Below are 112,989 nucleotides of genomic sequence, written 5' to 3'. Positions count from 1 at the left end.
GTGGACGCGCTCCGCCACCGCGCCGGCCGCCGCGGCCACCGCCGCCGCCGGCAACGCCGCCAGTCCCTGGATCATTATTTTGCATCCTTCCGGAAACATGGCGGCAACACAGCGACACATGGACGTCACAGTTTACCGCCAAAGGGTGAGTCGGCCGCTGCCCGACCCCCTCGGACATCGGCCCAGCCGTTCCACCTCCCCCCTGTGTGGTTCGGCTTCCTCCCTGAACTACGGGGCAGCCCCTTGTCGGCTGCCCCGCCTTTTCCCGGCTCAGTTCGCCGAAAAGCGCATCAGCTTGATCGCCTGAGAATCGCTCACGCATCCGCCGACCCGCTTGGTCGCGTAAAAGGTCACGAACGGCTTGTTCGTGTACGGATCGCGCAGGATCGCGGTTTCCGATCGTTCCGCCACCAGATAGCCCGCCCGGAAATTGCCGAACGCGATCGCCGGGGCATCGGCGGCGATGTCGGGCATGTCCTCGGCCTCCACCACCGGATAGCCTAGCAGCGTCGCCGGCTGGCCCGCGACCAGCCCGGGCGCCCACAGGAAGCGTCCGTCCAGCGTCTTCAGCTTGCGGATGCGCGCCACCGTCGCCGCGTTCATCACGAAGCACGCCCCCTGCCGGTACGGCGCGCGCAGCATCTGCACCAGATCGATCAGGCGCTCGCCCGCGTCCGCGCCGAAATTGCCCGCCGTGCCGCTTGCCAGATATTGCAGCGTCCCGAACGGCCGCGCCGCATCGCCCGTGGCCGCGATCGGCGCGCGCAGGAAGCCGCGCGGCCGGTTCACCCCGTCGCCGTCCACGAACGCCGCCCCCTCGGCGCGCGCGAACTCCGCAGCGATCTCGCCCGCCAGCCATTGCTCCACGTCGAAGGCGGCATCGTCCAGCATCGCCTGGCTGGCCGACGGATTGGCGAACAGCTCGCCCATCGGCGGCGCGATCTCGGCAAAGACGGGCGTGCCCGTCTCCGGCCGCGCCTGCGTCTCGCCCGCCCAGCCGGACGGCGTGCCGCCCGTCGTCACCAGCTTGCGATACCCGGCCGACCCCACCTTCACCACATTGGCGATGCCCCGGATCGGCGAGGCGCTTTTCAGCACCGCATCGATCGTCGCATCGATCTCGCGCGGCACGGCATAGCCGCCCGCATCGCCGGTCGTGCCGGTGAACGCCTTCAGCTCCACCGTCGCCCCCGTCCGCACGAAGCCGGCAAAGGCGCCGTCCCGCTTGGCGCTCGCCCCGTCCAGCACCGGCCGTTCGATCACGTCCATCATTCCACTCCCCCACAAGAAACTTCGTAAATCCGCGCCAGCGGCTGCATCGGCACCGCGACTACGCTCACCTCGACCAGGGTCGCCGCCAGGATCGCGCGCCGCGCGCCCTGCATCACCTGCCCGGGCCGGTATCCCACCGACAGTCCCGCCACCGTCCCGCTGCGCACCAGCGGCGCCAGCGCCGGATCGTCGATCCGCCCCCAGGTCCACAGCCCGGTCGCATCCTCGCGCAACCCGTCGATCCGCCCGACCGCATCGCCCCGGTGCTGCCACAGCAAGGGCACCGGCCCCGCCCCGGCAAAGGCGCCGCGCCGCATCACGTCGCCCGCGCGGTCCACCCGGTCCCACACCGCCGCATAGCCCGCGAACGCCAGCGTCATGCCAGCCCCACCAGATGCCGCTTCTCCTCCGCGCTCAGGAAATCGGCCGCCGACACGCTCGCCCACAGCGCCTGCCGCTCCTCGGCCAGCGCGGTCACGCGGTTCAGGTCGACCGCCAGCGCGGCATCCGCGAACCATCCCGCCAACCCTTGCGACAGGCCGGACAGGATCGCCGTCGCCAGCGGCAGCACCGCCAGGCGGAACAGCGCGCGATTGGCCTCCCGGTAATTGGCATAGGCATTGTCGCCCGGCAGCCCGAGCAGCATCGGCGGCACGCCAAAGGCCAGCGCGATCTCCCGCGCCGCCGCCGCCTTGCAGCCGACGAAATCCATGTCGGCGGGCGACAGGCTCATCGCCTGCCATTTCAGCCCGCCCTCCAGCAGCATCGGCCGCCCGGCATTGCCCGCCCCCGCAAAGCCGTCCATCTCGGCGCGCAACCGCTCGAACTGCTCCGCGCTCAGCACCGATCCGTCACCCGGATCATAGACCAGCGCGCCCGACGGCCGCGCCGCATTGTCCAGCAGCGCCCGGTTCCAGGCGGCGGCCGCATTGTGGATGCCGATCGCGCCCGCCGCCGCGCCCAGACAGCCCAGCCCGTAATGATCGTCCAGCGGATGGAACGCCTTCAGGTGGATGACATGCGGCCGCACCGGGTCCGCCCCCAGCCGGTGGCTGCGCGCGCCCACGCGGTAGGTGTACGCCGCCGGCCATCCGCCCGCATCCGCCTCCACGCTCACCCGCTCGGGCCGGAGCGCATAGAGTTCCGCCGCATTGCCCTCGCCGTCGCGCAGGATCTGCACATAGGCATTGCCGTGCAGCAGCATCTGCGCCGCCACCGTCTCCAGCAGCGACTGTCCCGCACTGCGCGCCGCGACCAGGGCCAGCAGCGCCGGATCGCCCGCGACCAGCGGCACATCCGCCACCCCGCCCGCAACCAGCTTCACCGCCCGCTGCGCCACCGCGTTGCGGGCATAGCCCTCGCGCACCTGCGTCTCGTAAGGTAGCGCCCCGCCCCCCGTGATCGGCACCCCCGACCGCGCCCACCCCTGCCCCAGCAAAGGCCGCGCCGCCCCCCGCGCGGGCCGACGTCCAAACATCCGCATCTGAATCTCCTGTTACAGCATGCCCTCTCCCCTCCAGGGAGCATCAGGTGAACAGCGCCCCGCGCTGTTCAGCCCATGCCGGGGGCATGGGCGACCTGATGCTGGAGGGGACCCGCGGCGCAAGCCGTGGGGAGGGTGAGGGGCCGCCCCAAACGCCACCCCTGCTTGGCACCCCCTCACCCTCCCATCGCTTCGCGACGGGCCCCTCCCTCTCCCCGCAGGGGAGAGGGCGTTACGCTCAAACCACCCGCACCCCGGGCATGCCCCCACGCCCGCGCAGCATCACCTCGGTCATCGCCCACACCATTGCGTCCGCCCGGTCCGGCGAGCGTCCCGGCCCGGCATAGCCCCCCGCCGCCAGCAGCCCGCAGAGTTCATCCTCCAGCGCATCCAGCGCGCCGACGTGAAAGGCCCGCCCCGCCTCGAACAGCGCCGCCACCGGCTCCGCCCGCGCCGCCTTGCCGTGGCGGGCATGGACCAGCTTCACCGGCAGCGTCGCCTCGCAGGCGCGCAGCACGCTTTCCACCATCGCGCCGCCCTGGTTCGCCTCCGCCACCACCCGGTCCGCGCCCACCCGCTCCGCGCACGCCGCCACCGCCCGTGCCCAGCCATCGGGCGAGGCACCGACAACGCTCGCATCCGCCAGCACATAGCCGTGCCCGTCCCGCCCCAGCCCGACCGCGACGATCCCGCACGCATCGCCGCCGATCCCGGCCGGCGGATCGACGCCGACCACCACGCGCACCAGCTCGGGCATCCCCTGCACCCGCTGCCGGTCGAGCAGCGCACGGCTCCACAGCGCGCCCTCCACCTCCTCGACCATCTCGCCGTCCAGTTCCTGCCGGCCCAGCCGCGTGCCGGCGTAGGACGCCTCCATCATCGCCCGGTAACTGTCGGGCAGATACGGATTGTCCCGCGTCGTACCGTGCGTCTCGACCAGTTGCGGCAAGGCCATCACCCGGCGCATCAGCACGGTCGGGCGCGGCGTCGTCGTCACCACCAGCCGCGGCCGCTCGCCCAGCCGCATGCCCATCACCAGATTGTCCCACGCCACGTCGCCGTTGCGCCACTTGCCCAGTTCGTCGCACCACGCCGCATGATGCTGCGGCCCGCGCAGCCCCTCGGGCGCTTCCGCCGAATAGCCATAGGCGACCGCCCCGCTGGCAAAGTGCACCGCCTGTTCGCTGCGCTTCCACACCGCGCCATCGGCACTGCGCGCACAGGCCAGCAGGCCGCTTTCGCCGCCGATCATCACCCGCTCCACATCCGCCATGGTGCCGCCGACCAGCGCGATCCGCGCCTCCGGGTCGCCCCGCGCCACCTGCACCACCCATTCCGCACCCGCCCGCGTCTTGCCGAAACCGCGCCCGGCGCGCATCAGCCACACCGCCCAGTCGTCATGCGGCGGCAACTGCCCCGGCTCCGCCCACACCGCGAAGTCGCGCAGCACCGCGGCACGATGCTCGGGCGGCAGCGTCAGGATCTCGCGCCACCGCTCGCCCACGGGCAGCGCCGCCACCGCCCGCACCCAGTCCTGCCCCCGGCTCATGCACGCCCGCCTGCCTGCGCCCGTTCCACGCGCCGGGCGATCGCATCGATCCGCTTGAGCAGCATCACGTCATGCTCATGCTGCGACGGCGGCGCCGCCCCTTTGCGCCCGGCACCGGCACCGACACCGGCACCGCCCCGCCCGTCGCGCAGCTTCAGCACCTGCATCGCCAGCACCGGGTCGAACTCCGGCAGCGCGCTCCCCTCACCCTCGCCGATCTCTTCCGGATTGTGGTCGCTCGTCATCTGGCCCAGCGCGCGCGCCACCAGCTCCTGTTCCAACTGGTCATAGCCAAAGGCGAGTGCTTCACCGCACAGGCGCGCAAACTCCCCGTCGCGCCGCTTCAGCGCGTACAGCGTCGACTTGGCCACCCCCGCCGCCTTCAACGCGCTGGTCTGGTTGCACGTCGCCGACAGCACATCCAGGAAGCGTTTGCGCTTCGCCTTCGTCCAGCCCGTCCTGCCCCCCTTGGGCGCCGCGCGTCGCAAAAGCGTGCCGTCCCTCCGCGCGATCAGCTCGTCCATCTCCCGCCCCCCTCATCGCCCCGCCTCGATGTTCCCCTTATGTACTCAGCATCCATGGGGAAGTATCCAACAAACGAACCGCAACGGTGAAAAACAGAGCCAGCGAAACTTACCTATGATATTTCCCCGCCCGGTCGGGCGGCTAGGCAGCGGATCATCGCCAACGGGCAGAACAGGGGCACATGCACAACCAGGGGGAGGTCGTCGCATCCAGCGTTCTCGACCGGTTCGAACGGTTCACGAATGTCGACGACCATTATGTCGCGCTGATGGGCTGGCCGCGCGCGGCGCTGATCGGCCGGTCGATGCTCGACCTGACGCATCCCGACGACCGCACCGGCAACCGCACGCTGCTGGACCGGCTCTACGACCGCAACGAGGCGTTTCGCATCACCAAGCGCTATCGCCGGCCCGACAACAGCTATGTTCGCGTCCAGGTGCATGTCGCGATGGCGCCGGACGGGCTTGGCGGGCGCCAGTTGATCGGCACCGCCCACCGCGTCGCGCCGTCACCACCCGTGTTCGCGGACAGCCGGGCGATTGCCGGGCGCGCGATCGGCATGTTGCTGGCGGGGCGGATGGCGCTCGGTGCGCCCTATTTCTCCGGCGCCCCGGCGGAGATCCTGCTGCTGCTCTTTCATCAGGGCCACCGGCCGCTCACCCTTGCCCGGATTGCCGACCGGCTGGATTACACGCCCGCCGTCACGCTGCGCTGGCTGCGGGCGCTGGCCGATGCCGGGCTCGTCCATCCCCCCGCCGGCAACGACGATCCGGTGCGCCTGACCCTATGGGCGGAGGCGACGCTGACCACCATCCTCGCTGCGCCCACCGAGCCGCTGACGTCGGCCTGAGCACCCTTCACTGCCGGGCGTTCGACAGCACCAGCGTCAGCGAAACCCCCGTCGAAAACGCCGCCGCCCCCGACGACAGGCCGCCACTGGCATAGGCGGTCAACCGGAACCGGTTGCCGATCGGTGCGGAGGCGCCGCCGACGATCTCGTGCGCCGGCCGGATGAACCGGCTGGTCCGCTCGGCATAGTCATAGGACAGCAGGAAGATGCCCTGCCCCGGCAGTGCCACCGACGCACCGACCGAGGTCGCGATGCCGTCGCGGATCGTCCAGCCGGTGGGGTCGCCGAACACGCGGTAGTTGATCCGTGCGACCGGCGTCACCGCGCCCATCGTTCGCGCCACCTCCACGCCAAAGGCATAGTCGGTCTTGCCCGTCGACAACTGGGTCGAATCCGCGGCCGTGGGCAGCTTCACCCTTGCCGACAGGTCGATGTCCAGCCCCGCCGCGTCCTGCGCCGCCGCCAGCCAGGATGCGCCCAGCGTCAGGTCGCCCAGGCCCTGCCGCCGCGGCCGCGTCATCGGGATCGACGGTCCCACCACCAGTGGCGTCCCGTTGATCCCGGTAAAGATCGTCGACTGGCTGCGGATGCGCATCCAGGGCAGCGTGGCATCGATGCGCAGCGGCCCCAGCCGCTGGCGGACATTGAGCAGCACGGCGGAGATGGTGTTGCCCGTCCTTCCCCCGAACCGCCCGTCCCAGGTCGCCGCGCCCAGCGTGATCTCGGTCCCCGCCGCCGGGCGCAGGGTCTCCGGCATCGGCCGCACCTGCGGCTCCATCCCCCCGCCATCGTCCGTCTCGGGCACCGCGGGATAGGGCAGAACCTCCTGCGCCGCCGCCGGCGCTGCGTACAGCGACGCGGCAACCAGCAGCACGCCGATCCGCATTTCAGCGCAGCCTGAGCGTGCGGATCGCATCCAGCGCTTCCTTTTCACGGCCCTCCGGCCCGGTTGCCGCGCGGTTCGCGTCATGGCTGCTATCCTCCCCTGATGGCCGGTCGCTCTCCTGCACGGGCAGGGTCGATCGCACCGCCGCGACCGTCATCGGCCGCCTGTTGTCCACTACCGCCGGCACTGCGGCGGCTACCGCCACCGGTGCCACCGCCTCGATTGCCGGCGCCGCGGCCTGCGCGGCCAGCGCACGCCGCGCGCGGGCACGCGCCCGCCACGCCTTTACCCGCGCCCGCCACCGCCGCACCGCCGCCGGATCGGCCCGCGCGACCCGCACCGGTGCCTCCGCCACCGGCGCAGGCGACACCACTTCCGGGATCGGCACGGGCACCACCGGCGGGGCCACCACCGCCACCGGCGCGCGCGCCACCGGTGCCGGCGAAGGCCGCCCGGTGGAAATCACCGTCACCGCCAGCGCCCCGGCGCAGATCGCGATCCGCACGCCCCAGTGGATACGCCGCCGCTGGACGGCGCGGCGCAGTCTTTCCCATTCGCGGCGCGACGGGACCGCCCCGTCCGCATCGTACATCGATCGAATCAGTGCATAGATGACCCGGTCGTCATCCTGCTGAAGACTGGCGCTCATGCCCCATCATCGCACCGCCGCCCGCGCGACGCGGCACCACCTTCGGGATAGCAACGAAATCGCCGGTATCAGGCCTTCAACGCCCAGCGCAGCACCGCGCCCATCCCCATCGTGCCCGCGCGCACCATCGGCCGACCGGGCCCCACCGGCATCCGCCCGTGCAACCGCGCGGCCCAGGGCGGCAGCAGGTCGACGCCCGCCCCCATCATCATCGCGTTCATCGGTGCCAGCGACGGATGGGGAGAGGGCTGGTTGAGCAGGAACTTCGCCACCGTCCGCGTCCGCGCATCGACGCGCAACTCGGGCCGGATCGCCGCCAGGAACGCGGCGACGCCCGCCCGGTCCTCCGGCACGTCCTCGGCGCCCAGCGCGCGCGCCAGCATGGCCATCTCGCACAGATACTGGTCCTGCCGCGCCGCCGGAAAGGCCGGATCGCGATAGGTCAGATATCCGCGCAGAAACGAATCGACCTCCGCGACATGCACGAATGTCAGCAGCCGGGGATCGCTCGCCCGGTACGCCGTCCCGTCGGGCAGCGTGCCCGCGACATGCTCGTGCACCCGCCGCACCCGCGCGATCGCGCTCTCGGCCGCCGCGGTCGATCCGAAGGTGGTGACCGAGATGAACTGCGCGGTGCGCTTCAGCCGCCCGCCCATATTGCCGCGAAAGTCGGAATGGTCCCACACGCCCGCCAGCGCCGCGGGGTGCAGCATCTGCACCAGCAGCGAGCAGATGCCCCCCACCATCATCGCGGTGAAGTCGCCATGCACCGTCCAGGTCGCCGATCCCGGCCCGAACAGCCCCGGATCGCCCGGCGGCCGCGACAGGTCCACCGAACCCGAACCCACAAGACCGCGCACCTGGTCGCGAATGGCAAGGCGTATCGACACGCCCCCGATATAGGAAGCGCGTGGGCGCTTCAGTAGGCTCGGACCTTCGCCGCCTCCCAGGCATCGCATTCTTTGTCAAAGCGTTGCGTAATCACCAGGTCGAAGGCGCGCTCGCTTGCCAGATCGACCTCCACCGATCCCGCCCATTCATAGGTCGCATTGCCCGAGAGCGTCACCATGCCGTCCGCAGCCGCCTCGGCGCGCACCAGCCCGCCCTTGTTGAACACCACCGTTTCCCGGTCCCAGCCGATCCGCCCCGTCAGGCACGCCGCATAGGTCGACGCCGCCATCGCGCTGCCGCAACTGTCGGTCAGGCCGACGCCGCGCTCGAACGTGCGCACGAACAGCGCGTCGCCCCGCACCTCCACGAACGAGACGTTCGCCCGGTTGGGCAGCCAGTCTGGCGCCGCCTCGCACGCGCGTCCCACTGCGACCAGCTCCGCCTCGTCCACCGCCTCCACGAACGTCACCAGATGCGGATTGGGCATGCTCACCGCGGTGAACGCCCGCGGGCTCGGCAGCATCGGCAGGGCCGCGTCTACCACCCGCTCCATCCCGACCGCCATCGGCCACGCCGCCACGTCCAGCCCCGCCGGCCCCGCCCGTTCGCGCACCGTATACACCCCCGGCGCCAGCGCGCTCACCCGCTCGGCCTCCGCATGCGACGTCTTCAGCCGCACCGTCGCCGCCGCGATCCCCAGCGCCTCGAACCCCGCCCGCGCGACGCAGCGCACCCCGTTCAGGCATGTCTCTGCCTCACTGCCGTCCGAATTGCGCATCACCATGCCGAACGCCGCGTGCGCATCCCCCGCCACCAGCAGCAGCAGCCCGTCGCCCCCCACCGGCCCCGCCCGATCCGCCAGCGCCCGCGCCACGCCCGCCCATTCACCGTCGGACAGCATGATGTCGCGCGCGTCGATCATCGGGAAATCATTGCCCGATCCGTGGCATTTGGTGATCGCGAAACGCATGGGGCATGATCCTCGGGCCAGCGGCAGTCCGCCGCCGTTACGCCACGCCCGCCCGCGGCGCCAGAGCGTGCGTCCGGTCGCGGGACTTGCCAGAACGTCGCCTCTGTAGGACAGCTTGGCCCCCAAGGTTCCGGGGAGAGGGCATGATTACCGCAATCCGCGAGGTTCGCCGCGCGAAGGGTCTGACGCTGGACGAGGTCGCGCGCGCCTGCCTGCCACCGACCACTGCGCAGACGATCGGCCGGCTGGAGATGGGCACCCGCACCGTCTCGGTCGACTGGCTGAACCGCATCGCCGCCGCGCTCGGCGTCACCGCCGCCGATCTGGTATCGCTGCCGGTGCGCGAAACGCTGCCCGTCGCCGCCCTGCTGGGCCCGCGCGGCGCGGTCGCCCCCCGCCGCCCGCTCGCCGTCTCGCCGCCCTGCCCCGCGGACGGCATGGTCGCGGTCACCGTTTCCGCCAGCATCGGCGACTATCGCGCCGGCGACGAGTTGTGGTGCGAACCGCTGGGGCCGGACCGCTTCGCCGAGGCGCTGAACCGCGACATCCTCCTGCCCCAGCCCGCCGGCCGCTTTCTCTTCGCCCGCCTTCTCGGCACCGGCCCCGACACGCTCGCCGTCCTGCCCCCGACCGCATCGGCGGCCCCCGCATCCTCCCCCACCCCGTCTGGATCGCCCGCGTCTGCCGCCTGGTCCGCACGCTATGATCCCCCTGCTCGCCCTCCTCCCCGTCATCGCGGCGCTTCTTCAGGCCGCCCCCCAGCCCCGCCCCGCCCAGCCCGCGCAACTCCCTGTTGTCCGGCCCGAACTCGTGCGAAGCTACCCGCACGACACCGGCGCCTTTACCGAAGGGCTGCTGTTCGACGGCGGTCGCCTGTATGAAAGCACCGGCCGCGAGGGACAGAGCGTCATCCGCCAGGTCGATCTCGCCACCGGCCGCACCCTGCGCGAGGCGAAAGTGCCCGCCGGCCTGTTCGGCGAAGGCATCGTCGCGTGGAAACGCCAGTTGTTCAGCGTCACCTGGCATGGCGGCCGCGGCTTTCGCTGGTCGCTGCCCGACCTAAAGGCCGCGGGCGAGTGGCGCTATACCGGCGAAGGCTGGGCGATGACCGATGACGGCCGCCACATCATCCTGTCGGACGGCACCCCTGCGTTGCGCTTCCTCGATCCCGCCACCATGCGCGTCGCCCGCACGCTCAATGTCACCGCCAATGGCCGCCCGCTCAAGAACCTGAACGAGCTGGAATATATCGACGGGGAAATCTGGGCCAATGTCTGGATGACCCGCTTCATCGTCCGCATCGACCCCACCACCGGCAAGGTAAAGGGCGCGCTCGACCTGGCCGAACTGGTCGCAAAGGCGGGCACGACCGATCCGGACGCGGTGGCGAACGGCATCGCCTATGACCGTCAGGCCAGGCGCATCTACGTCACCGGCAAGAACTGGCCCCAGTTGTTCGAGATAAAGCTGCCCGCGAAATAGGACGGGATGGTGGGCGCTGACGGGTTCGAACCGCCGACCTACTCGGTGTAAACGAGCCGCTCTACCAGCTGAGCTAAGCGCCCCCGTCGGGGATGGTGCGTCATACCGTCATTTATGCCGGTGGCAAGACGTGATCGATCACGCCCTCAATGCGCCAGTCCACCTATCCCGCTCGCCTCCACCGCCGCTTCCAGGGCCGACACCTCGGCATCGGTCAGTTCTGCAAAGAAAATATCCCGTTTCTGCCGCAACAGCCTGCCTTCATTCTGGTTGCAGAACTGTATGAACAACGAGACCAGTCGATCCGGCATATCGGCGACTTGGGCGATCAGCCGCTTGGCCTCGTCGAAGCGGTGCAGATACGCCAGTTCGGCAGGCAGGGAAAACCGCACGGTCTGTTCGATGCGATCCAGCAGATACTCCGCCTGGCGTGTCGCATCGAAATATCGGTAGAGATAAGCGGTATCGTTGGTCACCCTGACATTGCCGTCCTGATCCGGCTCCCATTCGATGCCCTGCAACGTGGGTACCGAATAATCTTCCAGCGCGGCGCGATATCCCAGCAGATCCTGCAGGATCGCCGCCGAAACGGGAAGAACGACCCCGTCGGGATTGAACTTCATGTCGACCAGCGCCTTCTGGATCAGGAAACGGTGCAACCGGCCATTTCCATCTGTAAATGGATGGATGAAGACGAATCCGAACCCGATGATCGCCGCGGTCAGTACCGGATCGTATCGCCTGCTCTTCAACAAGGCATAGGCCTGGAACAGCCCGTCCAACAGCGACGGCACATCGTCCGGTCTGGCCGATATGTGATCGGGTATCGGTTGGGTGAAATCGTCGTGCCGACCGACGAATCCATGTTCCGTGCGCAGGCCATAGGTCACGAACCGCTGCTTCGGATCGAAAAGCGAGCGATGCAGGCCGTTCAGCTTATCGAGATTCAGGTCTATACCCCCGGCCTCCGCGATCAGGCGGCCCCATCGCTCCAACCGGTTCCGCGGCGGCGTTTCGCCTTCGATGCCGAAGGAGCCCTTGCTTTCGTTGAGCAGCATGAACCCGACGGCCCGGCGCAGGACGGCCGGATCCGCGCCTGCGACGATCGCCTTGGCCTCCGCCACCAGTTGCTCGACCCTGCCGATCGCCAGCCGTTCGGTCCGGCGGATCAGCGGGCAAAAGCCGCGTTCACCTGTCAGATTATTATCCACCTTGTGTCGGCTCGACCGTGTCGGGCGCCGTCCGATGTACATATTGGGATCGAGCAGCGGCACATATTGCGCACCATAGGGCTCTTCGATGGGCAATCGGTTTCCGGTCATCCATTCGTAGAGAAACCAGGCGCGACGCGTGTAGAGTCCTGCCCGATTGGCATCTATATACGCGCCCAGTTCCGCGCGAACATCCCGCCTGAACAAGCGATCGATGACCCGCAGGTCGACGCCCTCATGCTTCAGTGCCACACCCAGATGCTCGATCGGCGCATCGGGAACGCGCAGCCGCGCGCTACGCGGCAGCAGCACCCATTCGACGCCTTCGCGCATGATGGTCGTCTTCTGGCCGACCGCTGCGATCGCGGTCAGCCGCCGGGGCGGCGGGCACTCCAGTTGATAGGCATCGATCAGTGCGGAATAGCCGAGAAGCTGCGCGCCCAATGGACGTCCGGGTAGATCGGCCCCCAATATTCCCTCCAAACGACCCGGCGGAACGCAAAAACAATCAAATCACGCCCGGAAAAGTCAGAACCCATTCGATCCTACAGGATTCACCGGAAACAGGAACGGAAAAGTCCGATCAGGCCGATCGCACCGGTAAAACTCAAAACGCCCCCGGAAATCCCTGCTGGAAACCGTTCAGCCCGGAAAACCCGAAACGTTCCGATACCTGCGGCAGAGAACGCCGCTTCAACCAGACGGTTCTCGCGTGTGGATCGTCCGCCTGCCCGACCCCGTCGCCACCAGCACCACCACCGCCAGCCCGGTCAGCGCCAGCAGCATCCGGCGCCACCATCCGGTGCCGCGCACGCCGTGCAGCGACGCCGCGACGCCTTCACCGGTGCCGCCCCCGTCCGAGCGCGCCACCGCCGCCAGCGCGCCGCCGGTATCGTCGGCCACCTTCACCTGCCGTGCGGTCCCCGCCGCGATCGTCACCAGCCAGTCGGGCGAGCGGCGGGTCGGCCATGCCACCCGCGCCACCGTACCGCCGGTCAGCGCCAGCGCATGGGCCTCGACGATGCGCAACGGCTGTGCCGGGTGCGCCAGCGGCGCCGCGCCGCCGTCCGCCGCGACCCCGCGCCACAGCAGCGGCATGCCGCTCACCGCCATCGCCAGCACCGGCAGCGCCGCCGCCAGCCCGAGCCAGCGATGCCATGCCCAATCGTTGCTGCCGCGAAAGACCGCCACGCCCCACAGCGCCAGCCCCGACAGGGCCAGCCCGATCAATGCCAGCCCGGCCGCCGCGACCAGCCCGCGCCCGACCCACGGCACCGCCAGCGCGGCATGCACCCGCCGCACCCACGCCTCGGCACCGTGCGTCGCGTCGGCCACCGACACACCCGCCCCGCGCGCGGTGCAGGCAAAGAGGCGATCCGCCCCGTCCGCGCCGCGTGTCGTGAAGCGCAGCACGCCCGCACCGCGCTCCATCGCGACGATCCGCCGATCCGGCGGGGCGCCGGCATGCAGCGCCACCACACAGGCATCCGGGTCGATCGCCCCCGCCGCGGCGAAGCGCGTCGGATAGGCCACCCGCTCCACGGCTGGCCACACCGCCAGCAGCGTACCGCTCAGTGCCACCGGCACGATCAGCACCGCCAGCAGCCAGCCCATCCACCCCGCGCCCCCGCCCCGGTGCAACCGCCGCGCGACGCCGGGTCGCTGGACGGCCGACGCCGCCCGCGCCGACGCACGCGGCCTGCCCGTTCGATCCCCCATGCCGCCCTTTCCGGCCGCGCGCCCCGGTGCCGTCAATCGTCCCGCTCCACTGGGCGTGTCGTTGGCGGCGGAAACACCGCCCCCTCCGACCTGCCATGCTCCGTCTCCAGATCATAGGCGCGGCCCTCGGCGCGGATCTGCTCCAGCACCGCCGCTCCCGCCGCATCCGCCTGCGCACAGGGCGCCGCGGCGATCGCCGCCGCCAACCGTGGCAGCGCACGCCGGATCCGCTCCAGATGCTCCATCTCATGCGCCTCCAGATTGGCGGCATAAAGCTGCCACGCCTGCGCCAGTGCAGGCGGGGGATCGGGCTCGTCCAGATAGGGCAGGCGCATCGTCGCCGAATAGCGGATGGCGATCGTCTCCGGCCGGCATGGCGCGCCGCGATCCTTGCCGGCCGGCGCCGTCCATGTGCCATGGACATGACCATGCGTATACGCCTCGACCAGCGTGCCGTCATTCTCGTCGCGCACCCGCGCCGCATCCAGCGCGGCACGTACCGCCGCCACGTCGCGTCCGCGCACCGGATAGCGATCCATCCGCAATCCCTCGAAGACGATCCGCGCGTCCGACGGCTCGGTCGCCGCCCCCAGCAGCAGCGCGCTCAGCCAAAGCGCGTGCATGTCAGGCCGCCACGCCCGTCAGTATCAGCCAGCTTCGCAGCGCGCTCGCCAGGTTCGGCGGGTCCGCCTCGGTGATCCGTCGCGCGTCGATCGCCGCGACCAGCGCCGACAGCGGCAATCCGCGGGCCGCCGCCGCCGCGTCCAGCCTGTCCCAGAAGATCGGTTCCAGGCTGATCGACGTCTGATGCCCGGCGATGGTGATCGACCGTTTCACCGGCCCGCGAAAGCCGCCGGGCGGCGCGTCGATCATCGCGTCACGGCGTGTCGAACAGCGCGGCGAGCTGCTCGATGATCGTGCCGCCAAGCTGCTCGGCATCCATGATCGTCACCGCGCGCGCATAATAGCGCGTCACGTCGTGCCCGATGCCGATCGCGATCAGCTCGACCGGGCTCTTGGTCTCGATCCAGCCGATCACCTGGCGCAGATGCCGCTCCAGATAGCTGCCGGAATTTACCGACAGCGTCGAATCGTCGACCGGCGCCCCGTCGGAGATCACCATCAGGATGCGCCGCTCCTCGGGCCGCGCGATCAACCGGCTATGCGCCCAGACCAGCGCCTCGCCGTCGATATTCTCCTTCAACAACCCTTCGCGCATCATCAGGCCGAGGTTGGTGCGCGCGCGCCGCCACGGGTCGTCCGCCTTCTTGTAGACGATGTGCCGCACGTCGTTCAGCCGGCCGGGCTGCGGCGGGCGGCCCGCGGCCAGCCACGCCTCGCGGCTCTGCCCGCCCTTCCAGGCGCGGGTGGTGAAGCCCAGTATCTCGGTCTTCACCCCGCACCGCTCCAGCGTGCGCGCCAAGATGTCCGCGCTGATCGCGGCGATGCCGATCGGCCGCCCGCGCATCGAACCCGAATTGTCGATCAGCAGCGTCACCACCGTGTCGCGGAAATCGGTGTCGCGCTCGATCTTGTAGGACAGCGACTGGGTGGGATTGACCACGACGCGCGCCAGGCGTGCCGCGTCCAGCATCCCCTCGTCCTGGTCGAAATCCCAGGACCGGGACTGCTGCGCCATCAACCGGCGCTGCAACCGGTTGGCCAGCTTCGACACCGCCGATTGCAGATGCGCCAGTTGCTGGTCCAGATAGCCGCGCAGCCGCGCCAGCTCGTCCGCGTCGCACAGGTCGGTGGCGGCGACCACCTCGTCGAACTGGGTCGTCCACGGCTTGTAGTCGAATTGCGGCGCCAGGTCGGGCTGCGGCCGGTTCGGGCGCACCGGCTGCATGCCCTCCTCGCCGTCATCCTGGCCCTCGCCCTCCATGTCGTCGGGCGAGTCCTGTTGCTGCTGCTCGCCCTCGTCATCGTCGCCGTCCGACTCGCGCTGCTCGCCGCGCGCCTCGACCTGGCCCTCGCCCTGGCCGTCCTGCTCGTCCTCGCTGTCGTCGCCTTCCTCGTTGTCCGGCTCGTTCTCGCCGTCCTCGTCGTCGCCGCCGTCGTCCGCATCCTCGGGCTCGACCGGCGCCTCCGTCAGCTCCAGATCGGCCAGCATCCGCGCGGCCAGCGTCTGGAACGCGCGCTGGTCGTCGATCGCCAGCGCCAGCGCGTCCAGATCGGTGCGCGCATCCACCCATTCGCGCACCAGCGCCAGCGCGGGCGCCGCCGCCGCCGGGCTCTCCAGGCCCGTCAGCCGCTCGCGCACCATCAGCGCCAGTGCGGTGGACAGCGGCACCTCCGCCTCGCTGCGCGCGCGGGTGATCGGGTCGGAACGCAGCCGCATGTCCAGCGCGGTCGCCAGGTTCTCGGTGATCCCGGCATAGCCGCGGCTGCCCAGCGCCTCGACCCGTGCCCCCTCCACCGCATCATACACCGCCCGCGCCACCGCCTCCCCCGGCGCCCCACGCAAATGCAACGCGGTATCATGATGTCTGAGCTTCAGCGCGAACTGGTCCGCAAACCCCCGCGCCTCCGCCACCTGCTCGGGCGGCAGGGCCCGCGCCGGCATCGGCACCTTCAGATGCTTGCCCGACTGCGCTGGCGCATCCGCGGTAAAGGCCAGCTCCACCTCCGGCTGCTCCGCGATCGCACGCGCGGTCCCGGCCAGCACGGCCTTGAACCGGTCTAAAGGCGTTTCGTTGGCCATCAGCTTTCCAAGGCAAGTTCGGCTGCAGCACGAACCAGCGGCACTTCGATCCGCGCCAGATCGAAGATCACGTTACGCGCGACATCGCGATATTCATGACGCAAGCGGTTGCCGAACGCACGCATCTTTTCCACCGGCACGTCCGGTCCCAGATACACCGCTTCGTCCGAAGGTATTTGAATGGCAGCTTCGGTGATGCGCTGAAGCAGACGCTCGACCGCGAAGATCGTACGCTCGTCCGCAACGAACGCAGCGAGGTTCATGCCGTCGATGAACGTCGCGATGCGATCGGCATCCTCGATCATGTCGTGCAGCCGCGACCGGGTTCGCTCAGAAAGCATCGACGCGGTCGCGATCGATTTGTGCTTGGAGGCGCGGCCTGTCGGTCGGCTCCGTCACGATGTCGACAGCCACGCCCAACAGCGCCGCTACGCGCTCATCCAGCGTGAAGTAATCCCAGCCAAGATGCATATCGGAGCGCAGACGCACGGCGAGGTCGAGGTCGGAGTGTGCCCTCGCCTCCCCACGCGCGGTGGAACCGAAGATCGCCACATGTTCGATACCCATTGCATTCAGGTCCGTACGATGCGCGTGCAACCGTTCCAAAGCCTCCGCCCTTGTCATCTCAAGCCCGCCCGACCACGCTTTCGGGCAGGTCCTTGCCAAACACGCGCTGGTAATATTCCGCCACCAGCGACCGCTCCGCCTCGTCGCACTTGTTCAGGAACGACAGGCGGAAGGCAAAGCCGACATCGCCGAAGATCAGCGCGTTCTGCGCCCAGGTGATCACCGTACGTGGGCTCATCACCGTGGAGATGTCGCCGTTGACGAAGCCCTTGCGCGTCATGTCCGCGACGCGGACCATGTTCTCCACCGTCTTCTTGCCTTCCGGCTTGTCATACTCGCCCGACTTGGCGAGCACGATCTGCGCCTCGGTGGCGGCGGGCAGGTAGTTCAGCGTGACCACGATGTTCCAGCGGTCCATCTGGCCCTGGTTGATCTGCTGCGTGCCGTGATACAGGCCACTGGTGTCGCCCAGCCCCACCGTGTTGGCGGTCGCGAACAGACGGAACCAGCGGCTCGGCCGGATCACGCGGTTCTGGTCGAGCAGCGTCAGCTTGCCCTCGGTCTCCAGCACGCGCTGGATCACGAACATCACGTCGGGCCGCCCGGCGTCATATTCGTCGAACACGAGCGCGGTCGGCGTCTGCAGCGCCCAGGGGAGCAGGCCCTCGCGGAACTCGGTCACCTGCTGCCCGTCCTTCAGCACGATCGCGTCGCGACCGATCAGGTCGATGCGGCTGATATGGGCGTCCAGGTTGATGCGGATGCACGGCCAGTTCAGCCGCGCCGCCACCTGCTCGATATGGCTCGACTTGCCGGTACCGTGATAGCCCTGCACCATCACCCGGCGATTGTGGGCGAAACCCGCCAGCACCGCCATCGTCGTGTCCGGATCGAACACATAGGCGGGGTCGAGGTCGGGCACCCGCTCGTCCGCCTCGGAAAAGGCCGGCACTTCCATGTCGCTGTCCACGCCGAACACGTCGCGCACGCGAACCATCTTGTCCGGCGCGTCCATGATCGTCGTCTCGCGACTGTCAGGCTGGGTGTTGGGAATGTCCGTCATCAAAACCTCACGAAGTGCACCAAACGCTCTAGGACAGGCGCGTGTCCCGACTCAACCGTCAGCATCGGCGGCGGCACGAAGAAGCTGAACAAACGCGCCGCCGCGCCGCTGTTTCCGCCCGCCTTATACCCTTGTGGGCATCCCCATGCCCCACGTTGCTTTTTCGCGGCGCCGGGCGCAGCATCGTGCCGCCTTTGAGTCGAAGCCGAAGGAGCGCGACGATGACGAGCGTCAACGGACAGTATCTGCAAGGATTCGTGGTCCCCGTCGGCACCGCGAACAAGGAAGCGTATCGCGACATGGCGGCCAGCGCATGGCCGATGTTCCGGGACTATGGCGCGCTGTCGATCATGGAGGCATGGGGCGAGGACGTGGCCGATGGCGAGGTCACCGATTTCCGCCGTGCGGTGCTGGCCGAGGAGGACGAGACGGTGGTGTTCTCCTGGATCGTCTGGCCCGACCGTGCCACCTGCGATGCGGCGAGCGAGCGGATGCGGACGGACGATCGCATGAAGCCGGGTGGCCCCATGCCCTTTGACGGCAGGCGTATGATCTATGCCGGCTTCGCGCCGATCTTCCAGGCGGATCGCTGACACCATGGGCGCCTTCATCTGGTACGAGCTGATCGCCGACGACGTCGATGCCGCGGCGGCCTTTTACGGCGACGTCATGGGCTGGCGCGTCGCGGATGGCGGCGTGCCCGGCATGGACTATCGCATCTTCCACGCTCCCGACGGCGATGCGGTGGGTGGCCTGCTCGCCCGCCCGCCGGTCATGGAGGACGGCAGGCGATGGTTCGGCTATGTCCGGGTGGACGATGCCGATGCCGCGGTCGCTCGCGCGGTCGACGGCGGCGGCGCCTGCCTGATGCCGGCTACCACGATCCCGCAGGCCGGGCGCATCGCGCTGCTCACCGATCCGCACGGCACGCCCTTCTATGTCATGGATCCGGTGGCCGACGACTCCACCGCGTTCCAGAACAGCACCGATGCCCGGCCCGGCCACATGGTCTGGAACGAGCTGACCGCCCCCGACGACGGCGCCGCCATCACCTTTTATGCGCAGCAATTCGGCTGGCGGCAGGAGGGGGCGATGCCGATGGGCGAACTGGGCGACTATCGCTTCATCCATGACGGCCCGACCTGCATCGGTGCGGTCATGGGCCCCGTCCCCGGCACAGTGCCCGGCTGGCAATTCTATACGCTGGTCCCCGATATCGATGCCGCCCTGGCGCGCATCGTCGCGGCGGGCGGGCAACCGCTTCAGGGGCCGGACGAGATTCCCGGCGGCAGCTTCTCGCTGGTCGCGCAGGACCCCTGGGGCGTGCGCTTCGGCCTGGTCGGCGATCGACGGCCATGACCGAGGAAAGTTTCGACCTGTCGATCACCCGCCTGATCGACGCGCCCCTCGAGGCGGTGTGGCGCGCCTGGGTCGATCATACCGCCGAATGGTACTGCCCCGAACCCTGGCGCGCCGAGATCGTCGAGCGCGACCTGCGCCCCGGCGGCTATTCCTCGATGATCTTCCACGGTCCCGACGGGGAAGCGATGCCGGTCGAGGGCGTCTTTCTGGAGGTGCTGCCGCAACGGCGCATCGTCGCCACCGATGCGTTCGCCGCCGGCTGGGCGCCGCGCCAGCCCTTTCTGGTGCGCATCGATGCCTTCGCGCCGGAGGGCGGCGGCACGCGCTACACCGCCACCGCCCGTCACTGGACCGCGATTGCCCGCGACCAGCATATCGCAATGGGCTTCGACACCGGCTGGAACACCGCCACCGACCAGTTGGCCGCCGTCGCCCGGCGCCTCACCGTCCGGCACTGATCCCTCACGCAAAGGCGGGCGCCTGTCGCAGCTGCTGGTACGCCGCGATCACCTTCTGCAACTCGCGCTCCTGGCTGCGGTCGCCGCCGTTGCGATCGGGGTGATAGCGCCGCACCAGCTCGCTGTACCGCTTGCGCAGCGCATGCCGGTCCGCATCCGCCGCCAGCCCCAGCGTCTTCAGGCTTTCGCGATCCTGGCCCGACAACGGCTTGCCGTCCTGCCGTTCGGCGGCGGGCGTGCGGCGATAGCGCGCGGCGATCGCGTCCAGCGGATCGGAAAAGTCCGACCAGCGCGGCCCCGGATCACCCCCTGCGCTGGCAAAGGCGCGCGTTTCGCGCTCCCACCCGGCATAGGGTCGCTGTGCCTGGTGGATCTCGTCCGCGGTCATCCCGTTGAAGTAATTGTAGCGCTGGTTGAACGCGCGCACATGCTCCAGGCAGAACCAGCGGAACTGCCCCGGCCCATCGCGCCCGCCCGGCCCTTCCAGCGGCGGCGCGCGAAACTCGCCCGCTTCCGCGCATCCCGGCTCGTCGCAAACACGGCCGCTGTTCTCGACCCGGCCATGGAACCGCGCTCCCGGCCGTGCCGCACTCTCCTTCGCCGTCCGTCTCACCGGCTCCCCGCTGCAACAAAAGCGGCTATATAGGAACGATGACCGACCCCGCCACCGCCCCCGCCCTGCCCGTCGCAGACCAGATCGCCGCCCGCCTGACCGCGGCGCTTGCCCCCACCCGTCTGGAGGTGGCCAATGAAAGCGCGATGCACCACGGCCATCTCGGCGATGACGGCACCGGTGAAAGCCACTTCCGCGTCACCATCGAAGCACCTGCTTTTTCAGGCGTTTCCCGCGTCGGGCGGCAGCGTCTGGTGAACCAAGCGCTGGCCGATCTGTTGAGAGACAGGATCCACGCGCTCGCGATCAGCGCCCGCGCACCCGGAGAATGATGCATGCCCTATAAGCTCTGGTACTGGCCCTCCATTCAGGGCCGCGGCGAATTCGTGCGCCTGGCGCTCGAAGCTGCGGAGATTCCCTATGTGGATGCGGCCCGGACCGAGGGCATCGACGCGATGATGCAGGTCATGGCGGCAAAGGACGGCCGCGCCCCCTTCGCCCCGCCCTTTCTGCAAAGCGAGACCACGGTGATCGGCCAGGTCGCGGCCATCCTGATGTTTCTGGGCGAACGCCACGATCTCGCCCCCAGCGGCATGGCCGATCGCATGTGGCTCAACCAGTTGCAGCTCACCATCGCCGACATGGTCGCCGAGGTGCACGACGTGCACCACCCGGTCGGCATGATGGACTATTACGAGGACCAGAAGGCGGAGGCGGCGCGCACCGCGACCCAGTTCCGCGAACAGCGCATGCCCAAGTTCCTGTCCTATTTCGAGGACGCGACCAGGGCCACCCGCGGTGAATGGCTGGTCGGCGACCGCTGGACCTATGCGGACACCTCGCTGTTCCAGCTGGTCGAGGGCCTGCGCTACATGTTCCCCAGGCGGATGGCGACGCTGGAGCCCGATCTGCCCGGCCTCGTCGCCTTGCGCGACCGGGTGGCGAACCTGCCCGGCATCCGCCGCTATCTCGCCAGCGACCGCCGCCTGCCCTTCTCGACCGAGGGCATTTTCCGCCACTATCCCGAACTCGACGCGGCATGAGTGCAGCCTCGCTGGCCACGCGTCCCGCCGCGCGCATCCTGCTGGTCGATGGCTGCGACCGCGTGCTGCTGTTCCGCTTCACCCCGCCCGATCGCCCGCCCTTCTGGGTGACGCCGGGCGGTGCGGTCGATCCGGGCGAAAGCTATGAACAGGCGGCGGCGCGCGAGCTGGCCGAGGAGGTGGGGCTGGCCGCCGATTGCGGCCCCCAAGTCGCCCGGCGAGAGGTGGAGTTCCTGACCCTGCAGGGCGTGCAGGTGCTTGCCGACGAACGATATTTCCGCATCGACATTGATACCTGCGTGGTCGATCCGGCCGGCCACACCGATCTGGAACGCCAGGTGATGCGCGAATGGCGGTGGTTCGAACGCGCCGAGATTGATCGCTGGGCAGAGCCGATCTACCCCGCCGATCTGGTCGCCATGCTGGATGCGACCGACAGTTCGGGACCGCACGATGCTTGATGACGTCATCCTTCAGACCATTCTGCCCGTCACGCACGATCTCGGCGGGTTCAAGGTGCATCGCACCCTGCCGGCGAAGGAACGCACCATGGTCGGGCCGTTCCTGTTCTTCGACCAGATGGGGCCGGCGCAGCTTGCCGTCGGCGGCGGCATCGACGTGCGCCCGCATCCGCACATCAACCTGTCCACCGTCACCTATCTGTTCGGCGGTGCCCTCGACCACCGCGATTCGCTCGGCACGCTGGCGACGATCGAGCCCGGCGCGGTCAACCTGATGACCGCGGGGCACGGCATCGTCCATTCCGAACGCTCCCCCTTTGCCGACCGCGCCGGCGGCGCGCTGCTGTCGGGCATCCAGACCTGGCTCGCCATGCCGGAGGACCGGGAGGAGATGGACCCCGCCTTCGAACACGTCACCGCCGCCGCGCTGCCGACGATCGAGGCGCACGGCGCCCGCGCCCGGGTCATCATGGGGGAATTGTGGGGTCAGCGTGCGCCCACCACCACCTATGCCGGCACCATCTATGCCGACATATCGCTCGACCCCGGCGCCTCCGTGCCGATCGACGCCGCGGCGGACGAACGCGCGCTCTATCTGGCGGAGGGCAGCGCCGAGCTGGAGGGCATGGCGCTGGAGCCGCAACGCCTCTACGTGCTGCGCCCCGGCCTTGCCGCCACCCTCACCTCGCGCAGCGGCGGTCGTGCGATGCTGTGCGGCGGCGATGCCTTTGCCACGCCGCGCCATGTCTGGTGGAATTTCGTGTCCTCGCGTCGCGACCGCATTACGGAGGCGCGCCGTGCCTGGACCGCGGGCGAATTTCCCCTGATTCCCGACGACGATGCCGAACGGATCGAAATCCCCGGCACGCCCAAGACGGTCAGCTATCCATGAACGATTCGGTGCCACCCTTCCCGCTGACCAGGGTGGCACTGGCCACCGGTGTCGAGCTGGACACGGTCATCCTGGGCGATCCCGCCGCCCCGCCGATCATCCTGCTCCACGGCTTTCCCGAATCGCACCGCACCTGGCGGCACCTGCTCCCCGATCTCGCGCGCGACCATCATGTCGTCGCCCCCGATCAGCGCGGCTATGCCGGCTCGTCCAAGCCCGACGGGGTGGAGGCCTATGCCGCCGATCGCATCGTCGCCGACCTGCTGGCACTCGCCGATGCACTCGGTATCGATCGCTTCACGCTCGTCGGCCATGACTGGGGCGGCGCCGTCGCCTGGATGGCGGCACTGCACGCCCCCGATCGGGTCGAACGGCTCGTCATCCTCAACGCGCCGCACCCTTATGTCTTTCAGCGCGCGCTCCTCGACGATGCCGAACAGCGCGCCGCCAGCCAGTATATCACCCGATTCCGCGAAACCGCGCTGGATGGGGGATGGACCGGCACCGCACTCGAACGCTTCTTCACCACCAGTCTGGCCCGGCACGCCGCCGCCCACCTGCTCGGCCCCGAAAAAGCGATCTATCTCGAACAATGGAGCCGCCCCGGCGCGATGACCGCGATGCTCAACTGGTATCGCGCCAGCCGCTTCCTCGTCCCCGCCCCCGGCCAGAACCCACCCCGCCCCGCCTGGATCGACGCGCCCTTCCCCCCGATCCGCCAGCCGACGCTCGTCGTCTGGGGCATGAAGGACAAGGCCCTGCTCCCCGGCCAGGTCGATGGCCTGCCCGACGTCGTACCCGACCTCACCGTCGTAAAACTGGATGCCGGCCACTTCGTCCCTTGGGAAGCGCCCGACGCGGTCTTGAACGCCCTGCGCAACTGGCTCCCGGCCCCCTCTTCCCCACAGGAAACATCAGAAAAATAGCGCCCCGCGCCGTCCAAGCGTTCTGCGCGCAGAAACCATACCCGCCGCAAAGCGGCAGCATCACACCAAGCCCAAGCCCATAATCTGTGGTCGGCCACGCTCCGCCCCCACACAAACTCTCCGCGTCTCCGCGTCTCCGCGCGAACCAATCTTCCTTTTCTCTTCGCATCTTCGCGTCTTCGCGTGAATCACAGCCAAGCCCAGACGCATCTGGATCAATGGTTGATTCACGCAAAGCCACGAAGCCGCGAAGAAGAATTGGTTCACGCGGAGGCGCGGAGGCGCGGAGGCGCGGAGGATGTTGTGGAGCAGGAGGGGTTACGCTCTTCCATCTCTTTTCGTGCCGCTGCGCGGCGAGAGGGGCATGCTGGCAGATGCAGCGCCCATTATCCTACCGCCGCATCGCCCCCAGCAGCGCCTCCAGATACGCGCTCACCTCCCCCACCAGCGACCCACCGAATCGCGGGTTGAGTTCCAGAATGCGCACTCGCCTATCCTCCAGCTTGTAGTTGAAGCAGCACGTCCCCTCGAACCCCAGCGCTTCCAATATCGCCACGCACACCGGATAGGCCGCGCCCGGATCGGCCGGCACCGTGCTCAGCGCCCGCTGCTCCGCACCGCGCACCCCAAGCGTCACCCCCATGTCATAGGCGTAGCACAGCGAATACCGGATACGTCCATCCACGCGCAGCAGGTGCAGCACATATTCCACCGCGCCTGCCACCGCATGCTGGCAGAAGCTGTCGGCGATCGGCACATCCTCGCCGGGCGCCCGCACCATCCGGCACCCGACCCCGAAGTCACCCCGCCGGCTTTTGCGGATATAGGGATAGGTGGTGGGCGGATCGGGCAGCAGGGCCGGGATCGCATCGCCGAAGCCGAGCGCGATCACCCGCTCGTTGAACGCCAGCTTGTCGTCGCACACCGCCACCAGTTCGGCACTGGGCAGCACCGCCCGCGCTCCCGCCGCCCGCGCGGCTGCGATCTGGTCGACGCGCAGCGGCACCACGCAATCGAACGCGGCGAAATCGACCGAATCGAAGGCCGCGAACGTCACGTCGAACCGCGCATGATCGACGAATCGCTCGATCGCCGGTGCTTGCGTCGAATGGTCGCCGAACAGGATGCGGGGTCGCATCATCATCTCTGGTAAGGGAATGGTGCCCAAGGGCGGGATCGAACCACCGACACTGCGATTTTCAGTCGCATGCTCTACCAACTGAGCTACTTGGGCCCGGACCGCGTTGCGATCGGAGACGCGCGTTTAGGGGCGGTTTTCGCCCATGTCCAGCCCTTCTTCGTCTGCCGGCGGTCCCGGCACGCGATATCCATCGCCCAGCCATTGCAACAGGTCGCGGTCGCGGCATCCGCGCGAGCAGAAGGGCTTGTATTCGGGCACGGCCGGCTGGCCGCAGATCGGGCATTTCATCCGCCACGCTCCAGTTGATGCTGCACGCCCGTGCGGCGCGCCAGTTCGGCGCACCAGTCCGGGCGCGCGATGATTCGGTCATACACCGCCGGCGCCAGCCGGTGGATGCGCGAGGCGGTGACCGGCGCCCGCTCGATCTGGCGTAGTGCGGCGCGCGCCGCCGCCGCCACCGGATCCGCCGCCAACCGCTCCGGAATCGATGCGCGCGGTCGCGGCCGCACGATCTGGAGGAAACCGAAGCCGTTGACCGCGGTCCGCTCGAACGGGGGCGCCAGTTCGGCGTCGATCGCCTCGGCCACCGCCAGACGCGCCGCCTTGCCCTCGATCGTCGGGAAATCGATGCCGATCGACCCACCGATGCCATGCCGCCGGATCGCGCGCGCCACGCTCCGCGCCGCGGCGAGCGCCAGCGCATCGTGCGGCGGCGCGCCATCCACGTCGAACAGCGTCATCGCCGGCGTCGCGGTCATGCGCAGCGCCCCCGGCCCGAAGCCAATCTCGCCCGTCACCGCCTCGTCCAGCAGTTCGGACCAGCCCGCCGCCTCCAGCGCATCAGCCTCGTGCGACCGCATTTGCCGCACCGGAACACCACTCGCCATAATTCGCTGCAACAGGTCCGGCCCCGCCGCCGGAGCCGCCTCGCTCGCCACCCCCTTGGGCAGCTTGGCGCGACCCCGCTCGGGGATCGCCTCGCGCACCACCTGCACAGTGAGCGCACCGCCTTGCGTCACCCCCGCGGGCACGCGCCCCAGAAACACGTCACCGCCCGCAGCCAGCGTCACCCGCCCCTGCCGTCCGGGCAGGATCTCCACCAGACGCCCGGCCGCGACGGTACCGACGGCCAGCACATCCTCCGGCTCGATCCCCGCCTCGACGATGCAGCCATCCTCGACCAGCGCGGCCCGCGCCTCGCCGATCCCCGCCTCGTACAGCCATTCAGCCAAGCGGCAGGCCGGACGCCTTCAACAGCGCGCGCGCCTCGAACAGGGGCAGGCCGACGACGCCCGAATGGCTGCCCGACAGGAAGCGGACGAACGCCTCGGCGCGACCCTGGATGGCATAGCCGCCCGCCTTGCCCAGCCCCTCGCCGCACACGACATAATCGTCGATCTCGGCAGCCGACAGCGGCTTGAACGCGACCACCGTGTCGGCGATCCGCGTGCGAACGGTGCCCGCCGCATCGATCACGCAGATCGCGGACAAGGCATGGTGGCGCCGGCCGGACAGCAGCGCGAGCAGGCGGCGCTGCACGCCCTCGTCGGTTGCGGGCGGCAGGATGCGGCGCCCGACCGCGATGGTGGTGTCGCCCGCGATCACGATCTCGCCCGGCCCTCGCGCCACGGCCTGCGCCTTCTCCACCGCCAGCCGCAGCGCATAGACGCGCGGCAACTCGCCCGGCCGCGGCTCCTCGTCGATGTCGGGGGCGGCCTGGCGCGCCGGCACGGCACCGATCCGCGCGAGCAGGTCGCGACGGCGCGGGCTGGAAGAAGCTAGAACGAGGGCGGGGTTCATGATGACCTCGCCGCCAACATCACCCATCACTTGAAGCGATATGTGATCCGGCCCTTGGTCAGGTCGTACGGGGTCAGCTCGACGAGCACCTCGTCGCCGACCAGCACGCGGATGCGGTTCTTGCGCATCTTGCCTGCGGTGTGTCCCAGAATCTCGTGGTCATTCTCGAGCTGCACGCGGAACATCGCGTTGGGGAGAAGCTCCACCACGCGGCCACGCATCTCGAGCAGTTCTTCCTTGGCCAAAAAGCTACCTCAACTGGTCGTAAAAAGGGTTCGCCGCAACGGCGCGCCGCCTTAGCCGAGAAAGGCTCGAAAAGAAAGGCACGCAAGGTTACGGGGATGCGACCCATATGGGTAGCGCATCTCGGGCCGGCAAGTCACGCGCGCTTCGCCGCCCCGCCGGCCCCGCCCCCGCCGCCGGCCACACCATGCGCCACCACGCTCGCCACTGCCAGGTCGCCGGTCACGTTCAGCATCGACCGGCACATGTCCAGAAACCGGTCGACGCCCAGGATCAGGCCGATCGCGGTCGGCGGCACGCCCACCATTCCCAGGATCAGCGCGATGACGGGCAGCGATCCCGCCGGCACGCCCGCGGTGCCGATCCCGCCCAGGATGCACACCGCCATCACCATCGCCTGCTGCCCCAGCGACAGGTCGTGCCCGAACAGTTGCGCCAGAAAGATGACCGTCACCCCTTCGAAGATCGCGGTGCCGTTCTGGTTCGCGGTCGCCCCGATGGTCAGCACGAAGCGCGACACCTTGCGCGGCAGCTTCAACTGTTCCTCCGCGACCTTCAGCGAAGTGGGCAGCGTCGCGTTCGACGATGCGGTGGCGAACGCCATCACCATCGCCTCCTGCACGCCGGCGAAGAAGCGCCACGGCCGCATGCCGCCGCCCAGCCACACCGCCAGCCCGTAGACGACGACCAGCTGGAACCCCAGCGCCAGCAGCACGGTGCCGACATAGGCGCCCAGCCGCACCAGCAGGTCCAGCCCGAACAGCGCCGCCAGGTTGAACATGAAACACGCCACCGCGATCGGCGCCAGCCGGATCACCAGCCCGATCAGCCGCAGCGTCACCGCCAGGATTCCCTCGATCGCCTCGCGCAGCGCCCGCGTCTTCTCCTCGCCGACCAGCACCAGCCCGATGCCGAAGGCGAGCGCGAACACCATCAGCGCCAATATGTCGTCCTGCGACGCGGCGCGGATCACGTTGGACGGAATGATCGCCAGCACCTGCTCGACCGCGCCCGGCTGCTCGCGCGTCGACGCCAGGATGCTCCCTGCCCCCTGCTGCGCCTGCGCCAGCAGTGCGCGTGCCGTCTCTGCATCCACCCCGCTCCCGGGCCGCAGCACGTTGACCAGCACCAGCGCCACCACCACCGAAATCGCCGACAACACCAGCGTCGCCGCCAGTGTCCGCAACCCGATCCGCTTCAGCGCGGCGACATCGCCCATCTCCGCGACGCCCGTCACCAGCGCGGAAAACAGCAGCGGGATGACCAGCATGAACAACAGGCGCAGGAACACCTGACCCAGCGGTCCGGTGACATAGGTCGTCACCGTCTCCACCCAGTCCGCGCCGCCGGCGATCAGGTTGACGAGCAGCCCGCCGCCAAGGCCCACCGCAAAGCCGATCAGCATCTGATAATGCAGCGCGATGCGCGGGGCCGGGGGGGCGGGTGTCTCGGTCATCCCCGATCAACGCCCGGCGGCGATGGAGTGCCGCGGGTCATGCCGGGTTATGCTTTGCCAGAAACGCCGCCATCGCCTTCAGGAATTCCAGACGGTCCTCGCCGCGGGTGAAATGATGGTCGGCCAGCGGCTGTTCGATATAATCGTACGGCTTGCCCGCCGCCTTCAGCGCGTCGGCCATCATCCGCGACTGTTTCACCGGCACGCGCTTGTCCTCGCGCCCGTGCACCAGCAGGATCGGGATGGAAAAGCCCGCCGCACCGAACCGGGGCGATACCGCGCGGTAATCGGGCGCCTGTTTCTTCAGCCAGTCGCCGCGCGTCTTGCCGAACAGGAACTGCCCGTCATAGCGCTGCATCGCGGCCAGGTCCGACACCCCGGCATAGGACACCGCGCAGCGATACAGGTCGCCGTTTCGCTGTGCCGCGCGCATCGCGGCATAGCCGCCATAGGATGCGCCGATCATGCACACGCGCTTGGGGTCGGCAATCCCCTGCCTGGCCAGAAAGGGGATGGCATCGTCCAGGTCATCCTGCATCTTCAGGCCCCACTCCCCCTCGCCCTTCTTTGCGAAGTCGGTGCCATAGCCGGACGAGCCACGGTAATTGGGCTGGATCACCGCATAGCCCAGCTCGGCCAGATACTGCACCCACCAGTCCCACCCTTCCGCATCGCGCGCGAACGGTCCGCCATGCGGCAGCACGATCAGCGGCAGGTTCTTGTGGGCGCGCAGTCGCGGCAGGGTCAGCACCGCCTCGATCGGCGTGCCGTCGCGCGCGGTGTAATGCACGGTCGACACCGGCGACAGCACGCGCCCCTTCAGCGTGTCGTTGTTCCACGCATAGTGCTGCATGTTGCCATAGCTCGTGTCCCAGTAATACAGCGCCCCGGCCTGGGACGGGCGCCCCACCTCGACCAGCAATTTGCTGCGGTCGCCGTTCCACGACACGATCCGCGCCCGGCGCTCGCCCACCGCCTTGTCCACGCCGTCCTGAATCTGCTTCAGCGTCGGATTGAACCACACGGTATGACCGAACGTGTCGGTGACGTTGACGCCGTCGGCATCGGTCTCGGCCGCATTGTCGATCAGGCCGTCCAGGTCATAGCCCTGCGCGGCATACATCTTCTTGCCCAGCTTCAGGTCGGGCAGCGACACCTCGTACAGCGCGTCATGGCCATCGCTGTCGTCGAACGCCAGTGCCGAGCCGTCGGGGCGAAAGGTCAGCGGCACCACCATGCCCTCGTCGCGCTTGCGGTCGGCACGCGCGATGGTGCGGAACGGCTCGCCATTGCGGTCGCGGTAGAGCAGCATCGCGCGGCGGCTTTCGTCATTGTAGCGATAGCCGATCCGCACCTGGCCCTGCCCGTCGGCATACCAGTGCCACACGTTGCGCTGCCCCTCGGCCACCGTCTTCACCCGGCCGGTCGACAGGTCCGCCTCGAACACCGACGGATAGACCTGATCCATCGATTCGATGCCGGTCTGCTTGGCGAACAGGATGCGCGGGCTGCCGTCCTTGGCGGTCCACAGCACCTCGTCGGCGCGGATGCCCGAGCGGGGCCAGTCGATCCGCTTGGTGCTGCTCAGGTCCGCCGGCACGCCCAGCAGGCGGGTGACGTACACCTCCTCGCCATAGATCATGTCCTGCGCGCCGATGCCGACCGCCAGCCACTTGTCGCCGACCCAGCGCCACCAGTTGACGTCCATCTTGTCGCCGATGCGCATCGCCTTGGCCGCGCTGCTGTTGTTCAGCGGTGTGACGACCAGATACTGTTTGCCCCTGATCGCCATCCTGGCGGCGACCTGCGTGCCGTCCGGCGACAATTTGGGCCCCTCCATCGCCGGCAGCTGGGCGAACACCTCGACCGGCACGGGTGCGTTATCCGCCGCCGGTGTTTCCACGACCGGACCGGCCCCCGTCACCGACAGGACCAGCGCATAGATTCCAGACTTCATGTCTTCCCCCCCCTTCGGCACGGCCATTCCCCTGGAACCGCACCGAAGGCAGGAGGATATCAAGGCGGCGTCCCCTTGCAAGAGGCGCCCCGCATCACCCCCCGGCCAGTGCCGCCAGCAGCAGCAGGGCGACGATGTTGGTGATCTTGATCATCGGATTGACCGCCGGCCCCGCCGTGTCCTTGTACGGATCGCCCACCGTGTCGCCGGTCACCGCCGCCTTGTGCGCCTCCGATCCCTTGCCGCCGTGATTGCCGTCCTCGATATATTTCTTGGCATTGTCCCACGCGCCCCCGCCGCTCGTCATCGACAGCGCGACGAACAGGCCCGACACGATCACGCCGAGCAGCATCGCGCCCAGCGCGGCAAAGCCGTTCGCCTGCCCCGCCACCGCCCGCACGATGAAATACACCGCGATCGGCGACAGCACGGGCAGAAGCGAGGGCACGATCATCTCGCGGATCGCGGCGCGGGTGACCAGGTCGACGGTGCGTCCGTAATTGGGCCGGCTGGTGCCCGCCATGATGCCGGGATTGTCGCGGAACTGGCCGCGCACCTCCTCCACCACCGCGCCCGCCGCGCGGCCGACCGCGGTCATCCCGAACGCGCCGAACAGATAGGGCAGCAGCGCGCCCAGCAGCAATCCGACGATGACATACGGGTTGGACAGGCTGAAATCGACCGTCACGTCCGGGAAATAGGTGCGCAGGTCGGTGGTATAGGCCCCGAACAGCACCAGCGCGGCAAGCCCCGCTGAGCCGATCGCATAGCCCTTGGTCACCGCCTTGGTGGTGTTGCCCACCGCGTCCAGCGCGTCGGTGCGCTCGCGTACTTCGTCGGGCAGGCCGGCCATCTCGGCGATGCCGCCGGCATTGTCGGTGACCGGGCCGTATGCGTCGAGCGCGACCACCATCCCCGCCTGCGCCAGCATTGCGGTCGCGGCAAAGGCGATGCCGATGATCCCCGCCAGCTGATACGCCACCACCACCGCGACGACGATGACCAGCGTCGGCAGCGCGGTCGCCTCCAGGCTGATCGCCAGCCCCTGGATCACGTTGGTGCCGTGCCCCGTCTCCGACGCCTTGGCGATCGACTTGACCGGGCGATAGGCGGTGCCGGTGTAATATTCGGTGATCCACACGATCAGCGCGGTCACCGCCAGCCCGACCAGCATGCACCAGAACAGGTCCATGCCGGTGAAGCTCGCCGCGCTGCCAGGGTCCGGGTCCAGCGTCAGCGCATCGGCGCCTGCATCCAGAAAGCCTGCCCCCCCGATCGTCGCCGACAGGTCGCCCAGCACCCAGCGCGTGGCGAGATACAGCGCCGGGATCGACAGCAGGGCCGATGTCCAGAACCCCTTGTACAGCGCCCCCATGATGCTGCCCCGCCCCAGCCGCACCGCATAGGTGCCGATGATCGAGGTGACGATGCACACCGCGCCGATCACCAGCGGCAGGCCCATCAACTGCATGAGTTCCGCCGGATCGGCGCGCACCAGCAGCGCGATCGACACCATCGTCACGCCCAGCGTCACCACATAGGTCTCGAACAGGTCGGCGGCCATTCCCGCGCAGTCGCCGACATTGTCGCCCACATTGTCCGCGATCACCGCCGGGTTGCGCGGATCGTCCTCGGGTATCCCCGCCTCCACCTTGCCGACCAGGTCCGCGCCGACATCGGCCGCCTTGGTGAAGATGCCCCCGCCCAGCCGCGCGAAGATCGAGATCAGCGACGCGCCGAACGCCAGGGCGGTCAATGCCTCCACGATCCCCCGATCGTTGGGCAGGCGCCCGCCCGGCCCGGTCAGATACCAGAACAGCACCGCGATCGACAGCAGGCCCAGCCCCGCGACCAGCATCCCCGTCACCGCCCCCGACCGGAACGCCGCGGTCAGCCCGCCCTGCAGGCTGCTCCGCGCCGCCTCCGCCGTCCGCACGTTCGCCCGCACCGAAATCGTCATGCCGACGAACCCCGCCACCCCCGACAGGACCGCGCCGATCACGAAGGCGGTGGTGGACAGCCACCCCAGCGTTACCGCCATCACCACGGCGACGGCCACGCCGACGATGGCGATGGTGGTATATTGCCGCCCCAGATAGGCCTTGGCCCCTTCCTGGATGGCGGCGGCGATGTCCTGCATCCGCGCATCGCCGGGCGACAACCCCAGCAACTGGCGGCTTGTTATGGCACCATAAAGTACGGCGATCAGTCCGCCGATCATGGCCACGGAGACGGTCGTCATGCTGAAGCATCCTCCCTCGTCCAAACCCGGTCTCTTGCCGGATAAGAAGGGAGGCTAAACACCCGCAGCCAAAACGCAATCATCATGTGATAGTCCGGCGCGACCGCCGATCACGACCCGCGATGCTCGAACCCCAGCGACGACGGCAACGCCGCCGCGCGGCCATGCTCGATCAGCGACAGGCCCGCGCCCACCGCGAACCATCCCACCCGCGTCGCCGCCACCGGCGGCACCGCCCCCCGGCCAGCGCGAACAGCAGTTCGTAATCGTCCCCCGCGGTCGCTGCGGCCCGTGCATCGCCGCCCCAGGCCCGGTACGCGTCCGACAGCGGCACCGCGTCCAGGTCGACCGTCACCGCCACCCCGCTCGCCGCCGCCATCCTGCCTGCATCGATGAGCAGGCCGTCGGACACGTCCATCATCGCCCGCGCGACCGGCGCCAGCGCCCGCCCCTCCGCCAGCCGCGGCACCGGCCGGCGATAGGCGTCCAGCAATTCCGCTGGCCCATCGGACCCTTGCGCGATCGTCAGCCCCGCCCCGGCATCGCCGATCGTGCCCGTCACCCACAGCGCATCGCCCGCCCGCGCCGCCGATCGCACCGGCGCCGCCGCGTCGCTGCCAAGCGCGGTCAAGGTCAGCGTGCGGGCACCGCGCAGCGAGACGGTATCCCCCCCGATCAACCGCGCCCCCATGGCACGCAGCGCGTCGCCGAACCCGGCCAGAAACGCCCGGTCCCACGCATCGTCGCCAATCGGATAGTTGAGCAGCACCCCCTCGACACCGGCGCCCTTGGCGGCCAGGTCAGACAGGTTGGTGGCGACCAGCTTCCACGCGACGTCGCCCGGCGGGTCGCTCGCCAGATAATGCACCCCCTCGACCAGGCTGTCGGTGGTCACGAACAGCGCGCCCGCATCCACCACCGCGCCATCGTCGGTCAGGCCGCGCGCGCCGGGATGCAGCGGCAGCGTGCGCAGCGCGGCGATGAACTCTCCCTCGGTCATCGCCGCGGGCGCGGCATCAGGCGCGGACCGTCTTGGCGATCCCGTCCAGCACGCCGTTCACGAACCCCGACTCGCGCCGTTCGTAGAAAGCATGCGCTACGTCGACATATTCGCTGATCACGGCGCCCACCGGCACGTCGCGGCGCGCCAGCAGTTCGTAGGTACCGGCCCGCAGGATCGCCTTCATCGGCTTGTCCAGCCGCGCCAGCGACCAGCCCGCGGCCAGCTTGCCCTCGATCAGCAGGTCGATCTCGCCCGCCCGGTCGGTCACACCCTTGACGATATCGTCGAAGAAGTCGGTATCCGCCTCGGCATATTCGACATCCTCGATCGTCGCGCCGATGCGGTGATTGTGGAATTCATGCAGCAGCACGGGGACGGCGGTGCCCTCCATCTCGTGCTGATACAGCGCCTGAACGGCGGCCAAGCGCGCCGCCGCGCGCTCCTTGGTACGGTTGCTGGTACGATTCATCGTCGCGCCTTTACGCCGATGCGGCGCGGTCGTCACCCCGCCGCTATCTCGCCATCACCGTCGTCGTGGGCGTGCCGATCCTGCCCTTGGGCAGCGTCACGCCTTCGCGCGTCTGCCTGATCGGCTGGATCGTCCCATCGGGATTGTAATACAGCCGCTCGGCCGCGACCGACCGCCGGAACTCGCCACCCTGCTCGCCGTCGATGGTCAGCGTGCCGTCATGATAGAAGAAGTACCAGTTGTTCTTGAACGCTGCGATGCCGGCATGGATGGTGAAGCTGTTCGTTGCCTCGCCGGTCAGCTCGCCGCGATAGGTCCACGGCCCCTCGACCGAGGGCGCGGTGGCGTAGGAGATGCGCTCCTTCTTCTGCTCCGGCTCCTTGATCGACGCGTAGGTCAGGTAATAGAGCTTGCCCCGCTTGTGCAGCCACGGGCCTTCCAGATAATTGGTGACCTTCAACTCGCGCGGTTCGCCGTCCAGTTCGGTCATGTTGGGCTTCAGCTTGGCGAGGTAGAGGTTGGAATTGCCCCAGGCCAGCCAGCTCGTCCCGTCATCGTCGGTGAACACGGTGGGGTCGATGTCGCTCCATGCGCGCCATGTCGCCTTGTTGTCCGTCACCAGCGCCGATCCGCGCGCGTCCTTGAACGGCCCCAGCGGCGTATCGCCCACCGCCACCCCGATCGCCTTGCCGGGATGCGTCGCGTCATGCTCGACCGTCACGTAGAAGTAGAATTTGCCGTTCTTCTCCACCATCTGCGACGCCCAGGCCTCGCCCTTGGCCCATGCGAAGTCGGTCGGCTTCATGATCGCACCATGCGCCGTCCAGTGCTTCATGTCGGTGGTCGAATAGGCCAGCCATTCGTTCATCGTGAAGCCCTGCTTGCCCTTGGCCTCGTCGCGCCCGGCATAGAGGTACAGCCGGTCGCCCACGACCAGCGGCGCGACGTCGGCGGTGAAGCGGTCGCGGATGATCGGGTTCGCCCCCGGCCGATCGACATAGCGACCTGCGCCGCCGCGTGCCGGCGCATCCTGCGCCACCGACACCGCACCCAGGCCGAGTGCCATCGCGACGCCGGCGCTCCACGCCAGCCGACGTGCCATACGTCCCGTTTCCATGCCGATCCTCTCCCGCCAAGCGCTGGTTGCGCCTCAGGATTTCACTCTAGGGGCGGGAAGATCGTGCCGTCAATTGTCCGACTAGAAACTCTGTCCTATCGGTTCAGTCGCAGGCGCAACGCCACCGACCGCGCATGCGCGGGCAGCCCTTCCGCCTCGGCCAGCGCGACCGTGGCGGGCCCCAGCACCTTCAGCGATTCTTCGGTCAGCCCCAGGAAGCTCGTCCGCTTCATGAAATCCAGCACCGACAATCCGCTGGCGAAGCGCGCCCGCCGCCCGGTCGGCAGCACATGGTTCGGCCCCGCGACATAATCGCCGATCGCCTCGGGGGTGTAGCGGCCGAGGAATACGCTGCCGGCATGGCGCACCCGGTCGAACAGCGCCTGCGGATCGTCGGTCGCGATCTGCAGATGCTCGGGCGCCAGGCGATCGACCAGCGGCATCGCCTCGTCCAGCGTCGGCACGACGATGATCGCGCCGTTGGCATCCCATGCCGCGCGCGCCACGGTGGCGGTGGCCAGTTCGGGGATCTGCCGGTCCACCGCCTCCGCCACCTTGTCGGCGAAGCCCGCATCGTCGGTGAACAGGATCGACTGCGTCACCGTGTCATGCTCGGCCTGGCTCAGCAGGTCGGCCGCGATCCATTCGGGGTCGTTCTTCGCGTCGGCCACCACCACGATCTCGCTCGGCCCGGCGACCATGTCGATGCCGACCACGCCGTACACCTGCCGCTTGGCCTCCGCGACCCAGGCATTGCCCGGTCCCGTCACCACATCGACGCGCGCGATGCGCCCTGCGCCATATGCCAGCGCGCCGATCGCCTGCGCGCCGCCGATCCGCCACACCTCGTCCACGCCCGCCAGATGCGCCGCCGCCAGCACCAGCGCGTTGGTCTGCCCCCCGGGCGTCGGCACCGTCATCACCAGACGCCCGACGCCGGCCACCTTGGCGGGGATCGCGTTCATCAGCAGCGACGACGGATAGGCCGCGCGCCCGCCGGGCACGTACAGCCCCGCCGCGTCCACCGGTCGCCAGCGCGCGCCCAGCCGGACGCCCGCCTCGTCCACCCACTCGCTGTCCTCGGGCTTCTGCTTCTCGTGATAGGTGCGGATGCGCGCGGCGGCCAGATCCAGCGCCGCGCGCAGCTCGGGCTCCAGCCCTTCATAGGCCGCGCGGCAATCCGCCGGCTCGATCCGCCACCCGGTTTCCGCCAGGTCGTGCCCGTCCAGCTTGCGCGTGAACGCCGCCACCGCCGCCTCGCCCTCGTCGCGCACCGCGCGCAGGATGGTCGCCACGTCGCGCGCCACATCGGCGTCCGCCTCGCGCCGCGCATCGACCAGTGCCTCGAACTGCGCGGCGAACCCCGCCTCGCCCACATCCAGCCGCATCACGCCGCCCTCTCCGCCACCGCGCGCCTGATCCCCTCGACCAGCGGCACCACCCGCCCGCGCGTCTTCATCGCCGCGCGGTTGACCACCAGACGCGAGGTGACATGCGCGATCACCTCCACCTCGACCAGCCCGTTCTCGCTGAGCGTCCGCCCCGACGACACCAGGTCGACGATCCGCGGCGCCAGCCCCAGCGTCGGCGCCAGCTCCATCGCACCGTTCAGCTTCACGCACTCCGCCTGCACCCCGCGCTTTGCGAAGTAGGCACTGGTGATATGGGGATATTTCGTCGCCACGCGAACATGGCTCCACCCGCGCGGATCGTCGCTTGCCGCCATGTCGGCCGGCTCCGCCACCGAGATGCGGCAATGCCCGATGCCAAGGTCGACCGGCGCATACAGCTCGGAATAACCGAACTCGGCCAGCACGTCGGACCCGACGATGCCCACTTGCGCGGCGCCATGCGCGACAAAGGTCGCCACGTCGAACGCGCGCACCCGGATCAGCTCGATCTCCGGATCGTCGGTGGCGAAGCGCAGCGCACGGCTGTTCTCGTCCGAAAAGGCGGCTTCGGGCCGGATGCCCGCGGCGGCGAGCAGCGGCAGCGCTTCGGCCAGGATGCGCCCCTTGGGCACGGCGATGATGAGCGGCTGGGACATGGTTCCCGCGCGCTTACCGGCCGCTCGGCGCGCGTGCAACGGCGCTGGCACCGATCCCGCCTCCACCGCCATGGACCGCGCGTACGTAACCGAACATTAGCATCGGCTGATCTAGGTCAACGCCGTTGCAACAACCGGTACCGCGCTGATGAGTCCCCTTCCCCTGATCGCCCCCAATCCGCCCCGGCTGAGCGAGCATCTGGACGCGCTGCGCCGCGTCGAGGCATCGGGCGTGTTCAGCAACAACGGGCCGGAGGTGCGCGCCTTTGAGGCGGAGGCGACCGGGCGGCTGTTCGACGGCCGGGGCGCCTGCCTTGCGGTCGCCAATGCGACGCTTGGCCTGATGATCGCGATCCGCGACGCGACCGGCGCGGGCATCGCCCCCGGCACGCTGGCGCTGATGCCCGCGCTGACCTTTGCCGCCACCGCGCATGCCGCGATGTGGGCCGGGCTGACGCCGCTCGTCTGCGACATCGATCCCGACGACTGGGGCCTCAACCCCGCGGCGGAGGAACGACTGTTGGCGCAGCATGGCGCGCGCATCGGCGTGATCGTGCCCTATGCGACCTTTGGCAACGCCATCGATCTCGATCGCTATGCCTGGCTGGCGCAGCGCCACGGGGTGGGCGTGGTGATCGACGCCGCCGCCTCGCTCGGCACGCGCGATGCCGCGGGCCGCGCCTTCGGTGCGGATGCCCGCTTCGCCGTCGTCCACTCGATGCACGCCACCAAGACCTTTGCCGTGGCGGAGGGCGGCCTGATCCACAGCGCGGATACCGCCCTGATCGACCGGCTGCGCATCATGACCAATTTCGGGTTCGGTGCCCCGCGCAGCGCGACGATGCCCGGCCTGAACGCCAAGCTACCCGAGATCCTGGCGATCATGGCCCGCGCCAAGCTGGCCGAAATCGACGCCGTGACCGATCACCGCGCCATGCTGGAGGCGACCTATCGCACCGCGGTCGGCGACGCGCTGACCCTGCAGCGTGCATCCGGCACGCGCCGCGCCACGCAGTTCATGCCGTTGCTGCTGCCCCGCCCGCTTGCCGCGCACCGCCCCGCCATTGCCGCGGCGATCGAGGCCGACGGGATCGGCTGCGGCCAGTATTTCTCCCCCCATCTTGGCCAGCAACCCTGGTTCCGCGATCATTGCGTGATCGAGCCGACACCGGTGGCGGACGATGTCGCCGGCCGCATGCTGTCGCTGCCGATCACCGATGCGATGGCGGCGGATGACGTCGGCCGCGTGGTCGATGCCGTCGCGCGCGCCTGTTCGCGCATCACGCCGCACGTCGCGGCGGCACCCGACGCGCCGGTCGCCTCGCTGCTGATCGTCGGCGGGGGCCCGGCGGGCACCGCGATCCTCACCGCCGCCAGCAAGCATGGGCTGCTCGGCACGCTTGCCCGCGACATGATTTTGGTGGAGCGCGACGACCATATCGGCGGCGGTCGCCTGGGCAGCTATGCGATCACCTCCGATTCCACCGCGCAGACCTTTCTCACCGCGGTGCGCGACAATCCCCATGCCGAAATCGCCGCGCTCGCCGATCACCCGGTCGGCCGCACCGTCGATGCCTATCGCGACGCGCTCGGCGTCCCCCTCGCCGAAGCCGGCCCGCTGCTCCGCGAAACCGGCACGCGGCTGGCCGGCATCGTGCGCGACGGTGGCGGCACCGTGCTGACCGGGCATGAGGCCGTTGCCGCCCGCAGGCGCACCGACGGCCTGTGGAGCGTCCGCCTGCGCCGCCTGTCGGATGGGCAGGAGACGCTGCGAACCGCCCGCGCGGTGGTGATCGCGACGGGTGGGCACCAGCCGCCATCGGTTGCCGCCCGCATCGTCGCCGGCGAACCGCTGGGTGATCTTGCGGGCGACCGCCTGATCCGTTCGGACGAGCTGCTGACGATCGGCGGGCTGGAGGCGGTCACCGACCGGCTGGCCGCGATCCGCGCGCCGCGCATCGCGGTCGTCGGCGGCTCGACCAGTGCGCTGACCAGTGTCGCCCTGCTGCTCAAGGGGCGCATACCGCTGGGCGCCGGCGCGCTCACCCTGCTTCATCGCCGCCCCTTGCGCCCCTTCTATCCCTCGGTGGAGGCGGCGCAGGCGGAAGGTTTCACCGATTTCGGCCCCGACGACATCTGTCCCGTATCCGGCTTCGTCTATCGCCTTGCTGGATTCCGGCTGGAGGCACGCGAGCTGGTCCTGCGTCTGCTCGGCGTCGATGGCCGCGTCGCTGATCCCCGCGTCGCCAGCCACCGCATCGCCGGGGATACCGACGAGGCGGCCCGCCGCATCATCCGCGAGGCCGATCTCGTCGTCGCCGCGCTCGGCTATCGCCCGCACGCCCTCGCGGTGGAGGATGACACGGGCGCCCGCCTGCCGCTCGCTGCCGATCATGGCGTCGCGATGGTCGATCGCCATTGCCGTGTCTGCGATGCCGATGGCCATCCCATCCCGAACCTGTACGGCATCGGCCTTGCCGCCGGCTTCGTGCCCTGGGGCCGGCTCGGCGGTGAACCCAGCTTCGTCGGCCAGGCCAACGGCCTCTGGCTGTGGCAGAATGATGTCGGGCTGATGATCGTCGATCAGGTGCTCGGCCGCAGCGCGGCGCGCGCGGTCGCATGACCGCGCCCACCGTCAGCGTCATCATGGCGGCCTATAACGGCGCTGCCTGGCTCCCCGAGACGCTGCAAAGCCTTGCCGCACAGACCTTTCCCGATTTCGAGGTGCTGGTCGTCGACGATTGCTCGACCGACGATACCCGCGATCTCGTCGCGTCCTGGCCGGATGCGCGCGTCCGCCTGATCGCGCTGGACGCCAATGGCGGCCCGGTGCGCGCCCGCAACCGCGCGGTGGCGGAGGCGCGCGGGCGCTATCTCGCCGCGCTCGACCAGGACGATCTGTGCCGCCCGGATCGCTTCGCGCGGCAGGTCGCCTATCTCGACGCGCACCCCGATGTCGCGCTGCTCGGCACCAATGTCGAGTTCCTGCGCGGCCGCAGCATCCGTCCATCTGGATACAGCGCACACACCTCGCCCGCGCTGCTCGACTGGCTGGTGCGTATCGGCAACCCGCTCGCCTGGTCGTCGGTGATGGTCCGCACCACCGCCGCCCGCGCGCTCGACCCCTTCACCCGCCCCGATATCCTCTATGCCGAGGATTTCGACCTGTATCACCGCATCCGCCCGCATGGCCGCATCGCCCGGCTCGATACGCCGCTGCTTCTCTATCGCCAGCATGCCGGTGGCGCCTCGCAGCGTTATACCGCGACGATGGAGGCAAGCGCCACGCGCGTGCTGGCCGACGCCTATGCCGCCGTGTTCGAGGACGAGGCGCCCGCACGCGCCGCGCTGATCGTGCGCCATCTCGTCGCTGGCCAGCCGCCCGCGGGCCGGGCCGACCTTGCCGCGGTCGGCGATACGCTGACCCGGCTGCTCGCCGCGCACCGCGCCGAACATGCGCCGACACCTGCGGACTGGCGCCTGATCAAATGGGAAACCGCGCGCCGCTGGGCGCAGGTGGGACGCGCCGGCCTGCGCTCGGGATCGCTGACGCTGGCCGATCTGGTCGCCACGCGTCCGGCGCATCTGGGCCTGGGCTATGCCGGGCCGGAGGCGCTGTTATGGTCCGGGATGATCGGCGGCGCGCGGCGCACCGCCGCCCGCCGCCGCACGCTGGCTCAGGCCTTGGCGGCGAAGATCATCCGGCCCGGCCCCAGTCGGGCGAAGACCTGATCCAGGTCGCGCTCGCCGACCGCGAAGCAGCCCTGGCTGCGTCCCAGCACGCCGCGGCCCTTCAGCACGTCCTTGTTGGCGTACCAAGCCGAATGCACCACGATCGCGCGGCCCATCGCATTGTTGTTGGTCGGGTCCATGCCCACCAGCCGCTGTGAACGGCCATGCTTGCCGGTATAATAGCTGTCGGTCAGGAAGGCGCCTTCCGACGACGCATTCGATCCGAACGCGTTGGAGAAGCGCTGGAGATAGCCGGTGTGCGCCGGATCGGAGCCGCTGCCATGCGCGACCAGCAGCGAGCTGGACTGGCCGCTGACCAGATCGATGAAGTGGAACCGCGGCTGCGACGAGGATGCGGCGAAGTCGACCACCGCGATCCGGTCGCGATGCGTGATGCGGCTGCCATGCTGCTGCATCGCCGCCATCGCCCGCCGGAACAGGTCCGGCCGCACGACGCGCGGGCTGGTCGCCACCGCCTGCGCGGGTACGCGTGCCGCCGGCACCGGCGGCTGCTTCACCGGCTTCAGGTCGCGCGCGGTCAGGCGCTGCGTGGCGGAAACCGCGCTGGGGATCGCCAGCGCTCCGGCCAGAACCAGGCCGTTCTTCAGGATGGCACGGCGTCCATGCGCCGCGTCGTCATGATCGTACGTCAATGTCTTTTAGCCCCGTGGATCAAACCCGCTGAGGCCTATTTACAGGAAAGACGGTTAATTTTCGCCCGCTTTTCCGCCATTTTCGCCGTCTGTTCCGGCAATCCGCCGCGCTTCGCACACGCCTTGCCGTTGAACCGCTCTGGCACGTTTTTCGTTTACGCGCGTTAAGACGTTCAGAACTTGCCAAGGATGAGGGACATGAACCGACTCGCTGTCGCAGCGCTGGCGTGTGCCGCCGCGCTCGCCGCCGTATCCCCGGCGCACGCTTCCGAGGACGCTACCATTGCCATCGCCCAAGCGGCGGCGGGATTGGCGCCCAATAAATATGTCTGGAACGACCCGGGCACGCCCGAGGCGGTCACTGTGGTGGTATCCCTGCCAGAGCAGCGCGCCTATGTCTACCGCGGATCGATGATGGTCGCCGCGGCGACGATTTCTTCGGGCAAGGATGGCAAGGATACGCCGGTCGGCGTGTTCCCCATCCTGCAAAAGCGCGAGGTGCACCGCTCCAACCTGTATAACGACGCGCCGATGCCGTTCATGCAGCGGCTGACCTGGGACGGCGTGGCGCTGCATGCCGGTCGCAATCCGGGCTTTCCCGATTCGCATGGCTGCATCCGCCTGCCCGCCGGTTTCGCCAAGAAGCTGTTTGCGGTGACGCAGGTCGGCTCCACCGTCGTGGTCACCGATCAGGTCGTGGCCGGCGAGCCGCTCGACGCCTCGCTGCTGGTAGAGGCGGACGCCGCGCGCGCGAATCAGGAGCAGCTGGCGATGATCGACGCGCAGTGAGGCGGGCGTCAGGCCGCGACCGGCAATCCCAGCGCGGCCAGTTGCGGGCGCAACGTGCCCACATCGGTGAAGTGCAGCGCGACGATCCCCATCGCGGCGGCCGCTTCGATGTTGGCGGCATTGTCGTCGATGAACACCGCCTCGCCCGGCCGCAGCCCGAACCGGTCGAGCGCGAGGCGGTAGATCGCGGGGTCCGGCTTCACCAGCTTCTCGTCGCCCGATACCACCACGTCGCGGAACCGGTCGAACATCGCCGCCTCGCGCGCACGGAACGGCGGCCAGAATTCGTGGCTGAAATTGGTGATCGCGAACAGGGGCACGCCGCGGGCGTCGAGTTCCTCGACCAGTGCGTGCATGCCCGGCATCGGATCGCCGATGCTGTCGAGGAAGCGTGGACCCCAATGGCCGATCAGTTCGCGATGCTGCGGGAAACGCGCGATCAGCTCCGCCGAGGTATCGGCGAAGTCGCGGCCGGCGTCATGCTGGAAATGCCAGTCATGCGTCAGCACATCGGCCAGAAACGCATCGAGCGCCCGATCGTCCTCGATCAGGCGCCGATACAGGAACCGTGGGTCCCAGTCGTACAGGACGCGACCGACGTCGAAGATGACGGCGGTCGGCTGTTCAGCGGACTGCACGGACCAACCCGTCCAGCCGGCCCGAATCAGCCCTGGCGCGCCTTGAAGCGACGGTTGGTCTTGTTGATGACGTAGGTGCGGCCGCGACGACGGATCACGCGGTTGTCCCGGTGACGATCCTTGAGCGACTTCAGGGAATTGCGGATCTTCATGATCGATTCGCTTCTTTTCGAATGAATGAGTGTCTGGAAAGTGCCGCCGCCTAGTGGTCCGCCGCCTGCAAGTCAAGGTTGGCGACGGACCTCTCCGCATATCTCGGGCGTTGCCTATCCGTAACGTCTTGCCGCAAGGTGCTTCCATGATCGCACGCCCGCTCCTCCTCACCGCCCTGTCCGGCCTCGCTCTGTCCGGCCTGGCCGCCTGCACCACCACCGGCCGCTCCGCGCCCGCCGAGGTGATCCGCTACCATCTCGGCGAGCCGATCCCGCGCGGCACCGTTGCAGTCGAACCGCTTTCGCCCACCGGCCCCGCCTCCATCGAATTCAAGACCTACGCCGCCGCGGTCGAAACCGAATTGCTGCGCAGCGGCTATGCCACCCCCGCCCCCGGCGCGCAGCCGCAGTTCATCGCCACCGTCGCCTTCACCCGCGCCAACCATGTCGGCCCGCCGCGCCAGTCCCCCGTCTCCATCGGCCTTGGCGGCGGCGGCTTCTCCGGCGGACGCGGCGGTGGCGGCGTCGGCCTCGGCGGGGGCCTCAGCTTCCCGCTCGGCTCCTCCCGCGGACGCGACATCGTCACCACCGAACTCACCGTCACCATCAAACGCCGCGCCGACCAGTCCCCCGTTTGGGAAGGCAGCTCGCGCACCTATGCCGACGCACGCGCGGCCGACGCCACCGCCTCCAGCCAAGCCGCAAAGCTGGCGGGCGCGCTGTTCACGGGGTTCCCCGGCGAGTCCGGTCGCACTATCGAGGTGAAATGAGCATCACCATCAACGCCGGTTTCGACGGCGGCAACATCCGCGTCACCGCGATCAAGGGCGACACGGTCGATCTGGAGATCGTACAGGATCGCCAGTCGGACTTTTATCAATGGTTCTTCTTCCGCGTCGCCGGGGCGCGCGGACGGACGCTGACCTTTCGCATCACCAATGCGGGCGGCTCGGCCTATCCGTTCGGCTGGCCCGGCTATGCGGTGCGCGCCAGCACCGATCGCCGCGACTGGTGGATGACGCCGACCCGCTACGGCGATGGCGTGCTGGAATGGCAGTGGATCGGTGACAGCGAACTGGCCTGGTTCGCCTATTTCGAACCCTATACCACCGACATGCACGATGCGCTCGTCGCGCGCATCGCGGCGCGGCCCGGCGTCACCCATCTCGAACTCGGCCAATCGCTCGATGGGCAGGCGATCGATTATTTCCGCATCGGCACCGGTGACAGGCAGGTCTGGCTCTATGCCCGCCAGCATCCCGGCGAATCGATGGCCGAATGGTGGATGGACGGTGCACTCGACTGGCTGACCAGTTCCGCGGCCGACGCGCTGCTCGCCAAGGCGACCGTTCACGTCGTTCCCAACATGAACCCGGACGGCACTCGCCGCGGCCATCTGCGCACCAATGCGGCGGGCGTGAATCTCAACCGCGAATGGCACGCCCCCACGCCCGATCGCAGCCCGGAAGTGCTGTGCGTGCGCAACCGGATGGACGAAACCGGCGTCGACTTCGCGATCGACGTGCACGGCGACGAGGCGATCCCCGCGAACTTCATCGCAGGGTTCGAGGGCATTCCGAGCTGGACCGAGGCGCAGGGCGCCAAATTCTATGAATTCGGCCGCCGCCTGGCCGCCCACACGCCCGATTTCCAGACCGAACTCGGCTATGAAAAGGCGGCTGCCGGCAACGCCAACCTGTCGATGTCGACCAACCAGTTGGCCGAGCGGTTCGGCGCGGTTTCGGTCACGCTGGAAATGCCGTTCAAGGATCACGATCCTAATCCGGACGCACGCCATGGCTGGTCCGGCGCACGCTCCGCCAAACTTGGCGTCGCCTGCCTGGAAACGCTGGCCGGGATGATCGACGAGATCTGATCCGGCCGCCCGGCCCGCCGTGGCCACCGAACACCTGGTTAAAAAGGGAAAACACCCATGCCCACGCTTGTCCTGATCCGCCACGGCCAGTCCGCCTGGAATTTGGAAAACCGCTTCACCGGCTGGTGGGACGTGGACGTCACCGCGCAGGGCGCAGCGGAGGCGCGTGCCGCCGGTGCGCTGATGGCGGACAAGGGCCTGGATTTCGACCTGACCTTCACCAGCCTCCAGACCCGCGCGATCAAGACGCTCAACCTTGCGCTGGAGACGATGGGTCGCCTGTGGCTGCCCACCGAGAAGCATTGGCGCCTGAACGAGCGTCACTATGGCGGCCTGACCGGGCTCGACAAGGCGGAGACCGCCGCCAAGCATGGCGAGGAGCAGGTGAAGATCTGGCGCCGCAGCTTCGACGTGCCGCCCCCCGCCTCCGAACCCGGCGGTGAGTTCGACATGACCAACGACCGCCGCTACGCCGATATCAACATTCCCGTCGCGGAAAGCCTGAAGGACACGATCGACCGCGTGCTTCCCTATTGGGACGGCCGCATCGCGCCTGCGCTGAAGGAAGGCAACCGCGTCCTCATCTCCGCGCACGGCAATTCGCTGCGCGCGCTGGTCAAGCACCTGTCGAATATCCCGGACGACGAGATCACCGGCCTGGAAATCCCCACCGGCCAGCCGATCGTCTACGAACTGGACGACGACCTGACCCCGCGCGAACGCTATTATCTGTCCGAGCGCTGATACGTCGCCTAGGAACCCTCTCCCCTCCGGGGAGAGGGGCCCGTCGCGAAGCGATGGGAGGGTGAGGGGCCGCCAGGCAATACAAGATTTCTGCGAATTTACCTGACACGCGCCTGTCTTGCCCCCTTTCCCCCATCCCGCTAGTCACCCCGCTTCGCGACACCGGCAGTTGAACGGAACAGGCAGACGAACATGGCGCTGGTCGGCATCATCATGGGCTCCACCTCCGATTGGGAGACGATGCGCCACGCGAGCGAAACGCTCGACGCGCTCGGCATCGCGCATGAAACCAAGGTGGTGTCCGCGCATCGCACCCCCCAGCGCCTCTATGATTATGCCACCGGCGCCGCCGATCGCGGGCTGCGGGTCATCATCGCCGGCGCCGGCGGCGCGGCGCATCTGCCGGGCATGGCCGCGTCGATGACGCATCTGCCCGTGCTGGGCGTGCCGGTCGAATCCAAGGCGCTGAAGGGCATGGATAGCCTGCTCTCCATCGTGCAGATGCCCGGCGGCATTCCGGTCGGCACGCTGGCGATCGGCAAGGCGGGCGCGATCAACGCCGGCCTGCTCGCCGCCTCCATCCTCGCCCTGTCCGACGACCGCCTGTCGGCCCGCCTCCAGGACTGGCGCGCCCGCCAAACCGACAGCGTCGCGACCGACCCGCAATGACCGGCCCCGCAATGACCGGCCCCGCAATGACCGGCGGCGCCCTCCTCCCCGGCAGCACGATCGGCATCCTCGGCGGCGGTCAGCTCGGCCGCATGCTCGCCGTCGCGGCGGCACAGCTCGGCTACCGCACCCATATCCTGGCCCCCGACCGTGAAAGCGTCGCGGCGCAGACCGCGTCCAGCCTCACCCGCGCCGATTACCACAACCGCATCGTTCTCGCCGACTTCGCCGCCGCATGCGACGTGGTGACCTATGAATTCGAGAATATCGACGTCGCCCCCGTCGAATGGCTGGCCGATCGCTTGCCCGTCCATCCCCATCCCCGCGCCCTGCGCGTCGCGCAGGACCGGATCGCGGAAAAGCGCTTCGTCGACGGCATCGGCGGCCGCCCCGCCCCCTGGGCGCAGGTCGACAGCCGCGAGGACCTGTCCGTCGCGCTCGACCGGATCGGCACCCCCGCCATCCTGAAAACCACGCGCTTCGGCTATGACGGCAAGGGGCAGGCGGTGATCCGCTCTGCGGACGATGCGGATACGGTGTGGGAGGCGATCGGCGGCCCTGCCGTGCTCGAAGGCTTCGTCACCTTCAGCCATGAATTCTCGATCCTGATCGCGCGCGGCCATGACGGTGCGACCGTGCGCTACGATCCGCCACACAATGTCCATTTGGACGCGATCCTGCGCACCTCCACGCTGCCCGCCCCGCCCGCGATTCTCGCCCAGGCCGAGGAGGCGACCGCGCTTGCCTGTCGCATCGCCGCCGAGCTCGACTATGTCGGCGTCCTCGCCTGCGAGTTCTTCGCGACCGAAAACGGGCCCGTCTTCAACGAGATGGCGCCCCGCGTCCACAATTCCGGCCATTGGACGATCGAGGGGGCACAGATCTCCCAGTTCGAAAACCACATCCGCGCCATCTGTGGCCTGCCGCTCGGCGACACCGCCCTCACCGGCAACGGCGTGACGATGACCAACCTGATCGGCGACGACGCCTGGGACGACGCACTGACCCAGCCCGGCGCCCATCTTCATCTCTACGGCAAGGGTACCGCCCGCCCCGGTCGCAAGATGGGACATGTCACCCGCATCCTGCGCTGAAGCGGCTTTCGGCCGCTCCAGTGAGATGACACCGGATTGGCCCGTTCGTCTCGAATAGTCGCCCAGCAGCGGCAACGCCGCGCATCGAGAAACACGTCATCCGCGTGCGGCACTGTATCGACACGAACGGATCAGGATGATGTCTTCCTGACCCGGCTGTCACCCCGCCGGGTCGCGCGGCAGCCCGCGAAAGGCGGGTAGTTCGAAGACCACCGGGATGGTCAGCGGCACATCGACCACGGTGTTCCCGCGCATGACCGGCTTCAGCCGAAACAGGTGTATCATCGCCAGCGCGGCCTTGCCGAAGCCGACCCCCTGCGGATGCTCCTCTGCCACCACACAGCGCCGGGGCGGGCCGGGCCGCGGCACGATGCACGCCAGCACGACGCGCCCGCTCAGCCGCTCCTTTATCGCCCGGCTCGGCCAATAGGGCTCCATCTGCCGCCGTGTTGGCATGACGATCCACGCGGCTCGCTGCATCGCCGCACCCGGCCCCGATCCCGATCCCGACCCATGCGCGCTCCCATCTCCCGCTCCCCTCCCCCCAAACCCCAATCCGCTCGCAGCCGGCCCCGCCACGCCCGCCGATGCGCGGTCCCCTGTCGATACCGGCAGATCGGCGAAGATCGGGGCGGCGGGCGTCAGTGCGGTGGGCAGCACAGGCGCCTCTGGCGCGCGTGGAGGTGGCGGCGCGGCGGTGCGAGCCTTTGGCAGGGGCGTGGGTCGCGGTGCGCCGCCGGCATCGGCCGCCGGATCGATCCTGGGTGGCGGCGGTGGGATGGTCTCGGGCGGGGGCGGTGGCAGGGGCGTGTCGAACACCGCCAGACTGGATCCGCTGGCAGGTCGAGGCCGCGGTGGATGGGGCCATAGCACCAACAGCAGCAGCGCCGCATGGACCATCACCGTGCCGATCAGGGCGACCGGGCGCCGCCTGTACCCTCTTGCTCGATACGCCCCCATGACGCCGTCTCCCCGCCGGCAGGATCGGCGCAGCGGATCCTTTGCGTCAACCGAAAAGGCGGCCCGCAGCGTTGCCGCGGACCGCCCTTATAGCGCGCCGGTACCGTCCGGCCTCAGGCCTGACGCGTACCCGATAGCGGGAAGCTGCCAAAGGCGCCTGCGCCCACCGATCCGGTCAGCGTGTCGCCATCGGCCGTTGCCTCGCAATCCAGCGTCATCGGCATGGGCACGGTGATCGACATCTTCCACGTGATCGTGTTGCCGTTCGCCTCACCCTGCACATCGGCACTGCCCATCGCGCCGCTGCTGGTGCCCGTGAAGCTGCCGCCGTCGGTCTGCACGGTCATCGTCATGTTCTGGTCGCCCAGCGGGGATTTGACGGTGCAATCCCAGGTGCCGTCGATCTCGGCCATATGCATACTCTCCTTACTTGGCCGCAGCGGCGGGTGCCGCGGCGGCCGCGCCTGCCACCGATGCGGCAGACACGGTCTCGACCGCAAGGCCAAGCCCGTCAAGCTGCGGACGGACCTGCTTTGCGTCTCCCACCACAACCCAGATCGTGCGCTTGGGGTCCAGCGCGGACCGGATCGCGCCGTTCAACTGGTCACGCGTCATGCCACGGTACCGCGCCGCCAGCGTCGTCTGGTAATCGTCCGGCCGCTTCAACAGGTCGTTATACTGCATCGCGCCCAGCACCGCGTCGGACGTTTCGTAATCGCCCGGCAAGGAATTGATTCCGCCATTGATTGCGCGGTCGAACTCCTCCTGCGTCATCGGCTCCTTCCCGAGGAACGCCACCACGTCCTCGCGCGCCGACGCCAGCGCCGGCCCCGTCTTGTCCGCCTGCACCGGCGCACTGATGAGATAAGGCGCCGCCTCTGCCGCGGTCTGGAAGCCGCCCCGCGCGCCATAGGACCAGTGCCTGGTTTCCCGCAGATCCATGTTGATCCGGCTCAGGAAGCCGCCGCCCAGTGCGTCGTTCGCCGTGTTGACCGGCAACAGGTCCTCGGTCCCCTTCAGGCCGGTGGGGATCGCACCGACGATCATCGATTGCGGACTGTCGGGGCGATCGACCAAGAGGATCTTGGGCTGTGCCGGGGACATTCCGACCGAGAAATCCTTGGTGCCGGCCTGGCCGGTGCCACGCCAGTCACCGAATTCCGTATCCAGCGCCGCCTTCACCTCGGCTAGCGGACGATCGCTGACCACGAACAGCTTGGCCTTGTCGGGACGGAGCCAGGCCTGCTGGAACGCCAGCAGATCGGCACGCGTCAGCGCGGCAACTGCCTTCGGGTCGCCACCACCCTGCGCCTTGGCATAAGGATAGGCCGGGCCATAGACCAGCGGTGGCACCACGCGACCGACCAGGCCGCTCGGGTTGGTCAGCTCCTGCGCGATTCCCGCCAGCGCCTGCTGCTTGACGCGCGCCAGCTCGGTTTCCGAGAAGGTCGGCTCGCGCGCGATCTTGGCGAACAGGTCGAGTGCGGGGGCCAGGTTGGCGCTGGGCACCTGCAGGTTCATCGTCGTGCGATCGGCACTGCTCCCGCTGCCGATCGAGGCACCCAGCCGCTCCTTCGCCTCGGCGATCTGGATCGAGTCGAGCCCCGCCGCGCCCTCGTCCAGCATCGCCAGTGTCAATCCTTGCGTGCCGAGCTTGTCGGCGACGTCCGCGGCGGTGCCCGCATCGAACGACAAGGCAACCTGCGTCACCGGCACGGCGCTGCGCTGCGCATAGACCAGTTCGATGCCGTTCCTCAGCGTCGTGCGCTGAACGGCAGGGAAGCTCAGCCCCTTGACCTTGCCCAGTGCCGGAATGGGACCACGCGTACCCTGAACCGGCGTTTCAGCCGCGGGGGCCACATCGGCGCGCGGCGGCACCTTGGCCTCCTCATATGCACCGCGCGGACCCTGCTCGACCGTCAACGCATAGACCGGCCGGGTCAGCCACCGGTTGGCTGCGGCCTTCACACTGGCGGGCGTCTGTGCAGCCAGCGCCGCCAGTTCCTTTTTGTAGAAGCCAGGATCGCCGTAGAACAATGCACCCTGCGCCAGCGCCACGGCCTTGCCGCCGAAGCCACCGACCGACTCCAGCCCACGGATCGTGCCTGCCGCCTGCGTCGTCACGACGCGGTTCACCTCGTCGGCCGTCGGCCCGTTCTTCAGGAAATCGGCCAGGATGGCATCGATCCGCCGGCCGACCAGTGCAGGGTCCACCCCCGGTCGCACGATGGCGCGGATGCCGAAAGTTCCGACCTGCGCGCCGGTGCTGGCATAAGCGGAGACGTTGACCGCCAGCTTCTCCTTCTTGACCAGCGCATTGTCGAGCCGGCTCGACGCCAGTCCACCAAGCACTGCGCCTGCAACGTCCAGTGCGGCGGCATCCGGATGGTCACCACCGGGAATTGCCCAATACCGGCTGACCATCACAGCAGCGACGCGGTCCTTGATCGTCTCCGCCTTGGGAGCGGGCAGCGTCGGCACAGGCGCAGGCCGGGTCACCGTTTCCGGCCCCGCCTTGATCGCACCGAAATACTTCTCCACCAGCGGCTTGGCCGTGGCAACATCGATATCACCGGCAAGCACCAGCACGGCGTTGTTGGGGCCATAGTGGTTCCGGAACCAGTTCTTCACCGTGTCCAGGCTGGCGGCGTCCAGATCGGCCATCGATCCGATCGTGTCATGGCCATAGGGGTGGTCGGCGGGGAACAACCCTTCCGTCACCTTGTAACGCGTCAGGCCGTAAGGCTGGTTATCACCCTGCCGCTTCTCGTTCTGGACGACGCCGCGCTGTTCGTCGAGCTTGGCTTGCGTGATCGCGCCTAGAAGATAGCCCATGCGGTCCGATTCCAGGAACAGCGCGCGCTCCAGCCCGGCCGTCGGCACCGTTTCGAAATAATTGGTGCGATCCAGATTGGTCGTACCGTTGAAGTCGGTGGCTCCCACCTGCTTCAACGGTTCGAAGAAGTCGCCCGGCGCGTTCTCGCTGCCGTTGAACATCAGATGCTCGAACAGATGCGCAAAGCCCGTCGAACCCTTGGGCTCATGCTTGGCGCCGACATCGTACCAGACGCTGACCGCGACGATCGGGGCCTTGCGATCGGTGTGAACGATCACGCGCAGCCCGTTAGGCAGCGTGAATTGCTGATAAGGAATATTGACCTGGTTGACGAGCGTGGCGGTAGGGACCGGCTTTGCCGTCTGTGCGGCAAGAGGCGCGCCAAGGGCGATGAGAGCGGCGCCGCTAAGCGCAAGAACCTTGACGTGCATGAACTTCCCCCGATCTGGTGTCCTGTGAGACTATATCGGCCTGTTTGGGGGTGCAACGGGATGCGAAGACAAATTTCAACACTGAAAACTACCCTTGTGTTGCACATCAGCAACACCATCTGACACCCAATAGATACAGGGACTCCAGATGAACCTCGAAAAATTTACCGACCGGGCCAAGGGCTTTCTGCAAGCCGCCCAAACCGTCGCCATTCGCATGGGCCATCAGCGGATCGGCAGCGAACATCTGCTAAAGGCGCTGATCGAAGACGATCAGGGCATGGCCAGCGGCTTGATCCAGGCCGCCGGTGGCGATGCGCGCCGCCTCGCGGCCGAAACGGATGCCGCCCTCGCAAAAATTCCCGCTGTCAGCGGTTCGGGCGCACAGGGATCGCCTGGCCTTGACAATGATCTGGTCCGCGTGCTCGATCAGGCTGAACAGGTGGCGCAAAAGGCGGGTGACAGCTTCGTCACGGTGGAGCGGCTTCTGCTCGCCCTCACCCTGGCGGGGACGACCCCGGCCGGCAAGGCGCTGGCGAGCGGTGGTGTTCGCGCGGAGGCGCTGAACGGCGCGATCAACACACTGCGCCAGGGGCGTACGGCCGACACCGCAGGCGCCGAGGACCGCTATGACGCGCTGAAAAAGTTCGCGCGTGATCTGACCGAGGCCGCCCGCGACGGCAAGCTCGACCCGGTGATCGGCCGCGACGAGGAGATTCGCCGCACCATCCAGATCCTGGCTCGCCGCACCAAGAACAACCCGGCCCTGATCGGCGAACCCGGCGTCGGCAAGACCGCGATAGCCGAGGGGCTGGCGCTGCGCATCGCCAATGGCGACGTGCCCGATACGCTGAAGGACCGCCGCCTGATGGCACTCGACATGGGCGCGTTGATCGCAGGCGCGAAATATCGCGGCGAGTTCGAAGAGCGGCTGAAGGGCGTGCTGGACGAGGTGAAAGCCGCCGAGGGCGACATCATCCTGTTCATCGATGAGATGCACACGCTGATCGGCGCGGGCAAATCCGAAGGCGCGATGGATGCGGGCAACCTGTTGAAGCCCGCGCTTGCTCGCGGCGAATTGCACTGCGTCGGCGCGACCACGCTCGATGAGTACCGCAAATATGTCGAAAAGGACCCGGCGCTCCAACGGCGGTTCCAGCCGGTCTTCGTCGGTGAGCCGACGGTGGAGGATACGATCAGCATCCTGCGCGGGCTGAAGGAGAAGTACGAGCTTCATCACGGCGTGCGCATCACCGACGGTGCGCTGGTGTCGGCCGCGACGCTTTCGAACCGCTACATCACCGACCGCTTCCTGCCCGACAAGGCGATCGACCTGATGGACGAAGCCGCCAGCCGCATCCGCATGGAGGTGGAGTCGAAGCCCGAGGAGATCGAAACGCTCGACCGCCGGATCCTGCGCCTGAAGATCGAGCGCGAAGGGTTGCGCCGCGAAACGGATGCTGCCTCGGTCGACCGGTTGGAAACGCTGGAAGGCGAACTCGCCAATCTGGAACAGCAATCCGCCGAACTGACCACGCGCTGGCAGGCGGAGAAGGACAAGATTGCGGGTGAGGCCAAGCTGAAGGAACAGCTCGACGCCGCGCGGCTGGAGCTGGAGCAGGCGCAGCGGCAGGGGGATCTCGCACGCGCGGGTGAGCTGTCCTATAGCCGCATCCCGACGCTGGAAAAGCAGCTGGCGGAGGCGGCGGCGACCACCAAGGGCGCGATGCTGCGCGAGGAGGTGACCGCGGACGATATCGCCGGCGTGGTCAGCCGCTGGACGGGCGTGCCGGTCGACCGGATGCTGGAGGGCGAGCGCGAGAAGCTGCTGAAGATGGAGGCGGTGCTCGGCCAGCGCGTCATCGGTCAGGCCGATGCGGTGCGCGCAGTCTCCACCGCGGTGCGGCGTGCGCGGGCCGGGCTACAGGACCCCAACCGGCCGCTCGGCAGCTTCCTGTTCCTGGGGCCGACGGGCGTGGGCAAGACCGAGCTGACCAAGGCGCTCGCCGAGTTCCTGTTCGACGACGCCAGCGCCATGGTGCGCATCGACATGAGCGAGTTCATGGAGAAGCACGCCGTCGCCCGGCTGATCGGCGCCCCTCCCGGCTATGTCGGTTATGAGGAGGGCGGCGTGCTGACCGAGGCCGTGCGGCGCCGGCCGTATCAGGTGGTGCTGTTCGACGAAGTGGAGAAGGCGCATGGCGATGTGTTCAACGTGCTGCTTCAGGTGTTGGACGATGGCCGCCTGACCGACGGTCAGGGCCGCACCGTCGACTTCTCGAACACGCTCATCATCCTGACCAGCAACTTGGGCAGCCAATATCTGGCGAACCTGGAAGAAGGCCAGGACGTGGAAACCGTCGAGCCGCAGGTGATGGAGATCGTCCGTGCGCATTTCCGCCCGGAATTCCTCAACCGGCTGGACGAGGTGATCCTGTTCCACCGGCTGGGTCAGGCGCATATGGGCCCGATCGTCGACATTCAGATCGGCCGCGTCGGCAAGCTGCTGGCGGATCGCAAGGTAACGCTCGACCTGACCGACGCCGCGCGTGCCTGGCTGGGCCGTGTCGGCTACGATCCCGTCTATGGCGCCCGGCCGCTGAAGCGCGCGGTGCAACGCTATCTGCAGGACCCGCTGGCCGAGGCGATCCTGCGTGGCGAGGTGAAGGACGGCGCCACGGTGCACGTCGATGAGGGGGATGGCCGATTGGTGTTGAGGGTGGGGTGATATCGTCGGACGCGCTGAGCAGATAAATATGGGGCGGGCAGGAAATTTCCACCCGCCCCATCATGTCTATCAGAAGTTCTTTACGAAGCTTACCGAGAAGCGACGTCCGATCTGGTCATTGGTCGACAGCGGGATCAGGACCCCATAATATTCCTGACCCTGGCGATTGAAGAGGTTCGTTACGGATATATTGAACCTCGAGTCGTCAGAAGTCAGGAAGAACACATTCATATTAATCGTTGCATAGGGATCGAAATGGTCAAACTCCCGGGTATCATTAGGGCTTGGCCCTCTATTCTGTAGCGATACAATCTGCCGTCCCACGATATTAGCAAAGGCAGCAATTCCCCAACTGTCGTTCGCGTACGACGCACGCGCCTGCCCCGAGATGCGCGGATCACTGTTGCTGATGAGGCCATCCGATCGCCGAGGAGCAACGCCGGTGATGTCGTTCACACGACGCATCACATAAAGGACATCAGCGCCAAGATTCAGCGTCCCTGGAATGTTCAACCCGTCGAGCCGGGTCTGATAATCCAAAACGCCGGTGATGCCCTCGAACCTGACCTGTTGGCCGTTAACGTAGCCGGACCGCACCGCGGGATTGGTCGGAGAATTTGGAATCTGGCCATTGGCAGCGAAGCCCAACTGCCGGCAGAACTCGTTGCCGCTACGCGGGTTAGACTTATCAAAGTTCACATTGTCGAAACAACCTTGGCTCAGTTGGTCGGTATCGAGACTCTCGATCGGCCCCTTGATCTTGATGTTCACGTAATCCGCCGTAATCGTCAGCCCGCGGACGAAAGACGGCTGGAAGATCGTCCCGAACGTATAGCTGTCGGCTTGTTCGTTCGCCAGTTGAGGATTGCCGCCATTCAGTCCGGCAACCGAAGCTTGCGACGCCAACAGAACGTAGCTTGCCGGATCATTTCCGGTCGCCTGAAGGAACGCCTGACAATTCGCGGCGCGCACGGCCGGCACGGGACCGGCGTTGCGATTTGCCGCCGTACACAGGTCCAACGGGCGGACCTGTGTAGGACTTTGTGGAAGGAACAGTTCGGTGATCGCCGGCGCGCGGAACGAGCGGGTGAAATTGCCGCGGAACTGTAGCGTATCGAATAACCCGATACGCCCCCCTGCCGCCCAGGAGGTAAATCCACCATTGACCGTGTTGTTGACATACCGTCCGCGCCCGAAAACCTCCGCCGACGTGATGACCGGTATATTGTTGTCCCGCGATATGAGAGGAACCAGTATTTCGCCGAACACTTCGTCGACGTTAAACTGACCGGCAGTCGGTGCGACGGCCGATCCACGACCACCGCCGAATTGCGTAAAGCTGTCCGGGGTAAAGGCGGCCTTTTCATTGCGGTGCTCGTAACCGAGATTGAATCCGATCGATCCTGCCCACAGGTCAATCAGGTCGCCACCGATATTCGCATTGAATACCCATTGATCCAGTCGTGCCGTATCGACGGTATTCTCACTGATATAGGCCAGTGCCGCGGCGGAAGCTTGACGAACGCCGAACAGATTCAACGGTACGCAACGCGCATCTGCAATCGGCTGCACCGGTTGATCGGGCGCCACCGGCACGGTCGGCGTTATCGAACAAACAGGACCGGAGGCCCCTTGTGCGACGCTGACCGCGTTGATGAACCGTTGTTGATTGATCTGACGAGCGAAATTCTGGATTTGATTGGTGCCGTAGTTGAAGCTCGCTTCATAGTTGAGTTGACGGCCAATGGCCTTGAAATCGCCACGCAGCCCGATAACGCCACGCTTCAACTCAGTTTCGGATATAGCGCTCTGATCAAAGAGATCTTCGTTGGATCGCGAGAGATTAAGAGATGTGATACCCCGACTCAGCAAAAGAGTGCGATCCGCTGCGTTGAGGAACGGCACCGTTGCCGTATCGAATGTCAGTCCACCGCTCGTGTCTGGATCGAAGACGAACGTATTGAACGTCGGCGAGTTCCCGAGTTGTTCTGCCCGTCCCTTGTAATACAGGACTTCGGTAAACACTTCCGCAGCATCGGCCAGCTTGTAAGATGCCGTCGCGTAGGTCGAGAACCGTTGTAGATTGCTAGTGATCTGCGTCTGGTCGGAGGTCTGGTAAGTATTACCGCCTGATTGGAAGAATCCGGTCAGCCGCGTACCTGACGTCACGGGAACAATCCGCCCGGCGGCGTCGAATTGGAGACCGGTGCGCCCCCCGGTATCGCCATTGATGATGACGCCCCCTGACGACAGGAACGGCGATGTAAGATTGCGGAACAGGATGCGCCCGGGAACGCCGTCGGTTGCGCCGTTGTTGCAGGGGATGTTGGGATTGACGCGACCGTCATTGCCTGGCGCGGCCGTTCCCGAGCAATTGTTGAGGGATCCAAGATTCTGTCGGATAAATGCACGATCGATACCGCGCAGGCCGTTGAGGCGATCAAAGGAGGCCGCCACCATGACATTGCCGCGACCTTCGGCGAAGTCGCTGCCAACAAGGCCGGAGAAGTTGTAGTTGAAGGCGTCACCTTGTTCGGAAATGCCTGACGTGGCCGAGAAGCGCGCACCATCGAAACGTCGCCGCATGATGACGTTCAGCACGCCAGAAATGGCGTCCGATCCGTAAACGGGTGCACCACCCACAGACAGGCTTTCCGTACGTTCGATCGCCAAGGTCGGAATGATGTTCAGGTCGACCTGAACGCCGGGCCCGCCGGGGCCGAATTGCGAAGGAACATTGGACGATACCGATCTGCGACCATTGATCAGCGTCAGCGTGCGGTTCGATCCAAGGCCGAACGTGTTGATGAAGTTAACACCGTTGCCGTAAGACGCCTGCGCACCCGATGGCGTAACGCTGCCTCTAAATTGCGGCAGTTCGTTGAGCGCATCGGCGACGTTGGTCAGGTTCCGGTTCTGAAGATAGGCCTGATCCAGTGAGGTTGCTGGTTCAAGCCCCACGAGTTCCCGGCGGCGAATACGCGATCCCGTAACGGTGATGACGCCGTCATCCTGATCGGCAGACGCATTCTCTTGATCCGAAACACCTTGCGACTGCTGCGGAACGAGTTGCGATGCTCCCCCTTCAATGCCAGCCGATGAGTTAACGCCCCCCGATCTACGGCATTTGCGATCGCCGGATCAGCAACGCCGCGTGCTGCCACAGGTGCCGCCATACCGATAACGCTGATACCTGCTCCGGCCAAGGTGATCGCACGGATGGCAACGCCCCGCCCCAACACCCGGCGCCGATAGATCTTATTTCCTATCATACTGATCCCCGTTTCGATAACTTATTGTGATTGCTTCAAATCACCGCTTGCTCACTTGGATTTTGCTTTGGGAGCAAGGGACAGTCATAGCTGCCAAGTTTCAAAACGATTTTAAACGAAATGATAGCGCGACTTATAGCAAACTGAATGTCGTGTATCTTTCAGGACACACTGCGTGCACGTGCTAGCTTTTTATAAGCATGATCATATTGCCACGATTATTTGATTAAGATCATGTTATTTTTGCATTTTATCTTGACTCATGCAGTCCTAACGACGGCTGCTAATCCAAATTGGAATGGTACGGCAGATTGAGAAAAAGGCCGGCGACGCCTTCACTCAATCATCCTCATCCTCAAACCCTACCAGCGCCAGCGCCCGGGCCTTGATCTGGCGGGTCATGCACCAATGAACCAACGCCTCCTCCCGACCATGGGTCACCCAGACTTCCTTTGGCGCGATCTCGGTCAGGGTGTCGGTCAGTTCGTCCCAGTCGGCGTGGTCGGACAGGATAAGGGGGAGCTCGATGTTCTTTTGCCGGGCGCGTTGGCGGATGCGCATCCAGCCGCTGGCCATGGCGGTGATGGGGTCGGGGAGGCGTCTGGACCAGCGGTCGTTGAGGGCGCCGGGGGGGCAGACGACGACGTGTCCGGCCATGGCCGCCTTGGGCGTGTCGGCGACCGGCAATAATTCGCCAAGATCAATGCCATGCTGCACATAGAGGTCGCACAGACGCGCCAGCGCGCCGTGGATGTAGATGGGCTGGCGGTGGCCGCGGGCGCGCAGTTCGGCGATCACGCGCTGTGCCTTGCCGAGCGCATAGGCGCCGACGACGACGCAGCGATCGGGGTTCGCGTGCAGCCGCGCGATCAGCTTGTCGATCTCGTCGCCGGTATCGGGATGGCGGAAGACGGGCAGCGCAAACGTCGCCTCGGTCACGAAGACGTCGCAGGACACCGGCTCGAACGGGGCGCAGGTGGGATCCAGGCGACGCTTGTAGTCGCCCGACACCACCACCCGTTCGCCACGATAGTCGAGCACGATCTGCGCCGATCCCAGCACATGACCGGCGGGCACATAGCCCACCTCCACCTCGCCCAGCCGGATCGCTTCGCCATAGGCGACCGGCATGCCGTTCTGCGGCCCGTAGCGACAGGCCATGATTGCCAGCGTTTCCGGCGTCGCCCACACCGTCTGGTGGCCGCCGCGCGCATGGTCGGCATGGCCATGCGTCACCAGCGCGCGCGGCACCGGTTCGGAGGGGTCCACCCATGCGTCCGCAGGCCGCACATAGATGCCGTGGGGGTGCGGTTCGATCCAATCGCCTAGCTTTGCCATGCACCGAATTACGCGTGGGCCACGGTTTCGGTGCCGTCACGGATCGAACATCGCCCCTATATCGTTGATCATGACAGCGATGAAGGAGAGTCCTGATGGAAGGTGGCCTTTGGGGCACGGTGGTGATCCTCGGTCCGATCCTGCTCGCCCTAGCGATCGGCTGGGCGATGCTGAAGAACCGCACGTCGAAAGCGAAGCTGCGCCAGACCGAACAGGCGACGCGCGACCTGTACGACCAGGGCACGACGGACCGAACCCGGCACTGACGCTTCCCGCGCCCTTGGCGCGCTGGTTCGAGAACCGCGGCTGGCGACCGCGTGCGCATCAGTTCGCCATGCTGGCACAGGCGCAGGCCGGGCGACACGCGCTGCTCGTCGCGACGACGGGCGCGGGCAAGACGCTGGCCGGTTTCCTGCCGACGCTGGTCGACCTGATCGATGCGCCGGCGCAAGGGCTCCACACCCTCTATGTCTCGCCGTTGAAGGCGCTGGCAGTGGACATCCAGCGCAACCTGCTGGGCCCCATCGAGGAGATGGGGGTGGATATCCGGGTGGAGACGCGCACCGGCGACACCCCGTCCGACCGCAAGGCGCGCCAGCGCACCAAGCCGCCACATATCCTGCTGACCACGCCCGAATCCCTGTCGCTGCTGCTCAGTTACCCGGACAGCGTGACCCTGTTCGCGGGGCTGAAGACCATCGTCGTGGACGAGGTCCATGCCTTTGCCACAGGCAAGCGTGGCGACCTGCTGGCGCTGGCGCTGGCGCGGCTCCAGCGGCTGGCGCCGGGTTTGCGGCGGGTCGCGCTGTCGGCGACGGTGGCGGACCCCGACGGCTACCGCGCCTGGCTGGCGCCCGATGGCAACATCGATGCGGTGTCGCTGGTCCAGGGCGAGGCGGGCGCACCGCCCGACATCTCGATCCTGTTGCCGCAGGACCGGGTGCCCTGGGCGGGGCATTCGGGCCGCTATGCCGCGGCACAGGTGATGCGCGAGATCGAGGCCCACCGTACCGCGATCATCTTCTGCAACACGCGCAGTCTGGCCGAACTGATCTTCCAGGACCTGTGGAAGGCGAACGACAAGGGCCTGCCGATCGGCGTCCATCATGGCAGCCTGGCGCTGGAGGCGCGGCGCAAGGTGGAATCGGCGATGGCGGCGGGCAAGCTGCGCGCGCTGGTCGCCACCTCCAGCCTCGACCTGGGGGTCGACTGGGGCGATGTCGACTGCGTAATCCAGATGGGCGCGCCCAAGGGGTCGTCGCGGCTGCTCCAGCGGATCGGGCGCGCCAACCACCGACTGGACGAATCGAGCGAGGCGATCCTCGTCCCCGGCAACCGCTTCGAATATCTGGAAGCGCGTGCCGCGCTCGATGCGGTGGAGGCGGGCGAGCTGGACCCGGACCTGTTCCGCCCCGGTGCGCTCGACGTGCTGGCGCAGCATGTGATGGCCTGCGCCTGCGCCGCGCCGTTCGATCAGGCCGCATTGCTGGACGAGATCCGCTCCGCCCTGCCCTATTCCGCATTGACCGACGACCTGTTCGACCGGGTGCTGGGGTTCATCCGCGATGGCGGCTACAGCTTACGCGCCTATGACCGGTTCAAGCGGCTGACCCAGCAGGCGGACGGGCTGTGGCGGGTCAGCCACCCGCAATTCATCGCGCAGCACCGGTTGAACGCCGGGATCATCGTGGAAGCGACGATGCTGAAGGTGCGCTTCCGCAACGGCCGCAATCTGGGCAAGGTGGAGGAAGGCTTCGCCGCCACGCTGGCGCCGGGCGACACCTTCTTCTTCGCCGGGCTCAGCCTGGAGGTGGAGACGATCGATACCGAGGACCTGATCGTCCGTGCGACCAGCCGCCCGGCGCGCATCCCCAGCTATGGCGGCAGCCGCATGCCGCTGTCGACCAGCCTTGCCGCACGGGTGCGCGACTTTCTGGCATCACCGGACGAATGGCACCGCTTTCCGGAGGATGTGCGCGACTGGCTGGCGATCCAGAGCCGCCGCTCGATGATGCCCGCCCCCGGCCAGTTGCTGGTCGAGACCTTCCCGCGCGAGGGGCGGCATTACATGGTCGCCTACAGCTTCGAGGGGTGGAATGCGCACCAGTCGCTGGGCATGCTCATCACCCGGCGAATGGAGGCACAGGGGCTGAAGCCGCTCGGCTTCGTCGCGAACGACTATGCGCTGGCGTGCTATGGGCTGGAAAGGATCACCGATCCTGCCAGCCTGTTCTCCTCCGACATTCTGGAACATGAGTTCGTCGACTGGGTGCAGCAGTCGCACCTGCTCAAACGCGCCTTTCGCGAGGTGGCGGTGATCGGCGGGCTGGTCGAGCGCCAGCATCCCGGCCGCCGCAAATCGGGGCGGCAGGTGACGTTTTCGACCGACCTGATCTACGACGTGCTGCGCAAATACGAGCCCAGCCACCTGCTGCTGCAGGCGGCATGGGACGATGCCCGCGCGCGGATGACCGATGTCGGCCGTCTCGCGCATCTGCTCGACCGCGCGGCGGGGACGATGCTGCACGTCGATCTGGAACGGGTCAGCCCGCTCGCGGTGCCGGTATTGGTGCTGATCGGGCGGGAGAAGGTGTCCACCACGGTCGGCGACGATGCTCTGCTGATCGAGGCGGAGGCGCTGGCGGCGGAGGCGATGCGGGTGGATTAGGATGGCGGGGAGTTTGGGTTGGATGACGTTGGGGTGATCCACCCGCCCCTCCGTTCGTCTCAAATAGTGGTCGAGTAGCGGCGCAGCCGCGTATCGAGAGACAGGTCGCTACGCGTGGCACTGTATCGGTCCGAACAGATGAAGGTGATGTGATCCTGCTTCAAGCCTTCCTTTGGAGCGGGAGAAGCTTGGATGTTGCGCTGCTTGGCGGCCCCTCACCCTCCCAGCGCTGGCGCGGCGGGCCCCTCCAGCATCAGGTCGTCCATGCCCCCGGCATGGACTAAACAGCGCGGGGCGCTGTTTACCTGATGCTCCCCAGAAGGGGAGAGGGGGTGCTGGCCACTTGGAAAAACCTTATGCTGCGCGCATGTTGCGCAGCATGACGCGTGCGATCGCCGCCTTTTTCCTGATGATCGCGGCCACTTCGGCGCCCGCCCAGCACGCGCCGCTGGTCATCCCGCCATCGACGCCGCCGCCGCTCCCCATCCCTGACGAGACGTTGCTGCAACTGGGCGCGGTGGAGCAGCGCATGACCGTGCCGGTGATGATTGGCGCGCGCGGCCCCTGGCATTTCGTCATCGATACGGGAGCGGAACGCACCGTGATCGCGCGCGAACTGGCGGGGGTGCTGGGGCTGACCGCCGGCCCTGGTGCACGCATCGTCGCGCTGACCGGCATCATGCCGGTGGAAACCGCGATCATCCCTGCGCTTCGGGTCAGCAGCCTGCCGCCGCGCGGGGTGGTCGCGCCCGCGCTGGCCGCGCAGCATATCGGGGCGCAGGGGCTGCTCGGCATCGATGCGTTGCAGGACCATGCGGTCACCATCGATTTCGATCGCGACCAGATGACGCTGATCCCCGCCCCGCGCCGCGCGCGAAAGGGGGCGGCGGACGAGATCGTCATCACCGCCCGGTCGCGGCTGGGGCAGTTGATCGTCACCGATGCCGCGTGGCGCGGTACCCGTATCGCGGTGGTGATCGACACCGGCACCCCCTACAGCATCGGCAACGGCGCGCTGCTGAACGCGATGACCCGGCGGCAACGGACCTTGCCCGCCGTCACGCTCACCTCGGTGACCGGCCAGTCGCTGGTCGCGCCGTCGCTGCTCGCCGACGATCTGGTGGTCGGCGGCATCCGCTTCGCAGGCGTGCCGATGGGCTTTGCCGACAGCGCGGCGTTCGACCGGCTGGGGCTGGGCGACAAGCCCGCGCTGCTGCTCGGCATGGACGTGCTGCGCCTGTTCCGGCGGGTGGCGATCGACTTTCCCAACCGCCAGATCCGCTTCCTCAACCACCGCACCGATCGCGGGCGGCCCGCCTGGCCCGGTTGAAGCGCCCCGTCACGTCGCCCCGATTACCCTGATCGCATCAAATATATTGCAAAGCAGCGCGCGGTGACGCCATCTATGGGGTGTGCTCCGCCAGTATGAACTCGTCGACCGCGTGCTCGACTACGATCCAGAGGCCGACGAGGCGCTGTTGAACCGCGCCTATGTCTTTTCCATGCAGGCGCATGGCAGCCAGAAACGGGCCTCCGGCGACCCGTATTTCAGCCATCCGATCGAGGTGGCGGGCATCCTGACCGACCTGCATCTGGACGATGTGACGATCGCCACCGCGATCCTGCACGACACGATCGAGGACACCGTCGCCACGCCCGAGGAGATCGAGCGGCTGTTCGGGCCCAATGTCGCGCGGCTGGTGGACGGCGTGACCAAGCTGTCCAAGATCGAGGCGCAGACCGAGAACGAGCGCGCGGCGGAAAACCTGCGCAAGTTCCTGCTCGCCATGTCGGACGACATCCGCGTGCTGCTGGTGAAGCTGGCCGACCGGCTGCACAATATGCGCACCCTCCATCACATCGCGAAGCCCGAGAAGCGCCGGCGCATCGCGAAAGAGACGATGGACATCTACGCCCCCCTCGCCGAGCGGATCGGCATGTACGAGTTCATGAAGGAGATGCAGACGCTCGCCTTCCAGCAGCTCGAACCCGAGGCGTATGAATCGATCTCCCGCCGGCTGGCGCAGATGAAGGAAGGTGGCGACGACCGGATCAACGGCATCGCACTGGACCTGAAGCTGCTGCTCTCGCGCGCCGGCGTGGAGGCGGAGGTGACGGGTCGCGAAAAGCATCCCTATTCGATCTTCCGCAAGATGTCCGAACGGCACATCAGTTTCGAGCAACTGTCGGACGTGATGGCCTTCCGCGCGATCGTGCCGACCGAGGAGGATTGCTACCGCACGCTCGGCATCATCCATCGCAGCTGGCCGATGGTGCCGGGGCGGTTCAAGGACTATATCTCGACGCCCAAGCGCAACGGCTATCGCTCGCTGCACACCAGCGTGATCCATGCCCGCGACGCACGCGTGGAAATCCAGATCCGCACTCCCGAAATGCATGCCGAGGCCGATTACGGGCTGGCCGCGCACTGGACCTACAAGCAGGCGACCCGCCACGACCAGCAGGTGAGCTGGATCCGCGATCTGGTCGAGATCCTCGACACCGCCGACAGCCCCGAGGAGCTGCTTGAACACACGCGCATGGCGATGTATCAGGATCGCATCTTCGCCTTCACGCCCAAGGGCGAGCTGATCCAGTTGCCCAAGGGGGCGACCCCGGTCGACTTCGCCTATGCCGTGCACACCACGCTGGGCGATCAGGCGGTGGGCGCCAAGATCAACGGCCGCGTCGTGCCCTTGTCGACGGTGATCGACAATGGCGACCAGGTGCAGATCCTGCGCTCCGCCGGACAGACGCCGCAGATCAACTGGCTGAACGTCGCGATCACCGGCAAGGCGCTGGCCGCGATCCGCCGCCATCTGCGCCAGGCGGAACGCGCCGAGCAGGTGACGCTGGGCACCAAGCTGTACGAGGATATTGTCGAGCGCCTGCCCGCGCAGATCGGCGCGGATGCGCTTCCCGAGGCGCTGAAGCGGCTGAAGATGTCGGACGAAGGCCAGTTGATGGTCGCCATCGCGCGCCGCACCATCTCGGACGCGGCGGTGATGGAGGCGCTGATGCCCGGATCGGCGGGCGCCGACGTCGCCGAACTGGCGCCGCAATCCAGCGCGATCTCGATCAAGGGGCTGACGCCGGGCGTCGCCTATGAACTCGCCGAATGCTGCCACCCGGTGCCCGGCGACCGCATCGTCGGCGTGCGCCGTCCCGATGCCGGGATCGAGGTGCATGCGATCCAGTGTCCGGTGCTCAGCGAGCTTGCCGACCGTTCGGACGACGAGACCGCCTGGGTCGACATATCCTGGGGCGACGAGACCGAGGGCGCCACCGCGCGCATCACGGTGATGGTGAAGAACGAGCCCGGTGCGCTGGGCGTGCTCGCCTCGGTCATCGGCGCACACAAGGCCAACATCATCAACCTGCGCCTCGACACCCGCGACGCACGCTTCCACACCAACATGATCGATGTCGAGGTGCACGACGTGCACCATCTGATGCGCCTGATGGCGGCGTTGCGGGCGACCGACGTGGTGGGCTCGGTGGAGCGGGTCTGATCTGTTCACGCGAAGCCGCGAAGATTTTTGTTCACGCGGAGACGCGGAGGCGCGGAGATGTGTCGCCGAGCCGCAGGCTCATTCTCTTGTCACGGGTAGCAGCTTGTCTCCCGGCCGAAAGGGCGTGTGCCGCCGATGAATCCCCTCCGCGTCTCCGCGTGAACTCCTTCTTCTTCGCGGCTTCGCGGCTTCGCGTGAACCACCCAACAATCGACCGACGAAGCTGGACGATGAAGACCCGAACCGGCTAGCCACCGGATAACAGGTTCAGGGAGACAAGCGCATGAATCGCCGCAATTTCATCGGCGCCACCACGGCCGCAAGCGCGTTTGCGCTGGCGCCGCGTGCCGTGGCGCAGGCCGCACCCGGCGACGCCCGGCTGACGGCGGCGTTCGACACCATCCTGGCGACGACGCTGCAGGAATCGCCCGAGCTTGCCACCTCGCTCGGCTTCGACAAGGGCGCCAATGCGGGGCTGAAGTCGAAGCTGGACGACAATTCGCTTGCCGGCCGCAAGCGCAGCCTGGCGCGCGCGCAGATGGCGGAGCGCGAGTTGCGCGCGATCCAGCCCGATACGCTGTCGCCGCAAGGCCGGATCGACCGCGACGTCGTGCTGTACTCGATCGAGCAGCAGCAGGTCGGCCCCGCCCGCTTCGACATCGACGCGCCCACCCAGCCCTATCGCATCACGCAGCAGCGCGGCGTGTATTTCGATCTGCCCGACTTTCTCGATTCGACGCACACGGTCGCCAATGCCGCCGATGCCGATGCCTATATCGCCCGGCTGGACCAGATGGGCACCGCGCTCGACAACGACACCGCGGTGCAGGCGGCGGAGGCGGAGCGCGGCCTTGTCGCGCCCGACTTCTCGCTCGATCTGGCGCTGGGCCAGATGATGAAGCTGCGTCAGCCTCAGCCCGCGGCCAACACGCTGGTCGATTCGATCCGCCGCCGCACCGCCGAGGCGAACATCGCGGGCGACCATGCCGCTGAGGCCGCCGAGATCGTCCGGGCCAAGGTCTACCCCGCGCTCGACCGCCAGATCGCGCTCGTCCGCAAGCTGCAGGCGGGTGCCCGCAAGGATGCCGGGCTGTGGGCGGTGCCGCAGGGCGAGGCGATCTACGCCGCCGCGCTGGCGGCGGCGACCACCACCACCCTGTCGCCCAGCGAAGTGCACCAGATGGGGCTGGAGCAGGTCGCCGACCTGACGAGCCAACTGGATGCGATCCTGAAGCAGCAGGGATTGACCAAGGGGTCGGTCGGCGCGCGCCTTGCCGCGCTCAATGCGACGCCGGCACAGCTTTATCCCGATACGCCCGCCGGCCGCACCACGCTGATCGCCGGGCTGAACGACAGCGTGCGCGCGATGCAGGCCAAGCTGCCGCAGGCCTTTACCAATGCGCCCGATGCGCCGCTGGAGATCAAGGCGGTGCCCGCCGCGATCCAGGACGGCGCGTCGAACGGCTATTACTACCGTGCGCCGCTGGATGGTTCGCGCCCGGCCATCTACTGGATCAACCTGAAGTCGGTTGCCGACTGGCCGAAATACACGCTGCCCTCGCTCACCTATCACGAAGGCGTGCCGGGCCATCACCTGCAAATCTCCACCGCGCAACGTGCCGACACGCATGTGCTGCGCAAGATCAGCTTCTTTGGCGCCTATCTGGAGGGCTGGGCGCTCTATGCCGAGCAGCTGGCGGACGAGCTGGGCGGCTATGCCGGGCCGATCGAGCGCGCCGGATACCTGCAATCCTTCCTGTTCCGCGCCGCACGGCTGGTCGCGGATACCGGCATCCACACCAAACGCTGGACGCGCGAGCAGGGGACGCAATATTTCGTCGACACGGTCGGCTTCGCCCGTCCCCGCTCGCAGCGCGAAATCGAGCGATACTGCACGATGCCGGGCCAGGCGTGCAGCTACAAGATCGGTCACGCAAGCTGGCTGCGCGCGCGGGCCAAGGCACAGGAGATCTTGGGCGACCGTTTCGACCTGAAGCAGTTCCACGACATTCTTGAGGCCGGTGCGGTGCCGCTGACCATGCTGGAACAACTGACCGAGGCGCGGGCACGGGCGTTGCGGGGGTGACGCGGTGCTCCCTCTCCCCTCCGGGGAGAGGGAAGGGGCCCGCTGCCGTCAGGCAGTGGGAAGGGTGAGGGGTAGACCAGCAGTGCTGCGCTGCTTGGCAGCCCCTCACCCTCCCACCGCTTGCGCGGCGGGCCCCTCCCTCTCCCCGAAGGGGCGAGGGAACATTGCATCCACCTAAAATTAACCCTGATTCTCTAGTGCCATCTCCACGATGGACGCCGATTATTTCCTGACGCTCGCCAACCAGACGATGTGGGTGCTGGCGCTTGCCGCGGCGCCCATCCTGTTGCCCGTGCTCGTCTCGGGCCTGATCATCGGCATGATCCAGGCGGCGACCTCGATCAACGAGGCGACCTTGTCCTTCGTCCCCAAGCTGATCGTCGTCGCCTTCGCCATCCTGATCTTCGGCGGACTGATCCTGGGGCTGCTCAGCGATTTCACCGTCAGCATGTTCGAGCGTATCCCGGACCTTGTGCGCTGATGCTCGGCTTCGGGCTCGCGATCGAGCCGCAGATCTGGGCGGTGCTGTTCGTGATGATCCGCGTCGGTGCCGCCTTCATCACCGCACCCGTGTTCGGCGCCGTGTCGGTGCCGCTGCCGGTGCGCGTCAGCCTGGCGGGCGCGATCGCCTTCCTGGTGCTGGCCACCCACCGCGTCGTGCCGCCGCCGGTGATCTTCTCGGTCACCACCATCCTGTCGGTCGCCGCCGAGGCCAGTGTCGGGCTGGCGCTGGGCCTGATCCTGCAGGTCGCGTTCGCCGCGCCGCTGGTCGCCAGCGAGCTGATCGGCGGATCGATGGGCATCGGCTTTGCCTCCACGATCGACCCGCTCAACGGCCGATCGTCCCAGGCGCTGGGCCAGTTCTTCACGGTCATGCTGACGCTGCTCTTCCTGTCGGTCGACGGGCATCTGGTGCTGGTCGACACGGTGGTCAAAAGCTATGACGCGCTGCCCCCCGGACGGGCGTGGATGACCGCGGCGCAGTTTCGCGAGATCGCCTTTTTCGGCGGCTATGCCTTTTTCGCCGGGCTGTTGCTGGCGCTGCCGGTCGGCTTCCTGCTGCTCTGCCTGAACCTCGTCGTCGGCATGATGAGCCGCGCCGCGCCCGCCTTGAACCTGTTCGCGGTCGGCCTGCCGGCGGCTCTTGCGGTCGGCGTCATCGCGCTCGCCATCGCCTTCCCCGCGATGGGCGATTACATGCTGGTCATCATCCGCGAGGCGCTGGCCGCCGCGGAAAATCTGGTGCTGCGCTGACATGTCCGAGGAGGGTGGCGACAAGACAGAAGCCCCGACACCCAAGCGGCGCAAGAAAGCCGCGGAGGATGGCCAAATCCTGCGCAGCCGCGATCTCGGGGCTGCGCTTGTCGTTCTCGCCGGTGTCGCATGGATGCTGTTCTTCGGGCCGTCGCTGATCGCGGCCTGCCGCGCGGTGATGGCGGCCAGCTTCACCTTCTCCAACGCCGATGTGGAGGATTTCGAGCCTTTCCGCCCGCTGGTCCAGGCTGGCTGGCGCCTCGCGCCTGCGCTTGGCTCGCTGTTCGCGATCACCATGCTCGCCGCGATCCTGTCCCAGGCGGGGCTCGGCTCGCTGACCTTCAACACCAAGATGCTGGCGCCCAAACCATCCAAGCTGAACCCGGCAACCGGGTTGAAGCGCATCCTGGGCCCGCAGGGCTGGATCGAGCTGGGCAAGTCGCTGTTCAAGGTCGTGCTGCTCGGCGCGATCGGCGGCTATATGCTGTGGAAGTCGACGCGCGCGACGCTGGGGCTGGCGCAGTCCAACCTGCCGACGGCGCTGAACGAGCTGGGCGACACCTTCATGGGCATCCTGCTGGTCATGGCGCTGGGCCTCGTCCTGATCGCGGGCTTCGACATCCCGATCCAAATCTTCCAGCTTTTCAAGAAGCTGAAGATGTCCAAGCAGGAGGTGAAGGACGAGCACAAGGAAACCGAGGGCTCGCCCGAGGCCAAGGCGCACATGCGCGCCAAGCAGCGCGAAATGTCCCGTCGCAGCGTGCGCAGCGCGGTGGCGGAGGCGCATGTCATCCTGACCAACCCGACGCATTTTGCGGTCGCGCTGCGCTATGACCGGGGCCGCGATCAGGTGCCCGTCGTCGTCGCCAAGGGGCGCGGGGTCAGCGCGCTGGCGATCCGCGACGTGGCGGGCGAGCTGAAGATCCCGATCCTGGAATATCCGCAGCTTGCCCGTGCCGTCTATTACACCAGCCGCGAGAACCAGGAGGTGCGCGGCGACCTGTACCAGGCGATCGCGGTCGTCCTCGCCTTCGTCTTCAACCTCAACGCCCGCGCCGGCGGCACCGCGCAGCCGCCGATCGACGTGCCGACCAGCGCCCGCTTCGACGAAAACGGCATTCCCCAACCCTGATTTCGCTAAAGCCCGGCCCTTACCGGCCGTTTACCCTTTGGAATGCGCGCCGGAGCCTGAGCCATGTCCACCGTCACCAGCACGACGACGCCGACCACGGCGGCAACCACGACCAAGACGGCGGCGCAGTCGGCCACCTCCAAGGCCGCGCAGTCGCTGTTCACCTCGCTCAACACCGGGTCCGGCGTCGATCTCAGCACGCTGGTGCCCGGCCTGGTCGAGGCGCAGTTCGCCGCGCGCACCGCTGCGCTGAAGGCGAAATCGGAAACACTGACCACGCAGATCTCGGCGGTCGCCAAGCTGAAGAGCGGCATCACCGACTTCAACTCTGCGCTGAAGTCGCTGACCGAGGGCGGCACGCTGGCGACCCAGCCAAGCAGTTCCAACAGCGCGGTGCTGACCGCCAGCGGAACACCGGGCGCGAAACTGGCCGGCCTGTCCAAGTCGATCACAGTGAATGCGCTGGCCACCGCACAGACCGCCGCCACCACCACGCCGCTGTCGAAGACCGCCGCCATCGGCACCGGTACGCTGACCATCACGCTGGGCACCGCGACCTACAGCGCCGATGGCAAGGCGATGACCGGCTTTGCCCCCGGCGCGGCCACGCCGATCGATATCACCATCGATGCCGAAAACGCGACGATCGACAAGATCGCGGCCAAGATCAATGCTGCCAATGCCGGCGTCACCGCCTCGGTGGTCACCAATGCCGATGGCAGCGCCTATCTGGCGATGAAGGGCAAGACCGGCGCGGCGCAGGCCTTTACGGTCAGCGGCACCGGGGGCCTGTCGGCACTGAATGTCGGCACCAGCGCCACGGGCACGCGGCTGTCCGGCGTCGCTGCCAATGCGAAACTGACGGTCGACGGGATCGATGTCGAACGCGCGAGCAACACGGTGGACGATCTGGTCGACGGCGTGAAGCTGACGCTGGTATCGGCGTCCACGACGCCGGTCACGCTGGGGGCGGCGCTGCCCACCACCGCGCTGACCTCGGTCGTGTCCGACTTCGTCAGCACCGTCAATTCGATGATGACCGACGTGAAGGCGGCGACGGACCCGATCACCGGCGACCTGCGCAGCGATTCCGCGGCCAAGGCGCTGCAACGCTCGCTGCAGTCGATCACCTTGACCAAGGTCGTGCCGGGGAGCTTCACCGACGGCACGCCGACCACGCTGGCGGAGATCGGCGTCACCACCAACGAGAAGACCGGCGCGCTCCAGGTCGATGCCAAGCGCCTGTCCGAAGTGCTGGCCAAATATCCGGATGCGGTGGAGGCGATGTTCGCGCCCAGCGGCAGCAACCTGATGGGTCTGTCCGCGCAGCTCGGCAAGATCCAGCTCGCCGCCAGCAGCACCACCTATGGCCTGGATGCGAGCACCAAGCGCTTGAACGAAGCGCAAAGCGACACCACGCAGGCGCAGGACAAGCTGACCGACCAGCGTGAAACCACGACCACCCGCATGACCGCCCAGTTCGCCAGCATGAACAGCAAGGTCAGCGCCTACAAGTCGGTCCAGAGCTTCATGGACCAGCAGATCAAGATGTGGACCAAGGATAGCTGATGTACGCATCGGCCCTCGCCGCCGATCCGGCGGCCACCTATCGCCAGATCGACATTGTCGGCCGCTCCACCATGGCGGACGGGCCGGCGCTGGTGCAGCTTCTCTACGAGGAACTGATCGCGGCGCTGCGCACCGCCGCCTGGGCGACCGAGAACCGCCAGCTGGCGCGCAAGAGCGAGCGCGTGACGCGCGCCACTGCGATCCTGTTCGCGCTGGAAAACGGCCTGGACTTCGATCAGGGCGGCGACCTGTCGGTCACGCTGGCGCGGCTTTATGCCGGCGCGCGCAAGCAGATCGTCGATGCCTCGCTGGGACAGGATCCGCAGCCGTTCCGCGACGTCGCCACCAGCATGGCGGAGATCGCCGAGGCCTGGCGCTCCATCCGCGGGTGATCGGCTCGGCGCCTAGCGCTCGAACCAGTGGCGCTGGACGAAGTAGATGACGATCCCCGCCGCGATCACCGCGCACCCGCCCAGGATCGCGTCGAACGCCCAGGGCGCCTTCGCATAGGGGAGGCCTTCGACGTTCATGCCGTACAGGCCGGTGATGAAGGTCAGCGGCAGGAAGACCATCGCGACGATCGCGATGATCAGCGAGCGGCTGTCGATCTGTTCGGCGCGCAGGTCGCTCAACCATTCGTGCAGCAGGGCGGCGCGCTCGCGGATCGCGTCCAGTTCCTCGGCCATGCGCGCCGCGCGGTCCGCGGCGCCGGCGAGATGCAGGCGGTCGTCATCGTCCAGCCAGTCGCCGGGTAGCGACGCCAGCTTCTCCAGCGCCGCACGCTGCGGGCTGAGGAAGCGCTTGTAGCCGATCGCGGTGCTGCGCACCCGGCTGACCGTGCGGCGCAGGGCAAAGATCTGCGTGGCGTCCAGCTGTTCCTCGCACGCGTCCAGCTCGTCGCCGAGATTGGCGACATCGGGGTCGAGATCCTGCGTGATCGCGGTGGCGAAGCTGGTGATGAGGTCGCCAGGGTCGCGGATCGTACCGGCCTTTACCGCTTCCTCCACCGCCCCCACCGCGATCAGCGGCTTGCGCGTGACGGAGAAGACATGCCCCTTCACCGCCCAGATCCGCACCGAGGCGAGCAGGTCGGAGGTGTCGAGTTCCTCGCGACTGCGCCCACGCAGGTTGACGAAGGCACCCTGGCCCACCGCCTCGCAGCGCGGGCGCGTCTCGGTCGCGGTCAGCGCGTCGACGACATAATCGGACAGCGCGGCGGTCTCGCGCAGCCAGCCTTGCGCCTGCTCGTCGGTGGTTTCCAGATGGATCCAGACAAGGCCCCCGTCGTGGCCGCCCAGCGCCCGGTCGACCGGCACCGGCGCTGCACGGTCGCCGGTGATGTGGTAGGCGAACCCCGTCACGCCCCTGGCGCCATCGTCAGATCGACGGTGATACCCGCCCCCGGATCGGCGGGCGCGGTGTCGCAGGCGACACGCTGCGCATCGGCACGCGCGCGGTCGAGGATCGCGGCGGGCACGTCCGCGCGGTGATACACGCAGTCGGCGGCGGCCAGCACCCGCGCCTGTGCCAGCGTCAGTGCGTCGGGATCGCGCGAGGCGAGGCAAAAGACGTGATGCCGGCTGACCCCGGCCGCCGGATCGGCCAGCCAGCGCGCGACATCGGGCGCCTCGCTCAGCGGATCGAGCGCACCGCCCGCCGCCAGCGCCGCGCCGATCGCCCGCCGCCGCGCCGCCCCATCGGGAAAGCGCGCGCGCAGCGCCGCGCGGCCCGCATGCAACCCCTGGGCCAGCGCGCCGAGCGTCGCGGGCAACAGCATCTCCAGCCGCTGGCGCAGTGCCGCAGCAAGGCCCGCGGAGACGCCGCCGGTGCCGATCGCGACGATCACCGCACCACGCTCGACGATCGCGGGCAGGGTGAAATCGCAGTGATCGGGCCGGTCGACCGCATTGACCAGCACGCCGCGCGCCTTCAACCGGCCGATCGCGGCAAGCGCCGCCGCCTCGTCCTCGATCGCGACGATCGCGAGCGCGGCGGCGGCGTCTTCCCCGACCACCACCGCGCCGGCGCGTTCCAGCAGCCGGCGCTTGGCCTCCGCCGGCTCGCCCTCGCCCAGCAGGATCACCGGGCGGCCTGCCAGCCGCACGAACAGCGGCAGGCTGTGCAGGTTCATTTTTGCAGCCAGTCCGGTACGCGCTCGGCCGACAGGATCGTCTCGGCGGCGATCCGGTCGGCGACCACGGCATAGCGTTCGCCCTCGACCAGCACCTCGGGCACCAGCGGACGGCTGTTATAGGTGGACGCCATCGTCGCGCCATAGGCACCGGCGGTGCGGAAGATGGCGAGATCGCCCGACACGACCTTGTCGATCTCGCGGTTCATCGCGAAGGTGTCGCCCGTCTCGCACACCGGCCCGGCGATGTTCGCGGTCATCTTCTCGCCGTTCGGCCTGACCGCGACGAAATCGTGATAGGCATCGTAGAGCGCCGGGCGGGCAAGGTCGTTCATCGCCGCATCGACGATGACATAAGGGTTCGCCACGCCGGGCTTCACCCACACCACCTCGGTGACCAGCACGCCGGCATTGCCCGCGATCACGCGGCCCGGCTCGAACATCAGCTCGACATCCCAGTCTTGCGTGACGCGCGCGACCATCGCGCCGTACGCGGCGGGCTCCGGCATCACGTCGCCGGGCTTGTAGGGAACGCCCAGGCCACCGCCCAGGTCGACTCGGCTGATGCCGTGCCCTGCGGCGCGCAGCTCCGCGACAAGCTCGCCGATGCGGGCATAGGCGGCCTCCAGCGGCGCCAGATCACCCAGCTGGCTGCCGATGTGGCAGGCGACGCCGCGCAGGTCGAGACCGGGCAGCCCCGCCAGCCGGTCGAACATGCCCGGCGCCTGGTCGATCGGCACGCCGAACTTGTTCTCCTTGCGGCCGGTGGAGATCTTGGCATGGGTGCCGGCATCGACGTCCGGGTTGACGCGGATCACCGCCGGCGCGGTCAGGCCGCGTTCGTGCGCCAGAGCCGCCAGGACGACGCCCTCCTCCTCCAGCTCCAGGTTGAACTGGCCGATCCCAGCTTCCAGCGCGGCGGCAAGCTCGGCGCGGGTCTTGCCGACGCCGGAGAACACGATGTCCTGCGGCTTCATGCCCGCGGCAAGGGCGCGGCGCATCTCGCCGACCGATACCACGTCCGCGCCGTATCCCTCGTCGGCCAGCACGCGCAGCACCGCGACATTGGGATTGGCCTTGATCGCATAGGCGAGGTGGACGCGGGGCAGCGCGCTCAACCCTTCGCGAAACACGCGCGCGTGCCGGCGGAAGGTGGAGGCGGAATAGACATAGACAGGCGTCCCCACCTCCGCGGCGATCTGCGCGATGGCGACGTCCTCGGCGAACATCTCGCCGTCGCGGTAGTGAAAATGGTCCATCAGCGGGGGGGCAAATCGAAATCGTCGGCGCGGCGCGCTTCCGAACTGTGGATAAGGGCGTCCGAGCGTTGCGGACGCTGCTGCGTGGTGGGCGTCAGCAACTGGCGCGGCGTCGGCGTGGCGGTGGCACCGCGCGGCGCGACGGGCAGCGACTCGCCGGGGGCGGGCTGCAACCGGTTGGCCGCGCCGCATCCGGCGAGTGCCAGCGCGGTGGCGAGGACGAGCAGGCGCTTCATCGCGGTTCTCCCCGCGCGGCAGCGATCGCCGCGCGCACATTGGCCGGTGCGGTGCCCCCGAAACTGGTGCGGCTGGCGACCGAGGCATCGACCGACAGCACCTCATACACGCCGGCATCGATCCGCGCATCGATCGCCTGCAGATCCGCCAGCGCCAGCGCGTCCAGCTTCAACCCCTTGTCCTCGGCCAGCTTCACCGCGCGACCGGTGACGTGATGCGCCTCGCGGAACGGCAGGCCGGCGACCCGGACCAGCCAGTCGGCCAGATCGGTCGCGGTGGAGAAACCCGCCTCCGCCACGCCGCGCATGCGATCGGTGCGGAAGGTCGCGCTTTCCACCATGCCGGTCATCGCCGCGATCGACAATGCCAGCAGGTCGTGCGCCTCGAACACGGGCGGCTTGTCGTCCTGCATGTCCTTCGAATAGGCGAGCGGCAGGCCCTTCATCGTCACCATCAGCGCGGTCATGCACCCCATGATGCGGCCCGCATGGCCGCGCACCAGCTCGGCCGCATCCGGATTGCGCTTTTGCGGCATGATCGAGCTGCCCGTCGACCATTGGTCGGAAAGCGCGACGAAGCCGAAGGGCTGCGACGCCCACAACACGAACTCCTCGGCCAGCCGCGACAGGTGGAGCGAGCAGTTGGTCGCCGCCTGGAGGTAATCGATCGCGAAATCCCGGTCGCTGACCGAATCGAGCGAATTGGCGGTCGGCCCGTCAAAGCCGAGCGCGGCCGCGGTCACGTGCCGGTCGATCGGAAAGCCGGTGCCGGCAAGTGCGGCGGCGCCCAGCGGGCACCTGTTCATCCGCGCCCGCGCATCGGCGAAGCGGCTGGCATCGCGCACGATCATCTCGTGATACGCCATCAGGTGATGGCCCAGCGTCACCGGCTGCGCGCTTTGCAGATGGGTGAAACCGGGCATCACGCTGGCCGCATGCTCCTCGGCCCGCACCAGCAGCACGGCCCGCAACCCGCCCAGCGCCGCCAGCGTCTGGTCGATCGCATCGCGCACCCACAGGCGGAAGTCGGTCGCGACCTGGTCGTTGCGCGACCGTGCGGTGTGCAGTCGCCCGGCGACCGGACCGATCAGGTCGGCCAGCTTCGCCTCGGTCTGCATATGGATGTCTTCGAGGGTCAGGTCCTCGGCGACGCCGTTCGCTTCGTAATCGGCGGCGACGCGGTGCAGCCCCTCGGTGATCGCGGCGGCATCCTCCGGCGTGACGATCCCCTGTTTGCCCAGCATCGCCACGTGCGCCAGCGAACCGTCCACGTCCTGCCGCCACAATCGCTTGTCGAAGGGGATGGAGGCGTTTATCTCGCGCATCACCGCGGCGGGCCCTTCGGCGAAGCGCCCGCCCCACATCGCATTGGAACCGCCCATGGTATCGCGTGCCGTGATCGCCTGTCTCCTCGGCTTCAGTATCGCGGCGTGCGATAGGCAAAGCGGAAGCGCGGAGCAAGCCGCCACCACCCCCACCGCCGACGAGGTGACCACCGCCGCGCCCGCGCCGGAGAACCGCCCCACCGGCACCGTCGACCGGAGCCACAAGGGCGAGGCCGCCCTTCCCGCCGCCTTCCAGACGCTGGACGGCAAGCCCGCCAGCCTGGCCGACTTCAAGGGCAAGCCGGTGCTGGTCAATCTGTGGGCGACCTGGTGCGCGCCCTGCGTCGCCGAGATGCCGACGCTGGATGCCGCCGCCGGGCGACTCGGCGCGGCCACGCCGGTGATCGCGGTGTCGCAGGACCTGGACGGCGCCGCCAAGGTGAAGCCGTTTCTGGCGGGCAAGAATTTCGCCAACCTGAAGATCTATACCGATCCCAAGCTGGCGCTCAGCACCGGATATGGCGCGAACCTGCCGACGACGATCCTGTACGGCGCGGATGGCCGCGAGATCTGGCGCGTCACCGGCGGCTTCGACTGGGCCGGGGCCGAGGCGCGCAAGCTGCTCGCCGAAGCGGCGTGAACGCCCCGCCCGCAGGGGCGGGGCGCCACCATCAGAACTCCGCCGTCAGCCCGACGAACACCGTGCGACCCACCGCGTCATAGACGCCCGGATAGGTGTTGCCGTTGTTGAAGTTGCCCAGCGCGCTCAGCGCCAGGATCGGCGGGTCCTTGTCGAACAGGTTGTTGACGCCCGCGCGGAAGACGATGCCATCCTGCACCTTGGCGGTCGCGGCCAGGTCGAAATAGGAATAGGCCTTGATCCGCGAATTGAACACCGGCTCGGTCGAATCAAGCGTGGTCCCGCCGATATAGCGCCAGTTGAGCGAGATCGAGCCGACCTGCTCCGCATCTGACCAGGTCAGGCGGGCCTGATGCTTCCATTCCGGTGTCGGCTGTCCGCAGGTCTGGCCGTTCTTGCCCTTGCAGTCATAGGACTCCAGTCCGGGCAGCGGCTCGGTGCGCAGCTCGTTCAGCCATGTGCCCTGCGCATCCAGGTTCAGCGCGCCCAGTGAGCCCAGCGGCTGTGCGAAGCTGAAGCCGATATCGATGCCCGAGGTCGCCAGCGATCCGGTATTCTGCGTGTTGCTGGCGATCGCGCCGACATCGCCGAAGATTACGCCGTTGCGCGGATCGCGGGTGATGAGCGCGCAGAAGAACGGGTTGGCATTCTCGAAACACTGCTCGGTGGTCAGCGCGGGCGCGACGATGCCGATATAGTCGCGCACCTTGATGTTGAAATAATCGACGGTCAGCGTCAGCCGCTTCAGGAAACCGGGGTTGACCACCACGCCCGCGGTATAGGTGTCCGCCGTTTCCGGCTTCAGCGCCAGATTGCCACCGGACAGGCCCGTGCAGAAGTCGGTCGGGCATTCCGACACCTGACCATAGAGCGCATCGGGCAGGCCGGTCAGGCGACACACGTCGCGCGAGGCGGTGGGGGTGGCGCCGGCGCAGCCGTCCTGCGCGATCACGTTGCCGCGGATCTGCGGCCCGAACAGTTCGGAGATGTTGGGCGCGCGGATCGCGCGGTTGTAGCTGCCTCGCAGGCGGATATCGCTGATCGGCGCCCAGGACACCTCGCCCTTGTAGGTCGATACCGCCTTGGACAGGTTGCTGTAGTTGGACAGGCGATAACCGCCGTTGATCACCAGTTCCTTGGCGAACGGCACGTCGGACAGGATCGGCACCTCGATTTCGGTGAACAGTTCGGTCACGTTGAACGCGCCTTGCGAGTTGAGCGTCCCCTTTTGCTGCGCCAGCGCATCGGCGGTGAAGCGCAGGCTCTCGCGACGATGCTCGATGCCCAGCACGAAGCCGACACCCTGCGACGACCAAGGCGAACGGATGCCATAAGTGCCGAGATCGGCGCTGATATTGGCGTTCAGCACCGTTTCCTTGTCGACCCCCTCGGTCGAGGTCGGCGCATAGATATAGCTGAACGCCGCGTCGCTGATCCCGTTGTAGCGGAACACGTCCAGCGGCACGCAGTTCGGGTCGGTGCCGTCGATCACCGACTTGCAGGTCGGCACGCCGTTCACGTTCACCACCTGAAGCCCGCGATTGGCGCGCGCCGGGTCGATGTCGTTCTGGTAGGTTTCGTTGAACAGCACCACCGAATGCAGCGCGTTCACGTCGTAGCGCAGCCCTTCGGCAATCTCGCCGCGCACCCCGCCGGTGAAGCGATAATCGGTATGGCGCAGATCGTCGCGCCGCGGCCGGGCGTTGCCCGCGACGGGGCGATAGCCGACGAACAGGTCCTGCGTCGCGGTGGAGCCGGGCGCCGCGCCGCACAGCAGGCCATATTGCTGCGCGCTGAGCAGCGGATTGTCGCAGTTCACGCGGTAGGTGAAGCCCTGGAACAACGCCGACGGCGCCACCTGCGAAAAGGTGTGGTCGTCCATGAACATCGCGCTGCCATAGACTTCGGCGTAATCGGTCACCTCATATTTGGCGAACGCACCCGCCGTGTAGCGCACGTCGGACCGCTGGAAATAGTTCAGCGGCGCATAATTGTAGAGGAAGGTCGGGCCATAGGGCACCCAGGTCTTGTTGCCGTCCTTGGTGTTGTTGAGCAACAGACCGCGGCCGGGGCCGGTCTGGGGATTGAACAGGCCGAATTCGTTGTTGCTGGAGCCGCCGCACGATACCGTGCTGCCCCGGTCGCCTGCGGCGTTGAGCGCGCAGGAGGATACGTCGCGCGTGCCTTGCGTGATCGGCTTGTAATCGCGGTAGCCGAAATAGGCGGTGACGTTGCCGCGCCCGTCGCCCATCTCCGCGCCGAACGCGATGTTGGCATCCAGCTTCTGCCCATCGGCGACATTGCGATTGGACAGGCGGAAGCCCGCCTGTCGCTGGATGCCGCGGATGAACTCGTTGTTGTTCTCGTGAACGGCCAATCCGTACTGCACGTCGGCGCGGATGCCGTTCAGATTGTCGCGCAGGATGAAGTTGACGACGCCCGAAATCGCGTCCGAGCCATACACCGCCGATGCGCCACCGGTAACGACGTCGACGCGCTGTACCAGGAAGGACGGCAGGAAGTTCAGGTCGTTGGCCTGCACCGGCAACAGACGCTGGCCGTTGACCAGCACTAGGTTGCGGGTGGAGCCCAGGTTGCGCAGATTGACGCGCGCGGTGCCGTCCGACCCGTTCGATCCGTTCTCGTTCGAATCCGGCGTCACCTGCGGCAGGCGGTTCAGCACGTTCTCGACCCCGACCGCACCCTGGTAGCGGATTTCGGCGGCATCGACGGAGGTCAGCGGGCTGTTGCTGGTCAGGTTCGGTCGCCGGATGCGCGTGCCCGTCACCACGATCGCCTCGCCGCTCTGCTGCTCGTCGGAGACGGTCGCCGCTTCGGGCGTGGATTGCGCCTCTTCCAAGCGGGGGCAGGCCGGATTGTTGGGGTCGGTCTTACATGCCTCGACCTGCGCATCTTGCGATGGGAGCGGGGCTGCCTCCTGTGCGCTGGCGCCACTAGGTAGCATTCCCATGGCGATAAATGCGATTGCCGACCCGCCAGCCCAAGACATCTTCTTACGCATCGATAGCCCCCTTGTTTTTATATTGCGAACATCCTCCGATAGAAACGACCTGTCAAATATATTATACGGTATTAGGGATGAGGACCGTTCAGCCGTCCCATCACGCCGGTGAAACGAAACCCTTCTCCGATCGCCGCGTTGCAGCATGAACTCGGCGCGAAAGACGTGCCTTGACCCGGGTCGCCGCGCATGACGGCGGCTCGAATGGCCGGGAGGTGACATGATCGATCCGACAAGGCGTGCGATGCTGGCGGGTGCCGTCGCACTGGGGCTGCTGCCTCGCGCAGCGCTGTCGCAGGGTGCCGCCGCGCTGGGCGCGCCGAAGCCCTTCGACTGGGCTGCGCTGCAACAACGCGCCCAGGCCTTGTCGCGCCAGCCCTACCGTGCCGTGCCCAAGGTCGCGGCGGCCGAGGCGGTGGATTACGACCGGGTCGGCGCGATTCGCTACCGTGCGGATCAGCAACTGGCGGGCGGCATCCGCCTGTTCCCGCTCGGCCGCTACGCCCCCACGCCGGTCGGCATCAACATCGTCGAAGGCGGACAGGCCCGCCCCCTCACCTTCTCCCCCGACCTGTTCGAGGCGGAGGCGGGTCATGCCCCCGCGCTCGGCATCGCCGGTTTCCGCGCGGTGACAAAGGACGGCAGGAGCGACTGGATCGCCTTTCAGGGCGCATCCTATTTCCGCGCGTCGGGCGCGCAGGATCAATATGGCCTGTCCGCACGCGGGCTGGCGATCGATACCGGCATCGCCGGCGCCGAGGAGTTTCCCGCCTTCACCGAATTCTGGATCGAGCGGACCGGCGAGCAATCCTATCTGATCCACGCGCTGCTCGATGGCCCCAGCGTCACCGGCGCGTACCGCTTCGCCACCGCCTTCACACCGGGTGTGTCGGGCGGCACGGTGCAGCAGGTGTCCGCGGTGCTGTTCTTCCGCCGCGACGTCCGCCGGCTGGGGATCGCGCCGGCCACCAGCATGTTCTGGTATGGCGAGGGCAACCGCGCCGCCGCCAGGGACTGGCGGCCCGAGATCCACGACTCCGACGGCCTCGCCATCTGGACGGGCGCGGGCGAGCGCATCTGGCGCCCGCTGACCAACCCGCCGCGCGAAACGCTGGACAGCTTCGCCGACCAGAACCCCAAGGGCTTCGGCCTGATCCAGCGCGACCGCGACTTCGATCATTACCAGGATGACGGCGCCTTTTACGATCGCCGGCCGAACCTGTGGGTCGAACCCGGCCAGGGATGGGGCAAGGGGCAGGTGATGCTCTATGCCTTCCCGACGGGCAGCGAGACGGTGGACAACATCGTCGCCTTCTGGACGCCGGCCGCCGCGCCCAAGGCCGGGCAGCGTCTCGCCTTCGACTATCGGCTGCGCTGGGGATCGCAGGACCCGTCGCTGCCCACCACGGCGCATGCGGTGGATAGCTGGACCGGTGACGCCGGTCGCCCGGGTGCCGAGCCGACGCCGGGCGCACGCAAGCTGGTCGTCGACTTTGTCGGCGCGGGTCTTGCCGGGCTCGATCGGCAAAGCGGCGTTTCGGCGGAAATCGGCGTGACGCGCGGCCGGCTGCTGACCAGCGCGGCCTATCCGGTCGTCGGTCAGGCCAATCGCTGGCGTGTCACCGCCGATATCGCGCCGGAGGGGAGCGGCCCCGCCGATGTCCGCCTGTTCCTGAAGCGCGGCAACACTGCGCTGAGCGAGACGGTGCTGTTCCCCGTCTTCCTGCCGTGAGCAGCGCCGCCGCGCTTCCGCCGATCATGCCGCCACCGGCGCCGCTGGACATGCCCGTCCAGCGGTTCGACGGTGCGCCGCCGCCGATCACCGCGCCGCTGCCCCGGCCGGGACTGGCGATCGCACCCGAGGACATTCTGGTGCGCCGCGTGCTGCTGGTGCTGGTCACCGGCCTGCTGGCCACCGCCGCGGCGGGATCGGTCGAGGAATCGCTGCTCTCCGACGGATTCAGCATCGGCGACGCGCTCCTCCTCCTGCTGTTCTTCCCGCTGTTCGCCTGGATCGCCTTCGGCTTCGTCACCGCCGCGGTCGGCTTCTGGCTGCTCATGTCGGGCGCACATCCCGGCACCACCCGCGCCCCCCGCACCGATGCCCCCCTTACCGGCTGCACCGCGGTACTGATCCCGGTGCATAACGAGGATGTGGACGCGGTGTTCGACCGGATCGCGCGCATGGGTGCGATGCTGGAGCGGACCGGCCAGGGCGATCATTTCGCCATCTTCGTGCTCAGCGATTCGGGCGAAGCGGCGGAAGCGGAGGAGCGCGCCGCCTGGGCCACCCTCGCCCCGCGCCTGCGCGTGCCGCTTTACTATCGCCGCCGTACCGAAAATACCGGTCGCAAGCCCGGCAACGTGGCCGAATGGATCCGCGCGCATGGCGGTGCCTTCGACCATATGATGATGCTCGACGCGGACAGCCTGATGGGCGGCGACACCATGGTGGCGATGGCGCAGATCATGGAACAGCGCCCCTCCATTGGCCTGATCCAGACCGTGCCGATGGTGATCGGCGCCACCACGCTGTTCCAGCGCTGGATGCAGTTCGCCAGCCGCCTGTACGGCCCCATCTCCACCGCCGGCCTCGTCTGGTGGTCCGGCTCGGAGGCGACCTTCTGGGGACACAACGCCCTGATCCGCACCTCGGCCTTCGCCTCGTCCTGCGGCCTCCCCGAACTCCCCGGCAACCCCCCGTTCGGCGGCACGATCATGAGCCACGACATGGTGGAGGCCGCCCTGCTGCGCCGCCGTGGCTGGCGCGTCCACATGATCATGGTGGAGGACACGTTCGAGGAATATCCCCCCACCCTGATCGATCAGGCGGTGCGCGACCGGCGCTGGGCGCAGGGCAATATCCAGCATCTGGGCGTCCTCGGCAGCTCGGGCTTCCACTGGATCAGCCGGCTGCAACTCCTGATCGGTGCCTCGGCCTATCTCACCTCGCCGGCCTGGCTGATCCTGATCGCCACCTCGATCGCGCTCGACCTGTCGGAAGGCGGCGGGTCGGTGCGGGCGGCCACCTCCGCACAGGTGCTGGTGACGACGCTGGCGCTACTGTTCGGCCCCAAGCTGATGAGCGTGATCTGGGCGATGGCGAACCGGGAACGCCGGGCCAGCTATGGTGGCGCAGGCGGCATCCTGAAATCGGTCGCGCTGGATGTGCCCTTGTCGATCCTCACCGCCCCGGTCATCGCACTCACCCAGACCATCGACCTGATCGCCATCCTGCGCGGCAGGAAGTCGGGCTGGGCCCCGCAAAGCCGGGTGCGCGACGGCCTGGCGCTGGCGGACGCGCTTCCCCGCTATCGCTGGCATCTGGGGATCGGGCTGGTGCTGGTCGCGGTGTCGTTGCTGCGCCCGACGCTGGGCTGGTGGTTGTCGCCGGTCACCATCGGCCTGTTGCTCGCCCCCTGGCTGGCGATGTGGACCGCGCGGCGGCGGCCCGGCGACCGGCTGGCGGCCCGCGGCGTGTTCCGGGTGCCGGCCACGCCGCTTGCCGACGAGACGTTGCAGCCGGCCGCCGCTTCCCCTTCGTTAGCGGTTCGCTAACGCCGCACCTTCCATAGCTTGCCCCAGATCAAGCTACGGGAAAGTCGGGTGGAAATGTTACAGCGCAGTGTCACCGCCAGGTTGATGGCGCCACTGGTGGTGTCGCTGGCGCTGCTGATGCTGCTGGCCGGCGTCATGCTGCACGGGCAGCGGCAGGTGTCACGTGCCAACGACGCCGCCCGCGACGCGCAGGACCGGATGCTCGCGCTGGCGGAGCAGCGTTCGCTCGGCCGTGCGCTGCAACGCGATGCCCTGAACCTCGTCACCGAACCCGATGCCAGCGAGCTGGCCGCGATCCGCGGCCGTTTCGAAAAGCGCCGCGACGCGCTGGTCGCGCAACTGGATGCGCAGGAGGCGGAACTGCGCGCCGCCGCGATTCCGGAAGCCTATTTCGCCCGGCAACGCGCGCTTGTCGGCGATCTCGCGCGCGTCGCGGCCCGCGCCGATGCCGGTGACCGGGCGGGCGCGTTCCAGGCGTTTCGCCTGGAGGTACGCCCCGTCGAGCGCACCGCATCGACCATTGCCGAGGCGCAGATCGACGCGCTTGGCGAACAGGTGACCACGCTGCGCGCCGCGGCCGATGTGCAGGCCGCCCGGTCGCGCCTCGTCCTGCTCGTCGCCACCGCGCTGCTCGCGATCGCCGGCCTTGCTGCCGGCCTCGTCATCACGCGGCGCAGCGTCGTGGCACCCCTGCACCAGTTGCGCGAGACGATGGAAACGCTGGCCGCAGGGCGCACCGACCTGACGGTGCCGCAGGTCGATCGCGCGGACGAGGTGGGCCAGATGGCCCGCGCCATGGCGACCTTCCGCGATCAGCTGGCGGGTGCCGAGCGGGCGAAGCAGGATCAGGAAGCCCTGATCGTCGCCAGCATCGGCGAGCGGCTGGCCGGCCTGGCGCGGGGCGATCTGGTGTCGCGGGTGGATGCCGACCTCGCCGGCCCGTTTGCCAAGCTGAAGGATGATTTCAACACCGCGCTCGCCGCGCTTCAGGCGACCATGACCCAGGTCGGCAGCGCGGCGGGCAGCATCGCCCATGGCTCCAGCGAGATACGTCATGCCTCGGGCGACCTGTCGCAGCGCACCGAACAACAGGCCGCCAGCCTGGAGGAAACGGCCGCGGCGATGGCGGAGATCACCGCCACCGTCGGCCGCACCGCGGACGATGCCGCGCACGCCCATGAAAGCGTCGAGCAGGCCAGTGCCGAAGCCGAGCAGTCCGGCGAGATCGTGCGCCGCACAGTGGAGGCGATGGGCGGCATCGAGCGGTCGTCCAGCGAGATCGTCGAGATCATCAGCGTCATCGACGGCATCGCCTTCCAGACCAATCTGCTGGCGCTCAACGCCGGGGTGGAGGCGGCGCGGGCCGGCGATGCGGGCAAGGGGTTCGCCGTCGTCGCCTCCGAGGTCCGCGCGCTCGCCCAGCGCTCCGCGGAAGCGGCCAAGGACGTGAAGGCACGCATCCAGGCCAGCTCCGAACAGGTCGAGGCGGGCGTCGGCCTTGTTGGCGAAACCGGCGCCGCGCTCGGCCGCATTGCCACGCGGATCGCGGAGGTCGGCACGCTCGTATCCTCGATCCGCGTCGCCACCGGGCAGCAGGCGTCGGGCCTGCGCCAGATCAGCACCGCGGTGAGCGACATGGACGGCGTGACCCAGCAGAACGCCGCGATGGTGGAGGAAGCCACCGCCGCCGCCCGCAGCCTGGCCGGCGAGACCGAATTGCTGATGCAGCATATCGCCCGCTTCCGGATCGGCGAGACGCCGCCGGCACAAGCGCCGGCCAGCCCGGTCCATGCCCTGCAGAGCCGCGTCGCATCCGCTCCGGCGCGGCGTATCCGGATCGGCGCGGCGGCCTTGGCCGTGGAAGAGGATGACTGGTCGCGCTTCTGACCCGGAAACGGGGGGACGCCCCGCTCAATCCGTAGTGACACAAGCCTGAGCGGGGCGTTGAGGACGTGCGGAAGCTCGCCTCATCACCCCGAAACGCGCGACATGCGAAAAGGCACCACGCCGCCTGCGCGAATCCTGCGATCCGTGTCGGCAATGCGGCAGGTGGATGGATGTGTCTGGATGCCCCGTGAGGATTCGAACCTCAATTGACGGAGTCAGAGTCCGTAGTCTTACCTTTAGACGACGGGGCAACGACAGGCGCGTGCCTCTAGGCTGGCGGGGGTGGACTGTCAACAGCTTCATGCATGGCATCGTCTTGTCGGAGCGGGGGGACACGCTACGTTCCATGCCAAGCACCGGACGGGCGATCATGCCCGCGACGGCAGAACAGAAAAAGTGAGATACGGCGATGGGGGATGTTTCCGCCCGAAGGCCGTACCGGCAGGCCAAGCCGCCTGCCCGTTCGGCCCCGACCCGCCCCGCCCGAGGGCGGTGGTCGGATGCGCAGGCCTTTGCCGCGCTGGACCTGGGGACCAATAATTGCCGGCTGCTGATCGCGCGGCCACAGGGCGGCGGCTTTGCCGTCGTCGATGCCTTTTCGCGAATCGTGCGGCTGGGTGAGGGACTGGCGACCAGCGGCCAGTTGTCGGACGCCGCGATCGAACGGACGATCGCGGCCCTGCGCGTCTGCGCCGACAAGCTGAAGCGCCGCAATGTCACGCTGGCGCGCTCGGTCGCGACCGAGGCGTGCCGGCGCGCGTCGAACGGCCCTGCCTTCATCGCCCGTGCACTGGAGGAAACCGGCATCCATCTCGACATCATTTCCGCCGAGGAGGAGGCGCGGCTGGCCGTGCTCGGCTGCCATGCGCTGATCGAACCGGGCGAGGATCCCGCGCTGGTCTTCGACATCGGCGGCGGCTCGACCGAACTCGTGCTGGTCGATACGCGCAGCCCCGTGCCCAAGGTGCTCGACTGGCATTCGGCGCCCTGGGGCGTCGTTTCGCTGACCGAAAGCGCCGGCGGCGGCGAGGGCGAGGACGGACGGCTGGCGGCCTATGCGCGGATGCGCGCGCTGGTGGCGGACAGTTTCGCAGGCTTCGCGAGCCGCCTGCCGCGCAACCTGCGCAATCCCCGCCTGCTGGGTACCAGCGGCACGGTGACGACGCTGGGCAGCGTCCATCTGGGCCTCAGCCAATATGACCGCGCCGCGGTGGACGGGCTGATCGTGCCCGCCGCCGCGATGCGCACCATCAGCGCGCAGCTTTCGCGCCAGTCGCTTGGCCAGCGCGCCAAGGTGCCGTGCATCGGCACCGAGCGCGCGGACCTGGTGGTGGCCGGCTGCGCCATTCTGGAGACGATCATGGATTTGTGGCCGGCCGAACGGCTGGGGATCGCCGATCGCGGCATTCGCGAGGGCATATTGCGCCGCCTGATGGGCAGCCCCCCGCCCCAGAGCGCGCGCGCATGAGTCGCGGCGACAACGGCCTGCGCCAGCGGGTGCGCACCGCGCGTGGCCGCACCGCGCAATCGACCCGCTGGCTGGAGCGGCAGTTGAACGACCCCTATGTCCGCCGCGCCAAGGCGGAGGGGTATCGCAGCCGCGCCGCCTACAAGCTGATCGAGCTGGACGAGCGCTTCGGGCTGCTGAAAGGATCGAAGCGCGTCATCGACCTGGGCATCGCGCCCGGCGGCTGGACGCAGGTGGTGCGCCGCAAGGTGCCGGGCGCCAGGGTAGTGGGCATCGACCTGCTGCCCGTCGACCCGATCGACGGCGTCGAGATCTTCCAGATGGATTTCATGGACGATGCCGCACCCGACCGGCTGATGGAGGCGCTGCGCGGCGCGCCCGACCTGATCCTGTCGGACATGGCGGCGAACACCGTCGGCCATCCGCAGACCGATGCGCTGCGCACCATGGGCCTGGTGGAAACCGCCTTCGCCTTCGTGCAGGACGTGCTGGCACCCGGTGGCGCCTTTGTCGCCAAGGTGTTCGCCGGCGGCGCCGATTCGCAGTTCGTCGCCGAGATGAAGCGCCATTTCGCCACGGTGAAGCACGCCAAGCCGCCCTCCAGCCGCAAGGGGTCGGTGGAATGGTTCGTCGTCGCGCAAGGCTTCAAGGGACGCCGCGGGGAGGATTGAAGGCACGCGGGCGCAAAGCCTTTCGCATCAGCGAAATCCCGCCAAGATCGCCGTCATTGTGATCCAAGGCTTCCCCGCCCGCGCGCCCTCTTTGCGTCTTCGCGGCTTCGCGTGAACATCATGGCCGGCATTCACCAAGTGGATGTCGGTTCGAAGATTGTGCTCACGCGAAGACGCGAAGACGCAAAGAGGTTTTGCCTGCCGCACCGTCCGGGGCTCGTTTTATTCGAGACCATACCTCAACCGTCGTGGGCAAGGCAGCCTGCGGCGCCGGTCCTACAGCAGCGCCGTTACCGCATCGATGAACCTCGCCAGGCTGATCGGCTTGGACACATAGGCATCCGCGCCCGCCGCGCGAATGCGTTCCTCGTCCTCGCGGCCGGCATAGGCGGTGACGGCCATCACCGGGATCCGGCGCAGATCCTCGTCCGCCTTCAATTCCAGGATCAGGTCGTAGCCGGTGACATGCGGCATCTGGATGTCCATGATGATCAGGTCGGGCCGCACCGCGCGCGCGCGCGCCACCGCCTCGCGCCCGTCGCGTACCGGCTCCGCCACGAAGTCGTGCGCGCGCAGCAGGTCGCAGAACAGCTTCAGATTGAGTTCGTTGTCCTCGACAACGAGCACCTTTCTTGCCACGCGGGTCCTCGAGTCCTTTCCAAAATGGGGTGATAGGCAATGGCCGAACCCGACACAATCGATGACGCAGAGGCGCTGGCGCTCCATGCCCTCGTCTGGACGCTCGGGCAGCAGGAGCGGGCCGAACGCCTGCTCGCCACGACCGGGCTGACACCCGCCGACCTGCGCGCCCGCGCGGGCGAGCGGGCGGTGCTAGCGGCCGTGCTCGGCTTCCTTGCCGCGCACGAACCCGACCTGATCGCCTGTGCCGATGCGCTGGACATACGCCCGGAAGCATTGGCCCGCGCGCTGACCCTGCTGGAGTTCCGATGAAACCGCTACTGATCTGCGACTGCGATGAAGTATTGCTCCACATGGTGCGCCATTTCCGCGACTGGCTGGGCGAGCATCACGCGATCGACTTCGCCGTCGGCCATCATGACTTCGCCACCGCGATGACCCGCCGCGACGGCAGCGCCCCGCCGTCCCAGGCCGAGATGTGGCAGTTGCTCGGCGGCTTCTTCCCCGGCGAAATGCACCGCCAGACACTGGTGCCCCACGCCGCCGAGGCGCTGGCGACGCTGGCGGAGCAGGCCGACATCGTCATCCTGACCAACCTGCAGGACGAATGCCAGGCGCCGCGCCTGGCCCAGCTGTCCGCCTTCGGCATCGACCACCGTGTCCAGTGCAACACCGGTGGCAAGGGCGAACCCGTTGCGCGGCTGGTGGCCGAACATGGCAACCCGGTCACCGTCTTCGTCGACGATCTCGCGGTGCATCACGCCTCCGTCGCGAAACACGCGCCGGGCGTGCACCGGCTGCACATGATCTCCGAGCCCGAAATGGCGTCGCACGTCCCGCCGGCGCCGGACGCCCATGCGCGAATCGATGACTGGCGCGAGGCGGTGGTGTGGATCGGCGAGCGATTCGCGACGGGTCAGGCGGCTGTTTGAGTTCACGCGAAGACGCGAAGAAGAAGAAGGGGGTTCGCGCGGAGGCGCGGAGAGTTGCGTATATGGCCCCGCCTCGCGCCAGCGAGACCTTCCATCGTAAGGCTTTCCAAGCATGAGCCGCCGCTGGCGGCTCGGGAGGATGCCACAAGCCAACTCTCCGCGCCTCCGCGCGAACAAACCTTCTTCGCGTCTTCGCGTGAACCAAATCCTTGACCCAGGCGCCGCCCCCAATACACAACCCGCACCCATGACCACGCATATCGACCGCCGCCTGGAAGAACTGGGCATCACCCTTCCCGAGGCTGCCGCCCCCGTCGCCGCCTATGTTCCCGTCGTCGAGGCGGGCGGGCTGCTCCACATTTCCGGCCAGTTGCCGTTCAAGGACGGTCACCTCGTCACCGGCCGGCTGGGCGAGGACGTCGCGCTGGAGGACGGCACGGAGGCCGCGCGCCTGTGCGGGCTGATGCTGCTCGCGCAGATCAGGAAGCATGTCGGCGACCTGTCGCGCGTCACCCGCATCGTGAAGCTGGGCGTGTTTGTGAACTCCGCGGCGACCTTCACCGACCAGCCCAAGGTCGCCAATGGCGCGTCCGAGCTGATGGCCGACGTGTTCGGCGAGGCGGGCAAGCATGCCCGCTCCGCGGTCGGGGTGCCGGTGCTGCCGCTCGGCGCCGCGGTCGAGGTCGACGCGATCGTCCAGATCGGCTGATCTTGCGCAGCCGGATCGCCCTTCGCATATCGGTGTCATGACCGAGTGCGAAGGACGGCCGGCTTGACGGCGATCACCGCGCGCCTCGCCGATGGCGTGGCGAGCATCCCCGCCGCCGATTGGGATGCTTGCGCGGGCGACGGCAATCCGTTCGTCGGCCACGCCTTTCTTGCCGCGCTGGAAACATCGGGCAGCGTCGGTGGCCGCACCGGCTGGCAACCCCTGCCCATCGTCATCGACGGCGCCGACGGTCGCCCGGCGGCGGTCGCCCCCGCCTATGCCAAGGCGCACAGCCAGGGCGAATATGTCTTCGATCATGCCTGGGCGGATGCCTGGGAGCGCGCCGGCGGGGACTATTATCCCAAGCTTCAGGTCGCCGCCCCCTTCTCGCCCGTGCCCGGCCCTCGTCTGCTGTTGCGCGATCCTGCGCTCGGGTCGGCCCTGATCGACGCGCTGGAAAGCGTGGTGGACGGCAACGGGCTATCCTCCGGCCATGTCACCTTTGTCGCGCCCGATCAGGTGCCCTTGTTCGAGGCGGCCGGCTGGCTGATCCGCCACGGCACGCAATTCCACTGGACCAATGACGGGTACGCGTCGTTCGACGATTTTCTCGGCGCCCTCGCCAGCCGCAAGCGCAAGGCGATCCGCAAGGAGCGCGCCGCCGCGGTCGAGGGGCTGACGATCCGCCACCTGACCGGCGCGGAGATCACACCCCGACACTGGGACGCGTTCTGGACCTTCTATCAGGATACGGGCGGCCGCAAATGGGGCCGCCCCTATCTCACCCGCGCCTTTTTCGCGCGGCTGAGCGAGACGATGGGCGACCGTGTGCTGCTGATCCTGGCCGAGCGCGACGGCCACCCGATCGCGGGTGCGCTGAACCTGATCGGCGGCGACACGCTGTACGGTCGCTATTGGGGCGCGGTGGAGGAGGTGCCGTTCCTCCATTTCGAGCTTTGCTATTACCAGGCGATCGACGCCGCCATCGCACGCGGGCTGAAGACGGTGGAAGCCGGTGCGCAGGGTGAACACAAGCTGGCGCGCGGCTATGCCCCGGTGCCGACCTATTCGGCGCATTACATCCCCAACGCCTCGTTTCGCCGCGCGGTTGCCGACTTCCTGACCATGGAGCGCGACGCGGTGGCGGCGGAGGCGGAGTATCTGGACGAACTGACGCCGTTCCGGCGCGAGGGATGAACCGGAGAATCCTCCCTCGATCCGTTCGTGCCGAGTAGAGATCGAGTAGCTCCGCAGGAGCGTATCGAGAGCTCGTATCGAGGTACCGTCCCACACGCCAACATGTCGCGCGATACGTGGCTTGCCACTGCCCGACAGCTACTCGACCCCAACGGATGCCTTGCGGCCCACCCCCGTCAGATCGCGATCCGGCTGGGCTCCGCAGGTGGCGGCCGCCGGATCGGACGCGTCAGCCGCTCATATTCTTCGGGCGAGATGATCGGGCGGCGGTCGTCGATGCGGAACAGCACGCTGCTGCCATCGCGCCAGATCGGCGTCATGCCCCTGGTCAGGGCCGGGTCATAGGCAGGCGGCTTGACCATCCAGACATAGTCGAACGCGTCGCGGGGCAACAGTTTCAGCGCGGTGCTGATCGGCCGCCACCATTGCCCGCGGCAACGCCGGCCGGTGACGATCTCGGACGGATCATGCGCGAAACGGCCCGCCGCGCGGTAGTTGACGGTCAGCAACTGCCCGCCCGCCATCGACCATTGATCGTTGGCATAGGCCAGCTTGCGTTCCAGCGCGAGGCCGGCGACATGCTCCAGCCGCGAGGATTCCCAGTCGTCGATGCAGCGCCGCCCCACGAACGTCACGAGGCGGGCACGCTCCGGAATGTGATCCAGCGCCGCCAGCGTCCGGTCGTAATCGCGGTCGTACAGCCAGTTGCTGTAGGTGCCCGCGGCGATCCGCACGCCAAAGAACGCCAGCCCCAGCGCGGCAAAGGTCGCCGCTCCCCGGAACGACAGCCCGCGCTTGGGACGCAGCCCGATCAGCGCGATCGCCAGCACATAGGGGGCAAGGCGCATATCGGCATAGGCGGACCCGAACACGATGCGCGGCAACAGGATGTAGACCGCCGCCAGGAACAGCGCCGACAGCGCGAGGTTGCGCGAATATTCGATCCGCTCGTCGCGCACGCCCTTCAGCAGGATCAGGAACATGACGGTGACGGAGGCGAGGTCGAACGCCATCCACCGGTCGCGCAGCACCATCTGCACCCAGTTGATCTTCCACCGCCAGTTGAACCAGTCCGCGGTTTGCCCGGTGACGTGATCGCCCGATCGCCACAGCACCATCATCACCATCGGCAGCGCCAGCGGAATGCACCCGATGCCGGCCCGCCAGAAGGCATGGACCCAGCCATGCCCACGGTCACGCTGGCGGATCAGCTCGCCGGAAAAGGCCAGCACGCCCAGCACGCCCCAGCCAAAGGTGTGGCATACCCACAGGATGCACGACAACGGCACGAAGATCGCGGTGCGAAGGGCCACGCGGTCATAGCGCCCCAGCCGCAGCCACAGGGCGAACAGGTTGAGCGCCCACGCCATCGACAGCGCGAAGTTCACGAAGCCGAACTGGAAGGGGTAGCTATAGGCCAGCGGCAGCGCGAACAGCGCGGTGGCGGGGATGCGGCCATGCACCTCCCGCGCGATCCACAGCAGCCCCGTCACGGTCAACACCGGGATGGTCAGCACGATCAGCTTGACCGCCGGCTCCAGTCCGATCAGCGGCGCCAGCGGCACGATCAGCAGATCGATGCCGAGATTGCCGATCACCTGCCAGCGGAAATCATACCACTGGTTCAGCCAGGGCTGGCGACCGATTTCGAGTTGGACGCGGTAGCGCCCCATATGCCCCGGCAGGTCGACCAGCGGCGCGATATCGGGCCAGAGCAGCGGCACCGCGGCGAGCAACGCCATCGCCGCCACGAACCACCGCGTCTGCCACCAGTGAAGCGTACCCCCGTTCATCGACCCGTGCCTAGCGGACGGACGGGCTCCGCGACAAGCATCGGCTTTCGCGAACGCGGTAGATCGCAGACGCGCCGTCACTCCAGGCGACCGAAAGATCAGCGGCTTGGGCCCGGCCGGGCGGAAAACCGATCGTCCAGACCAGAGCGAAACTGCACCGGTCAAAGGTCCGGATCGCCGTGTCGAAGTCGGTCGCCCCCGCGACCAGTCCGGGAGGATAGACGATGTGCGAGGGATCGCGGTCGAAGGGTGCGGCGCGCGGGTGGCGCGGATGGACGAGCTGTTGCCCGGCCAATGCCCATTGCTGGTTGGTGAAGATGCGTCGCCGGGCGATGGCGATCCCGGCGATATGGGTCAGCCGGTCGTTGCCCCACAGAGACGCCGGCGGTTCGTTCACCAGCGTCAGCACCGCCGCGCCCACCGGCAGCATGCGTACCGCCCTGAGTGCTGTGGCCTGCGCCTGCGAAACCTGCACGAAGGCGAGCGTGGTGACGGCGATCCGCGCGACGAAGAACAGCATCGCGAGCCCGGCCAGCCGCGCCGCCAGCATCGCCTCACCCTCGCGCGGTGCGATCGACAGGATCGCCAGCGCCACCGACGGCGCCAGCATCCGCATGTCGACATAGGCGCCGCCCTGGAACAGCCGCGGCAACAGGATAAAGGTCGCCAGCCCCGCCAGCGCCGGCCAGCCGAGCAGCCCGGCGAAGCGCAGCCGCGGTGACCGGGCAGCGACGTAGAACAGCGCCACCATCACCAGCAGCCCGCCAATGTCCCATGGCTTCCAGCGTTCGCGGAACAGCGCGACGACCCATTGCAGCTTGGCGCCCCAGTCGAACCAGTCGCCGGTATCCCCCGCCAGCGCATCCGCATGGCCGTGCAGCATCAGCAGCACCGGGCTCGCCATCGGTGCAACGGCCGCGCCCGCGCGCAGCAGGGCGGGCACCGCGCGCTCCCCCGCTTCCACGCGGCGCCGCCATTCCAGCATGCCGGTGAACAGCCCCAGCATCGCCCAGCCGAAGCTGTGACACAGCCAGACGATCGGCGCGAAGGCGGCGAACGCCGCGATCCGCACCCAGCTGGCCCGCGTCCGCGCCAGATACAGCCACGCCGCCAGCCCCAGAAAGACCAGCGACTGCGCCAGACAGAAGTTCACGAAACCCAGCTGGAACGACCAGCCATAGACCAGCGGCAGCGCGAACGCCGCGGTCGGCGGGATGCGGCCATGCGCCTCGCGCGCCAGCCACAACAGGCCTGCGACGCCCAGCGCCGGGATCGCCATCACCGCCAGCTTCGCCGCCGGCTCGACATCGAGCAGCGGGTGCAGCGCCAGCACGATCAGGTCGATGCCCAGATTGCCGATCACCGCCCAGCGCACCCCGAAATGCGCCGCCAGCGGCCCCTGCCCCGCTTCGCTCAGGATGCGGTAGCGCCCGATATGGCCGGGCAGGTCGGTCAGCGGCGGGATCGCCGGCCACAGCAGTGGCACCACGGACAGCATCACGCAAAGCGCGACAAAGGTTCGCGACCGCCACCAGCCTGCGCTCAAGGCGTCACCCGGTACACGGTGGTCGTGCCCACGCGCGCGATGCCGGTCAACGGCGCCCGGCCCTGCTGCAATGCCGCCGCCATGCTGCCCGGCACTTGCCGATAGGGCATCGCGGCACAGGCCAGCACGTAGCGGACACCCAGACGTTCGGCCATGCGCCGCGCCGCCGGCGGCGGCAGGCGGTAGAAGCGGTAGCTCGCCAGGATCGCCTCGCCCGCGCGGTGATAGGGCGCGGCAAGCACCCGGTGCGGCGTATGCGCGATCAGCATCGCGCCGGCATCCACCGGCGCCAGCACCAGCCCCGCCGGTTGCCGCGCCAGCATCGCCGGCGGCGTGCAGCCCATGTCGGCGGTTCCGCCCGGCGCCGATGCGGCCGTCGCCGGCACCGTCATCTGGGCGATCAGTGCATAGACGATCCCCGCCGACCCCAGCCACGCCCCCGCCATCCGCCATCCCCCGCGCGTCCGCGCCAGTACGACGATCCGCGCCAGCGGCAGGCAGGCGAGCAGCGCCCCGCCATTGGCCGCCCGCGCCTGCACCATCGCCAGGCCCAGTGCACCGACCAGCAGCACGAGGATGATGATCCAGCCCCGTGTCCGCTCGCCACGCACGGCATGGACCGCCGCCAGCACGCCTGCGACCAGGAGTCCGCCATAGCCGATCGCCACCGCCGGCGTCGCCAGCAGCGGCCGTGCCTCCGCCACCTGCGACAGCCAGACGCGCACCAATAGCGGGTCGAGCGCGCCATAGGGCGACAGGCAGGCCGGCGTCAGCCGCCACACCGCCCATGCAGCCAGCGCGGCCACGACGGCGATCGCCGCCAGCCGATGGCGCCGGTCGCGCAAAGCCGTGGCGCCCGCCCCGGCAAACACCGCCGCGGCCCCGATCACGCTCGCCACCCAGGCATTGGCGGTAAAGCCGTCGCACGCCGGGTAGAACCAGAAGTTCGGTGCAAAGCACCGCGCGGCGACCAGCCCGAACGCCAGTCCGCCGCCATAGCCGACCAGCCGGTCGCGCCGCCCGCTCCACGCCGCCTCCGCCAGAAGGATGGCGGCGAGCAGCGCGAGCAGCGGTGCGGTTTCCATCCCGACCACCAGGCTGGCCGCCGACGCCCCGCCGATCAGCGCGCCGTACAGCAGGCGATCCGGCCCCAGCAGCCCCGCGACCGCGATCAGCCACAACAGCATCTGCAACCCGTGATGATCGATCCGCCCCGGGGCGAAATATGTGGTGGCCGGATGGGCGAGCGCGGCAAGCAGCATCGCGACCGGCGCGATCCTGTTCCCGCCCACGTCGCGCGCCGCCCGCGCCATCACGAACAGCACACCCGCGAACAACAGGGCGGGCCATGCCACCACCGCGATCCGCTCGGCGATGGCGACGCCGGCCAGTGGCGAGATGAGCAGGATGATCGCCGCCGGCCCCAGATCGGCAAGGCGCGTCCAGTGCATCGGCACGCCGTCGAACCCCAGCCGGTGCTGCGTCAGATCGGCAAAGCGCTGCCCGCCCAGCCAGTCGCGGATCTGGACGAGGCGCATCAGGTCGTCGGTATCGGGCAGCCGCATCGCCGCCAGCGCGGTCGCGTCGCGCAGCGTCCATGCCGCGGTCAGGACGGCCGCCAGCAATACCGCCAGCAGCGCGTCCCGCCGCCATCCCGTGCCCAGCGTGGTCATTGCACCACTCATAAGGCCGGGATGGTTAAACGCGAGTTGGAGTCTGTTCGAAAACGTGCCCAAAGGCACGTTTTGCGGTGCCGGCTAGTGCCGGGTGAACAGCGCCCAGCGCTGTTCAGATCATGCCGGGGGCATGATCGACCCGTCACTCCCCCACCTGGCCGCCCATCAAGGATACTCTGTGGGCGGTCGGGTGGGGAGTGGGCCGGCACCGCTTCAAAACTCGCACTTCCGCGAGTTTTCATACCAGAGCTTGGATCAGCGGTCCCGCCGACCGAGCAGGCGCAGGCGCAGCGCGTTCAGCTTGATGAAGCCGGCCGCATCGCGCTGGTCGTAGGCGCCCTGGTCGTCCTCGAACGTCACCACCTTCTCGCTGTACAGCGAATAGGGCGACTTGCGGCCGGTGACGATGCACGAGCCCTTGTACAGCTTCAGGCGGACGGTGCCCGTCACCTTGGTCTGGCTGTGGTCGACCGCGGCCTGCAGCATCTCGCGCTCGGGCGAGAACCAGAAGCCGTTATAGACCAGCTCGGCATAGCGCGGCGCCAGTTCGTCCTTCAGGTGCGCGGCACCGCGATCCAGCGTGATCTGCTCGATGCCCCGGTGCGCCATCGCATAGATGGTGCCGCCCGGCGTTTCGTACATGCCGCGGCTCTTCATACCGACGAAGCGGTTCTCGACCAGGTCGAGCCGGCCGATGCCGTGCTTGCGGCCCAGATCGTTCAGCTTGGCGAGCAGCGTCGCCGGGCTCATCCCCTCGCCGTTCAGCGCGACGCCGTCGCCGCGCTCGAAATCGATGGTGATCGTCTCCGGTGCGTCGGGCGCGTCCTCGGGGTTCACCGTGCGCGAATAGACATAATCGGGCACCTCGTCCCACGGGTCCTCCAGCACCTTGCCCTCGGACGAGGTGTGCAGCAGGTTCGCGTCGGTCGAGAACGGCGCCTCGCCGCGCTTGTCCTTGGATACCGGGATCTGATGCGCCTCGGCGAACTCGATCAGCTTGGTGCGGCTGGTCAGGTCCCATTCGCGCCACGGTGCGATGACCTTGATGTCGGGATTGAGCGCGTAATAGCCCAGTTCGAAACGGACCTGGTCGTTGCCCTTGCCGGTCGCGCCGTGGCTGACCGCGTCCGCACCGACCTGCCGGGCGATCTCGATCTGGCGCTTGGCGATCAGCGGCCGCGCGATCGAGGTGCCGAGCAGGTACGTCCCCTCATAGACCGCATTGGCGCGCATCATCGGGAAGACGTAATCGCGCACGAACTCTTCGCGCAGGTCGTCGATGAAGATGTGCTCGGGCTTGATGCCCATCAGCTCGGCCTTGGCGCGCGCCGGCTCCAGTTCCTCGCCCTGGCCGAGATCGGCGGTGAAGGTCACCACCTCGCAGCCATAATGCTGTTGCAGCCACTTCAGGATGACGCTGGTGTCGAGGCCGCCGGAATAGGCGAGAACGACGCGCTTGATATCTTCGCTCATGCGGGGGTCCTTGGATGGATAAGGGCTTTGGTCGCGCCCCTATGCGCAAGCGCGGTGCCGTGCAACCGGGTGCGGCGCCATTCATTGGGCATACAAGCCGCAGGTCCTAGCGACCGTGCCCAAAAGCCATCAGGAGTTGACCACCCCATGCCCCGTTTCGCCCTTCTCGCCGCCGCTGTTGCCGGCACGCTTGCCCTGCCCGCCGCCGCGCAGGAGACGCAGGCCACCGCCGCCGCCAAATTCTCGCGCGAGTTCAAGGCGACCGATACCAACAAGGACGGCGTGTGGAGCAAGGCGGAGGTTACCGCGCGCATCGCCCGCATGGGGGCTGCCAACAAGAAGTTCGACAAGGCGCATGCCGACCGGCTGGCGACCAAATGGTTCGCCGCGGCAGACGCCAACAAGGACGGCAAGGTGACCGAAAAGGAAGCACAGGCGCTGCTCGCTGCCACCTTTCAGGCCTATGACGCCAATCGCGACGGCCGCATCGGCGCGGGCGAACGCTCCACTGCCAAGAAGGCGATCCAGGGACGCTGAGCGTTTGTTTTAAAACGTGCTGTGGCACGTTTTGCGGCGCCGGCCCGCTCCCCCACCCGACCACCCATCAAGGATACTCTGTGGGTGGCCGGGTGGGGGAGCGGGCCGGCGCCGCCTCGAAACTCGCCCTTTCGCGAGTTTCCAAATGGACATGACAAAAAAGACCCGGTGCGTCACCGCACCGGGCCAGGTCGTCCGCAGGAGGAACATCGTGGGGGGCGGGCTCTGCCGGTCCGCCCCCGATCTCTTAATTGTAAGCGCGCTCGCCGTGCTCACCGAGGTCGAGGCCTTCCTGCTCGACTTCCCTGGAGACACGCAGGCCGGTGACCGCCTTGGCGACGAACATGGCGACAACCGTGCCGATCGTCGCCCAGACGATCGTGGTCGCCACCGCGCCGAGCTGGACGAGCAGCTTGGCGCCCATCGCGTAGTCGGCCGCACCCGGTCCGCCGAGCGAAGGGGCATAGACGATGCCCGTGCCGATCGCGCCGACCATGCCGCCGACGCCGTGGACACCGAAGGCGTCCAGCGAGTCGTCATAGCCCAGCCGAGGCTTTACCACCGACACCATGTAGAAGCAGATGACGCTGGCCACCGCGCCCAGCACGATCGCGCCGAACGGGCCGGAATTGCCCGCCGCCGGCGTCACCGCGACCAGCCCGGCGACGATGCCCGAGCAGAAGCCGAGCGCCGACCCCTTGTGGCCGTGCAGCCGCTCGGCGAGCATCCAGAACAGCGCGCCCGATGCGGTGGCGACAAAGGTGTTGATCATCGCCAGCGCCGCCGACCCGTTGGCCTCCAGCGCGGAGCCGGCATTAAAGCCGAACCAGCCCACCCACAGCAGGCCGGTGCCAACGCCGGTCAGCGTCAGCGAGTGCGGCGGCATCGGCGTGGTTGGATAGCCCATGCGCTTGCCCAGGATGATCGAGGCGACGAGCGCGGAGACTCCGGCATTGATGTGCACCACCGTGCCGCCCGCGAAATCCAGCGCTCCCGCCTTGAAGAACAGGCCGGATGCCGCCCACACCATGTGCGCGACGGGGAAGTAGACGATGGTCAGCCACACCGCAGCGAACACCATCACCGCGGAAAACTTCATCCGCTCGACCACCGAACCCAGCACCAGCGCGATGGTGATCGCGGCAAAGGTCATCTGGAACGCGACAAAGACATATTCCGGGATCTCGACGCCGGCGGTAAAGGTCGCGGCCTGGCTGGCGGGCGTCACGCCCGACAGGAACGCCTTGCCGAAACCGGCGATGAAGTTCGACGCGCCGCCCGACAGGTCGGGCCCGAAGGTCAGCGAATAGCCGTACATCACCCACAACAGCATCGCGAGGCACGCCACCGCGCCGATCTGCGTCATGGTGGACAGCATGTTCTTGGCCCGCGTCAGGCCGCCATAGAACAGCGCCAGCCCCGGCAGGATCATCATCAGCACCAGTACCGTGGACGTCATCATCCACGCGGTATCGCCCTTGTTCACCACCCCGGCGGGCGCGGCCGGCGGCGCCTGCAACGCCGCCTCCTGCGCCACGGCCGGCAACGCGGCGAACAGCGCCGCCCCCAGCCCCAGCCCCGCCGCGGTACGAATCGCTCGGTTCATACGGTCCCCCCTCACAACGCGGTATCGTCGGTCTCGCCGGTACGAATGCGCACCGCCTGACCCACATCGAGTACGAAGATCTTGCCGTCGCCGATCGCGCCGGTGTTTGCCGCCGCCTGGATCGATTCCACGACGCGGTCGGCCAGATCGGTGGCGCACACCACCTCGATCTTGATCTTGGGCACCATGTTGGTGCTGTACTCGGCCCCGCGATAGATTTCGGTCTGGCCCTTCTGCCGCCCGAATCCCTTGACCTCGGTGACCGTCATCCCCGCCACGCCCAGAACGGTCAGCGCTTCGCGCACCTCGTCCAGCTTGAACGGCTTGATGATGGCAATGACCAGCTTCATCGCACCCCCTTTTCGGTTACCCGTCCGGCAACTTTGCAAGGGGTGTGCCAGTTACATTTCGTAAGGGCCCGCCGGGGTTTGAGGGGAACGGGCCACCGATCCCGGTAACTTATTTAGGCACCGATCCGGCCATGCCCGAAAATCAGGCAGCGTCGACGATCCCGCGCGCCGCATCCAGATCATCCTCGTCCACCATCACCCGCACCGGGATCAGCAGCCACGATCCGTCCGCGATGCTGGCGCCACCATCGAAGGCCAGTGCCGGAATGCCCTCGCTCTCCAGCCGCGCCACCAGGATATGCGCCTCGTTGCGATCATAACGGCCGAGTTCGACGAGGCTCATGGAAAAGGCTGCTCCGTTGACGCGCAAAGGTCGCGTGCATAGGCTGAACGCATGAAGCACGATCCCGTACCATCGGGGAAACGCGAACCGGTCAGCCTTTCGCTGGACACAGGTGTCGTAGCAGCGGCGCGGGAATGCGGCATCGATCTGGCGACGGTCAGCGAATATGCGCTCCGTACCGCGACCGCGGCGGCACGCGCCGAACAATGGCAGGCCGAGCATCGGGATTGGATCGAGGCAAATAATGCCTGGGTCGAGGCCAATGGCCTGCCGCTCGCCAAATATCGCCTTTTCTGATGGCGAAGTTCGACCTGTATCCGGCACCCGACGGCGGATATTGGATCGATTGCCAATCCGACCTTCTATCCGGTCTCAACAGCCGCTTCGTCGTGCCGCTGCTTCCTTATGAAGGCGTGCGGGGCGAAGACCGGCGACTGAACCCGGTCTTTACCGTCCACGGACACGAGCATGTGATGCAAACGCATTTTGCCGCCGCTATCCCGGCTCACCTGCTTCGCAAGCCGGCTGGAACACTGATCGAGCAGGAATACGCCATCGGCAGGGCCTTGGACATGCTGATCAACGGCGTCTGAGCACGCCTTAAACCGCGGTCCCGCCCACCGTCAGCCCGTTCACCAGCAGCGTCGGCTGGCCCACGCCCGCGGGCACCGACTGTCCGCCCTTGCCGCACATGCCGATGCCCTCGTCCAGCGCGAAGTCGTCGCCGATGCCCGCCACCTTGGTCAGCACGGTCGGGCCGTCACCGATCAGCGTCGCGCCCTTGATCGGCGCGCCCAGCCTGCCATTCTCGATCCGATACGCCTCGGTGCAGGAAAACACGAACTTGCCCGACACGATATCGACCTGCCCGCCGCCGAAACTCTTGGCGAAGATGCCGGACTTGACGCGCGACAGCAGCTCGGCCGGATCGTCGCGGCCGGCCTTCATGAAGGTGTTGGTCATCCGCGGCATCGGCGCATGCGCGAAGCTCTCGCGCCGTCCGTTGCCGGTGGGTGCCACCCCCATCAACCGTGCGTTGAGCCGGTCCTGCATATAGCCCTTCAGGATGCCGTCCTCGATCAGGATGGTCTCGGCGGTCGGCGTCCCCTCGTCATCGATCGACAGCGAGCCCCGGCGATCCTGGATCGACCCGTCGTCCACCACCGTTACGCCCGGCGCCGCGACCCGCTCGCCGATCCGACCCGAAAAGGCCGAGGTGCCCTTGCGGTTGAAATCGCCCTCCAGCCCGTGGCCGATCGCCTCGTGCAGCAGCACGCCCGGCCAGCCCGGCCCGAGCAGCACGGTCATCTCGCCCGCCGGCGCGGCCACCGCGTCGAGGTTCACCAGCGCCTGCGCCAGCGCCTCGTCGATCGCGCGGTTCCATGTCTCGGGCGCCATCAGCCGGTCGTAGAGATAGCGACCCCCCATACCGAAATTGCCGCTTTCGCGCCGGCCATTCTGCTCCACCACCACCGAGACGTTGAGCCGCACCAGCGGCCGCACATCGGTGGCGAGGAAGCCGTCGGCGCGGACGATCTCAACCACGTTCCACGTTCCTGACAGGCCGACCGACACCTGCACCACGCGGGGATCGCGGGCGCGCGCGGCGGCATCGATCGTCTGGCACAGGTTCACCTTGTCGGCGAAGGGGACGAGGTCGAGCGGATCGGCGGCAGTATAAAGATGCCGGTTGGTCCCCTGCGGCGGCGCCGCAGGCGCGGCACCCGACGGATCGATCAGCGCCATCGTCTCCGCCGCGCGGCGGATCGCCGCCTCGCTCATCTCATTGGCATGGGCAAAGGCGGTCATCTCGCCCGACACCGCGCGCAGGCCAAAGCCCGAATGCGTGTCGTAGCTGGCGGTCTTTAGCCGGCCGTCGTCGAAGCCGAAGGCTTCCGACCGCTTATATTGCAGGAACAGCTCGCCATCGTCGGCGCGCGCCAGCGCCGCCGCGGTCAGGCGCCGGGCGGTGTCGGGATCGAGCGTGTCGCGGTACAGGAACGAGCGGGGATCGGGGGCAAGCGTCATGCCCTTGATATAGGGCACGGTGGGTACAGGTAAATGGCCCCGCCGATCAGCGGCCCGCGCCATCCCCGTGATCGCGCAGCTGCGACTGGGCGGCCCCGTCGGCGGGTCCGCCGATCAGGATGAAGCGCCGGTCGCAATAGCCGCAATCGACATAGCCGGTCTCGTCGATCTGGAGCCAGACGCGCGGATGGCCGAGCGCGGCTCCGCCGGCAATGTCGGTGGCGCCGTCACAGGCGACGCGGGCGTGCGAGACGCGGGTGGTTTCGGGCGGCGGCAACATGATGGACCCGCGATTAGCAGGCACGGACCTTCTGTTCAATTCCCGGTTGTTGGTGGCCGCACAGACGCCTATCGCGATTGCCATGACGCAAGCGGCCATCTCGATCGACGGATTGTGCAAAACCTATGCGGGCGGCAAGCGCGCGCTGGACGGGGTCAGCTTCGATGTGCCGCGCGGCCAGATCTTCGGCCTGCTCGGCCCCAATGGCGCGGGCAAGTCCACGCTGATCAACATCCTGGCCGGGCTGGTCAACAAGACCGAGGGTCATGCCAGCATCTGGGGCTTCGACATCGACGCGCATCCGCGCAACGCCAAGGCGTCGATCGGCATCGTCAACCAGGAGATCCTGTTCGACCCCTTCTTCACCCCCATCGAGACGCTGGAAATCCAGGCCGGGCTCTACGGCGTCCCGAAAGCGAAGCGCCGCTCGATGGAATTGCTGCGCGCGGTGCATTTGGAGGACAAGGCCAACGCCTATGCGCGCACTCTGTCCGGCGGCATGAAGCGCCGCCTGATGGTCGCCAAGGCGATGGTCCACACGCCCCCGGTGCTGGTGCTGGACGAGCCCACCGCGGGCGTCGACATCGAGCTGCGCCAGCAACTCTGGGCCTATGTCCGCGAACTGAACCGCGGCGGCGTCACCGTGGTGCTGACCACCCATTATCTCGAAGAGGCCGAGGAACTGTGCGACCGCATCGCGATCATCAATCACGGTCGCCTCGTCGCCAACGAGCCGACCCGCGAACTGGTCGGCAAGGCGCAGGAGAAGATCGTCGCGGTCACCGTCGACCGTGACGTCGCGGCGGTCCCCGACAATGCCTGCTTCGGCAAGATCGTGCTGAAGGGCACGCGCACGCTGGAGATCACCTACGCCAAGGACCGGGTCAACGCCGGCGAGGTCCTCGCCGCCGTCACCCGCGAAGGCTACGGCATCGTCGACGTCTCGACCAAGGAAGCCGACCTCGAAGACGTCTTCCTCAGCCTGACCCGCTCGGTGGCCTAGAGCCCTCTCCCCTACGGGGAGAGGGAGGGGCCCGCCGCGAAGCGGTGGGAGGGTGAGGGGCAGACCAGCAGTGCTGCGCTACTAGGTAACCCCTCACCCTTCCCACTGCCTTCCGGCAGCGGGCCCCTACCCTCTCCCCGGCGGGGAGAGGGTAAACATCCCTCAAATCGTCATCACCGACCCCGCATCCACCCGCATGTTCGCGCCGGTGATGAACCCTGCCCGTTCCGAACACAGAAAGGCGATCATCGCCGCCACCTCTTCGGGCTTGCCGCGCCGTCCGCGCACCATGCCGGGGCGTTCTTCCTTCAGGAAGCTCTCGATCGCCTCCTCGCGCGTGGTGCGGCGCTTCCTGGCGCGTTCGTCCATCATCGCATCGGTCATCGGCGTGGCGATGAATGCCGGCGACACCGCGTTCACCAGGATGTTGTCCCGGCCATAGGCCTTGGACAAGCCCTTGGAGAGCGACAGGATGCCCGCCTTCGACGCGCAATAGGGCAGTTCGTCGACATAGGGCTGCACGCCGTCCTCGGACGCCAGCATCACGATCCGGCCCCAGCCCTTGCCGCGCATCCCCGGGATCGCCGCGCGGCACATGCGCACCGCACCCAGCAGGTTGATGTCCAGCGTTTCCAGCCAGCCGCGCTCGTCCACCGACAGGAAGTCGCCGGTCGCACCCGTCACCCCGGCCGCGTTCACCAGGATGTCGGGATTGCCAAGCTGGCGGTAGACCGAGGCGAAGAGCCGCGACACGTCGATCGTGTCGGTCACGTCCGCCGTCACCGCGATCACCTCGCCGTGGCTCGCCAGCATGCTGCGCGCCTGTTCCAGCGGCTCATGCGTCTTGTCGGTGATCGCGACACGGCACCCCGCCTCCAGCAGCATCCGCGCCGTCTCCAGCCCGATGCCGCTGTCTGCGCCCGTCACCAGTGCGATGCGCCCCGCAATCTCCAGATCCATGTCATTCTCCAAATGCTCCGGGGGCGGGACGAAGGGACGGGCGCTGTTGTTCCACGTCCCTTGCGCCCGCGCGCCCCGCCTGCCATCCGACGCGCTTTAGGCCTTGCCGGAGATTGCCCGACGTGACCGGTTCCGCATCGACGAGCGACATCCTGATCGTGGGGTCGGGCGCGGCCGGGTTGACCGCCGCGCTCAACCTCGCGGAACGCTTCCACGTCACCGTGCTCGCCAAGGGCGCCCTGAACGAAGGCTCCACCGCTTGGGCGCAAGGGGGGATCGCGGCGGTGCTGGAGCCGGGCGACACCTTTGACAACCATGTCGAGGACACGATGGTCGCCGGCGCCGGGTTGAACGACCGCAGCATCGTCGAATTCGTCGTGGAGGGCGCCCCCGCCGCGATCGAGCGCCTGCAAAAGCTGGGCGTCCCCTTTGCCGAGGAAGGCGGCACGCTGCACCTGACCCGCGAGGGCGGGCATTCGCACCGCCGCATCGTCCATGTCGCCGATGCCACCGGCTGGGCGGTGCAGGAGGCGTTGCAAAAGGCGGCGGAGGCGCATCCCAACATCACCCTGATCCCCGATCAGGTCGCGATCGACCTCGCCACCAGCCGGCACGAGATGCGCTATTCGGGCGCCGGCAACGTGTGGGGCGTCTATGCGGTCGATCGCCGCACCGGCCGCGTCGGGCTGCACACCGCACGCGCGACCATATTGGCGACGGGCGGCGCGGGCCGCACCTATCTGTTCTCCACCGCGCCGCGCGGGGCGACCGGCGACGGCATCGCCATGGCCTGGAGGGCGGGCGCCCGCGTCTCCAACATGGAATTCATGCAGTTCCACCCGACCTGCCTCTACAATCTGGAGGTCAAGAACTTCCTGATCACCGAGGCGGTGCGCGGCGAAGGCGGGCGGCTGTGCAACCCGCGCACCGGCCGCCGCTTCATGCCCGATGTCGACCCCCGCGCCGAACTGGCCCCCCGCGACGTCGTCGCCCGCGCGATCGATGCCGAGATCAAGCGTGACGGCCTGGATTACGTCCATCTCGACATCAGCCACATGCCGGCCGATTTCATCCGCGCGCACTTCCCCAACATCCAGGAAAAGCTTGGCGGCCTCGGCATCGACATGACGACCGGACCGATCCCCGTCGTGCCGGCGCAGCATTATACCTGCGGCGGCATCGTCGTGGACCGGGACGGGCATACCGATCTGCCCGGCCTGTATGCGGTGGGCGAATGCACCCAGTCCGGGCTGCACGGCGCCAATCGCCTCGCCTCCAACTCGCTGCTCGAATGTTTCGTCTTCGGCGAGGCGGCGGCCAATCATATCGCCGCGCACTGGGCGGACCTGCCGCCGCCGCCGGCGATCCGCACCTGGGACGAAAGCCGCGTCACCGATTCGGACGAGGAAGTGGTCATCAAGCAGAACTGGACGGAGATCCGCCGGTTCATGTGGAATTATGTCGGCATCGTGCGCACCACCAAGCGGTTGCAGCGCGCCGCCAACCGCATCCGCATGCTGAACGACGAGGTGGCCGAGCATTACGGCCATTTCCGCGTCACCCCCGACCTGATCGAGTTGCGCAACCTACTCCAGACCGCCGACCTGATCGTCCGCTCCGCGCTGCATCGCAAGGAGAGTCGGGGCCTTCATTATACGCTCGACTATCCTGAAACCCTGCCGCACGCGGTGGACACGATCCTCGTCCCCTGACCGCTGCCCCCGGCTTCGCGGTTCGCCGCACCCCTGCCGCGCTTCATCGCAACCCGCAGAAATCCGCGGTTTCCTGACACCGCTCGACCGGTCAAGGATCGCGGCATCGTGCGGGGTGCTTTTGTGAACATGCGTATGGCCGGGTTCGGCAGATGGGCGACGGTTGCGGGTCTGCTGGCGCTTGCCGGATGCAATGTGGTGCCAAGCCCCGGCGCCAGCGCCAACGCCCCGGCGCGCGAACCGGAGGTGGCGGTATCGATCCCCGTGCCGCCGCCCCGCCCGCGCAGCGCACCCGCCGCACCGCAGGGCCTGATCCGCACCGTTCAGAGCCTGTATGCCGGGTTCGAGGGCAAGAAGGGCATCGCCATCCGCGCCGTCGATGACGGCTGGACGGTGGAGGCCGGTGGCCGCCAGCGCCTGCCGCAGCAATCGGTATCCAAGCTGTGGGTCGCGATCACGCTGCTCGACCTGCGCGACAAGGGCAAGGCGCGGCTGGACGACCCGATCACCGTCCGCCGCGAAGACCTGACGCTGTTCCACCAGCCGATCGCCTATCTGGTGAAGGGCGACGGGTTCCAGACCACCGTCGGCGGTCTGCTCACCCGCGCCCTGACCCAGAGCGACAACACCGCCAACGACCGGCTGCTCACCTATGTCGGCGGGCCGGCGGCGGTGCGGCGGATGATCGCGGAGAAGCGGCTGGGCGACATCCGCTTCGGCCCCGGCGAACGGCTGCTCCAGGCCAAGACCGCCGGCCTGACCTGGCAGCCCGCCTATGCGCTGGGCAACGCCTTTTCCGTGGCACGCGCCCGGCTCGACCCGGCGGCGCGCGCCACCGCGCTCGACGCCTATGTCGCCGATCCGCCCGACGGTGCCGCGCCGATCGCCATCGCCGACGCGCTCGCCCGGCTGACCCGCGGCGAGTTGCTGTCCGAAACCTCGACGCGCATCCTGCTGGAGACGATGGGCGCCTCGCGCACCGGTCATGCCCGCCTGCGCGCCGCCATACCGGCCAGCTGGCAGCTCGCGCACAAGACCGGCACCGGGCAGGATCTCGGCCGCCGCAATGCCGGGTTCAACGATGTCGGGCTGCTCACCGCGCCCGACGGCCGCCGCTTCGCGGTCGCGGTGATGATCGGCGACACGACCGAGCCGATCCGCAACCGCCAGGTGCTGATCCAGAACGTCGCCGCCGCCGTCGCCACCTATGCCGGTTCCGCGCAGGGACCGGGCTCGGTCGCGAACTGACGGAAAGCCGCCCCCGCCGCTATCGCCAAGGCGGGGGCTGTTTACGCACCCCCGCATCCGCTACACCCCCGAACCGTCATGCCCCATCTCTATCTCGTCGACGGCTCCGGCTATATCTTTCGCGCCTATCACCGGCTGCCGCCGCTCACCAACAAGCATGGCGAGCCGGTCGGCGCGGTCTATGGCTACACCACCATGTTGTGGAAGCTGGCGGACGAACTCCACGCGGCCGAGGGCCCGACCCACATGGCGGTGATTCTCGACAAATCGTCGAAGACGTTCCGCAACGACCTGTACGACCAGTATAAGGCGCACCGGCCGCCCCCGCCCGAAGACCTGGTGCCGCAATTCCCGATGATCCGCGACGCCACCCGCGCCTTCTCGCTGCCCTGCATCGAGACCGAGGGGCTGGAAGCCGACGACATCATCGCCTGCTATGCCAAGGCGGCACTGGCGCAAGGCTGGCAGGTGACGATCGTCTCGTCCGACAAGGACCTGATGCAGCTGATCGAGCCCGGCCTCGACCTGTACGACACGATGAACAACCGCCGGCTGGGCCCGGAGCATGTCGCGGAGAAGTTCCACGGCATCGCGCCCTCGCAACTGGGCGACGTGCTGGCGCTGATGGGCGACAGCGTCGACAACGTCCCCGGCGTTCCCGGCGTCGGGCCCAAGACCGCGGCCAAGCTGATCCTCGAACATGGCGACCTGGCGGGCGTCCTGGCCGCTGCGGAGGGGATGAAGAAGGGCAAGCTGCGCGACAATCTGATCGAGCATGCCGACATGGCCCGGCTCAGCCGCGAGCTGGTGTCGCTGCGCTGCGACGTGGCGCTGCCCGAACCGCTGGAAGACCTCGAACTCAAGGGCATTCCCGACGCGCCGCTGCGCGCCTTTCTTGAACATCACGGCTTCCGCTCGCTCCTGACCAAGCTCGGCCAGGTCGCCGACGCCCCCGTCGAGAACCCGGCGTCCGTCGATCTGCCCGAGGATGACGATCCGCCCTGCAACCATGACGGGTACGAGACGGTGCAGGATGTGGACGCGCTCGATCGCTGGATAGCCGTTGCGCGCCACCAGGGCTGGATCGCGGTCGATACCGAGACGAGTTCGACGGATGCCACCCAGGCCGAACTGGTCGGGGTCAGCCTCGCCCTCGCCCCCAACCTCGCCTGCTACATCCCCCTCGGCCACGGCGGCAACGACCTGCTCGCCGAGGTGCCGGTGCAGATCGACCGCGACGTCGCCCTGGCGAAGCTCAAGGACCTGATGGAGGACCCCTCGGTCCTGAAGATCGGCCACAATCTGAAGTTCGACATGATCGTGCTGGGCGAGCGCGGCATATCGGTCGCGCCGCATGACGACACGATCGTGATGAGCTTCGATCTCGACGCCGGTCTGCATGGCCATGGCATGGACGAACTCGCCGCCACCCATCTCAGCCATGCCTGCATCGCGTTCAAGGACGTGGTCGGCACCGGCAAGACGCAGCGCGGCTTTCACGAAGTCGATCTGAACGCTGCCACCCGCTACGCCGCCGAGGATGCGGACGTGACGCTGCGCCTCTGGAAGCGCTTCAAGGCGCGCCTGCCCGCCGAAGGCTCGACCCGCGTGTACGAGATGGTCGACCGCCCGCTCGTTCCCGTGATCGCGCGCATGGAGCGCCGGGGCATCAAGGTCGACCGCGAGGTGCTGGCCAGGCTGTCCGACGAGTTTGCCGGCCGCATCGCCGAGCGCGAAGGCGAAGTGCACGCGCTCGCCGGCCAGCCCTTCACCATCGGCAGCCCCAAGCAGCTTGGCGACATCCTGTTCGAGAAGCTGGGCCTGAAGGGCGGGCGCAAGGGCAAGTCGGGGGTCTATTCCACCGACGTCACCGAACTGGAGCGCCTCGCGCGCGACGGCGGTCCGGGTGCGGAGATCGTGCGCAAGGTGCTCGACTGGCGCCAGCTCACCAAGCTGAAGAACACCTATACCGATGCGCTGCAGGCGCAGATCAATCCGAAGACCGGCCGCGTCCACACCAGCTACTCGCTGACCGGCGCGCAGACCGGCCGCCTGTCCTCGACCGAGCCCAACCTCCAGAACATCCCGATCCGCACCGAGGTCGGCCGCCAGATCCGCGACGCCTTCGTGGCGGAACCAGGCAACGTCATCCTCGCGGCCGACTACAGCCAGATCGAACTTCGCCTCGCCGCCCACATGGCGGACGTGCCGGCGCTGCGCGATGCGTTCGCGAATGGCGACGACATCCACAGCCTGACCGCCACCGAATTGTTCGGCGAAGTGAACCGCGACACCCGCGCGCGGGCCAAGACGATCAACTTCGCGATCCTCTACGGCATCAGCCGCTGGGGCCTTGCCGGCCGTCTCGAAGTCTCCGCCGACGAGGCGCAGGCGATGATCGACCGCTATTTCGAGCGTTTCCCTGGCATCAACCGCTACATGGCCGAGACGTTGACCCAGGTGCGCGACCACGGCTTCACCCAGACGCTGTTCGGCCGTAAGACCCACTTCCCGCGCATCAAGTCGCGCAACCAGGGCGAGCGGCAGGGTGCCGAGCGCGCCGCGATCAACGCGCCGATCCAGGGCACCTCGGCCGATATCATCAAGCGCGCCATGGTCCGCATGGAACCCGCGCTGGAGGCGGCCGGCCTGTCCCAGGTCCGCATGCTCCTCCAGGTTCACGACGAACTGGTCTTCGAACTGCCCGAAGGCGATGTCGACGCCGCCAGCGCGGTGATCCGCGACGTCATGGAGCGCGCCGCAGAGCCTGCGGTGATGCTCTCGGTCCCGCTGGGCGTCGAGATCGGCACGGGAGCAAGCTGGGGAGCGGCACATTGACCGCCACCACCCGGTCACCCTCACCCTTCCGCGGCTTCGCCGCTCCCTCCCTCTCCCAGCGGGAAAGGGAGGGGGCCCGCCTGGCGCAGCCGGGCGGGAAGGGTGAGGGCGATCCGGTGGCGAAAGCCTGACTCGCATGGCCTCCTCCTCCCAGGACATCGACACGCTCGCCAAGGGCGGGCGGACCAATATCGCCGGCTTCATCCTGCGTCTGGCCGCGCGCATCCCCTTCCTGTTCATCGCCGGCCGCATCTACGGCCCCGATCTGGTCGGCCGCTTCGCTATCGCGGTGGTGGTGGTCGAACTGGCGGCGCTCGTCGCCACGCTGGGGCTGAAACGCGGACTGGCGCAGGCGCTGTCCTCGACCGACCGGCCGCATGTGAACGTGGTGTGGGACGCGATGGCGCTCGCGCTGATCGCCAGCGTCGCCGCCAGCAGCTTCCTGTGGCTCTTTCCGGAGATCATGTATCCCAACACGGCGATCACCGGGCTCGACCGCTGGCTGCCCGCGATCATCGTCGCCTCCGCCTGGTCCGATGTCAGCCTCGCGGCGCTTGCCTACCGGTTGAACGTGAAGGCCGCGGTCACCGCGCGTGCGGTGGTGGAGCCGTGGACGATCTCGATCGCCGCCTGGATCTTCTCCTTCTTCACCATCCGCGACGGGCTTGTCCTCTCCTACGTCGCCTCGATGATCGCCGCCCTGATCGCCAGCATCGTCCCCCTGATCCGCAGCTACGGCCTCCCCCGCGGCTGGTCCCCTGAGCTCACCCAGCTCTTCGCCCTCGCCCGCGCCAACGCCCCCCTCGCCGGCGCCGACGCTCTCGAATGGGGCAGCCGCAACGTCGACCGCTTCATCCTGGGCGTCATGTTCGAACCCAAGATCGTCGGCATCTATTACATGGCGCAACAGGTCGCGAGCCTGCCGCAAAAGCTGAAGACCAGCTTCGACCCCATTCTCGGTCCCGTCATCACCCAAAGCCTAGCCGTGCGCGATTACGGTGCGATCGCGCGACAGGTGCGCCAGGTCGCATTCTGGATCATGGCGGCGCAAGGCGGCCTCGCGCTGATGGGATCGATCCCGGGCGAGGCGGTGATGGGCGTCGTCGGCCCGCAATTCGTCGCCGGCACGGCCGCGCTCGCCTTTCTGCTCACCGCCGAAGTGCTCGCCTCGACGGGCGCGGTATGCGAATCGGCGCTGGTCTATACCGCGCGCCACCGCAACCTGATGATCTCGGTGGTCATGCTGGGGGTACAGGTGGGGCTCAGCTTCGCGCTGATCCTCGGCATGCGCGCGCTCGGCTGGCCCGCGACATGGCAGGCCGCGGGCCCGGCCGTCGCGCTGATGCTCAGCCTCGGCATCACCTCGATCGTCAAGGCGACGCTGCTGTCCCGCATCCTGAAAGCGTCGGTTTCGCCGCTGCGCTGGCCGCTCTTGTGGGCGTTCGGGGCCGCAATGGTGGTCGGCGTGGGCTTCACCGCCCTGCCGGCGCATCTCGAATGGGTGGAACTGGTCGTCGGCGAACCGGCGATCCTGGCAACCTATCTCTTCGTCCTCTGGCGCTTCGCCTTCGGCCCCGCCGACCGTGCCCTGTTCGGCAAGATGCCCGATGCGGAGGAAGCGACCCTGCCGCATGCGGGCGGGGTGACGCGCTAAGCGGTTCAGTCGATCACGTCGACCGTGACGGTATTGCTGAACCATTGCTGATAGCGGGTTGGTGTTGCCGCGATGTTCATCAGCGAGACGAGAAGCCGCACCCGGTAGCGGCCGGGGCCCGGAAACACCCAGCGTGGAAACTCTGCCACCTGCAAGGTCATGGGCTGGCCTGGGCGAACCACAGTAAGCCCGTCGGACGACTGTGGCGCCGCCGGCGGGGATGTTGCCGGCGGTTCCAGCGGCGCAACCCGTCGGCCCTGCATGTCCATCACATCGAAGGCGATCCCGCCTGTCGGCTTGAGGAAGCGAGAAATCCTGAATGCCGGGCCTTGTACGGCAAGGACGGCGCGCAACTGCACTTCGCCGCGCATCGAAATCGCGGTATCCGGCCGTTCGAGCCGCACGTTCAGGTGATGCTCGTCCCCCGACGCCCATTCCGCCTGTGCCGGCACCGTCCACAACGCGACGGGCGCGTCAATTCCCAGTGCCAGCACTATCGCCATGGCAAGCATCGACGTCCCCCCTCATCCCTGCGCAAGGCTTTTGCAGCTGACCCGGCCATGGCGCGAACAGCACACAAGGCCGGGTCAGTTCGGGTACCATCAATGCCGGAAGTGGCGCATGCCGGTGAAGACCATCGCCAGGCCGGCCTCGTCGGCGGCGGCGATCACCTCGTCGTCGCGGATCGATCCGCCCGGTTGGATCACCGCGGTGGCGCCGGCCTCCACTGCCGCCAGCAACCCGTCGGCGAACGGGAAGAATGCATCCGACGCGACCGCCGATCCGATCGTGCGCGGCTCGGCCCAGCCGGCCTTGTCCGCGGCGTCCTTGGCCTTCCAGGCGGCGATGCGCGCCGATTCGAGCCGGTTCATCTGCCCGGCGCCGACGCCGGCCGTGCTGCCGCCCTTGGCATAGACGATCGCGTTCGACTTCACATGCTTGGCCACCGTCCAGGCGAAGCGGCAATCGGCCAGCTCCTGCTCCGTCGGCGCGCGCCTGGTGACGACCTTCAGCATGTCGTCGGTCAGTCGGCCATTGTCGCGGCTCTGCACCAACAGCCCGCCCGCGATCGACTTCACCATCA

Annotated in this window: 105 protein-coding genes, 3 tRNA genes and 2 pseudogenes (2 of these 110 only partly in view); 48 read left to right on the top strand and 62 right to left on the bottom strand. The window is 67.9% G+C overall.

What is annotated here, in order from left to right:
- The 6 genes from NPJ82_RS01700 to NPJ82_RS01675 form a co-directional block, all read right to left on the bottom strand.
- Nucleotides 1–75 carry the 5' end (the start) of a hypothetical protein gene (locus tag NPJ82_RS01700; protein ID WP_342658139.1) on the bottom strand. The gene continues 393 nt to the left of window position 1, outside the view, so only the first 75 of its 468 coding nucleotides appear in the window; its start codon is at nt 73–75; the stop codon falls past the left edge of the window.
- A 195-nt stretch (nt 76–270) separates the two neighbouring features.
- Nucleotides 271–1,269 carry a phage major capsid protein gene (locus NPJ82_RS01695; RefSeq protein ID WP_342659056.1) on the bottom strand — a complete coding sequence of 333 codons (999 nt, stop codon included), beginning with the start codon at nt 1,267–1,269 and terminating at the stop codon, nt 271–273.
- Entirely contained in the window at nt 1,269–1,652 is a 384-nt protein-coding gene (locus NPJ82_RS01690; RefSeq protein ID WP_342658138.1) for an HK97 family phage prohead protease, read from the bottom strand. The genes NPJ82_RS01695 and NPJ82_RS01690 overlap by 1 nt, the downstream gene beginning before the upstream one ends.
- Nucleotides 1,649–2,755, bottom strand: coding sequence for a phage portal protein (locus NPJ82_RS01685; RefSeq protein ID WP_342658137.1), 1,107 nt, complete (start codon nt 2,753–2,755; stop codon nt 1,649–1,651). The genes NPJ82_RS01690 and NPJ82_RS01685 overlap by 4 nt, the downstream gene beginning before the upstream one ends.
- A 238-nt stretch (nt 2,756–2,993) precedes the next feature.
- Nucleotides 2,994–4,304 (bottom strand): terminase family protein, encoded by a 1,311-nt coding sequence (locus NPJ82_RS01680; RefSeq protein ID WP_342658136.1) that lies wholly within the window; start codon nt 4,302–4,304, stop codon nt 2,994–2,996.
- On the bottom strand, nt 4,301–4,828 hold the full coding sequence (locus NPJ82_RS01675; RefSeq protein WP_342658135.1) for a hypothetical protein: 528 nt from the start codon (nt 4,826–4,828) through the stop codon (nt 4,301–4,303). Before NPJ82_RS01675 ends, NPJ82_RS01680 begins: the two co-directional genes overlap by 4 nt.
- Before the next feature lie 182 nt (nt 4,829–5,010).
- Between NPJ82_RS01675 and NPJ82_RS01670 the strand changes: the two genes are divergently transcribed.
- The gene (locus tag NPJ82_RS01670; protein WP_342658134.1) at nt 5,011–5,679 is read left to right on the top strand and encodes a PAS domain-containing protein; all 669 of its coding nucleotides are present in this window, start codon (nt 5,011–5,013) and stop codon (nt 5,677–5,679) included.
- 7 nt (nt 5,680–5,686) lie between these two features.
- On the opposite strand, the gene NPJ82_RS01665 is transcribed toward NPJ82_RS01670, so the two are convergent.
- The 4 genes from NPJ82_RS01665 to dapF form a co-directional block, all read right to left on the bottom strand.
- Nucleotides 5,687–6,565 (bottom strand): hypothetical protein, encoded by an 879-nt coding sequence (locus tag NPJ82_RS01665; RefSeq protein WP_342658133.1) that lies wholly within the window; start codon nt 6,563–6,565, stop codon nt 5,687–5,689.
- A 1-nt stretch (nt 6,566) separates the two neighbouring features.
- The gene (locus NPJ82_RS01660; RefSeq protein WP_342658132.1) at nt 6,567–7,214 is read right to left on the bottom strand and encodes a hypothetical protein; all 648 of its coding nucleotides are present in this window, start codon (nt 7,212–7,214) and stop codon (nt 6,567–6,569) included.
- Between the two features lie 68 nt (nt 7,215–7,282).
- Entirely contained in the window at nt 7,283–8,104 is an 822-nt protein-coding gene (locus NPJ82_RS01655) for an oxygenase MpaB family protein (RefSeq protein ID WP_240313650.1), read from the bottom strand.
- Between the two features lie 29 nt (nt 8,105–8,133).
- Complete coding sequence (dapF, locus tag NPJ82_RS01650; RefSeq protein ID WP_342658131.1) at nt 8,134–9,075, bottom strand: diaminopimelate epimerase; 942 nt, start codon at nt 9,073–9,075, stop codon at nt 8,134–8,136.
- Between the two features lie 143 nt (nt 9,076–9,218).
- Between dapF and NPJ82_RS01645 the strand changes: the two are divergent.
- Nucleotides 9,219–9,781: pseudogene (locus tag NPJ82_RS01645) on the top strand (helix-turn-helix transcriptional regulator).
- Nucleotides 9,778–10,557, top strand: a complete 780-nt coding sequence (locus NPJ82_RS01640) for a glutaminyl-peptide cyclotransferase (protein WP_342658130.1) — start codon at nt 9,778–9,780, stop codon at nt 10,555–10,557. Before NPJ82_RS01645 ends, NPJ82_RS01640 begins: the two are co-directional and overlap by 4 nt.
- A 7-nt stretch (nt 10,558–10,564) precedes the next feature.
- Here NPJ82_RS01640 and NPJ82_RS01635 read toward each other — a convergent pair.
- The 9 genes from NPJ82_RS01635 to cobS all read right to left on the bottom strand — a co-directional run bounded on the left by NPJ82_RS01635 (nt 10,565) and on the right by cobS (nt 17,821).
- Nucleotides 10,565–10,640, bottom strand: a tRNA-Val gene (locus tag NPJ82_RS01635).
- A 63-nt stretch (nt 10,641–10,703) separates the two neighbouring features.
- The gene (locus NPJ82_RS01630; protein ID WP_342658129.1) at nt 10,704–12,239 is read right to left on the bottom strand and encodes a Fic family protein; all 1,536 of its coding nucleotides are present in this window, start codon (nt 12,237–12,239) and stop codon (nt 10,704–10,706) included.
- 222 nt (nt 12,240–12,461) lie between these two features.
- The gene (locus NPJ82_RS01625; RefSeq protein ID WP_342658128.1) at nt 12,462–13,487 is read right to left on the bottom strand and encodes a PepSY-associated TM helix domain-containing protein; all 1,026 of its coding nucleotides are present in this window, start codon (nt 13,485–13,487) and stop codon (nt 12,462–12,464) included.
- Nucleotides 13,488–13,519: 32 nt separating this feature from the next.
- Entirely contained in the window at nt 13,520–14,110 is a 591-nt protein-coding gene (locus tag NPJ82_RS01620) for a DUF922 domain-containing protein (RefSeq protein WP_342658127.1), read from the bottom strand.
- A 1-nt stretch (nt 14,111) separates the two neighbouring features.
- Nucleotides 14,112–14,360: a ribbon-helix-helix domain-containing protein gene (locus NPJ82_RS01615; protein WP_342658126.1), complete on the bottom strand. Its 249-nt coding sequence runs from the start codon at nt 14,358–14,360 to the stop codon at nt 14,112–14,114.
- A 4-nt stretch (nt 14,361–14,364) separates the two neighbouring features.
- Nucleotides 14,365–16,191 carry a cobaltochelatase subunit CobT gene (gene cobT, locus NPJ82_RS01610; protein ID WP_342658125.1) on the bottom strand — a complete coding sequence of 609 codons (1,827 nt, stop codon included), beginning with the start codon at nt 16,189–16,191 and terminating at the stop codon, nt 14,365–14,367.
- Nucleotides 16,191–16,496: a DUF86 domain-containing protein gene (locus NPJ82_RS01605; protein WP_342658124.1), complete on the bottom strand. Its 306-nt coding sequence runs from the start codon at nt 16,494–16,496 to the stop codon at nt 16,191–16,193. Before NPJ82_RS01605 ends, cobT begins: the two co-directional genes overlap by 1 nt.
- A 25-nt stretch (nt 16,497–16,521) precedes the next feature.
- Nucleotides 16,522–16,758: a nucleotidyltransferase domain-containing protein gene (locus NPJ82_RS01600; RefSeq protein ID WP_342658123.1), complete on the bottom strand. Its 237-nt coding sequence runs from the start codon at nt 16,756–16,758 to the stop codon at nt 16,522–16,524.
- Nucleotides 16,759–16,816: 58 nt separating this feature from the next.
- Nucleotides 16,817–17,821, bottom strand: coding sequence for a cobaltochelatase subunit CobS (gene cobS, locus NPJ82_RS01595; RefSeq protein WP_112383819.1), 1,005 nt, complete (start codon nt 17,819–17,821; stop codon nt 16,817–16,819).
- Nucleotides 17,822–18,042: 221 nt separating this feature from the next.
- On the opposite strand from cobS, the gene NPJ82_RS01590 reads away from it, so the two are divergent.
- Genes NPJ82_RS01590 through NPJ82_RS01580 form a run of 3 tightly spaced genes read left to right on the top strand, consistent with a single transcriptional unit; the run spans nt 18,043 to nt 19,641 of the window.
- Nucleotides 18,043–18,414 carry a DUF1428 domain-containing protein gene (locus NPJ82_RS01590; RefSeq protein ID WP_342658122.1) on the top strand — a complete coding sequence of 124 codons (372 nt, stop codon included), beginning with the start codon at nt 18,043–18,045 and terminating at the stop codon, nt 18,412–18,414.
- 4 nt (nt 18,415–18,418) lie between these two features.
- Entirely contained in the window at nt 18,419–19,180 is a 762-nt protein-coding gene (locus tag NPJ82_RS01585; RefSeq protein ID WP_342658121.1) for a VOC family protein, read from the top strand.
- A complete protein-coding gene (locus NPJ82_RS01580) occupies nt 19,177–19,641 on the top strand; it encodes an SRPBCC family protein (protein WP_342658120.1) in 465 nt (154 codons plus the stop codon). The genes NPJ82_RS01585 and NPJ82_RS01580 overlap by 4 nt, the downstream gene beginning before the upstream one ends.
- A gap of 4 nt (nt 19,642–19,645) precedes the next feature.
- Here NPJ82_RS01580 and NPJ82_RS01575 read toward each other — a convergent pair whose 3' ends face one another.
- Entirely contained in the window at nt 19,646–20,254 is a 609-nt protein-coding gene (locus NPJ82_RS01575) for a J domain-containing protein (protein WP_112383823.1), read from the bottom strand.
- A 38-nt stretch (nt 20,255–20,292) separates the two neighbouring features.
- Here NPJ82_RS01575 and NPJ82_RS01570 point away from each other — a divergent pair, with 38 nt between their 5' ends.
- The 5 genes from NPJ82_RS01570 to NPJ82_RS01550 are packed head-to-tail and all read left to right on the top strand — an operon-like array spanning nt 20,293 to nt 23,576.
- A complete protein-coding gene (locus NPJ82_RS01570; RefSeq protein ID WP_342658119.1) occupies nt 20,293–20,586 on the top strand; it encodes a BolA family protein in 294 nt (97 codons plus the stop codon).
- Between the two features lie 3 nt (nt 20,587–20,589).
- On the top strand, nt 20,590–21,297 hold the full coding sequence (locus tag NPJ82_RS01565) for a glutathione S-transferase (RefSeq protein WP_342658118.1): 708 nt from the start codon (nt 20,590–20,592) through the stop codon (nt 21,295–21,297).
- On the top strand, nt 21,294–21,758 hold the full coding sequence (locus NPJ82_RS01560) for an NUDIX domain-containing protein (RefSeq protein ID WP_342658117.1): 465 nt from the start codon (nt 21,294–21,296) through the stop codon (nt 21,756–21,758). Before NPJ82_RS01565 ends, NPJ82_RS01560 begins: the two co-directional genes overlap by 4 nt.
- Complete coding sequence (locus NPJ82_RS01555; protein ID WP_342658116.1) at nt 21,751–22,650, top strand: pirin family protein; 900 nt, start codon at nt 21,751–21,753, stop codon at nt 22,648–22,650. The genes NPJ82_RS01560 and NPJ82_RS01555 overlap by 8 nt, the downstream gene beginning before the upstream one ends.
- Nucleotides 22,647–23,576 carry an alpha/beta hydrolase gene (locus NPJ82_RS01550; RefSeq protein WP_342658115.1) on the top strand — a complete coding sequence of 310 codons (930 nt, stop codon included), beginning with the start codon at nt 22,647–22,649 and terminating at the stop codon, nt 23,574–23,576. Before NPJ82_RS01555 ends, NPJ82_RS01550 begins: the two co-directional genes overlap by 4 nt.
- Nucleotides 23,577–23,967: 391 nt before the next feature.
- Here the strand turns inward: NPJ82_RS01550 and NPJ82_RS01545 are convergent, their stop codons facing one another.
- The 14 genes and pseudogenes from NPJ82_RS01545 to hisG all read right to left on the bottom strand — a co-directional run bounded on the left by NPJ82_RS01545 (nt 23,968) and on the right by hisG (nt 37,051).
- On the bottom strand, nt 23,968–24,720 hold the full coding sequence (locus NPJ82_RS01545) for a hypothetical protein (protein WP_342658114.1): 753 nt from the start codon (nt 24,718–24,720) through the stop codon (nt 23,968–23,970).
- Between the two features lie 14 nt (nt 24,721–24,734).
- Nucleotides 24,735–24,810 (bottom strand) — tRNA-Phe (locus NPJ82_RS01540).
- Nucleotides 24,811–24,840: 30 nt separating this feature from the next.
- A complete protein-coding gene (gene yacG, locus NPJ82_RS01535) occupies nt 24,841–25,005 on the bottom strand; it encodes a DNA gyrase inhibitor YacG (RefSeq protein WP_112383829.1) in 165 nt (54 codons plus the stop codon).
- On the bottom strand, nt 25,002–25,949 hold the full coding sequence (locus NPJ82_RS01530; RefSeq protein ID WP_342658113.1) for a ribonuclease: 948 nt from the start codon (nt 25,947–25,949) through the stop codon (nt 25,002–25,004). Before NPJ82_RS01530 ends, yacG begins: the two co-directional genes overlap by 4 nt.
- Nucleotides 25,942–26,517 (bottom strand): nucleoside triphosphate pyrophosphatase, encoded by a 576-nt coding sequence (locus NPJ82_RS01525; RefSeq protein WP_342658112.1) that lies wholly within the window; start codon nt 26,515–26,517, stop codon nt 25,942–25,944. The genes NPJ82_RS01530 and NPJ82_RS01525 overlap by 8 nt, the downstream gene beginning before the upstream one ends.
- A gap of 26 nt (nt 26,518–26,543) precedes the next feature.
- Nucleotides 26,544–26,762, bottom strand: coding sequence for a translation initiation factor IF-1 (infA, locus tag NPJ82_RS01520; RefSeq protein ID WP_007403889.1), 219 nt, complete (start codon nt 26,760–26,762; stop codon nt 26,544–26,546).
- Nucleotides 26,763–26,896: 134 nt separating this feature from the next.
- Nucleotides 26,897–28,216, bottom strand: a complete 1,320-nt coding sequence (locus NPJ82_RS01515) for a dicarboxylate/amino acid:cation symporter (protein WP_342658111.1) — start codon at nt 28,214–28,216, stop codon at nt 26,897–26,899.
- A 37-nt stretch (nt 28,217–28,253) separates the two neighbouring features.
- Nucleotides 28,254–30,173 carry a S9 family peptidase gene (locus NPJ82_RS01510; protein WP_342658110.1) on the bottom strand — a complete coding sequence of 640 codons (1,920 nt, stop codon included), beginning with the start codon at nt 30,171–30,173 and terminating at the stop codon, nt 28,254–28,256.
- A 94-nt stretch (nt 30,174–30,267) separates the two neighbouring features.
- Nucleotides 30,268–32,415 carry a sodium-translocating pyrophosphatase gene (locus NPJ82_RS01505; RefSeq protein WP_342658109.1) on the bottom strand — a complete coding sequence of 716 codons (2,148 nt, stop codon included), beginning with the start codon at nt 32,413–32,415 and terminating at the stop codon, nt 30,268–30,270.
- Nucleotides 32,416–32,525: 110 nt separating this feature from the next.
- A pseudogene (gene thiL, locus NPJ82_RS01500) lies at nt 32,526–33,415 on the bottom strand (thiamine-phosphate kinase).
- A 16-nt stretch (nt 33,416–33,431) separates the two neighbouring features.
- Nucleotides 33,432–33,887, bottom strand: coding sequence for a transcription antitermination factor NusB (nusB, locus tag NPJ82_RS01495; RefSeq protein WP_149682725.1), 456 nt, complete (start codon nt 33,885–33,887; stop codon nt 33,432–33,434).
- 43 nt (nt 33,888–33,930) lie between these two features.
- Nucleotides 33,931–35,004 carry a glycoside hydrolase family 43 protein gene (locus NPJ82_RS01490; RefSeq protein ID WP_342658108.1) on the bottom strand — a complete coding sequence of 358 codons (1,074 nt, stop codon included), beginning with the start codon at nt 35,002–35,004 and terminating at the stop codon, nt 33,931–33,933.
- 95 nt (nt 35,005–35,099) lie between these two features.
- Nucleotides 35,100–36,392 carry a histidinol dehydrogenase gene (gene hisD, locus NPJ82_RS01485; protein ID WP_162844020.1) on the bottom strand — a complete coding sequence of 431 codons (1,293 nt, stop codon included), beginning with the start codon at nt 36,390–36,392 and terminating at the stop codon, nt 35,100–35,102.
- Nucleotides 36,392–37,051: an ATP phosphoribosyltransferase gene (gene hisG / locus NPJ82_RS01480; RefSeq protein WP_342658107.1), complete on the bottom strand. Its 660-nt coding sequence runs from the start codon at nt 37,049–37,051 to the stop codon at nt 36,392–36,394. The genes hisD and hisG overlap by 1 nt, the downstream gene beginning before the upstream one ends.
- Nucleotides 37,052–37,199: 148 nt before the next feature.
- Between hisG and NPJ82_RS01475 the strand changes: the two genes are divergently transcribed.
- Both NPJ82_RS01475 and NPJ82_RS01470 read left to right on the top strand, forming a co-directional pair.
- Nucleotides 37,200–39,674: an aminotransferase class I/II-fold pyridoxal phosphate-dependent enzyme gene (locus NPJ82_RS01475; RefSeq protein ID WP_342658106.1), complete on the top strand. Its 2,475-nt coding sequence runs from the start codon at nt 37,200–37,202 to the stop codon at nt 39,672–39,674.
- Nucleotides 39,671–40,783 carry a glycosyltransferase gene (locus NPJ82_RS01470; protein ID WP_267350846.1) on the top strand — a complete coding sequence of 371 codons (1,113 nt, stop codon included), beginning with the start codon at nt 39,671–39,673 and terminating at the stop codon, nt 40,781–40,783. The genes NPJ82_RS01475 and NPJ82_RS01470 overlap by 4 nt, the downstream gene beginning before the upstream one ends.
- Here the strand turns inward: NPJ82_RS01470 and NPJ82_RS01465 are convergent.
- Complete coding sequence (locus NPJ82_RS01465) at nt 40,729–41,436, bottom strand: murein L,D-transpeptidase catalytic domain family protein (protein ID WP_235904069.1); 708 nt, start codon at nt 41,434–41,436, stop codon at nt 40,729–40,731. The two genes, NPJ82_RS01470 and NPJ82_RS01465, sit on opposite strands and share 55 nt — an antisense overlap.
- 198 nt (nt 41,437–41,634) lie before the next feature.
- On the opposite strand from NPJ82_RS01465, the gene NPJ82_RS01460 reads away from it, so the two are divergent.
- The gene (locus tag NPJ82_RS01460; RefSeq protein ID WP_112383839.1) at nt 41,635–42,225 is read left to right on the top strand and encodes a L,D-transpeptidase family protein; all 591 of its coding nucleotides are present in this window, start codon (nt 41,635–41,637) and stop codon (nt 42,223–42,225) included.
- A gap of 8 nt (nt 42,226–42,233) precedes the next feature.
- Here NPJ82_RS01460 and NPJ82_RS01455 read toward each other — a convergent pair whose 3' ends face one another.
- On the bottom strand, nt 42,234–42,863 hold the full coding sequence (locus NPJ82_RS01455) for an HAD family phosphatase (protein WP_149682720.1): 630 nt from the start codon (nt 42,861–42,863) through the stop codon (nt 42,234–42,236).
- Between the two features lie 26 nt (nt 42,864–42,889).
- Entirely contained in the window at nt 42,890–43,015 is a 126-nt protein-coding gene (gene ykgO, locus NPJ82_RS01450; RefSeq protein WP_003046794.1) for a type B 50S ribosomal protein L36, read from the bottom strand.
- Nucleotides 43,016–43,161: 146 nt separating this feature from the next.
- Between ykgO and NPJ82_RS01445 the strand changes: the two genes are divergently transcribed.
- The 5 genes from NPJ82_RS01445 to NPJ82_RS01425 all read left to right on the top strand — a co-directional run bounded on the left by NPJ82_RS01445 (nt 43,162) and on the right by NPJ82_RS01425 (nt 47,398).
- Nucleotides 43,162–43,785 carry a DUF4136 domain-containing protein gene (locus NPJ82_RS01445; protein ID WP_149682719.1) on the top strand — a complete coding sequence of 208 codons (624 nt, stop codon included), beginning with the start codon at nt 43,162–43,164 and terminating at the stop codon, nt 43,783–43,785.
- Entirely contained in the window at nt 43,782–44,891 is a 1,110-nt protein-coding gene (locus tag NPJ82_RS01440) for a M14-type cytosolic carboxypeptidase (RefSeq protein WP_342658105.1), read from the top strand. Before NPJ82_RS01445 ends, NPJ82_RS01440 begins: the two co-directional genes overlap by 4 nt.
- 57 nt (nt 44,892–44,948) lie before the next feature.
- Nucleotides 44,949–45,635 (top strand): 2,3-diphosphoglycerate-dependent phosphoglycerate mutase, encoded by a 687-nt coding sequence (gene gpmA / locus NPJ82_RS01435; protein WP_342658104.1) that lies wholly within the window; start codon nt 44,949–44,951, stop codon nt 45,633–45,635.
- Nucleotides 45,636–45,827: 192 nt separating this feature from the next.
- On the top strand, nt 45,828–46,304 hold the full coding sequence (gene purE / locus NPJ82_RS01430) for a 5-(carboxyamino)imidazole ribonucleotide mutase (RefSeq protein WP_342658103.1): 477 nt from the start codon (nt 45,828–45,830) through the stop codon (nt 46,302–46,304).
- On the top strand, nt 46,301–47,398 hold the full coding sequence (locus tag NPJ82_RS01425; protein ID WP_342658102.1) for a 5-(carboxyamino)imidazole ribonucleotide synthase: 1,098 nt from the start codon (nt 46,301–46,303) through the stop codon (nt 47,396–47,398). Before purE ends, NPJ82_RS01425 begins: the two co-directional genes overlap by 4 nt.
- Nucleotides 47,399–47,557: 159 nt before the next feature.
- Here the strand turns inward: NPJ82_RS01425 and NPJ82_RS01420 are convergent, their stop codons facing one another.
- The 3 genes from NPJ82_RS01420 to NPJ82_RS01410 all read right to left on the bottom strand — a co-directional run bounded on the left by NPJ82_RS01420 (nt 47,558) and on the right by NPJ82_RS01410 (nt 51,625).
- Nucleotides 47,558–48,217 (bottom strand): TonB family protein, encoded by a 660-nt coding sequence (locus NPJ82_RS01420; RefSeq protein WP_342658101.1) that lies wholly within the window; start codon nt 48,215–48,217, stop codon nt 47,558–47,560.
- A gap of 254 nt (nt 48,218–48,471) precedes the next feature.
- Complete coding sequence (locus NPJ82_RS01415) at nt 48,472–48,771, bottom strand: hypothetical protein (protein WP_112383847.1); 300 nt, start codon at nt 48,769–48,771, stop codon at nt 48,472–48,474.
- A 13-nt stretch (nt 48,772–48,784) separates the two neighbouring features.
- Nucleotides 48,785–51,625: a pitrilysin family protein gene (locus tag NPJ82_RS01410; protein WP_342658100.1), complete on the bottom strand. Its 2,841-nt coding sequence runs from the start codon at nt 51,623–51,625 to the stop codon at nt 48,785–48,787.
- A 148-nt stretch (nt 51,626–51,773) separates the two neighbouring features.
- Here NPJ82_RS01410 and clpB point away from each other — a divergent pair, with 148 nt between their 5' ends.
- A complete protein-coding gene (clpB, locus tag NPJ82_RS01405) occupies nt 51,774–54,353 on the top strand; it encodes an ATP-dependent chaperone ClpB (RefSeq protein WP_342658099.1) in 2,580 nt (859 codons plus the stop codon).
- Between the two features lie 69 nt (nt 54,354–54,422).
- On the opposite strand, the gene NPJ82_RS01400 is transcribed toward clpB, so the two are convergent.
- Both NPJ82_RS01400 and NPJ82_RS01395 read right to left on the bottom strand, forming a co-directional pair.
- Nucleotides 54,423–57,314 (bottom strand): TonB-dependent receptor, encoded by a 2,892-nt coding sequence (locus NPJ82_RS01400; protein ID WP_342658098.1) that lies wholly within the window; start codon nt 57,312–57,314, stop codon nt 54,423–54,425.
- Between the two features lie 650 nt (nt 57,315–57,964).
- Nucleotides 57,965–58,963, bottom strand: a complete 999-nt coding sequence (locus NPJ82_RS01395; protein WP_342658097.1) for a ligase-associated DNA damage response exonuclease — start codon at nt 58,961–58,963, stop codon at nt 57,965–57,967.
- A gap of 95 nt (nt 58,964–59,058) precedes the next feature.
- Here NPJ82_RS01395 and NPJ82_RS01390 point away from each other — a divergent pair, with 95 nt between their 5' ends.
- The 10 genes from NPJ82_RS01390 (at nt 59,059) to fliS (ending at nt 71,576) form a co-directional block, all read left to right on the top strand.
- The gene (locus tag NPJ82_RS01390; RefSeq protein WP_162527077.1) at nt 59,059–59,229 is read left to right on the top strand and encodes a hypothetical protein; all 171 of its coding nucleotides are present in this window, start codon (nt 59,059–59,061) and stop codon (nt 59,227–59,229) included.
- 68 nt (nt 59,230–59,297) lie between these two features.
- Nucleotides 59,298–61,631: a ligase-associated DNA damage response DEXH box helicase gene (locus NPJ82_RS01385; RefSeq protein ID WP_342659055.1), complete on the top strand. Its 2,334-nt coding sequence runs from the start codon at nt 59,298–59,300 to the stop codon at nt 61,629–61,631.
- Between the two features lie 379 nt (nt 61,632–62,010).
- Nucleotides 62,011–62,961 (top strand): retropepsin-like aspartic protease, encoded by a 951-nt coding sequence (locus NPJ82_RS01380; protein ID WP_342658096.1) that lies wholly within the window; start codon nt 62,011–62,013, stop codon nt 62,959–62,961.
- Between the two features lie 82 nt (nt 62,962–63,043).
- Nucleotides 63,044–65,143 (top strand): bifunctional (p)ppGpp synthetase/guanosine-3',5'-bis(diphosphate) 3'-pyrophosphohydrolase, encoded by a 2,100-nt coding sequence (locus tag NPJ82_RS01375; RefSeq protein ID WP_112383853.1) that lies wholly within the window; start codon nt 63,044–63,046, stop codon nt 65,141–65,143.
- Nucleotides 65,144–65,426: 283 nt separating this feature from the next.
- Nucleotides 65,427–67,229 carry a DUF885 family protein gene (locus NPJ82_RS01370; protein ID WP_342658095.1) on the top strand — a complete coding sequence of 601 codons (1,803 nt, stop codon included), beginning with the start codon at nt 65,427–65,429 and terminating at the stop codon, nt 67,227–67,229.
- A gap of 211 nt (nt 67,230–67,440) precedes the next feature.
- On the top strand, nt 67,441–67,710 hold the full coding sequence (fliQ, locus tag NPJ82_RS01365; protein ID WP_112383855.1) for a flagellar biosynthesis protein FliQ: 270 nt from the start codon (nt 67,441–67,443) through the stop codon (nt 67,708–67,710).
- The gene (fliR, locus tag NPJ82_RS01360) at nt 67,710–68,483 is read left to right on the top strand and encodes a flagellar biosynthetic protein FliR (RefSeq protein ID WP_112383856.1); all 774 of its coding nucleotides are present in this window, start codon (nt 67,710–67,712) and stop codon (nt 68,481–68,483) included. The genes fliQ and fliR overlap by 1 nt, the downstream gene beginning before the upstream one ends.
- 1 nt (nt 68,484) lies before the next feature.
- Entirely contained in the window at nt 68,485–69,615 is a 1,131-nt protein-coding gene (locus tag NPJ82_RS01355) for a flagellar type III secretion system protein FlhB (protein WP_342658094.1), read from the top strand.
- 63 nt (nt 69,616–69,678) lie between these two features.
- Nucleotides 69,679–71,184, top strand: a complete 1,506-nt coding sequence (gene fliD / locus NPJ82_RS01350; RefSeq protein WP_342658093.1) for a flagellar filament capping protein FliD — start codon at nt 69,679–69,681, stop codon at nt 71,182–71,184.
- Nucleotides 71,184–71,576 carry a flagellar export chaperone FliS gene (gene fliS, locus NPJ82_RS01345; RefSeq protein WP_311732274.1) on the top strand — a complete coding sequence of 131 codons (393 nt, stop codon included), beginning with the start codon at nt 71,184–71,186 and terminating at the stop codon, nt 71,574–71,576. The genes fliD and fliS overlap by 1 nt, the downstream gene beginning before the upstream one ends.
- Before the next feature lie 12 nt (nt 71,577–71,588).
- On the opposite strand, the gene NPJ82_RS01340 is transcribed toward fliS, so the two are convergent.
- The 5 genes from NPJ82_RS01340 to argH are packed head-to-tail and all read right to left on the bottom strand — an operon-like array spanning nt 71,589 to nt 76,174.
- A complete protein-coding gene (locus NPJ82_RS01340) occupies nt 71,589–72,545 on the bottom strand; it encodes a zinc transporter ZntB (protein WP_342658092.1) in 957 nt (318 codons plus the stop codon).
- Nucleotides 72,542–73,315 (bottom strand): NAD(P)-dependent oxidoreductase, encoded by a 774-nt coding sequence (locus NPJ82_RS01335; protein ID WP_342658091.1) that lies wholly within the window; start codon nt 73,313–73,315, stop codon nt 72,542–72,544. The genes NPJ82_RS01340 and NPJ82_RS01335 overlap by 4 nt, the downstream gene beginning before the upstream one ends.
- The gene (gene lysA / locus NPJ82_RS01330; protein ID WP_342658090.1) at nt 73,312–74,574 is read right to left on the bottom strand and encodes a diaminopimelate decarboxylase; all 1,263 of its coding nucleotides are present in this window, start codon (nt 74,572–74,574) and stop codon (nt 73,312–73,314) included. The genes NPJ82_RS01335 and lysA overlap by 4 nt, the downstream gene beginning before the upstream one ends.
- Entirely contained in the window at nt 74,574–74,810 is a 237-nt protein-coding gene (locus NPJ82_RS01325) for a hypothetical protein (RefSeq protein ID WP_112383863.1), read from the bottom strand. Before NPJ82_RS01325 ends, lysA begins: the two co-directional genes overlap by 1 nt.
- Nucleotides 74,807–76,174 carry an argininosuccinate lyase gene (argH, locus tag NPJ82_RS01320; RefSeq protein WP_342659054.1) on the bottom strand — a complete coding sequence of 456 codons (1,368 nt, stop codon included), beginning with the start codon at nt 76,172–76,174 and terminating at the stop codon, nt 74,807–74,809. Before argH ends, NPJ82_RS01325 begins: the two co-directional genes overlap by 4 nt.
- Before the next feature lie 16 nt (nt 76,175–76,190).
- Here argH and NPJ82_RS01315 point away from each other — a divergent pair, with 16 nt between their 5' ends.
- A complete protein-coding gene (locus NPJ82_RS01315) occupies nt 76,191–76,775 on the top strand; it encodes a TlpA disulfide reductase family protein (protein ID WP_342658089.1) in 585 nt (194 codons plus the stop codon).
- 31 nt (nt 76,776–76,806) lie between these two features.
- On the opposite strand, the gene NPJ82_RS01310 is transcribed toward NPJ82_RS01315, so the two are convergent.
- A complete protein-coding gene (locus NPJ82_RS01310; RefSeq protein WP_342658088.1) occupies nt 76,807–79,635 on the bottom strand; it encodes a TonB-dependent receptor in 2,829 nt (942 codons plus the stop codon).
- Nucleotides 79,636–80,017: 382 nt separating this feature from the next.
- On the opposite strand from NPJ82_RS01310, the gene NPJ82_RS01305 reads away from it, so the two are divergent.
- From NPJ82_RS01305 to NPJ82_RS01295, 3 genes are read left to right on the top strand one after another with little or no spacing between them, the layout of a single operon-like run.
- Nucleotides 80,018–81,529: a glucan biosynthesis protein gene (locus NPJ82_RS01305; RefSeq protein ID WP_342658087.1), complete on the top strand. Its 1,512-nt coding sequence runs from the start codon at nt 80,018–80,020 to the stop codon at nt 81,527–81,529.
- A complete protein-coding gene (mdoH, locus tag NPJ82_RS01300; RefSeq protein ID WP_342658086.1) occupies nt 81,526–83,355 on the top strand; it encodes a glucans biosynthesis glucosyltransferase MdoH in 1,830 nt (609 codons plus the stop codon). The genes NPJ82_RS01305 and mdoH overlap by 4 nt, the downstream gene beginning before the upstream one ends.
- Nucleotides 83,356–83,409: 54 nt before the next feature.
- Nucleotides 83,410–85,242, top strand: coding sequence for a methyl-accepting chemotaxis protein (locus NPJ82_RS01295; RefSeq protein ID WP_342658085.1), 1,833 nt, complete (start codon nt 83,410–83,412; stop codon nt 85,240–85,242).
- 177 nt (nt 85,243–85,419) lie between these two features.
- Here NPJ82_RS01295 and NPJ82_RS01290 read toward each other — a convergent pair.
- Nucleotides 85,420–85,493 (bottom strand) — tRNA-Gln (locus NPJ82_RS01290).
- A 158-nt stretch (nt 85,494–85,651) separates the two neighbouring features.
- On the opposite strand from NPJ82_RS01290, the gene NPJ82_RS01285 reads away from it, so the two are divergent.
- Together NPJ82_RS01285 and NPJ82_RS01280 are read left to right on the top strand one after the other, a co-directional pair.
- Nucleotides 85,652–86,710, top strand: coding sequence for a Ppx/GppA phosphatase family protein (locus tag NPJ82_RS01285; protein ID WP_342658084.1), 1,059 nt, complete (start codon nt 85,652–85,654; stop codon nt 86,708–86,710).
- Nucleotides 86,707–87,381, top strand: coding sequence for an RlmE family RNA methyltransferase (locus NPJ82_RS01280; protein WP_342658083.1), 675 nt, complete (start codon nt 86,707–86,709; stop codon nt 87,379–87,381). The genes NPJ82_RS01285 and NPJ82_RS01280 overlap by 4 nt, the downstream gene beginning before the upstream one ends.
- A 276-nt stretch (nt 87,382–87,657) precedes the next feature.
- On the opposite strand, the gene NPJ82_RS01275 is transcribed toward NPJ82_RS01280, so the two are convergent.
- The gene (locus NPJ82_RS01275; protein WP_112383730.1) at nt 87,658–88,020 is read right to left on the bottom strand and encodes a response regulator; all 363 of its coding nucleotides are present in this window, start codon (nt 88,018–88,020) and stop codon (nt 87,658–87,660) included.
- 39 nt (nt 88,021–88,059) lie between these two features.
- On the opposite strand from NPJ82_RS01275, the gene NPJ82_RS01270 reads away from it, so the two are divergent.
- The 4 genes from NPJ82_RS01270 (at nt 88,060) to NPJ82_RS01255 (ending at nt 90,858) form a co-directional block, all read left to right on the top strand.
- Nucleotides 88,060–88,332 carry a DUF3572 domain-containing protein gene (locus NPJ82_RS01270; RefSeq protein WP_342658082.1) on the top strand — a complete coding sequence of 91 codons (273 nt, stop codon included), beginning with the start codon at nt 88,060–88,062 and terminating at the stop codon, nt 88,330–88,332.
- Complete coding sequence (locus NPJ82_RS01265) at nt 88,329–88,952, top strand: HAD family hydrolase (protein ID WP_342658081.1); 624 nt, start codon at nt 88,329–88,331, stop codon at nt 88,950–88,952. The genes NPJ82_RS01270 and NPJ82_RS01265 overlap by 4 nt, the downstream gene beginning before the upstream one ends.
- A 247-nt stretch (nt 88,953–89,199) precedes the next feature.
- Nucleotides 89,200–89,661 (top strand): RidA family protein, encoded by a 462-nt coding sequence (locus tag NPJ82_RS01260; RefSeq protein ID WP_342658080.1) that lies wholly within the window; start codon nt 89,200–89,202, stop codon nt 89,659–89,661.
- Nucleotides 89,662–89,724: 63 nt separating this feature from the next.
- Complete coding sequence (locus tag NPJ82_RS01255; RefSeq protein ID WP_342658079.1) at nt 89,725–90,858, top strand: GNAT family N-acetyltransferase; 1,134 nt, start codon at nt 89,725–89,727, stop codon at nt 90,856–90,858.
- 176 nt (nt 90,859–91,034) lie between these two features.
- On the opposite strand, the gene NPJ82_RS01250 is transcribed toward NPJ82_RS01255, so the two are convergent.
- From NPJ82_RS01250 to NPJ82_RS01235, 4 genes are all read right to left on the bottom strand, one after another.
- Nucleotides 91,035–92,651 (bottom strand): hypothetical protein, encoded by a 1,617-nt coding sequence (locus NPJ82_RS01250; RefSeq protein ID WP_149682694.1) that lies wholly within the window; start codon nt 92,649–92,651, stop codon nt 91,035–91,037.
- A 10-nt stretch (nt 92,652–92,661) separates the two neighbouring features.
- Nucleotides 92,662–94,152, bottom strand: coding sequence for a hypothetical protein (locus NPJ82_RS01245; RefSeq protein ID WP_342658078.1), 1,491 nt, complete (start codon nt 94,150–94,152; stop codon nt 92,662–92,664).
- A gap of 41 nt (nt 94,153–94,193) precedes the next feature.
- Nucleotides 94,194–95,870, bottom strand: coding sequence for a hypothetical protein (locus tag NPJ82_RS01240; protein ID WP_342658077.1), 1,677 nt, complete (start codon nt 95,868–95,870; stop codon nt 94,194–94,196).
- A gap of 258 nt (nt 95,871–96,128) precedes the next feature.
- Nucleotides 96,129–97,346, bottom strand: a complete 1,218-nt coding sequence (locus NPJ82_RS01235) for an argininosuccinate synthase (RefSeq protein ID WP_267347919.1) — start codon at nt 97,344–97,346, stop codon at nt 96,129–96,131.
- A gap of 147 nt (nt 97,347–97,493) precedes the next feature.
- On the opposite strand from NPJ82_RS01235, the gene NPJ82_RS01230 reads away from it, so the two are divergent.
- A complete protein-coding gene (locus tag NPJ82_RS01230; RefSeq protein ID WP_160146791.1) occupies nt 97,494–97,883 on the top strand; it encodes an EF-hand domain-containing protein in 390 nt (129 codons plus the stop codon).
- Nucleotides 97,884–98,130: 247 nt separating this feature from the next.
- Here the strand turns inward: NPJ82_RS01230 and NPJ82_RS01225 are convergent, their stop codons facing one another.
- The 3 genes from NPJ82_RS01225 to NPJ82_RS01215 form a co-directional block, all read right to left on the bottom strand.
- Nucleotides 98,131–99,489 (bottom strand): ammonium transporter, encoded by a 1,359-nt coding sequence (locus tag NPJ82_RS01225; RefSeq protein WP_342658076.1) that lies wholly within the window; start codon nt 99,487–99,489, stop codon nt 98,131–98,133.
- A gap of 11 nt (nt 99,490–99,500) precedes the next feature.
- The gene (locus tag NPJ82_RS01220; protein ID WP_112383741.1) at nt 99,501–99,839 is read right to left on the bottom strand and encodes a P-II family nitrogen regulator; all 339 of its coding nucleotides are present in this window, start codon (nt 99,837–99,839) and stop codon (nt 99,501–99,503) included.
- 142 nt (nt 99,840–99,981) lie between these two features.
- Nucleotides 99,982–100,182, bottom strand: coding sequence for a DUF2007 domain-containing protein (locus NPJ82_RS01215; RefSeq protein WP_112383742.1), 201 nt, complete (start codon nt 100,180–100,182; stop codon nt 99,982–99,984).
- 51 nt (nt 100,183–100,233) lie between these two features.
- On the opposite strand from NPJ82_RS01215, the gene NPJ82_RS01210 reads away from it, so the two are divergent.
- A complete protein-coding gene (locus tag NPJ82_RS01210; protein WP_342658075.1) occupies nt 100,234–100,479 on the top strand; it encodes a type II toxin-antitoxin system CcdA family antitoxin in 246 nt (81 codons plus the stop codon).
- Complete coding sequence (locus NPJ82_RS01205; RefSeq protein ID WP_342658074.1) at nt 100,479–100,775, top strand: CcdB family protein; 297 nt, start codon at nt 100,479–100,481, stop codon at nt 100,773–100,775. The genes NPJ82_RS01210 and NPJ82_RS01205 overlap by 1 nt, the downstream gene beginning before the upstream one ends.
- Before the next feature lie 7 nt (nt 100,776–100,782).
- On the opposite strand, the gene tldD is transcribed toward NPJ82_RS01205, so the two are convergent.
- On the bottom strand, nt 100,783–102,210 hold the full coding sequence (gene tldD, locus NPJ82_RS01200) for a metalloprotease TldD (protein ID WP_149682688.1): 1,428 nt from the start codon (nt 102,208–102,210) through the stop codon (nt 100,783–100,785).
- A 46-nt stretch (nt 102,211–102,256) separates the two neighbouring features.
- Complete coding sequence (locus NPJ82_RS01195; protein WP_342658073.1) at nt 102,257–102,490, bottom strand: zinc-finger domain-containing protein; 234 nt, start codon at nt 102,488–102,490, stop codon at nt 102,257–102,259.
- Nucleotides 102,491–102,572: 82 nt separating this feature from the next.
- Between NPJ82_RS01195 and NPJ82_RS01190 the strand changes: the two genes are divergently transcribed.
- Entirely contained in the window at nt 102,573–103,493 is a 921-nt protein-coding gene (locus NPJ82_RS01190) for an ABC transporter ATP-binding protein (protein WP_342658072.1), read from the top strand.
- A 162-nt stretch (nt 103,494–103,655) separates the two neighbouring features.
- Here the strand turns inward: NPJ82_RS01190 and NPJ82_RS01185 are convergent, their stop codons facing one another.
- Nucleotides 103,656–104,453 (bottom strand): SDR family oxidoreductase, encoded by a 798-nt coding sequence (locus tag NPJ82_RS01185; protein ID WP_112383745.1) that lies wholly within the window; start codon nt 104,451–104,453, stop codon nt 103,656–103,658.
- A 122-nt stretch (nt 104,454–104,575) separates the two neighbouring features.
- Here NPJ82_RS01185 and nadB point away from each other — a divergent pair, with 122 nt between their 5' ends.
- The 4 genes from nadB (at nt 104,576) to NPJ82_RS01165 (ending at nt 111,905) form a co-directional block, all read left to right on the top strand.
- Nucleotides 104,576–106,165, top strand: coding sequence for an L-aspartate oxidase (gene nadB / locus NPJ82_RS01180; RefSeq protein WP_342658071.1), 1,590 nt, complete (start codon nt 104,576–104,578; stop codon nt 106,163–106,165).
- A 129-nt stretch (nt 106,166–106,294) separates the two neighbouring features.
- Nucleotides 106,295–107,413: a serine hydrolase gene (locus NPJ82_RS01175; RefSeq protein WP_342659053.1), complete on the top strand. Its 1,119-nt coding sequence runs from the start codon at nt 106,295–106,297 to the stop codon at nt 107,411–107,413.
- Nucleotides 107,414–107,491: 78 nt separating this feature from the next.
- Nucleotides 107,492–110,251, top strand: coding sequence for a DNA polymerase I (gene polA, locus NPJ82_RS01170; protein ID WP_342658070.1), 2,760 nt, complete (start codon nt 107,492–107,494; stop codon nt 110,249–110,251).
- A 136-nt stretch (nt 110,252–110,387) separates the two neighbouring features.
- Complete coding sequence (locus NPJ82_RS01165; protein WP_342658069.1) at nt 110,388–111,905, top strand: oligosaccharide flippase family protein; 1,518 nt, start codon at nt 110,388–110,390, stop codon at nt 111,903–111,905.
- A 5-nt stretch (nt 111,906–111,910) separates the two neighbouring features.
- Here NPJ82_RS01165 and NPJ82_RS01160 read toward each other — a convergent pair whose 3' ends face one another.
- Complete coding sequence (locus tag NPJ82_RS01160) at nt 111,911–112,417, bottom strand: hypothetical protein (protein WP_342658068.1); 507 nt, start codon at nt 112,415–112,417, stop codon at nt 111,911–111,913.
- Between the two features lie 90 nt (nt 112,418–112,507).
- Nucleotides 112,508–112,989 carry the final stretch of a bifunctional phosphoribosylaminoimidazolecarboxamide formyltransferase/IMP cyclohydrolase gene (purH, locus tag NPJ82_RS01155; protein ID WP_342658067.1) on the bottom strand. 1,108 nt of this gene lie beyond the right edge of the window, so the window shows 482 of its 1,590 coding nt (coding positions 1,109–1,590); the start codon falls outside the window, past its right edge — the gene reads right to left on this strand; it ends in the stop codon at nt 112,508–112,510.

Origin of the sequence: Sphingomonas sp. NY01 (genome assembly GCF_038809135.1) — a bacterium.
GTDB classification, from domain to species: domain Bacteria; phylum Pseudomonadota; class Alphaproteobacteria; order Sphingomonadales; family Sphingomonadaceae; genus Sphingomonas; species Sphingomonas carotinifaciens.
Note: the sequence above shows the minus strand (reverse complement) of the source record. Positions and strands in the feature narration are given on the sequence as shown.

Bases quoted from the DNA above. Each gene is read 5' to 3' on its own strand.
- NPJ82_RS01695 (WP_342659056.1), bottom strand. From the start codon at position 1,269: ATGGACGTGATCGAACGGCCGGTGCTGGACGGGGCGAGCGCCAAGCGG.
- NPJ82_RS01690 (WP_342658138.1), bottom strand. From the start codon at position 1,652: ATGACGCTGGCGTTCGCGGGCTATGCGGCGGTGTGGGACCGGGTGGAC.
- NPJ82_RS01685 (WP_342658137.1), bottom strand. From the start codon at position 2,755: ATGCGGATGTTTGGACGTCGGCCCGCGCGGGGGGCGGCGCGGCCTTTG.
- NPJ82_RS01680 (WP_342658136.1), bottom strand. From the start codon at position 4,304: ATGAGCCGGGGGCAGGACTGGGTGCGGGCGGTGGCGGCGCTGCCCGTG.
- NPJ82_RS01675 (WP_342658135.1), bottom strand. From the start codon at position 4,828: ATGGACGAGCTGATCGCGCGGAGGGACGGCACGCTTTTGCGACGCGCG.
- NPJ82_RS01670 (WP_342658134.1), top strand. From the start codon at position 5,011: ATGCACAACCAGGGGGAGGTCGTCGCATCCAGCGTTCTCGACCGGTTC.
- NPJ82_RS01665 (WP_342658133.1), bottom strand. From the start codon at position 6,565: ATGCGGATCGGCGTGCTGCTGGTTGCCGCGTCGCTGTACGCAGCGCCG.
- NPJ82_RS01660 (WP_342658132.1), bottom strand. From the start codon at position 7,214: ATGAGCGCCAGTCTTCAGCAGGATGACGACCGGGTCATCTATGCACTG.
- dapF (WP_342658131.1), bottom strand. From the start codon at position 9,075: ATGCGTTTCGCGATCACCAAATGCCACGGATCGGGCAATGATTTCCCG.
- NPJ82_RS01640 (WP_342658130.1), top strand. From the start codon at position 9,778: ATGATCCCCCTGCTCGCCCTCCTCCCCGTCATCGCGGCGCTTCTTCAG.
- NPJ82_RS01625 (WP_342658128.1), bottom strand. From the start codon at position 13,487: ATGGGGGATCGAACGGGCAGGCCGCGTGCGTCGGCGCGGGCGGCGTCG.
- NPJ82_RS01620 (WP_342658127.1), bottom strand. From the start codon at position 14,110: ATGCACGCGCTTTGGCTGAGCGCGCTGCTGCTGGGGGCGGCGACCGAG.
- NPJ82_RS01615 (WP_342658126.1), bottom strand. From the start codon at position 14,360: ATGATCGACGCGCCGCCCGGCGGCTTTCGCGGGCCGGTGAAACGGTCG.
- cobT (WP_342658125.1), bottom strand. From the start codon at position 16,191: ATGGCCAACGAAACGCCTTTAGACCGGTTCAAGGCCGTGCTGGCCGGG.
- NPJ82_RS01605 (WP_342658124.1), bottom strand. From the start codon at position 16,496: ATGATCGAGGATGCCGATCGCATCGCGACGTTCATCGACGGCATGAAC.
- NPJ82_RS01600 (WP_342658123.1), bottom strand. From the start codon at position 16,758: ATGGGTATCGAACATGTGGCGATCTTCGGTTCCACCGCGCGTGGGGAG.
- cobS (WP_112383819.1), bottom strand. From the start codon at position 17,821: ATGACGGACATTCCCAACACCCAGCCTGACAGTCGCGAGACGACGATC.
- NPJ82_RS01590 (WP_342658122.1), top strand. From the start codon at position 18,043: ATGACGAGCGTCAACGGACAGTATCTGCAAGGATTCGTGGTCCCCGTC.
- NPJ82_RS01585 (WP_342658121.1), top strand. From the start codon at position 18,419: ATGGGCGCCTTCATCTGGTACGAGCTGATCGCCGACGACGTCGATGCC.
- NPJ82_RS01580 (WP_342658120.1), top strand. From the start codon at position 19,177: ATGACCGAGGAAAGTTTCGACCTGTCGATCACCCGCCTGATCGACGCG.
- NPJ82_RS01570 (WP_342658119.1), top strand. From the start codon at position 20,293: ATGACCGACCCCGCCACCGCCCCCGCCCTGCCCGTCGCAGACCAGATC.
- NPJ82_RS01565 (WP_342658118.1), top strand. From the start codon at position 20,590: ATGCCCTATAAGCTCTGGTACTGGCCCTCCATTCAGGGCCGCGGCGAA.
- NPJ82_RS01560 (WP_342658117.1), top strand. From the start codon at position 21,294: ATGAGTGCAGCCTCGCTGGCCACGCGTCCCGCCGCGCGCATCCTGCTG.
- NPJ82_RS01555 (WP_342658116.1), top strand. From the start codon at position 21,751: ATGCTTGATGACGTCATCCTTCAGACCATTCTGCCCGTCACGCACGAT.
- NPJ82_RS01550 (WP_342658115.1), top strand. From the start codon at position 22,647: ATGAACGATTCGGTGCCACCCTTCCCGCTGACCAGGGTGGCACTGGCC.
- NPJ82_RS01545 (WP_342658114.1), bottom strand. From the start codon at position 24,720: ATGATGATGCGACCCCGCATCCTGTTCGGCGACCATTCGACGCAAGCA.
- yacG (WP_112383829.1), bottom strand. From the start codon at position 25,005: ATGAAATGCCCGATCTGCGGCCAGCCGGCCGTGCCCGAATACAAGCCC.
- NPJ82_RS01525 (WP_342658112.1), bottom strand. From the start codon at position 26,517: ATGAACCCCGCCCTCGTTCTAGCTTCTTCCAGCCCGCGCCGTCGCGAC.
- NPJ82_RS01515 (WP_342658111.1), bottom strand. From the start codon at position 28,216: ATGACCGAGACACCCGCCCCCCCGGCCCCGCGCATCGCGCTGCATTAT.
- NPJ82_RS01510 (WP_342658110.1), bottom strand. From the start codon at position 30,173: ATGAAGTCTGGAATCTATGCGCTGGTCCTGTCGGTGACGGGGGCCGGT.
- NPJ82_RS01505 (WP_342658109.1), bottom strand. From the start codon at position 32,415: ATGACGACCGTCTCCGTGGCCATGATCGGCGGACTGATCGCCGTACTT.
- nusB (WP_149682725.1), bottom strand. From the start codon at position 33,887: ATGAATCGTACCAGCAACCGTACCAAGGAGCGCGCGGCGGCGCGCTTG.
- NPJ82_RS01490 (WP_342658108.1), bottom strand. From the start codon at position 35,004: ATGGAAACGGGACGTATGGCACGTCGGCTGGCGTGGAGCGCCGGCGTC.
- hisD (WP_162844020.1), bottom strand. From the start codon at position 36,392: ATGCGGCTGGATGTGGGCGAGGCGGGGTTCGCCGCGCAGTTCGAGGCA.
- hisG (WP_342658107.1), bottom strand. From the start codon at position 37,051: ATGTCCCAGCCGCTCATCATCGCCGTGCCCAAGGGGCGCATCCTGGCC.
- NPJ82_RS01475 (WP_342658106.1), top strand. From the start codon at position 37,200: ATGAGTCCCCTTCCCCTGATCGCCCCCAATCCGCCCCGGCTGAGCGAG.
- NPJ82_RS01470 (WP_267350846.1), top strand. From the start codon at position 39,671: ATGACCGCGCCCACCGTCAGCGTCATCATGGCGGCCTATAACGGCGCT.
- NPJ82_RS01460 (WP_112383839.1), top strand. From the start codon at position 41,635: ATGAACCGACTCGCTGTCGCAGCGCTGGCGTGTGCCGCCGCGCTCGCC.
- ykgO (WP_003046794.1), bottom strand. From the start codon at position 43,015: ATGAAGATCCGCAATTCCCTGAAGTCGCTCAAGGATCGTCACCGGGAC.
- NPJ82_RS01445 (WP_149682719.1), top strand. From the start codon at position 43,162: ATGATCGCACGCCCGCTCCTCCTCACCGCCCTGTCCGGCCTCGCTCTG.
- NPJ82_RS01440 (WP_342658105.1), top strand. From the start codon at position 43,782: ATGAGCATCACCATCAACGCCGGTTTCGACGGCGGCAACATCCGCGTC.
- gpmA (WP_342658104.1), top strand. From the start codon at position 44,949: ATGCCCACGCTTGTCCTGATCCGCCACGGCCAGTCCGCCTGGAATTTG.
- purE (WP_342658103.1), top strand. From the start codon at position 45,828: ATGGCGCTGGTCGGCATCATCATGGGCTCCACCTCCGATTGGGAGACG.
- NPJ82_RS01425 (WP_342658102.1), top strand. From the start codon at position 46,301: ATGACCGGCCCCGCAATGACCGGCCCCGCAATGACCGGCGGCGCCCTC.
- NPJ82_RS01415 (WP_112383847.1), bottom strand. From the start codon at position 48,771: ATGGCCGAGATCGACGGCACCTGGGATTGCACCGTCAAATCCCCGCTG.
- NPJ82_RS01410 (WP_342658100.1), bottom strand. From the start codon at position 51,625: ATGCACGTCAAGGTTCTTGCGCTTAGCGGCGCCGCTCTCATCGCCCTT.
- clpB (WP_342658099.1), top strand. From the start codon at position 51,774: ATGAACCTCGAAAAATTTACCGACCGGGCCAAGGGCTTTCTGCAAGCC.
- NPJ82_RS01395 (WP_342658097.1), bottom strand. From the start codon at position 58,963: ATGGCAAAGCTAGGCGATTGGATCGAACCGCACCCCCACGGCATCTAT.
- NPJ82_RS01390 (WP_162527077.1), top strand. From the start codon at position 59,059: ATGGAAGGTGGCCTTTGGGGCACGGTGGTGATCCTCGGTCCGATCCTG.
- NPJ82_RS01385 (WP_342659055.1), top strand. From the start codon at position 59,298: ATGCTGGCACAGGCGCAGGCCGGGCGACACGCGCTGCTCGTCGCGACG.
- NPJ82_RS01380 (WP_342658096.1), top strand. From the start codon at position 62,011: ATGACGCGTGCGATCGCCGCCTTTTTCCTGATGATCGCGGCCACTTCG.
- NPJ82_RS01370 (WP_342658095.1), top strand. From the start codon at position 65,427: ATGAATCGCCGCAATTTCATCGGCGCCACCACGGCCGCAAGCGCGTTT.
- fliQ (WP_112383855.1), top strand. From the start codon at position 67,441: ATGGACGCCGATTATTTCCTGACGCTCGCCAACCAGACGATGTGGGTG.
- fliR (WP_112383856.1), top strand. From the start codon at position 67,710: ATGCTCGGCTTCGGGCTCGCGATCGAGCCGCAGATCTGGGCGGTGCTG.
- NPJ82_RS01355 (WP_342658094.1), top strand. From the start codon at position 68,485: ATGTCCGAGGAGGGTGGCGACAAGACAGAAGCCCCGACACCCAAGCGG.
- fliD (WP_342658093.1), top strand. From the start codon at position 69,679: ATGTCCACCGTCACCAGCACGACGACGCCGACCACGGCGGCAACCACG.
- fliS (WP_311732274.1), top strand. From the start codon at position 71,184: ATGTACGCATCGGCCCTCGCCGCCGATCCGGCGGCCACCTATCGCCAG.
- NPJ82_RS01335 (WP_342658091.1), bottom strand. From the start codon at position 73,315: ATGAACCTGCACAGCCTGCCGCTGTTCGTGCGGCTGGCAGGCCGCCCG.
- lysA (WP_342658090.1), bottom strand. From the start codon at position 74,574: ATGGACCATTTTCACTACCGCGACGGCGAGATGTTCGCCGAGGACGTC.
- NPJ82_RS01325 (WP_112383863.1), bottom strand. From the start codon at position 74,810: ATGAAGCGCCTGCTCGTCCTCGCCACCGCGCTGGCACTCGCCGGATGC.
- argH (WP_342659054.1), bottom strand. From the start codon at position 76,174: ATGTGGGGCGGGCGCTTCGCCGAAGGGCCCGCCGCGGTGATGCGCGAG.
- NPJ82_RS01315 (WP_342658089.1), top strand. From the start codon at position 76,191: ATGGTATCGCGTGCCGTGATCGCCTGTCTCCTCGGCTTCAGTATCGCG.
- NPJ82_RS01305 (WP_342658087.1), top strand. From the start codon at position 80,018: ATGATCGATCCGACAAGGCGTGCGATGCTGGCGGGTGCCGTCGCACTG.
- NPJ82_RS01295 (WP_342658085.1), top strand. From the start codon at position 83,410: ATGTTACAGCGCAGTGTCACCGCCAGGTTGATGGCGCCACTGGTGGTG.
- NPJ82_RS01285 (WP_342658084.1), top strand. From the start codon at position 85,652: ATGGGGGATGTTTCCGCCCGAAGGCCGTACCGGCAGGCCAAGCCGCCT.
- NPJ82_RS01280 (WP_342658083.1), top strand. From the start codon at position 86,707: ATGAGTCGCGGCGACAACGGCCTGCGCCAGCGGGTGCGCACCGCGCGT.
- NPJ82_RS01270 (WP_342658082.1), top strand. From the start codon at position 88,060: ATGGCCGAACCCGACACAATCGATGACGCAGAGGCGCTGGCGCTCCAT.
- NPJ82_RS01265 (WP_342658081.1), top strand. From the start codon at position 88,329: ATGAAACCGCTACTGATCTGCGACTGCGATGAAGTATTGCTCCACATG.
- NPJ82_RS01260 (WP_342658080.1), top strand. From the start codon at position 89,200: ATGACCACGCATATCGACCGCCGCCTGGAAGAACTGGGCATCACCCTT.
- NPJ82_RS01250 (WP_149682694.1), bottom strand. From the start codon at position 92,651: ATGAACGGGGGTACGCTTCACTGGTGGCAGACGCGGTGGTTCGTGGCG.
- NPJ82_RS01240 (WP_342658077.1), bottom strand. From the start codon at position 95,870: ATGACCACGCTGGGCACGGGATGGCGGCGGGACGCGCTGCTGGCGGTA.
- NPJ82_RS01235 (WP_267347919.1), bottom strand. From the start codon at position 97,346: ATGAGCGAAGATATCAAGCGCGTCGTTCTCGCCTATTCCGGCGGCCTC.
- NPJ82_RS01230 (WP_160146791.1), top strand. From the start codon at position 97,494: ATGCCCCGTTTCGCCCTTCTCGCCGCCGCTGTTGCCGGCACGCTTGCC.
- NPJ82_RS01225 (WP_342658076.1), bottom strand. From the start codon at position 99,489: ATGAACCGAGCGATTCGTACCGCGGCGGGGCTGGGGCTGGGGGCGGCG.
- NPJ82_RS01220 (WP_112383741.1), bottom strand. From the start codon at position 99,839: ATGAAGCTGGTCATTGCCATCATCAAGCCGTTCAAGCTGGACGAGGTG.
- NPJ82_RS01215 (WP_112383742.1), bottom strand. From the start codon at position 100,182: ATGAGCCTCGTCGAACTCGGCCGTTATGATCGCAACGAGGCGCATATC.
- NPJ82_RS01210 (WP_342658075.1), top strand. From the start codon at position 100,234: ATGAAGCACGATCCCGTACCATCGGGGAAACGCGAACCGGTCAGCCTT.
- NPJ82_RS01205 (WP_342658074.1), top strand. From the start codon at position 100,479: ATGGCGAAGTTCGACCTGTATCCGGCACCCGACGGCGGATATTGGATC.
- tldD (WP_149682688.1), bottom strand. From the start codon at position 102,210: ATGACGCTTGCCCCCGATCCCCGCTCGTTCCTGTACCGCGACACGCTC.
- NPJ82_RS01195 (WP_342658073.1), bottom strand. From the start codon at position 102,490: ATGTTGCCGCCGCCCGAAACCACCCGCGTCTCGCACGCCCGCGTCGCC.
- NPJ82_RS01190 (WP_342658072.1), top strand. From the start codon at position 102,573: ATGACGCAAGCGGCCATCTCGATCGACGGATTGTGCAAAACCTATGCG.
- NPJ82_RS01185 (WP_112383745.1), bottom strand. From the start codon at position 104,453: ATGGATCTGGAGATTGCGGGGCGCATCGCACTGGTGACGGGCGCAGAC.
- NPJ82_RS01175 (WP_342659053.1), top strand. From the start codon at position 106,295: ATGCGTATGGCCGGGTTCGGCAGATGGGCGACGGTTGCGGGTCTGCTG.
- polA (WP_342658070.1), top strand. From the start codon at position 107,492: ATGCCCCATCTCTATCTCGTCGACGGCTCCGGCTATATCTTTCGCGCC.
- NPJ82_RS01165 (WP_342658069.1), top strand. From the start codon at position 110,388: ATGGCCTCCTCCTCCCAGGACATCGACACGCTCGCCAAGGGCGGGCGG.
- NPJ82_RS01160 (WP_342658068.1), bottom strand. From the start codon at position 112,417: ATGCTTGCCATGGCGATAGTGCTGGCACTGGGAATTGACGCGCCCGTC.